This window comes from Streptomyces sp. NBC_01017, from assembly GCF_045162795.1.
GTDB classification, from domain to species: domain Bacteria; phylum Actinomycetota; class Actinomycetes; order Streptomycetales; family Streptomycetaceae; genus Streptomyces; species Streptomyces machairae.
The window spans coordinates 4712794-4826279 of the sequence record NZ_CP108683.1 but is presented as its reverse complement, the minus strand read 5'-3'; the positions used below and the strand labels follow the sequence as shown (position 1 = coordinate 4826279).

Sequence of the window (113486 nt, the reverse complement as noted above, 5' to 3'; positions counted from 1 at the left end):
CGAGGGCACCGAGATGGTGCACGCCATCTGCCCGATGGTGATCCCCAAGGGCCGCTCGATCGTCTCCATGCTGCCCGTGCTGACGCTGCTCGTGCTGGGCGCCGTGGGTGCGGGGATCGTGGGCGCGTCCGGCGCCGATGTGCTGACGAACCCGCTGTTCGGCGTGCACTACTGGGTCATCTCGCTGTGCGCCGTCGCCTTCGTGTGGTGGCGTCAGGGCATGGTCATGGTGCCGGACGGCTGCCAGGCGATGATCACCCGGTTCGGCAAGCTGGAGAGGGTCGTCGGCCCGGGCCGGATCGTGCTGCTGAGCCCGTGGAAGCGGGTGTCGTACATCGTCAACACCACGATCGAGTACCCCTTCAACGCTCCGGTGCGCGAGGCACCGACCAAGGGCGGCGTGAAGGCGTCGATCGACCTGTTCATCCAGTTCCGGATCAGCGATCCGACCGAGTTCGTCTACACGCTGGGCGCGGTGCGCGGCTTCGAGGAGAAGCTGAGCAACGCGGTGAGCGAGACGATCCGCACCCTCGTCTACGAACAGGAAGCCGCCGGGATCTACGACATGGTCGGCGAGGACACCGGTCGGCTGCTGGACCTGCTCAACCAGCAGTTCCGCCCGGCCGTCGAGCTGACCAACGCCAACATCACCCACGCCGAACCGTCCGACCAGCGCTACCGCATGGACCTGGCGGCCCCCGAGATGGTGCGCGTGGCCAAGGAGGCGTACACGCACGAGTACGCGCTCCAGCTCCGCAAGGAGCAGGACGAGGGCGACCTCACCCGCGAACTCGCCTCCAGCCACGAGACGCTCTCCGCGATCCAGGCCGACATCGCCCAGTACCAGGCGCAGATGGACACCGCCGTGGAGCGCGAGACCAACCGCGCCGAGGCGCTCGCCCGGCAGCGCTACGTCCAGGCCGAGTCCGAGGCGAAGGCCAACGCGGCCCTGCTGGAGGCGCAGGCCCTCGACATCCGCGCGGTGACCGCGGCGGAGGCGCCGGAGATCCTGGAGTACCGCTACCAGCAGCAGGTGCTGGACACGCTGGAGCAGGTCGCCGGCCATCTGCCGCGTCTGGTCCGCATCGGCGGCGCGACGGACGGCGGCGCCGGCATCGACTTCCTGGAGCTGGCCCGCGAGTTGGTCGGCGAGCGCGGCACGGAACTGTTCACCGACGAGGACATGGCGGCCGTACGGTCGCGTCTCGCCGAGGTGTCCGAGCGGATCGCCGCGCGCGAGACGGAGATCGGAGCGCTGCTGGCGGCCGAGCGGCCGACGGTGCCGCAGGTGCCCGACCAGCCCGGATCGCCCGACGGCTCCGACGGCTCCGACGGCTCCGACAGCTCCATCAGCTCTGACGTCTCCGAGGGGGCCGACCAGTGAGCACCGCCCGTTCCACCCACCGCCGGTCGGTCATCTCCGAGAAGGTCGCGCCCTGGAGCGACATCGCGCGGCTGCTGCGCGGCGGCGAGGCCGACACCCTGATCCCGGTCATCATCCCGCGCCACCGGCGCCGCCTGTGGTGGATGCTGCCGCTGTGGCTCGGCGTCTACTCCCTGTTCATGGGCGTGATGCTGTCCCTGCAGGAGGCCGACTCCGAGTCGGTCGCCGGGGACCTCGCCTACGGCACCCTCGCCACCCTCTCCTACGCCGGCGGCGCGGTCCTGCTGGTGATCGGCGCGCTGTGGTGGTGGCGCTCCTCGATCGTCGAGATCGAGCAGGGCACCAACGGCGTACTGACCCGCTACGGCGCCGTCATCCGCACCCTGGACGCCGGCCGCCACTACCTGTGGCACCCGTGGTCCCGGGTCGACTTCGTCGTCGACACCGCCACCGAGATCCCGTACTCCGCGCCGGTGATGGCCTGCCCGACGCAGGAGAACGTGCCGCTGCGCTCCATCGAGTTCTTCCTGAAGTTCCGCATCACCGACGCCGTGCTGTTCGTCCGCACGATCGGCGCGGGCAACTTCGACCTGGTGCTCTCCAGCGCCGTACAGGACGCGATCCGGCAGCGGGCGCGCAAGATGCGCACCGAGCGGGCGTACGACCTGCGTGGCTCTGACGTGGCCGACATGCAGGAGCTGCTCAACCGCCAGCTCTCCGGCTACGGCGTGCGCATCACCGGCTCCAACATCCCGGACGTGCAGCTGCCGGCGCAGTACCAGCAGCACCTGGCCACCCGGGAGCGGGTCGCCAAGGAGCGCACGGCGTACGACCAGGAGTGGGGGCTGATCCGCAAGCGCCGCATCGACCAGCTGGGCATGGACATCGAGCGGGCCAAGAAGGTGCGCGACGCCAGGATCGTCGAGGTCAGGGCCGCGCTGAACCGGGCCCGTGAAGAGGTCGCCCAGCTGCTGGAGGAGCAGGAGACCAATGCCCAGCGCGTGCGGTTCGAGATCGAGACGCGGGGCCGCAGCGGCCTGATCGCCGCCGAGAACGAGGCCCGCGCCCAGCGCGCCCTGGCCAAGGCCTACCGCGACAACCGCGCGGTCCTTCAGTACGAACTCGCCCGGCGTCGCCTGGAGGTGGGCGCGAAGCTCGCCGGGAGGGCCCCGCAGCCGGTGGTCGTACGGACCGACGGCAGCAGCGCCGACACCTCCGCCCTGTCCACCCTGCTCACCGCGCAGCTGCTGCCGCGGCTGACGGCCCTGCCGGCGGTCGACGGGCAGGTGCTGACGGACCGGGTGGCACGGTTCGCCGACGAGCTGGGCGACGACAAGTAGGGACAGGCGTTCACGGCGGGCCGGGTGGGATCTCCCTCCCGGCCCGTACGCTAACGGCCATGGGTGCCGTGAAGACCAAACGGATGCCGCGGGCCGTCCGTGAGCAGCAGATGCTGGACGCCGCCGTGCGGACCTTCGGCAGGCGCGGGTACATGGCCGCGTCGATGGACGAGATAGCCGAACTGGCGGGTGTCTCGAAGCCGTTGGTGTATCTGTATCTGAACTCGAAGGAAGACCTCTTCACCGCCTGCATACGGCGCGAGGCCGCCGCGCTCGTCGTAGCGGTGCGCTCCGGCGTACGGACCGAGCTGCCCGCCGACCGCCAGCTCTGGGAAGGACTGCGGGCGTTCTTCACCCACACCTCTCACTACCCGGACGCCTGGTCCGTCCTGCACCTCCAGGCCCGCACGCACGGCGAGCCGTTCGCGTCCGAGGTCGCCAAGATGCGCGCGGAGATCGTCGAGTTCGTGACGCAGCTGATCCTCGTCGCGGCACGCGAGGCCCACCGCGACCCCGACCTCCCCGAGAGCGAGGTCGCCGGTCTCGCCGAGGCCCTGGTCGGCGCCGCCGAGTCCCTCGCCGACTGGGCCAACTCCACGCCGACCGTGACGGCTCGGGAAGCGGCGGCGACACTGATGAACTTCGCGTGGTCGGGCCTCGGCAACCTCATGGACGGCCGCCCCTGGTCACCGCCGGACGCCCCTCACGAGGCGAGCGGGTAGACCTCCCCGGCCAGGTGGACGCGGTCCTCGCCGCCCCGCAGCTCGAACCGCCCGCCCTCCGCGGCGTACGTCACCGTCCCCGGCAGCAGCACCGGCGCCCGGAAGCCGGCCCGCACCCGCACCGCCTCCGCAGTGCCGTGCGCGGCGAGGCAGCGGGCCACTGTCCACATGCCGTGCGCGATGGCCCGGGGGAAGCCGAACAGGCGGGCGGTGAGCGGGTGGAGGTGGATGGGGTTGCGGTCGCCGGAGGCGGCGCCGTAACGGCGTCCGACGTCGGCGGCGAGCCGCCACTCGGCGACGGCGGGCAGCGGCTTGTGCTCCTGCACGTCCAGCGCCTCCCGGCCGTCCCGCGCGCCCTGCACCTGCCCGGACGCCGTACGGCCGTCGGTGCGGTGCCTGGCCAGATACGTGCTCCGCGACTCCCACACGACCTCGTCAGCGGCCCGCAATTCGGTGATCACGGCGGCCTCCGTACCGCGCCGGTGGGGCATCAAGCCGTCGATGTGCACGGAGAGTTCGTACCCGCGCGTGGCGGTGAGGGCCCGGTGCCGGGTGACGGTGATCGACGTGTGGACGAGACCGAGCAGCGGCAGCGGGAAGTCCCGTCCGCTCATCAGCCGCATCGTCAGCGGGAAACCGAGCACATGCGGATACGTCACCGGCAGGGCGTCGTCCCCCGTGGGAAACCCGCACACCCGCTCGTACGCGGCCAGCCGGGCGAGGTCGACGCGAAGGTCCGGCAGAACGAGCCTCGTGCGCGGGAACTCCGCCTCCGGGCCGGGGCGTTTGAAGGGTGACAACAGGGCGCCCCGGGCGAGCAGGGGCGGAAGCGAAGGAGGAGCGGTGAGGACGAGGGACATCACGCCCCCAGCAGGCTCTGGCCGCATACCCGGACGACCTGGCCGTTGACGCCTGAGGATCCCGGATCCGCCAGCCAGGCGGTCGTCTCGGCGACATCGATCGGCAGTCCACCTTGCGCGAGGGAGTTCATCCGGCGCCCCGCCTCCCGGATGAACAGGGGAATCGCGGCGGTCATCTTCGTCTCGACGAACCCGGGCGCGACCGCGTTCACCGTCACCCCGTGCTCGGCGAGGGCGCGTGGCGCGAGGGCCCGGACCAGTCCGACGATGCCCGCCTTGCTCGCGCCGTAGTTGGTTTGCCCGGCGTTCCCCGCCAGCCCCGCGATCGACGCCGTCGCCACGACCCGCCCGCCCCGCCTCAGCGTCCCGCTCTCCAGCAACGCGTCCGTCGTGCGCAGCACACTCGCGAGATTGACGTCGAGCACTGAACTCCAGCGCTCGGCGGGCATGTTGACCAGTCGTCGGTCGCGTGTGATCCCGGCGTTGTGCACCAGGACGTCCAGGCCGTCGGGCAGCGCGGCGGCGATGCGCGTGCCCGCGTCGGGTGCGGTGATGTCGAGCGCGAGGGCGGTGCCGCCGAGCCGGTCGGCCACGCGCCGGGCGTCCTGCTCGGCCTGCGGTACGTCGAGGACGACGACCCGGGCGCCGTCCCTCGCCAGCGTCTCGGCGACCGCCTCGCCGATGCCGCGCGCGGCGCCGGTGACCAGGGCGGTGCGGCCGGTGAGGGGGCGGTCGGGGTCGTGGGGTGGGTCGTGGGGTGCGGTGACGTCCGCCGGGGCCGAACCCACCTCGACGACCTGGCCGCTGACGTACGCCGACCTGGGGGAGAGGAGGAAGCGCAAGGTCGACTCGGCGGCGTGCGCGTCCGTCAGCCGTACGAGATTCACCGTCCTGCCGCGCCCGATCTCCTTGCCGAGCGAGCGCGTGAAGCCCTCCAGGGCCTGCTGGACGGCGGCCTGGTGGTGGTCGGCCGGGTCGAGGGGCGCGCCCAGGACGACGACCCGGCCGCTGTCGGCGACCGACCGCACGACCGGGTGCAGGGCCGCGTGCACCTCGGCGAGCGTCTCGACGTCACGGACGCCCGTGGCGTCCAGGACGACGGCGGCGGGCTTCCCGGAGGGGGCGGTCGTCAGGTCGAGGCTGCCCAGGGCGGTACGGGTATCGGCACCGGTGAGACCGAGGTCCGACTTGCCGGCCGTCAGGAGCAGCCGGGCGCCCTTCAGTGAGGGCCGTTCCGGTGTCCAGCGTTGGAGTGCGGCGGGCTGCGGCAGTCCGAGTCGGCGGGTGAGGAGGCGGCCGGGCGCCGTGCCGGTGAAGCTCAGATAGCGGTCGGCCATGTCCCACTCCCAGTGCGCTCCGGTGCTGACTCCGGAGTAAGGTTACCCGAGGTAAGTCCATGGTGGACATGAGGAGTGGTGGAGATGAGCTCCCTGTTGGCGCCGGCGGTCCGGCGCGTCGCGATCATCGGCGGCACTCGTATCCCGTTCGCCCGCGCCGACGGCCCGTACGCCACCGCGTCCAACCAGGACATGCTCACGGCCGTGGTCGACGGCCTGGCCGAGCGGTACGAGCTGGGCGGTCCGGGCGCGGTCGGAGAGCTCGTCGCCGGGGCCGTGCTCAAGCACAGCCGGGACTTCAACCTCGCCCGCGAGACCGTCCTCGGCTCGAAGCTGGACGCCCGCACGCCCGCCTACGACATCCAGCAGGCCTGCGGCACCGGCCTCCAGGCCGTCATCGCCGCCGCCAACAAGATCGCGCTCGGCCAGACCGAGTCGGCGATCGCCGGCGGCGCGGACACCGCGAGCGACGCGCCCCTCGGTGTCAACGACGAGCTGCGGCGCATCCTGCTTCAGGCCCGGCGGGCCAAGTCGCTCGGCGGCCGGCTCAAGGCACTGTCCGGCGTACGGCCGTCCCACCTCGTCCCCGACATCCCCCGCAACGCCGAGCCCCGCACCCGGCGGTCGATGGGGGAGCACGCCGCCGTCACGGCACGGGCCTGGGGTGTCTCCCGCGAGGCGCAGGACGAGCTGGCGGCGGCCAGTCACCAGCGACTCGCGGCGGCGTACGAGCGGGGCTTCTTCGAGGATCTGGTCGTGCCCTTCCGGGGCCTGGACCGGGACCAGAACCTGCGCCCCGGTTCGACGCCGGAGAAACTGGCCGTGCTGAAGCCGGTGTTCGGCCTCGACGGTCCCGACCCGACGATGACGGCGGGCAATTCGACGCCGCTGACGGACGGGGCGGCGGTCGTGCTGCTGGCGAGCGAGGAGTGGGCCGCGCGCAGAGGGCTGGAGCCGCTGGCGTACCTCACCGCCTACGAGACGGCGGCCGTGGACTTCGTGCGGGGCGATGTCGCGGGCGGTGCGGACGGGCTGCTCATGGCACCGGCTTACGCAGTCCCGCGGATGCTGGAGCGGGCCGGGCCGGCCCTCTCCGACTTCGACTTCGTCGAGATCCACGAGGCCTTCGCCTCCCAGGTGCTGGCCACGCTGGCGGCGTGGGAGAAGCGGGGCCTGGCCCCCGTGGACCGGGCCCGGCTGAACGTGACCGGGTCCTCCCTGGCCACCGGTCACCCCTTCGCGGCGACCGGGGCGCGGATCGTGGCGACGCTGGCCAAGTCGCTGGCGCAGAGGGGCGGTTCGGGGCGCGGGCTGATCTCGGTGTGCGCGGCGGGCGGGCAGGGGGTGACGGCTGTGCTGGAGCGAAGGTAAGGGGACGGTGAGACGAAGCTGAGTGCCCCTCACATAAACCCCGACGTTGCACATACCCGGCTCCGGACCACCCCCGAACCCGCACAACCCCCACACGCCCGCGCCGTACGATCGCCTGCCTAACCAGCGGTAACCCGTTTCCGCAGGCCTCGGCAGGTGAACGCCACGGTGCGCGAGGCACGTACGTCATGCAGCAAGCAGTTTCTTCGCTGCACGCCCGCCGCAGGAGCCGCCCGTGTCCACCCCGCTTCCCTCCTTCGCCGCCTCGGCCGCCTTCGACGACGCTCCGGGCCCGACCCTGGTGCAGCCCGAGACGCGACGACTGGACGGTGCCGTACGGGAGGCGTACGTACCGCCGTTCGCGCCGCCGGTGACCCATGGGTCGCTCGGGGACCTGCCCTTCGACAACGCGGCGGCGGCGCCGGACGCGGTCGTCCTCAGCCGCAGGGGCGAGGACGGGCGGTGGTCGGACGTGACGGCGGCGCAGTTCGCCGAGCAGGTGCAGGCGGTGGCGAAGGGGCTGATCGCCGAGGGGCTGGAGCCGGGCGACCGGATCGCGATCATGGCGCGGACGACGTACGAGTGGACGCTCCTCGACTTCGGCGCGTGGGCGGCCGGCCTCGTCACGGTCCCCGTCTACCCCACCTCCTCCGTCTTCCAGACCCGCTGGATCCTCCAGGACTCCGGTGCGGTGGCCCTGGTCACCGAGACCGCCGCGCAGGCGGCCGCCCTCGGCCCCGAACTGGACCGGGTGCCCGATCTGCACCGCATGTGGGTGATGGAGAAGGGCCATGTGGAGCGGCTGGCCGAGCTGGGCGCGCAGCAGCCGGACGGTGAAGTGGGCGTACGGCGGGGCATGCTGGTGCCGGACACGCTGGCGACGCTCATCTACACCTCGGGCACGACCGGCCGCCCGAAGGGCTGCGCGCTGACGCACGGCAACTTCTTCGCCGAGGTGGACAACGCGATCGAACTGCTCTACCCGATCTTCAAGGCGCGCACCAGCGAAGAGGCGTCGGTGCTGCTCTTCCTCCCCATGTCGCACGTCTTCGGGCGTATGGTCGCGGTGGCCTGCGTCCGGGCCCGGGTGCGCCTCGGGCACGCGCCGAGCCTCAAGGCGGAGGACCTGCTGCCGGACCTGGCGGCCTTCCGCCCCACGTGCCTGCTGACCATCCCCTACATGCTGGAGAAGATCTTCAACTCCGCCCGCGCCAAGGCCGAGACGGGCGGCCGGGCGTCGTCCTTCGACCGCGCGGCCTCGGTGGCCGAGCGCTACGGCGAGGCGATGGAGGCCCGGGCCTCGGGGACGGGCGGTGGCCCCGGCACGACGCTCAAGACGGCCCGCGCCTTCTACGACCCCCTGGTCTACCGCCGTATCCGCAACGCGATGGGCGGCCGGGTGCGGTACGCGATCTGCGGCGGCTCACCGCTCGGCCGCCGCCTGGCCGCCTTCTACGCCGGCGCCGGTATCGAGATCTACGAGGGCTACGGCCTGACGGAGGTGACGGGCGCCGCGACCGTGACCCCGCCCTCCAAGCCCCGCCTGGGAACGGTGGGCTGGCCCCTGCCCGGTACCCGCATCCGCATAGCCGCGGACGGCGAGATCCTCATCTCCGGCGAACAGGTGCTGCGCGGCTACTGGGACCCGTCCGCGGGCGGCGTCGTCCCGGCTGCCGCCGACGGCTGGCTGCCGACGGGGGACATCGGCGCCCTGGACGACGAGGGCTATCTGACGATCACCGGCCGCAAGAAGGAACTCCTGATCACGGCGGGCGGCAAGAGCGTGGCCCCGGCGCCCCTGGAGAACTGGCTGCGCTCCCACCCCCTGATCTCCCAGTGCATGGTCGTGGGTGACCGGCGGCCTTTCGTGTCCGCCCTGATGACCCTGGACATGGACGGCGTGAGCCACTGGCGCCGGATGAACGGCAGGCACCCCGTCCCCGCGGAGCTCCTCGTCGACGACGCCGAGCTGAGGGCGATCCTGCAACGTGCGATCGACGAGGCCAACAAGCTGGTCTCGCGCCCGGAGTCCATCCGCCGCTTCACGATCCTGCCGATGGACTTCACGGAACTGAACGGCCACCTCACGCCGTCGATGAAGCTGCGACGGGAGGCTGTGATGCGGGACTTCGCGGCGGAGGTCGAGGAGCTGTACGCCAAATAGTGGCGGTTCGGGGCAATCCGCCAGGAACCGGCGTCAAGACAAACGGTTGCCGTCTCGTTACGACAATTGCTTGACGTGACATGCCATATCGACGTTGGCTACCGCCACCGGGTAGCAAAGCCGCTCATCCGCTCGGAAGGCACCAGTAGTGAATGCTCGTACCCCCCGCACGTCCGCTGTACGCCGCTTCTCCATAGCCCTCGTCGCGTCCGCCTCGGCGCTCTCGCTCGCCGCGTGCGGTGTGGTCGACGGCATCGGGGGCGGTGACAGCTCGGAGTCGCCCGACAAGGGCGACGACGTCACGGTGGGGCTCCTGCTGCCCGACAAGGACACGGCGCGCTTCGAGAAGTTCGACCACCCGCTCATCAAGAAGGAAGTCGCCTCCCTCACCCACGACAAGGGCAAGGTCGTCTACGCCAACGCCGAGTCGAGCACGGACAAGCAGAGCCGGCAGTTCCAGCAGATGATCGACGACGCGGTGGACGTCATCCTCGTGGACGCACTGGACTCCAAGGCCATCGCGCCGGACGTGCAGAAGGCGAAGGACGCGGGCATTCCCGTCATCGCCTACGACCGGCTCGCCGAGGGACCGATCGACGCGTACGTCTCCCACGACAACGAGCTCGTCGGTGAGGTGCAGGGCCGCGCCCTCGTCGAGGACCTCGGCGCGAAGGCCGCGACCAGCAAGGTCGTCATGATGAACGGCGACCCCGCCGACCCGAACACCGCCCGGTTCAAGAAGGGCGCGCTCGACGAGCTCGAGGGCGAGGTGAACATCGTCAAGCGGTACGACACCGACAAGTGGTCGCCCGAGATCGCCAAGGCGAACATGGAGAAGGCGATCTCCGCCGTCGGCCTGGACAACATCGCCGCCGTCTACTCGGCGAACGACGGCATGGCGGGCGCCGTCATCGACGCCCTCAAGGAGTCCGGCGCGAGCAAGATCCCGCCGGTGACCGGGCAGGACGCCAACCTGGACGCGGTGCAGCGGATCGTCGCGGGCGAGCAGTTCATGTCGGTGTACAAGTCGTTCCTGCTGGAGGCGACCAACGCCGCGAAGATGGCCGTGTTCAAGGCCCAGGGACGCACGATCCAGTTCGACGCCCTGACCCAGGACTCGGTCGACAGCCCGACCCAGGACGGCATCCCGGCCCAGTTGGTCTCGGTGGTCCCGCTGACCAAGAGCAACATCAAGCAGACGGTGATCCAGGACGGCGTCTACACCGTCAAGGACATCTGCACCGCTGAATACAAGTCGGACTGCGCGGCCATCGGCCTGAACTGAACGGCCCGAATCAGCCGCCGTCAGGCGCGTGCGGCCCGGCGGTGACTCTCCACCAGGTCCGCGAAAGCCCGGGCCGGCGGGCTGAGCGCGTCCCAGCGTCGGACGGCCCAGCCCACGGGCAGCGGGCGCAGTTCGGGGAGGGGAATCAGGCGTAGTTCCCCCTCACCGGGGACCGGCAGTCCCGGCAGCGCGGGCAGGACCGCCCGTCCGACCCCCAGCTCGGCCAGCAGCAGCGCGGTGTCCCAGTCGGCGACGCTCGTGTCGTGTGCGAACCGGACGCCCAGTTCGGCACAGGCGGCGTCCAGATGGGCCGCCGAGGCGGAGTTCGGCGGCAGCCGGATCAGCCGTACGTCACGCAGGTCGGCGCCGACATCGACGTACGGCCGTGCCGCGAGCGGATCGTCGGCCCGCACCGCCAGCACCCATGGCAGCTCCACCACCGGCCGCTGCTCGATACCGCGCACCTGAGGTCCGAGGGTGATCCAGGCCAGGTCGAGCGTGCCGTCGGCCAGCGCGTCGAAGCTGCCCCGGCCCGAACTGACCGTGCGGAACTCCAGATTGACCCGGGGATGCCGCCGCCGGTACGCGACAACCGCCTCCGCCATGAAGTGCCGTACGGTCGTCGCCCCTGTCGCCACCCGTACGTACCCGCTCTCGCCGTCGACGAGATCCCGCAGTTGTCGCACGGCGAGGTCCAGCCCCGAAATCCCCTCGGCGGCGGCCGCCTCCAGCACCCGGCCGGCCTGGGTCGGCACGACCCCCCGGGGCTGCCGCTCCAGCAACGCGACCCCGGTCTCCCGCTCCAGGCGCTTCACATGCTGACTCACCGCCGACTGGGTGCACCCCAGTTCCCGGGCCACCGAACTGAGGCTCCCGGCACGGCACACGGCCACGAACACACGCAGGTCATCGAGGGTCATGACCTCTAAGTTAATGCTTGGGTTGAGCCACAAATCCCAAGGATTGACTGGGCCTTGGCCGATGGACGACGATCCTGGAAGGGCCCGGGCGGCAACCCGCTCCACACCCTCGCCGGTGTCCGGACCAAGGCGGGGGAAGGAGCGGGTGCCGACCCAAAAGACGCGAGCGGACGGCGGATTCGACTCCCCTGCAACGCCCTTGACTTCACGCGGCATCCGCGTCACATTCGCATTTCTGACACACCCTCAGAAACGCGGCGTCGTCCAGGGCGGGAGCGGCCTCCATGACCAGCAGCGGGCACCCTTCGCGAAGACACGTACTGGCCGCGGGTGCCGTCGGCGCCGCAGGCACGGCCCTCGGGGCCGGGGGCGTGGCCCGGTCCGCCGCCCACGCAGCCGACCTGCCCCTGCTCGGCACCTACGACGTCGTCGTCATCGGCTCCGGAGCCGCCGGCATGACCGCCGCGCTGACCGCGGCCAAGCAGGGACTGAGCTGTGTGGTGGTGGAGAAGGCGCCCACCTTCGGAGGGTCCGCCGCGCGGTCCGGGGCCGGGATCTGGATTCCGAACAACTCGGTGATCCTCGCGGCCGGTGTGCCGGACACGCCGGCGAAGGCGGCCGGGTATCTGGCCGCCGTCGTCGGGCCGGACGTTCCCGTCGAGCGGCAGCGGGCCTTCCTCGCGCACGGCCCGGCGATGCTGTCCTTCGTCATGGCCAACAGCCCGCTGCGATTCCGCTGGATGGAGGGGTACGCCGACTACTACCCCGAACTGCCCGGCGGCCTCCCGAACGGCCGCTCCATCGAGCCCGACCAACTCGACGGCAACCTCCTGGGCCCCGAGCTGGCGCGGCTGAACCCGCCGTACATGGACGTGCCCGCCGGCATGGTCGTCTTCAGCGCGGACTACAAGTGGCTGGCCCTGGCGGCGGTGAACGTCAAGGGCGCCGCCGTGGCCGCGGCCTGTCTCGCGCGCGGTACGGCCGCGGCGCTGCGCGGTGAGAAGCCGCTGACCATGGGACAGTCGCTGGCGGCCGGCCTGCGCCTCGGACTGCGGTCGGCCGGGGTCCCGGTGTGGCTCGGCACGCCCCTCACCGACCTGTACGTCGAGAACGGCACCGTGAGCGGCGCGGTCGTCACCCGGGACGGCGCCCCCGGCCTGGTGCGCGCCCGCCGTGGCGTGATCGTCGGCTCGGGCGGCTTCGAGCACAACGCGGCCATGCGCGAGCAGTACCAGCGGCAGCCCATCGGCACGGACTGGACGGTCGGCGCGAAGGAGAACACCGGCGACGGCATCAGGGCCGGACACCGGCTCGGCGCCGCGCTCGGCCTCATGGACGACGCCTGGTGGGGCCCGGCGATCCCGCTCCCCGGCCAGCCCTACTTCTGCCTCGCCGAACGCACCCTTCCCGGCGGCCTGTTGATCAACTCCGCCGGCGCCCGCTTCGTCAACGAGGCCGCCCCCTACAGCGATGTCGTCCACACCATGTACGACGTCCACGACACGAGCCCGGCCATCCCGGCCTGGCTGATCGTCGACCAGAACTACCGGAACCGGTACCTCTTCAAGGACGTCCTCCCGGCGCTGCCCCTCCCGGCCGACTGGTACAGCTCGGGCGCCGCGCACAAGGCCTGGACGCCGGACGCGCTCGCACGGTCGATCGGCGTCCCGGCGCCGGCCCTGCGGACCACGGTCGACCGCTTCAACTCACAGGCCCGGCACGGCAGGGACCCCGACTTCGAACGGGGCGACAGCGCCTACGACCACTACTACACGGACCCGTCCGTCCTGCCCAACTCCTGCCTCGCGCCCCTGTGGCTGCCCCCGTACCACGCCTTCCGCATCGTCCCCGGCGACCTCGGCACCAAGGGCGGCCTCCTCACCGACGCCCGCGCCCGCGTGCTGCGGGAGGACGGTTCGGTGATCAAGGGGCTGTACGCCGCCGGCAACGCGAGCTCGGCCGTCATGGGGCACAGCTACGCGGGCGCGGGCTCGACGATCGGTCCGGCGATGACGTTCGGGTACATCGCGGCGCGGGACATCGCCGGGGGACTCTAGCGCTCGGGCTTGCGGGCGATCAGGAACGCCTGCGGGGACGTCTCGTCCAGCGCCGGGTCCGGCTCGCGGACCGTCCGGGAGACGAGGGTGAACCCGGCCGCGGTCAGCAGGTCGGCCATGTGTTCCGGCCGGCGGCGCCGGAAGGTCAGCGAGACCGGGTGCCCGAAGGGCCGGTCGTGGTGCCGGTGCTCGTCACCGGCCTGGAACGCGACGAGCAGGGGCGCGCCGGCCGCCAGCACACGGTGGAACTCGGCGAAGAGGTCCGGGAGCCGGTCCACCGGCGTGTGGATGGAGGAGTAGAAGGACAGGGCACCGGCCAGCGCGCCGTCCGCCAGATCCAGCTCAAGCATCGAACCCTGCTCGAACCGCAGCCCCGGGTTCTCGCGGCGCGCGATCGCCAGCATCGACTCCGACAGATCGAGCCCGGACACGGAGAGCCCGAGTGAGGCGAGGCGGGCGGTGGTCCGGCCCGGTCCGCATCCCAGGTCGGCCACCGGCCCGTCCCCGTCGACGAGTTCGGCGAACACTCCCAGCAACGCCCGCTCCAAGGGCCTGCCCGCGAGCTCGTCCCGGAAGAGGTCCGCGTAGTCCTCGGCGATGGCGTCGTAGAAGGTGCGGGTGGTGGTCAGGAAGTCGGAGTCGGTCATGGGCGGGGACCCTAGCGAAGGCGACGGCTACTCGGCTCCGTCCTGCGCCCGCCCCGTCCGCATCCGGCCACCGCCGATCGCGGCGCCGACGGCGATGCCCAGCCCCATCCCCAGGGCCAGCCCGAGCCCGAGGTTGTCGAAGACGGTCAGGCCGAGCACGATGCCGATGCTCGTGCCGAAGGAGAGGCCGAGCGAAAGGCCCATCGCCAGTTTGTTGTCGGCGGCGGCACCGCCGTCTTCCCCGTGGTTGTTCTCATCCCCGTCGTTCACCTGGCGATTCTCCCACGGGGCCGGTTCAGGGCACCCCTGCCGCCCGCAGCACCGCGGTGGCCACCGCCGCCCCCAGCACCACCACCGGGAACGGGGCCCGCCGCCACGCCAGCACGCCGCCCACCAGCACCCCGGCCGGCCGCGCCCACCCCGCGAAGCCGCCGCCCTCCGTCAACGTCCCCGTCGCCAGCAGCGCCACGAGCAGCACCACCGCACCCGCCGCCAGCAGTTCCTGGACCCGCGCGGGGAGCGCGACCCGCCCGTGCAGGGCCGGGCCGACCAGACGGAAGGCGTACGTCCCCACCGCCAGTGCCAGGATCATGGCGACCGTTCCCGTCGTGCCGGTCATGACGCGTCCTTCTTCCTGCCGGACGAGCGGTACGCGACGAGCCCCGCCAGGGCCAGCAGCACCGGCACCCCCGCAGGGACGACCGGTACCGCGGCCAGGGCGAGGGCGGCGCCGAGGAGCGCGGCACGGCGTACGGCGGAGTCCTTGCGCAAGGTGGGCAGGACCAGCGCGGCCAGTACGGCGGGGAAGGCGGCGTCCAGGCCGTACCTCGCCGTGTCGCCCAGCGCGGTTCCGGCGAGCGCGCCGGCGAGGACCCCGATGTTCCAGGCGACGAACAGGCCGAGCCCGTTCACCCAGAACGCCACCCGCCGCCGTACGGGATCGGGCTGGGCGAGGGTGAAGGCCACCGTCTCGTCGGACACGAGGTGGGCGCCGAGGAGGCGGGCGAGGCGGCCCCGGCCGAGGATGTCCGCGACGGCCAGGCTGAAGGCGGCCGTGCGGGTGTTGAGGAGCAGCCCGGTGGCCGCCGCGGCGAACGGTCCGCCCCCGGCCAGCAGCACGCCGACCGCGCTGAACTGGGCCGAGCCCGCGTAGACGATCAGCGACATCACCACCGGCACCCACACCGGCAGCCCGCCGGCCACCGCGATCGCGCCGAAGGAGACGCCCACGACCCCGCCGGCCAGCCAGATGAGGGCGCTGTCGCGCACCAGGGCCGTCATCGCGGGCGCCGGAAGAGGTGACATCATCGGTGTTCGGAGTAGCGAACGCATGTTTTCCAGAATGAACAGTCGGGCATCCGTTCGTCAAGGCGAACGAATGGGCCGATGTAGCGAACGGACGGGAAGTGGACCGATGGGCGAGCCCCTGACCTGGATCGCCGCCTCGCTGCGGCGCGAGCGCACCCGGGCCGGGCTGTCCCTGTCCGAGCTGGCCAAACGGGCCGGGATCGCGAAGTCCACGCTCTCCCAGCTGGAGGCCGGCGGCGGGAACCCCAGCGTGGAGACGCTGTGGGCGCTGGGGGTCGCGCTCGGCGTGCCGTTCAGCGCGCTGGTGGAGCCGCCGTCGCCGGCGGTCCAGGTGATCCGGGCGGGGGAGGGGCCCACGGTCGCCTCCGAACGGGCGGACTACGTGGCCACGCTGCTCTCCGCCAGTCCGCCCGGCGCTCGCCGGGACATCTACCACCTGCGCGCGGAACCCGGCCCGGCCCGGGAGTCGGAGCCGCACATTCCGGGGTCGGTGGAGCATCTGATCGTGAGCACGGGGCGCGTGAAGGCGGGGCCGCGGGGGGACGAGGCCGAGCTGGAGCCCGGCGACTACATGTCGTATCGCGGGGATGTGCCCCACTCTTACGAGGCGCTCGCGCCCGGGACGACGTTCGTGCTGGTCATGCAGCACATCTAGCCCTCGACGGGGAGGGAAAGGCAGGAGCCCCGTTGCCTTGCGGCACGGGGCTCCTTGGGTACTGCTATCTGTTCCGGATCAAAGCACCAGGCTCCGAGACCGAATGATCAGACTGATCGAACTGATCAGACGGGGGTGACGTTCTCCGCCTGCGGGCCCTTCGGGCCCTGGGTCACGTCGAAGGAGACCTGCTGGTTCTCCTCCAGCGAACGGAAGCCGCTCGCATTGATCGCGGAGTAGTGAACGAAGACGTCGGGGCCGCCGCCTTCCTGGGCGATGAAGCCAAAGCCCTTTTCGGCGTTGAACCACTTCACGGTTCCGGTAGCCATAAGCCCTCCTTGGGCCCAAAGGGTTGCCCTGCTCCAGAACCCTGCAAGTGTGAAAACAAAATGCCGCACAACTGCATACGTCTGAAAACGACGAGAGCCCGCGGTCACATGCTCCGCAGGCTCTGTACTGCAAGGGAAACCAAACTGCAACTTGCGGCGAGCCTAGCACGCAGGCAGCCGAAAGCAATAGAGGTCAAGATCACGTCACTCGGACGTTTGAAGCCCCGTGTCGGGGTTGACGGGTGCGCTGGTGATCTGAGCGTCACCGGAGAGTCGCCACCCTGGAGGGTGCACGCTACCCCATGGGGTCTAGTCTCGCGATGTGGACAATTCTCGCACCAGGCCGCGCGTAGGCCACATCCAGTTCCTGAACTGCCTGCCCCTGTACTGGGGGCTCGCGAGAACGGGCACACTCCTCGACTTCGAGCTGACCAAGGACACCCCCGAGAAGCTCAGCGAGCAGCTGGTGCGGGGCGACCTCGACATCGGGCCGATCACCCTCGTCGAGTTCCTGCGCAACGCCGACGACCTGGTCGCCTTCCCTGACATCGCTGTCGGCTGCGACGGCCCGGTGATGTCCTGCGTGATCGTCTCGCAGGTCCCGCTGGACCGGCTGGACGGCGCCCGGGTCGCCCTCGGCTCGACCTCGCGCACCTCGGTCCGGCTGGCCCAGCTGCTGCTCGCCGAGCGCTACGGCGTACAGCCCTCCTACTACACCTGCCCGCCCGACCTCAGCCTGATGATGCAGGAGGCGGAGGCGGCCGTACTCATCGGGGACGCGGCGCTGCGCGCCAACCTCCTGGACGGCCCGCGCTACGGCCTTGAGGTGCACGACCTCGGATCGCTCTGGAAGGAGTGGACCGGCCTGCCCTTCGTCTTCGCGGTCTGGGCGGCGCGCCGGGACTACGTGGAGCGCGAGCCGGCCATCACCCGCCAGGTCCACGAGGCCTTCCTCTCCTCCCGCAACCTCTCCCTGGACGAGGTCGGCAAGGTCGCCGAGCAGGCGGCCCGCTGGGAGGCCTTCGACGAGCAGGTCCTGGAGCGGTACTTCACGACCCTCGACTTCCGTTTCGGCGGCCCGCAGCTGGAGGCGGTCGCGGAGTTCGCGCGGCGGGTGGGACCGACGACGGGCTTTGCAGCGGATGTGAAGGTGGATCTGCTTCAGCCGTGAGGGCGGGGTCCGCGCGCACTAATCTGCTGGAAGTTCCACGGCCGCGGTAGGCCGTACGGGGGAGGGGTGGACGCCGATGCAGCCGCTCGGAGTTGACGAGCCCACGGTCGTCGGGCCGTACCGGCTGCTCGGCCGGCTCGGCTCCGGCGGCATGGGGCGGGTGTATCTCGGCCGCAGCGCGGGCGGCCGTACGGTCGCCGTCAAGATCGTGCATCCGCACTTCGCGCTGGACGAAGAGTTCCGAGCCCGCTTCCGCCGGGAAGTGGACGCGGCGCGGCGGGTGGGCGGCGCGTGGACGGCGCCCGTGCTGGACGCGGATCCGCAGGCGGCGGTGCCGTGGGTGGCCACCGGCTATGCGGCGGGTCCGTCGCTGTCGGCCGCGGTCACGGACTCGGGCGCGCTGCCCGCGCATTCGGTACGAGCGCTGGGGGCCGGGCTGGCCGAGGCGCTGGCGGCCGTACACGAACTGGGGCTGGTGCACCGGGACGTGAAGCCGTCGAACGTCCTGCTGACACTGGACGGCCCCCTGCTGATCGACTTCGGCATCGCGAGGGCCATGGACGGCACGGCGTCCCTGACGTCCACCGGCGTCTCGATCGGCTCCCCCGGATACATGTCGCCCGAACAGATCGTGGGCAAGGGCGCCACGGGGGCGGCGGACGTCTTCTCGCTGGGCGCGGTCCTGGCGTACGCGGCGACCGGGGAGCCGCCGTTCTCCGGGGACTCGTCGGCGGCGCTGCTCTACAAGGTGGTGCACGAGGAGCCCGAACTCGGCCCCCTGGACGGCGAGGTGCGGGAGCTGGTGGAGGCCTGCCTGGCCAAGGAGCCGGGTGCCCGGCCCACGCCGGGTGAGGTGGCCCGGCGCCTGGCTCCGGACGGGGCGGCCCGGCTGGTGACGGGCGGGTGGCTGCCGGGCGGGCTGGTCGAGCAGGTCAGCCGGAGTGCCGTGCGGCTGCTGAACCTGGAGGCGGGGGAGCCGGGAGAGACCGGCCGGCCGGGAGGCGATGTCCCCTCGGGGCCGGTGGGCTTCAGCCGGCAGGCCACGGTGGGGGAGTTCGGGCCGCCGCCGGTCATGCCGGTGGTGGGGGGTGCGGGCGCGTCCATGCCGTCCGCCGCCCTTCCCGAACCCCGGGATGCCCCGCCGCAGGACGCGACCCCGGCATCCGCATCCGACAGCCGCCCCGGCAAGCTCTCCCTCTCCGTCGCGGCGGCTTCGGCGCCGGGGGAAGGCGGCCGTGGACGGAGGCTGAGCTGCACCGTCGCGCTCGCGGTGGCGGGGGCGCTGGCCGCGGTGACGGTGGGGTCCGTGGTCGTGTTCGACCTGTTGCCGGGCGGGGACCAGGACCACAACGCGGGTTCCGACGCAGCCTCGTCCGCATCGCCGGGCAAGAGCACCCCCACCCGGGTCGAGGGCTCCGTGCCCGCCCGCTACATCGGCACCTGGGAGGGCCAGGCCACCGCCCTGGACGGCGCACTGCCGTCGGGCACCTACCGGCTCTCCGTGCACAAGGCCGACGTGGGCGAGGAGTTGGGCACACTCCGCCAGACGGACGTGCTCGGCCTCGTCTGCAACGACGTACTGACCCTGAAGAAGGTGACGGCGAAGGAACTCGTCGTCACGTCCGTGGGCAGGAAGACCAACCACGGCGGCTGCAACCCGGCACCGCACACCGTCCGGATCTCGCCCGCGGGCGACGACCTGGTGTTCCGCTCGGAGAGCGACGCGGAGGGCAAGCCCGAGGCGCGGCTGTCGAAGGTCGAGCAGGGCTGAACACGGTGGGGCTGAACACGTGGAGGCTGACACGTTGGGGCTGAACACGTGGGGGTGAGCACGCTCGTCCTGGTCGTCGTGGCCGCACTGTGGGGTGCCGCGGCGGGCACGCTGCTGCCCCGGCCCGCCCACCGGTTCTCCGTCGCGGAGGAGGAGGACTGGCGGGAGCGGTGTCCGGGCGGGCACCCGATCGGGGGCTGGCTCGGGTGGGCCCGGTGCCGGGACTGCACCGACGCGCGGTCGTACGGGCCCAGTACGGCTCTCACGGCCATCGTCACCGCCCTCGTCTGCGCCGCCCTCGCCGCGGCCACCGACACTCGGCCCGAGCTGGGCGTCTGGTTGCTGCTGGCGCCCGTCGGCGTGCTGCTCACGGTCGTCGACCTGCGGGTGCGGCGGCTGCCCGACGCCCTGACCCTGCCGCTCGCGGGCGCCGCGCTGCTGCTGCTCGGCCTGGTCGCCCTCGTCCCCGAACACGCCGGTGACTGGCTCACCGCCCTGTGGGCCGCCCTCGCGCTCGGCGCCGGCTACTTCGTGCTGTGGCTCGTCAACCCCGGCGGCATGGGCTTCGGCGATGTGAAGCTCGCGCTCGGGGTGGGGGCGGCGCTGGGGTGGTACGGCTGGCCGACGGTCATGCTCGGCACCTTCGCCGGGTTCCTGTTCGGGGCCCTGTACGGCGGTGCGCTGGTCGTCCTGCGGCGGGCCGGGCGCAAGACGGCGATCCCGTTCGGACCGTTCCTGCTCGGCGGGGGGCTGGTGGGACTGCTGATCGGGGCGTACGCGGCGTGAGGTGGGCGCCGTCGGCCCGGAAGCGGCCTGACGTCCCTGCCCCGAAAGGCCTGGCGTACGCTGGTTCGGTCCGCCCACCCGTCTCCCACCACCACCCTTGTTTCGAGCGCTTCGCGCACACCTTCTTATTTGCTTGACGAAAGGGACGCCCCGGTGACCGAGAAGGCCGACCTCCAGTCTGTGCTCGACCGTGCCGCAGCGGGCGGGCGGATCACCCCAGAGGAGGCGCTCGACCTCTACCGGGACGCCCCGCTGCACGCGCTGGGCGCCGCCGCCGACGCCGTACGCCGCCGCAGGTACGCCGGCACCGAGCACATCGCGACGTACATCATCGAGCGCAACATCAACTACACGAACGTGTGCGTCACGGCGTGCAAGTTCTGCGCCTTCTACGCCGCCCCCAAGGACACGGCCAAGGGCTGGACCCGTGACCTCGACGACATCCTGCGGCGCTGCGCCGAGACCGTCGAGCTCGGCGGTACGCAGATCATGTTCCAGGGCGGCCACCACCCGGACTACGGCGTCGAGTACTACGAGACGCACTTCCGCGCCATCAAGGACGCGTTCCCGCAGCTCGTCATCCACAGCCTGGGGGCGAGCGAGGTCGAGCACATGGCCCGGATCTCCGAGGTGAGCGTCGAAGAGGCCATCACCCGCATCCACGAGGCCGGCCTCGACTCCTTCGCCGGCGCCGGTGCCGAGCTGCTGCCCGCGCGGCCGCGCAAGGCCATCGCCCCGCTGAAGGAGAGCGGTGAGCGCTGGCTGGAGATCATGGAGGCCGCGCACCGGCTGGGCGTCGAGTCCACGTCGACCATGCTGATGGGCACGGGCGAGACCAACGCCGAGCGCATCGAGCACCTGCGGATGATCCGTGACGTCCAGGACCGCACGGGCGGCTTCCGGGCCTTCATCCCGTACACCTACCAGCCCGAGAACAACCACCTGAAGGGCCGTACGCAGGCCACGCTCTTCGAGTACCTGCGGATGATCGCGATCGCACGGCTGTTCATGGACAACATCCAGCACATCCAGGGCTCCTGGCTGACCACCGGCAAGGAGATCGGCCAGCTGTCGCTGCACTACGGTGCCGACGACCTCGGCTCGATCATGCTGGAGGAGAACGTCGTCTCCAGCGCCGGCGCCAAGCACCGCTCCAACCGGCTGGAGATCATCGACCTGATCCGCAAGGCGGGGCGGGTGCCGGCCCAGCGGGCGACGACGTACGAGCACCTCGTCGTGCACGACGACCCGGCGAACGACCCCATCGACGAGCGGGTGGCCTCGCACATCTCGTCCACGGCGATCGCGGGCGGCACGGCACATCCCGAGCTGAAGATCCTCGCGTCCAACTAGGCCTGGCCGGGGCTTTCGTGCTGACGATTCACGCCGACTCCCGGGGCCACGCGCTCGCCGTCGAGGGCGCGTGGATCGCCGGTGCCGGACCGCTGGACGAGCTCGTCGCGGCTCATGCGCGGGCGCGGGTGCGCAAGTGGCCCGGCATCCTGACGGCCGGGCTGATCAACATGCACGGCAACGAGCTGCTCGAAGAGGCGTATCACCCCGATCCGCGCGAGGCGGACGAGCTGGGCACCGAGCCGCTGACCGGGGACGCGCTGGCCGCGCTCGCCATGGACGACGCCCGCTGGGGTGCCGGCGCGCGGCGCTGCGTGCAGCGGATGCTCGCCCACGGGACGGTCGCCGCGTGCTGTGAGCCGCTGCGCAACCGCGCCGTACGGGACGCGGTGCACCGCTCCGGGCTGGGCGTCGTGGGCCGGCTCGGGCGCCCCGACGGAACCCCCGCCCTCAACCCCTACGCCTCCGGGCTGCCGGTGGAGTTCGCGGAACCGAGGGAGCGTCACTCCGCCGCCCGCTTCGCGGTGTTCGACGTACGGGACGAGGCGGAACTGGCGGAGCGCGGCGCGGGGACGTGCGTGGCGACGGTGGTGGACGGGCGCTTGGTGTACCGGCGCCGCTGATCCGCCTCAGCCCGCGAACGCCTCGGCGAACGCCCCATCCTCCTGGTCGACCCCGCTGCAGTTCGTCAGCGCGTCATCCGTGGCCGACCCGTCCGCACACTGCCGGTCCCGGAACGTCGCCCACATCGACACCCACCCGACCTCCTTCTCCTCGGCGAACTCCCGCACCTGCGCCGCGTCGTCGAGCGTGAACGTCTCGTTGTCGACGTCGTTGACGCCGAGCATCGAGGTGAGCGCCATGGCCCGCCAGGCGGTCGCGTCGGACGTGCCGAAGAGCTCCTTGAGCTGCGTGTGGGCGGCCTTGGCGGACGTGAGGGCATAGTCGCCCATGTCGCCGGTGTACGACTCGCCGTAGTTCATCGTCATGAGGTTGACGGTGGAGACCTGTACGTCGTGCTGGTTTGCGGACTCCAGCAGCGCCACACCGTCGTCGTCGAGGCCGGAAGGCATCACCGGCAGCGTGAAGGAGACGCGGAGGTCGCCGCGCTCCTGCTGGAGCAGGGCGATCGCCTCCGAACGCAGGTCCACGGAGGCGGAGTCGGTCAGCTCGTCGCCCTCGATGTCGAAGTCGGCCTGGGTGGAACCCGCCGCGTCCAGGGCCTTCCCGTACGCCGCCGCCAGCTCGGACGCGCTGTCGCAACTCGCCGCCATTTCCTTGCCGGAGGCGCCGCCGAAGGAGACCCGGACGGTGGCGCCGTCCTGTTTGAGTTTCGAGATACGGGACTTGGCGGCCGAGTCGGAAAGAGCGGTGGTGCCGTTCCATTTCGGGGTGCAGTTACTCCCGTCCGAGATGACGAAAGCCAGGTTGTACGTCGCCGGGGAGCCGGCCGAGTCGTTTTCGGAGGCCTCGGTGGCGCTGACGTAGGGGGCGTACGACGTGCTCGCGGCAGCCGTCCCGGTGGCCGACGGGGAGGCCGTTGCGGAGGACGAGGTGCTGGGCCGCCGGGGGTTCGGCGGCGCCGCGTCCGCCGTACCGCCGGAGCCCGCGGAGCACCCCGTGGTCAGCGCGAGCAGACAGGTGAGTCCGGCCGCCGTTTTCCCTGAGTACGTTTGCATGCCGGAAATCTCTCATCCTTGCGGGGCCGTTGCCGAAAACTCTCAGGGAACGTACAGGTCAAGGCGTTTCTCATATGTGCTTCACATGGAGAGCGAGTTTGTGGCACATAAAGCCTCCGTAATCTCCGGGGAATGCATTCCGAGCCTGCCATCGAAAACCTCGCGGACGTCCGCCGGCGCAATGACGCCCGCGGTCGCCGCCGCAAACGCGGCAACGGGTCCGCCGAAGGGCCCGTGTTCGTTGACAACTCCGGACGACGATCCAAGCTGCTGCGTCGCCTCGGCCTCCTGGTCGGCGTCGGCTGCCTCGGGTACGCGGTCGTCCTGGGCATGGCCTTCATGGACGTCGGCACCTCGCTGACGCCGTCCCAACTGCTGCCCTTCGGGGGCGGCGGCCCTGCCGGTGCCCCGAACTCCGGTCCCGGCGGCGGCGCCCGGCCGCAGGGCGGGACCGGCACCCCGCCCGTGAAGCCCTCCGGCACGCCGCCGACGGACACCGCGACCGGCGAGCCGCCCAGCGCCGCCCCGGCCGTGTCCGCCTCCCCGGCCGCCGCCGACTGACCGGAACGCACTCACACTCATGACTACGACGACTCCCTCACGCGGCCGCCGCCGCGCCCCCACGCGGATCCAGCGGGCGGCGGGCAAGGCCGCGGCGCTGCAGAAACCGCGCGTCATCCTCGCCGGACTGCTCCTGCTCGCGCTGACCAGCGTCATGCTGCTCGACGGCTATCTGCGTGCCGAGGTCGGCGGCGACCAGCGCGTGCGCACCGGGGCCAGCTCCAGCCAGGTCCCCGACAAGGTCCTCGACGGCGGACCGATCCTCAGCTTCCGGGGCGGTCAGGCCACCACCGTCTCCGTCCCGGACAAGACGATCGCGCTCACCTTCGACGACGGTCCGAACCCCACCTGGACGCCCCAAGTCCTGGCGATCCTCGAGAAGCACGACATCCCCGCCACGTTCTTCCTGGTCGGCTCGATGGTCTCGCGCTACCCGGGGATCGTCGCGGACATGGTCGAGCAGGGCAACGAGGTGGGCATCCACACCTTCACCCACGTCGACCTCTCCTACCAGAGCGACGCCCGCGTCAACCGCGAGATGCAGCAGACCCAGCTGGCCCTCGCGGGCGCGGCCGGCATCACGACCACGCTGTTCCGGGCGCCGTACTCCTCGGAGACGGACGCCGTCGACAACTACAGCTGGCCCGTCTACAAGAAGCTCGGCGAGCAGGGCTACACCAGCGTCTTCGTCGACACCGACAGCGACGACTGGAAGCGGCCCGGCGTCTCGAAGATCATCAAGTGGGCGACGCCGGACGACGGCGAGGGCGCGTCCGTCCTCTTCCACGACGCGGGCGGCGAGCGGTCACAGACGATCAAGGCGCTGCCGGCGTACATCGAGAAGATGAAGGCCAAGGGCTACACCTTCACGACGATCAGCGGGGCCATTCAGGAGGAGGAGTCGGCGGGCGGTCGGCAGGCGGGGGCCGGTGGTGTGCAGGTGGGTGGCGCTCAGTCCGGCGGGCAGCAGCCCGGTGGTCAGGCGGCGCAGCGGGAGTCGAACGGACAGGCCGGTGCGGGTGCTTCGAGCCTCCAGGCCGCCCACCGCGAGGCCACCGGCGCGACGCTGTACGAGGGCAAGGCACTGATCGGGGCCGTGGCCGTCGCCGAATGGACGGTGCCGGTGCTCTCGGTCGGCCTCCTCGTCGTCGGTGTCGCCGTCATGGGCCGGTTCGGCATGATGCTGATCCTCGCCCGCCGCCACTACCGGCAGCGCAACAGACGCCGGTTCAGCTGGGGACCTCCGGTCCATCAGCCGGTGAGCGTGATCGTCCCGGCGTACAACGAGAAGGAGTGCATCGCCAACACCCTGGAGTCGCTGGCGAGGAGCACCCATCCGATCGAGATCATCGTGGTCGACGACGGCTCGACGGACGGCACCTCCGAGATCGCCCGGAACGCGGCCCGCGAACTCGGCATGACCAACGTCCGTGTCATCCGCCAGGAGAACGCGGGCAAGCCGGCGGCGCTGAACAACGGGGTGCGCAGCGCCCGTTACGACATCGTCGTGATGATGGACGGCGACACGGTCTTCGAGCCGGACACGGTACGTCTGCTGGTGCAGCCCTTCGCCGACCCCGAGGTCGGCGCGGTCGCCGGCAACGCCAAGGTCGGCAACCGCAACACCGTCATCGGCGCCTGGCAGCACATCGAGTACGTGATGGGCTTCAACCTCGACCGCCGTATGTACGACCTGCTGCGCTGCATGCCCACCATCCCCGGCGCGATCGGCGCGTTCCGCCGGGAGGCGGTGCTGGAGGTCGGCGGCATGAGCGAGGACACGCTCGCCGAGGACACGGACATCACCATCGCCATGCACCGCGCGGGCCGGCGGGTCGTCTACCAGGAACACGCGCGTGCGTGGACGGAGGCGCCGGGCTCCCTGAAGCAGCTGTGGTCACAGCGCTACCGCTGGTCCTACGGCACCATGCAGGCGCTGTGGAAGCACCGCAAGTCCCTGACGGACAAGGGCCTTTCGGACCGCTTCGGCCGGGTCGGCATGCCTCTTGTCGTCATCTTCCAGATCGTCACGCCGGTCTTCGCGCCGCTCATCGACGTCTTCACCGTCTACTCGATGATCTTCGTCGACTTCAAGGCGGCCCTGCTGGCCTGGCTGGCGGTGCTCGCCGTACAGCTGGTCTGCGCCGCGTACGCCTTCCGCCTGGACCGCGAGCAGTACCGCTACCTGCTGATGATGCCCCTCCAGCAACTCGCCTACCGGCAGATGATGTACCTGGTCCTCATCCACTCCTGCATCACCGCGATGACGGGCGGCCGGCTGCGCTGGCAGAAGCTGAAGCGCACCGGCGAGGTCGGAACGCCGGCGGGGGTGAGCTGAGGTGGGGGCCCACAGGAGAGGGGCGCTTGCCGCGCCAGTCGCCGCCGCGCCGGCTGCTGCTGTGACGGACGCCAAGGAGACCGGTACCGGCCTGGATCCGCGGCCCAGATCCCCCGCCAGGGACCGCTACTTCGACGCCCTCCGAGCCGTCGCCCTCATCCGCGTCGTCACGTACCACACCTTCGGGTGGGCCTGGGCGGGCATGGTCTTCCCCTCGATGGGGGTGATGTTCGCCCTGGCCGGCACCCTGATGGCGAAGTCCCTGGAGCGTCCCGCGCTCAAGGTGGTCCGCAGCCGGATGCGCCGGCTTCTGCCGCCCTTCTGGTTCTGGGGCGTCTTCGTGGTCGCGGCGATGCTGATCCACGGCTGGATGCCGGGCCGGCAGATCGTCTACTGGATCGTCCCGCTCGGGGACCCGCCGGGCAGCGCATGGGCCGAGCAGGCCTGGGAGATCCTCTGGTACCTGCGGACGTACCTCTGGTTCGTCCTGCTCTCCCCGCTCCTGCTGCGCCTCTTCCGCCTGGCACCGGTGCCCGTCCTGCTTCTTTCCCTGGCACCGATCCTCGTCGTCCACTTCCTGTGGGAACCTCCGGACAACCGCTTCGGCAGCGCGCCCACCGACCTGGCCACGTTCCTCTTCTGCTGGCTCCTCGGCTTCGCCCACCGCGACGGCGTCCTGCGCCGCCTCAAGCCGCCCGTCGTCGCCGTCCTCTCGCTCGCGGCGATCGCGTACGGCGGCTGGTACGCCTTCGCTCACCAGGCCGACACGGGCTCGTACGACCTGGACGACATCCCCCTCGCCCAGGCGTTCTGGTCGGCGGGCTATGTGACGCTCCTGATGTACGCGAAGGAGTTCTTCCGCATCGACTTCGCCTGGCTGACCCGCGTCCGCCCCCTCGACCGGCTCGTCACGGTCTTCAACGCCCGCGCCGTGACGATCTACCTCTGGCACGAGATCGCCCTGATCCTCGCCGTCCCGCTGATCGACCGGTTCTGGAACGTGCCCGCGTTCGAGAAGTACCTGCCGCTGGAGAGCCAGTGGTTCATGTTCGGCATCGGCTGGATCCTGATCGCGGTGTTCGTCCTGCTGTGCGGATGGGTGGAGGACGTGGCCGGGAAGAAGAAGCCGACGCTCGTCCCTTGAGGCCGTACTGCCACCGAGTGCGTGCGGCCGTACTGCCACAATGGGCCCGTGACCCGCGCATCCCTGGACAAGCAGCCGCACGAAGTCGCTTCGATGTTCGACAACGTGGCGGAACGGTACGACCTGACCAACGACGTGCTGTCGCTCGGCCAGGACCGCAGATGGCGCAAGGAGGTCGCCAGGGCCGTCGACGCCCGCCCGGCGCAGAAGATCCTGGACCTGGCCGCCGGTACGGCCACCTCCTCGCTGCCGTTCGTGCAGACCGGCGCGTACGTCGTGCCCTGCGACTTCTCCCTCGGGATGCTCCAGGTCGGCAAGCGCAAGCACACCTGGCTGCCGTTCACGGCGGGCGACGCGACGAAGCTGCCGTTCAAGGACGACACCTTCGACGCCGTGACGATCTCCTTCGGGCTGCGCAACGTCCAGGACTTCGACGCCGCCCTGCGCGAGATGTACCGGGTGACGCGGCCCGGCGGCAGGGTCGTGATCTGCGAGTTCTCGCACCCGACCTGGGCGCCCCTGCGCACGGTCTACACCGAGTACCTGATGCGCGCCCTGCCCCCGGTCGCGCGCGCGGTGTCCTCGAACCCCGACGCCTACGTCTACCTCGCCGAGTCCATCCGCGCCTGGCCCGACCAGCCCGCCCTCGCCGAGCGGCTGCGCAAGGCCGGCTGGTCGAAGGTCGCCTGGCGGAACCTGACGGGCGGGATCGTGACCCTGCACCGGGGTTTCAAGCAGAGCTGACGACGGGGTACGGATCCCCGGGCTCGTCCAGTTCGCGCTGCAGTCCGCCACCGGGCGGCCGTGGGGTGCGCGGCTCGCGTACCCCTCCGCCGCCCTCACCTTCGCCGAAGTCGAACCAGACGTAGACCATCGACTCCCGCGGCACCTCGGCACCGGGCTGGGGGTACTGGCGTACGACGTAGTCGACGACGACCAGGTGGAAGTCCGGCCGGTCCGGTGCGTTGAGGAGAAGGCCGTGCGACTTCGCTTCCTCGCGCGCGTCCATGGCCATCAGTCCGACGAGTTTCGGTACTCGCACCTCGGGCGTTTTGGGTGTTATGCGCACAGATGTCACCCCCAGCGGTAGGGGAAGGGTAACCGCCCGGGGGTACCGTCCGGAAGCGTCAAGTACCTTTCTGTAACAGTCAATTACTCAGTGTGATGAATCCGGAATCGAGCTATGCAGTTCCGGTGTCACAGATCGAGCCGGTAGCAGTGCCCCTTCTGCCGTGCGTCCGGCGTGGCGAACACCTCGGCGAGCCGCATCCCCAGCCGCCGCGTCACCGCGATCGACCGCTCGTTGCGGGCGTCGACCATCGCCACCACACCCGGCACCCCGGCCGCGCGCACCCGGTCCAGCGTCAGCTGCGCGGCCGCGCTGACGTACCCCTTGCCCCAGTGCTCCCGCCCGAGCCGCCAGCCGATCTCGATCTCGTCCTTGGGACCCCACTCCCGCTCCCACGGCTGAGCGCCGGTGAAGCCGATGACCTGCTCGTTCTCGTCGAGGATGGTCCACAGGCAGTACCCGCGCTCGGCGTCGTGCCGGCGCTGACGGGCGGTGAGCTCCTCGTAGACGGACAACTCCGCGGCCCTCCCGCCGTGGAACTCCATGACATCCGGGTGGGCGAAGATCCGGTGCCAGACGACGGCGTCCTCGTCGGTGGGGACACGGAGCCGTACGACAGGGAGAGCTCGGTTCACGGAGGCAGCCCTTCAGCCGGGTGATCAATGCTGCTGAATAGACTGCCCATGTCCAGTGCCGGTCGGCACACAGATTTCGAACTTGGGGAGATCCCGCCGTGACCGTCGTGCCCGAGCCCCACTCCTCGCCCTTCTCCGAGAACACCGCCGATGTGATCGTCGTGGGCGCGGGGCCGGCCGGCTCTGCGACGGCGTACCACCTGGCCAAGTCCGGCCTTGACGTCCTGCTGCTGGAGAAGACCGAGTTCCCGAGGGAGAAGGTCTGCGGTGACGGCCTGACCCCGCGCGCGACCAAACAGCTCGTGGCCATGGGCATCGACATCTCCGAGGAAGCGGGCTGGCTGCGCAACAAGGGCCTGCGGATCATCGGCGGCGGCATGCGCCTCCAGCTGGACTGGCCCGATCTCGCCTCGTTCCCCGACTACGGCCTCGTCCGCAAGCGCGACGACTTCGACGAGCAACTCGCCCGCCAGGCCCAGAAGGCCGGCGCCCGCCTCTACGAGCGCTGCAACGTCGGCGCCCCGATCATCGACGACCGCACCGGCCGCATCACCGGCGTCCACGCCAAGCTCGGCGAGGAGAAGCGCGAGGTCACCTTCCACGCGCCGCTGGTCGTCGCCGCCGACGGCAACTCCACGCGCCTGTCGCTGGCGATGGGCCTGCACCGCCGCGAGGACCGCCCGATGGGCGTGGCCGTACGGACGTATTTCGAAAGCCCCCGCCACGAGGACGACTACCTGGAGTCCTGGCTGGAGCTGTGGGACCGCCGCGGCCCCGGCGAGGACCGCCTCCTGCCCGGATACGGCTGGATCTTCGGCATGGGCGACGGCACGTCGAACGTCGGCCTGGGCGTGCTCAACACCTCGGACTCCTTCAAGGAACTGGACTGGCGCGAGGTCCTGAAGGCCTGGTGCGCCTCCATGCCGGAGGACTGGGGCTACACCCCGGACAACATGACCGGCCCGATCCGCGGCGCGGCCCTCCCGATGGCCTTCAACCGTCAGCCGCACTACACCAAGGGCCTGCTGCTGGTCGGCGACGCCGGCGGCCTGGTGAACCCCTTCAACGGCGAGGGCATCGCCTACGCCATGGAGTCCGGCCAGATCGCCGCCGACGTCATCGTCCAGGCCCACGCCCGCTCGACGCCCGCGGGCCGTGAAATGGCCCTCCAGCGCTACCCGCGCGTCCTGAAGGACACCTACGGCGGCTACTACACGCTGGGCCGCGCCTTCGTGAAGCTCATCGGCAACCCGAAGGTCATGAAGATCGCGGCCCAGCGCGGCCTGACGCACCCCATGCTGATGAAGTTCACGCTGAAGCTGCTCGCGAACCTCACGGACCCGACCGGCGGTGACGCGATGGACCGCATCATCAACGGCCTCAGCAAGGTGGCACCAAAGGCGTGAGGGTCGGCTAGGCCCTGCTGAGGGCCTCGATGTTGGCGGCCCGGCGCGCGAACACCTCGTCCCGCCGGTCCGCCACCTGCCGCAGCGCCTCCTTCCGCTCCCGCTTGGAGAGCCGGTCCACATAGACCTGCCCGTTGCAGTGATCGGTCTCGTGCGCGAGGCAACGGGCGAAGTACCCCGTGCCCTCGACCACGATCGGCTCGCCGTCCCTGTCGAGCCCGCGCACCACGGCCCGGTCCGGGCGCGGTACGTCCATCACCGCGCCCGGCACCGACAGGCACCCCTCACTGTCGTCGAGGAGCCTCCTGCGCGCCGTGTCGAGCGGCTCCAGCACCGGGTTGACGATGTGCCCGACGTGCCGCACCCCGTCGTCGTCCGGGCAGTCGTACACGAACAGCCGCAGACCGACACCTACCTGGTTCGCCGCCAGTCCGGCCCCGTCGGCGATGTACATCGTCAGGAACATGTCGTCGATGAGCGCGGCGAGATCGGGCCCGAACTCGGTCACGTCCCGGCACGGCTTGTGCAACACCTCGTCACCCAGCTCGGTGATCCTGCGCACCGCCCCACGCCGGGCCTCGGGCGCGAGCGGCGGATACGAGTCGACGGGCCTGCCTTGCACAAAAACGCTGGGCATCGCTTTTCTCCCTTTCCGGGCTTCTGTCCTTCTGCTGTTGCGGGTTGTGAGAATGCTGTGGTCGGCCGGGAATCAGGCTTCCGACCTCCGGGGACCCTCCCTACCCTCCGGGATTCATGACAACAGGACACACGCAGGAGCCCCAGGAACAGACAGGTCACACGCGATCCGGCCACACCCGCAGACGCTTTCTGGCCGGAGCCGGGGGAGTGGCCGGCGCCCTCGCCTTATGGCCCGCGGGAACCGCGCAGGCTGCTTCCGGCAGACGCGTCGCCGTCCTGGGCGGGGGAGTCTCCGGCCTGAGCGCCGCCCACGAACTCGCCGAACGCGGCTACGCCGTCACCGTCTACGAGTACTACGACACCCTCGGCGGCAAGGCCCGCTCGATGCCCGTCCCGGGCACGGCGACCGGCGGCCGTGCGGACCTCCCCGCCGAGCACGGCTTCCGTTTCTTCCCCGGCTTCTACCGGAACCTGCCGGACACCATGCGCCGCATACCCGTCCCCGGCAACGCGCACGGCGTCCACGACAACCTCGTCAGCGGCACCGAGGCCCTGTTCGCCCGCGCGGACGGCCGCCCCGACCTGCACTTCCCGCTCCGTCGCGTCACCGCCCCGCCCCGCCCCGGCGACCTCACCCTCGGCTGGATCCGCGACCAGCTCCTGTCGGTCCTGGACCTCGGCACCCGCCTCCCCGCCCACGAGGTGGCCTACTTCGCCGACCGCCTCCTGGTCCACCTCACCAGCTGCGACGCCCGCCGCGAGGAGGTCTGGGAGAAGGTCGCGTGGTGGGACTTCATCCGCGCCGAGGAGATGAGCGAGGAGTACCGGACGCTCCTCGGCATCGGCCAGACCCGCAACCTCGTCGCCACGCGCGCGGAGGTGGCGTCCACCCGAACCGTCGGCCGCGTCATCATCGAAGCACTGCTCCTGTGGGGCCTGCTCGGCCGCGGCATGGACGGCGACGCCGACATCGACCGCGTCCTGAACGCACCCACCAGCGAGGCCTGGATCGACCCCTGGGAGGCCCACCTGCGCTCCCAGGGCGTCGAGTTCGTCCTCGGCTCCCAGGTCCACGAGGTCCACTACGCCGGCGGCCGGGTGACCGGCGTCCGCGTCTCGGCCCGTGACGGCGGCGACGAACGCACCGTCACCGCCGACCACTACCTCTCCGCGCTGCCCGTCGAGCACGCGCGCGGGACGTGGGGACCGGCCCTGCGCGCGGCCGACCCCCAGCTCGCCCGGTGCGACGCGCTGCAGACGGACTGGATGACCGGCGTGATGTTCTATCTGCGCACGCCCACCCCTGTCGTGCACGGCCACATCAACTGCCTGGACTCGCCGTGGGCGGTGACCGGCGTCGGCCAGGCGCAGTTCTGGGACGGCCGGGACTTCTCCCGCGACTACGGCGACGGGCGCGCCCGAGACTGCCTCTCCGCGATCATCTCGGAGTGGGACAAGCCGGGCATCCTGTACGGCAAGACGGCGAAGGAGTGCACCAAGGAGGAGGTCGTCGCCGAACTCTGGGCTCAGCTCAAGGACGGCCTCAACGACGCCGGCAAGACCACGCTCCGGGACGAGGACCGCCTCGGCTGGTTCATGGACCCGGCTGTGACGGGCCTGGGCGGCCCGAACCCGCAGAACCGCGAACAGCTCCTCATCCACCCCACGGGAACCCTCTACAACCGCCCCACGGCCCGCACAAAGGTCCCGAACTTCTTCCTCGCGGGCGACTACGTCCGCACCGACGTGGACCTGGCGTCGATGGAGGGCGCCAACGAATCGGCCCGCCTGGCCGTCAACGCCCTCCTGGAAGCGGACGATTCGGACACAGAGCGTTGCCGGACCTGGGGGCTCTACCGGCCTCCGGAGCTGGAGCCGCTGAAGCGGGTCGACGAGGTGCGCTACAGGCTGGGTCTGCCCAACACCTTCGACCTCGGATGAGGCGTAAGGGCCGCTGCCCCCGAGCGGCTGCGGCCCTTACGTTGATCTCTGCGAGTCGGATGCGACTCAGCGGCGACTCAGAGGACGCGCACCGCACCCGACGCCGGGTACCCGGACAGGTCCTGGATGACGACGCCCTTGGACGGGTTGGCCGCGTCCAGGTACTGGCCGTCTCCGATGTAGACGCCCACGTGGTACGCGGAGCCCTTGCCGCCCCAGTACAGGATGTCGCCGACCTGAAGGTTGGACAGCGACACGTCGGTGCCGGCCATCGACTGGTCCTGCGAGACCCGCGGCAGGTCGACGCCGACCTGCTTGAACGCGGCCTGGACCAGGCTGGAGCAGTCCCACGCGCTGGGGCCGGTGGCGCCCATGACGTACGCGTCTCCCAGCTGGGCCTTGAGGAAGGAGACGACCGTCCCGACGCTGCCACTGGCAGGAGTGGACACGTCCGTGCTCGTGGAAGCGGACAGGGTGGTCCGCTCGGCGCTGCGCGAGGCGGCGGCCTCTGCGGCGGCCCGGCGGGCCTCCTCGGCCTTCTTCTTCGCCTCGGCCTTCTTCTTGGCCTCCGCGAGGTCCTTCTTGGCTTCCTTGGCCGCCGCGGCGGCGGCCGCGTCACGCTCGGCGTCGAGCTCGTAGTTCGCCGCCGCCAGCTGAGTGGCGTCCGCGGACTGGGCGAGCTGGTTCGCCAGGTCGCCCGTGAGGGCGGGCAGTTCGATGGTCTGCGTCACCGGCTCGGCGGCGTTCGCCGTAGCCGCAGCGCCAGCCGCTGCCATGCTGAGGACGCCACCGGTAACTCCGGCGCGCATCGCGATGGTCGTCGTCGCGCTGCGGCGGGGTTTCCGGTGGCTGCGTATGTGAGCGGTGTGGGACATGAGAACAACCGGTATCAGGGGCTCCTCCATACCTACAAGAAACGTGTGCTGCGCCACAGTTACTCAATGGCGGCCCCAAATTCCCTGCGCGACGCCCTTTATTGACGCCGTAACGGACATTGCGGACGCGTATCACTCGGCCCGTGATCACGGTCTTTCATCATTAAGTCCGAATTGCCCATCGCTTACCACTTGTTGAGGCCGGTGGCCAAGCCCGGTTCTCAGGCCCCTCTCGTCATGTGGCAGAGGTCACGCAACGGTCACGGCCTCGTGCGCGTCCTGTGCCCGGATCGCGCCCGCCGACGCTCGTGAATGCGTGCACGCGTCCACACCCCCCTCCGCGGCTCCCTCTGAAGTGTGAACGCGCTCCTCTATCAAGACATCCCGTCCATCACCAATTTGCATGCAAGAGAAGTCTCTTGATATTGAGACGACCCCTCCGACCTGCGGTGACGAGCGAAAATGTCACCTCTGGTGATCACTCGGACGCTTCTCGTGCGAAGATCACCGCTCATCCGGCTTCATGATCCTTCGTCAGGTGGTGGAGATCACAAAGCTTGTGTAATACCCCGTGTCGCAGATCACAGAGCGGCAGGCATAGGATGCGAGGCAGTTGGGCTTGTGACCTGCTTCACATGTTCTCGATCTTCGCCGGGACGAGCGGGGCTTGTGGGACCGGTGAGGCGGATGTGAGCCCAGTGCAACCGCCAGCAGTCAGTGCCGACTGAGAGGAGCGAGGAGCGGTGAACGCCTATGCGCCCATCCTCGTACTGGGAGCCCTCGGGGCAGGCTTTGCGATCTTCTCCGTGGTCATGGCCACGCTGATCGGTCCGAAGCGGTACAACCGGGCCAAGCTCGAAGCCTACGAGTGCGGCATCGAGCCGACCCCCACGCCGGCCGGCGGCGGGCGCTTCCCGATCAAGTACTACCTGACGGCGATGCTCTTCATCATCTTCGATATCGAGATCGTCTTCCTCTACCCCTGGGCCGTCACCTTCGACTCCCTGGGGATTTTCGGGCTCGTGGAGATGCTGCTCTTCGTGCTCACCGTCTTCGTCGCGTACGCGTACGTATGGCGGCGCGGCGGCCTGGAATGGGACTGAGGGGCCTTTAACGACATGGGACTCGAAGAAAAGCTGCCGAGCGGATTCCTGCTGACCACCGTCGAGCAGGCCGCGGGCTGGGTGCGTAAATCGTCTGTCTTCCCGGCCACCTTCGGCCTCGCCTGCTGCGCCATCGAGATGATGACCACCGGCGCAGGCCGATACGACCTGGCGCGCTTCGGCATGGAGGTCTTCCGCGGCTCGCCGCGCCAGGCCGACCTGATGATCGTCGCCGGCCGGGTCAGCCAGAAGATGGCGCCGGTGCTCAGGCAGGTCTATGACCAGATGCCGAACCCCAAGTGGGTGATCTCCATGGGGGTCTGCGCCTCCTCGGGCGGCATGTTCAACAACTACGCGATCGTCCAGGGCGTCGACCACATCGTCCCGGTCGACATCTATCTGCCGGGCTGCCCGCCACGGCCCGAGATGCTGCTGGACGCCATCCTCAAGCTGCACCAGAAGATCCAGACCTCCAAGCTCGGCGTGAATGCCGAGGAGGCGGCCCGCGAGGCGGAGGAAGCGGCGCTCAAGGCCCTGCCCACGATCGAGATGAAGGGGCTGCTGCAGTGAGCGACGCGAACGGCACCAACGGCGCGAACGGGTCGAACGGGGTCAACCCCGAGAAGGACCTCTCCGCCTCCAACCTCCCCGGTCAGCGCGGCCAGGGCGGCGAGGAGATCCGCGTCCAGCGCGGCATGTTCGGAGCCAACAGCGGCGGCGACACCTCCGGCTACGGCGGTCTCGTCCGCTCGGTCCGGCTCCCGGGACCGGCGAACCGCCCCTACGGAGGCTGGTTCGACGAGGTCGCCGACGAACTCGAGGGCGCGCTGGAGGAGCAGGGACTCCTCCCCGACAACGCCATCGAGAAGACGATCGTCGACCGCGGCGAACTGACCTTCCACATCGAACGCGAGCACCTGGTCCGCGTCGCCCGCACCCTGCGCGACGACCCGGCCCTGCGCTTCGAGCTGTGCACCGGCGTCAGCGGCGTCCACTACCTCGGCGACACCGGCCGCGAGCTGCACGCCGTCTACCACCTGCGCTCGATCACCCACAACCGGCTGATCCGCCTCGAAGTCAGCGCCCCCGACAGCGACCCGCACATCCCGTCGCTCGTCTCCGTCTATCCGACGAACGACTGGCACGAGCGCGAGACGTACGACTTCTTCGGAATCGTCTTCGACGGTCACCCCGCCCTGACGCGGATCATGATGCCGGACGACTGGCAGGGCCATCCGCAGCGCAAGGACTACCCCCTCGGCGGCATCCCCGTCGAGTACAAGGGCGCCCAGATCCCGGCTCCGGACCAGCGGAGGTCGTACTCGTGAGCACGCAGTCAGCATCTGCCCGTGAGACCACCGAGGGCACCGTATATACGGTCACCGGTGGCGACTGGGACGAGGTCGTCCAGGCCGCGGCCCGCGCCGACGACGAGCGCATCGTCCTCAACATGGGTCCGCAGCACCCCTCCACCCACGGGGTGCTCCGCCTGATCCTGGAGATCGACGGCGAGACGGTCACCGAGGCCCGCTGCGGCATCGGCTATCTCCACACCGGCATCGAGAAGAACCTCGAGTACCGGACCTGGACGCAGGGCACCACGTTCGTGACGCGCATGGACTACCTGACGTCCTTCTTCAACGAGACCGCCTACTGTCTCGCCGTCGAGAAGCTCCTCGGCATCGAGGACCAGATCACCGAGCGCGCCAAGATCATCCGGGTGCTCCTGATGGAGCTGAACCGGCTCTCCTCCCACCTGGTGTGCATCGCCACCGGCGGCATGGAGCTCGGCGCCACCACGATCATGATCTACGGATTCCGTGATCGTGAAATGATTCTCGACATCTACGAGCTCATCACGGGCCTGCGGATGAACCACGCGTACATCCGCCCCGGCGGACTCGCCCAGGACCTGCCGCCCGGCGCGGTGGACCACATCCGCGAGTTCGTGAAGAAGATGAAGAAGAACCTCCCGGAGTACGACAAGCTCGCCACCGGGAACCCCATCTTCAAGGCCCGCATGCAGGACGTCGGCTATCTCGACCTGGCCGGCTGCATGGCCCTCGGCGCCACCGGCCCGATCCTGCGCTCCACCGGCCTGCCGCACGACCTGCGCAAGTCGCAGCCGTACTGCGACTACGAGACCTACGATTTCGAGATCCCGACCGCTGACACCTGCGACTCCTACGGGCGCTTCCTGATCCGCCTGGAAGAGATGCGCCAGTCCCTCGGGATCGTCGAGCAGTGCCTGGACCGGCTCCAGCCGGGCCCGGTCATGGTCGCCGACAAGAAGATCGCCTGGCCCGCCCAGCTCGCCCTGGGACCCGACGGGCTCGGCAACTCCCTCGACCACATCAAGAAGATCATGGGCACCTCCATGGAGGCCCTGATCCACCACTTCAAGCTGGTCACCGAGGGCTTCCGCGTCCCGCCGGGACAGACGTACGCGGCGGTCGAGTCGCCCAAGGGCGAGCTCGGGGTGCATGCCGTCTCCGACGGCGGCACCCGCCCCTTCCGGGTCCACTTCCGTGACCCGTCCTTCACCAACCTGCAGGCCATGGCGGCGATGTGCGAGGGCGGCCAGGTCGCCGACGTCATCGTCGCCGTCGCGTCCATCGACCCCGTGATGGGAGGCGTCGACCGGTGACCACCTCTTCTTCCGAGCAGGGCGTCAGCCTGGGCATGCCCCAACTGCCCGCGCCCGGCTACCCGGACGACGTTCGAGGCCGGCTGGAGACCGACGCGCGCGAGATCATCGCCCGCTACCCGGACTCCCGGTCCGCCCTCCTGCCGTTGCTGCACCTCGTGCAGTCGGAGGAGGGCCACGTCACGCGCACCGGGATGCAGTTCTGCGCGGACGTGCTCGGCCTGACCACGGCCGAGGTCACCGCGGTCGCCACCTTCTACACGATGTACCGCCGCAAGCCGTCCGGCGACTACCAGGTGGGCGTCTGCACCAACACCCTGTGTGCGGTGATGGGCGGTGACGCGATCTTCGAGGAGCTCCAGGAGCACCTGGGTGTCGGCAACGGCGAGACCACCGACGACGGCAAGGTCACCCTGGAGCACATCGAGTGCAACGCGGCCTGCGACTTCGCGCCGGTCGTGATGGTCAACTGGGAGTTCTTCGACAACCAGAACCCCGCCAGCGCCAAGCGCCTGGTCGACGATCTCCGGGCGGGACGGCCCGTCGAGCCGACGCGTGGGGCTCGGCTGTGCACCTTCAAGGAGACCGCGCGGATCCTGGCCGGCTTCCCCGACGAGCGGCCCGGGGCCGTCGAGGAGAGCGGCAGCGCGGGACCGGCGTCGCTGGTGGGCCTCCGCCTGGCCAGGGGAGAGGCCGCACCCGCGCGCGTGGTCCATCCGCGGGACGGCGGCCCCCACCAGGAGCCGCAGGACAGGCCAGTGCACGAACCGTCGCCGGCTGAACACCTCAGCTCGCACGACGCGCCGCAGGATTCGTCCGCGTCCGACCCAGCCCACCCGGCAGGGCCTGTCGCCGAGGAGGGGGAGTGATGACGTTGGCACCCGAGCTGAAGGAAAACAGCCCCGAGAAGCTGCTCGCACCCGTGCTGTCGGCCTTCTGGGACGAGGACAGGTCCTGGACCCTGGACGTCTACCGAAGGCACGAAGGGTACGAGGGCCTTCGCAAGGCGCTCGCCATGACGCCGGACGACCTGATCGCGTACGTCAAGGACTCCGGTCTGCGCGGGCGCGGCGGCGCGGGGTTCCCGACGGGAATGAAATGGCAGTTCATTCCCCAGGGTGATGGAAAACCGCACTATCTAGTTGTCAACGCCGACGAATCGGAGCCCGGAACCTGCAAGGACATTCCGCTCCTCTTCGCGAACCCGCACAGCCTCATCGAGGGCATGATCATCGCGTGTTATGCCATCAGGTCGTCGCATGCCTTCATCTATCTGCGTGGTGAAGTCGTCCCTGTGCTGCGGCGGTTGCACTCGGCCGTGAGCGAGGCCTACGCGGCCGGCTACCTCGGCCAGAACATCCTCGGTAGCGGCCTCGATCTCGAACTCACCGTGCACGCGGGCGCGGGCGCGTACATCTGCGGTGAGGAGACCGCACTGCTCGACTCGCTCGAAGGCCGCCGTGGTCAACCGCGGCTCCGACCCCCCTTCCCTGCGGTGGCAGGTCTCTACGCCTGCCCGACTGTTGTGAACAACGTCGAGTCGATCGCGTCGGTTCCCGCGATCGTGAATCGGGGCAAGGACTGGTTCCGGTCGATGGGCAGCGACAAGTCCCCGGGCTTCACGCTCTACTCGCTCAGCGGCCATGTCGCCAACCCCGGCCAGTACGAGGCCCCGCTCGGGATCACACTCCGGCAGCTGCTGGAGATGAGCGGCGGGATGCGGCCCGGGCATCGCCTGAAGTTCTGGACGCCGGGCGGCTCCTCGACGCCGATGTTCACCGACGAGCACCTCGACGTCGCCCTCGACTACGAAGGAGTGGGCGCCGCGGGTTCCATGCTCGGCACGAAAGCTCTCCAGTGCTTCGACGAGACGACCTGCGTCGTGCGCGCCGTCACCCGCTGGACCGAGTTCTACGCCCACGAGTCCTGCGGCAAGTGCACGCCCTGCCGCGAAGGCACGTACTGGCTCGTGCAGTTGCTGCGCGACATCGAGGCCGGCAAGGGCGTCATGTCCGACCTCGACAAGCTGAACGACATCGCCGACAACATCAACGGCAAGTCCTTCTGCGCCCTCGGCGACGGTGCCGCCTCGCCGATCTTCTCCTCGCTGAAGTACTTCCGCGAGGAGTACGAGCAGCACATCACGGGCCGCGGCTGCCCCTTCGACCCGGCCAAGTCGACGGCCTGGGCCGACCACCGCACGGAGGTGAACGCATGACTGTGACCACCAGCGCTCCCTCCGGAGGGGGAGAGGCGGCGGTCCCGCCGGAGGATCTCGTGTCGCTGACGATCGACGGCGTCGAGATCAGCGTGCCGAAGGGCACCCTGGTCATCCGGGCCGCCGAGCAACTCGGCATCGAGATCCCCCGCTTCTGCGACCATCCCCTGCTCGACCCGGCCGGCGCCTGCCGCCAGTGCATCGTCGAGGTCGAGGGCCAGCGCAAGCCGATGGCGTCCTGCACGATCACGTGCACGGACGGCATGGTCGTGAAGACGCACCTGACCTCGCAGGCCGCCGAGAAGGCCCAGAAGGGTGTGATGGAGCTCCTGCTCATCAACCACCCGCTGGACTGCCCGGTCTGCGACAAGGGCGGCGAGTGCCCGCTGCAGAACCAGGCCATGTCGCACGGGCACGCAGAGTCCCGCTTCGAGGGCAGGAAGCGGACGTACGAGAAGCCCGTGCCGATCTCCACACAGGTGCTGCTCGACCGTGAGCGGTGCGTGCTCTGTGCCCGCTGCACACGGTTCTCCAACCAGGTCGCGGGCGACCCGATGATCGAGCTGATCGAGCGCGGTGCGCTCCAGCAGGTCGGTACCGGTGAGGGCGACCCCTTCGAGTCGTACTTCTCCGGCAACACCATCCAGATCTGTCCGGTCGGCGCGCTGACCTCGGCGGCGTACCGATTCCGCTCCCGGCCCTTCGACCTGGTGTCCTCGCCGAGCGTGTGCGAGCACTGCTCCGGCGGCTGCGCCACCCGCACCGACCACCGGCGCGGCAAGGTCATGCGGCGCCTGGCCGCCAACGACCCCGAGGTCAACGAGGAGTGGATCTGCGACAAGGGGCGGTTCGGCTTCCGGTACGCGCAGCAGCGCGACCGGCTCCAGACGCCTCTGGTGCGCAACGCCGAGGGTGACCTCGAACCGGCGTCCTGGCCGGAGGCGCTGCAGATCGCCGCTCAGGGACTGCTCGCCTCACGCGGCCGGACCGGCGTGCTGACAGGCGGGCGTCTGACAGTCGAGGACGCGTACGCGTACAGCAAGTTCGCGCGCGTGGCGCTCGACACCAACGACATCGACTTCCGTGCGCGCGTGCACAGCAGTGAGGAGGCCGACTTCCTCGCCGCGCGGGTCGCCGGTCACGGTCGCGACCTCGACGGTACGGGCGTCACGTACAGCGCAGTGGAGAAGGCACCGGCCGTCCTGCTGGCCGGGTTCGAGGCCGAGGAGGAGGCGCCCGGCATCTTCCTGCGGCTGCGCAAGGCCTGGCGCAAGCACGGTCAGAAGGTCTTCTCGCTCGCCACGCACGCCACGCGCGGACTGGAGAAGGCCGGCGGCACCCTGCTGCCCGCCGCCCCCGGCACCGAGACCGAATGGCTGGACGCGCTCGCCGGCGGGGTCGGCCTGGACGAGGCCGGATCGAAGGCGTCCGAGGCACTGCGCACCGAGGGCGCGGTGATCGTCGTCGGCGAGCGGCTGGCCGCTGTGGCGGGGGGACTCACTGCCGCCGCACGGGCCGCGTCCGCGACCGGTGCCCAGCTGGTGTGGATCCCGCGCCGGGCGGGGGAGCGCGCTGCCGTGGAGGTGGGCGCGCTGCCGTCGCTGCTGCCGGGCGGACGTCCCGCGACCGACCCACGCGCGCGTGAGGAAGTCGCCGCCGTCTGGGGTGTCGCCGAACTCCCGCACCGCTACGGCCGCGACACCGGCCAGATCGTCGAGGCCGCCGCGACCGGCGAACTCCAGGCCCTGCTGGTCGCGGGCGTCGAGGTCGCCGACCTGCCCGACCCGGCACGCGCGCGTGAGGCGCTCGGCGAGGTCGGCTTCGTGGTGTCGCTGGAGCTGCGGCCCGGCGAGGTGACCGAACTGGCGGATGTCGTGCTGCCGGTCGCCGCCGTCGCCGAGAAGGCCGGCACCTTCCTCAACTGGGAGGGCAGGGTGCGCTTCTTCGAGGCCGCTCTCAAGCCCGACCAGATGACCCGCCGCCTGGCTCCGACCGACGCGCGCGTGCTGCAGATGCTGGCCGACGCCATGGACGTGCACCTGGGTCTGCCGGATCTGCGCACCACGCGCGCGGAGATCGACCGGCTCGGCGCCTGGGGCGGACCGCGGGCCACCGAACCCCTGGAGATCGCCGCCCAGTTGCCGCGGCCGGCCGCCGGTGAGGCCGTTCTGGCCGGGCACCGGCTGCTGCTCGACCAGGGCCTCCTCCAGCAGGGCGACGAGGCGCTCGCCGGCACCCGGCACGCCGCCCACGCGCGTGTGTCGGCCGCCACGGCCGCCGAGGCCGGCGTGAAGGACGGCGACGTCCTCGCCGTGACCGGCCCCGCCGGAGTCGCGGAACTGCCGCTGCAGATCACGGAGATGCCCGACCGGGTGGTGTGGCTCCCGCTGAACTCCGTGGGGGCCGGCGTCGCCTCCGACACCGGGGCGCTGCCCGGCTCACTCGTCCGCATCGGCCCGGCGACGCTCGCGTCCGAGGCCCCCGAGGAGGTGGAGGCATGAGCGCTTTCCTCGCCGCTGAAGACCTCTCGATGTTCGGCCGCGACCCCTGGTGGCTGGTCGTCATCAAGGCGGTGTTCTGCTTCGCCTTCCTGATGGTGACCGTGCTGTTCTCCATCGTCTGGGAGCGCAAGGTCGTCGCCTGGATGCAACTGCGCATCGGCCCCAACCGGCACGGCCCCTGGGGCATGCTCCAGTCGCTCGCCGACGGCATCAAGCTGATGCTCAAGGAAGACGTCATCGTCAAACGCGCGGACAAGGTCGTCTACGTCCTCGCGCCGATCGTCGCGGCCATCCCGGCGTTCATGGCGATCGCGGTGATTCCCTTCGGCCCGGCCGGCAACGAGATCTCGATCTTCGGCCAGCGCACCACGATGCAGCTCACCGACCTGCCGATCGCGATGCTCTACATCCTCGCGGTCGCCTCGGTCGGCATCTACGGCATCGTCCTTGCGGGTTGGAGTTCCGGATCCACCTACCCGCTGCTCGGTGGCCTGCGTTCCTGCGCGCAGATGATCTCGTACGAGATCGCCATGGGCGCGGCGTTCGCCTCGGTGTTCCTCTACTCCGGGTCGATGTCGACCTCGGCGATCGTCGAGGCGCAGCAGGACCGCTGGTACATCGTGCTGCTGCCGGTGTCCTTCCTGATCTACATCGTGACGATGGTCGGCGAGACCAACCGGGCGCCCTTCGACATGCCGGAGTCCGAGGGCGACCTGGTCGGCGGCTTCAACACCGAGTACTCGTCGATCAAGTTCGCGATGTTCATGCTCGCCGAGTACGTGAACATGGTGACGGTCTCGGCGGTGTCCGTGACGCTCTTCCTGGGCGGCTGGCGGGCCCCGTATCCGGTCAGCACCTTCTGGGAGGGCGCCAACCACGGCTGGTGGCCGCTGCTCTGGTTCGTGATCAAGGTCCAGCTGCTGCTGTTCTTCTTCATCTGGCTGCGCGGCACGCTGCCCCGCGTCCGCTACGACCAGCTGATGAAGCTCGGCTGGAAGGTCCTCATCCCGGTCTCCGTGGTCTGGCTGATGCTCGTCGCGACCGTGCGAACGCTCCGGAACGAGAACTACGACTTCGCCGACATCGCCCTCTACGTCGGCGGCGGCGTCCTCGCGCTGCTCCTGCTCTCCTTCGTGGCGGACATGTTCCGCGACCGGGCGAAGACGGCCGAGCAACCCGTCGAGGAATCCGCCGGCTTCGACGCGATGGCGGGCGGATTCCCCGTGCCGCCACTGCCCGGACAGGAACTCCCGCCGGTGCCGCGGCGCCGCCCGCGCCGTGAGCGGGAGCTGATTGTCAGTGGCGGGCCCGATACTCAGAGTGACGGATCTCTGGATGGAAAGGAGGCGTCCGATGGCTGAGGAGCCCAAGGAGACCAAGCCCGGTTTCCAGAACCCCGTGGCCGGCTTCGGCGTGACCTTCAAGGCCATGTTCAAGAAGCGGCTGACCGAGCAGTACCCGGAGCAGCAGAAGACCACCGCTCCGCGCTTCCACGGACGGCACCAGCTCAACCGCCATCCGGACGGCCTGGAGAAATGCGTCGGCTGCGAGCTGTGCGCCTGGGCCTGCCCCGCCGACGCCATCTATGTGGAGGGCGCCGACAACACCGACGAGGAGCGCTACTCGCCGGGCGAGCGGTACGGCCGCGTCTACCAGATCAACTACGCCCGCTGCATCCTGTGCGGCCTGTGCATCGAGGCGTGCCCCACGCGCGCGCTCACGATGACCAACGAGTTCGAACTCGCGGACTCCAGCCGCGCCAACCTCATCTACACCAAGGAGCAGCTGCTCGCCGGCCTCGATGACGGCATGGTCGACAGCCCCCATGCCATCTACCCGGGCACGGACGAGCAGGACTACTACCGGGGTCTGGTGACGGAGGCCGCGCCGGGCACGACCCAGCAGGTCGCGCTGTCCAAGGGCGAGGTCCCGCAGGAGGCGGACTCGACCTTCGGTGAGGACGAACCGGCGTCCGAGAAGGTGATCGGCCGATGACCGAGCAACTCGCCGCCTACTCCACCTCCACCGGAGAGGCCTTCCAGTTCTGGGTCCTCGGCACCGTCGCCGTGATCGGCGCTCTGTGCACCGTCTTCATGAAGAAGTCCGTGCACAGTGCGCTCTGTCTCGCCGGGACCATGATCATCCTGGCGGTCTTCTACCTCGCCAACGGCGCCTATTTCCTGGGCATCGTGCAGATCGTCGTCTACACCGGCGCGATCATGATGCTGTTCCTGTTCGTGGTGATGCTTGTCGGCGTCACGGCCGCCGACTCCCTGAAAGAGACCATCAAGGGCCAGCGCTGGCTGGCCCTTCTCTGCGGCCTGGGCTTCGGCGTCCTGCTGATCGGTGGTATCGGCAACGCCTCGATCACGGAGTTCAACGGCCTCGCCCAGGCGAACGCGAACGGCAACGTGGAGGGCCTCGCGACCCTCATCTTCACCAAGTACGTTTTCGCCTTCGAGATCACCGGCGCCCTGCTGATCACGGCCGCCATCGGCGCCATGGTGCTCACGCACCGCGAGCGCACCGAGCGTGCCAAGACCCAGCGCGAGATGTCCGAAGAGCGCGTGCGCGAAGGCAAGCACGTCCCGCCGCTGCCGGCCCCCGGCGTGTACGCCCGCCACAACGCGGTCGACATCGCGGGCCTCCTGCCCGACGGCACCACGTCCGACCTCACGGTCAGCAAGACGCTGCGCGAGCGCGGCCAGATCCGTGACGTGTCCACCGAGGCGCTCAACGACCTGCGGGCCCTGGAACAGCGCGCGGAGGAGCGGCTGGAGCGGACCGCGATCGAGCCGTCGACCTTCAAGCGGCCCGAGGAGGCGTCGAAGTGAACCCGGTCAACTACCTCTACCTCGCCGCCCTGTTGTTCACGATCGGCGCCACCGGCGTGCTGATCAGGCGCAACGCGATCGTCGTCTTCATGTGCATCGAGCTCATGCTCAACGCGTGCAACCTCACGCTCGTGGCCTTCTCACGGATGCACGGCAATCTCGACGGCCAGATCATCGCCTTCTTCACGATGGTCGTCGCCGCCGCGGAGGTCGTCGTCGGGCTCGCGATCATCGTGTCGCTGTTCCGTTCCCGCCACTCGGCCTCGGTCGACGACGCCAGCCTGATGAAGCTCTAAGGGGTCGGAAGAATCGTGGAGAACCTGATTGCGCTGCTGATCGCGGCGCCATTGCTCGGAGCGGCCCTCCTGTTGTGCGGCGGCCGGCGTCTCGACGCCGTCGGACAGTGGATCGGCACGCTCCTGTCGTTCGTCTCCTTCGTCTTCGGCGTGATCCTCTTCGCCGATCTGCTGGGCAAGGACGCCGAGAGCCGGACCCTCACCCAGCACCTGTACAGCTGGATCCCGGTCGAGGGCTTCCAGGCGGACGTCGCCTTCCGCCTCGATCAGCTGTCGATCACGTTCGTGCTGCTGATCACCGGCGTCGGTTCGCTGATCCACTTGTACTCGGTCGGGTACATGGAGCACGACGAGCGGCGCCGCCGCTTCTTCGGCTATTTGAACCTGTTCCTCGCGGCGATGCTGCTGCTCGTCCTCGCCGACAACTACCTGCTCCTGTACGTCGGCTGGGAGGGCGTCGGTCTCGCCTCCTACCTGCTGATCGGCTTCTGGCAGCACAAGCCCAGCGCCGCCACGGCCGCGAAGAAGGCCTTCCTGGTCAACCGCGTCGGCGACATGGGTCTGTCGATCGCGATCATGCTGATGTTCCTGTGGTTCGGCACCTTCGCCTTCGGACCGGTGCTCGGCACCGGCGAGGAGGCCGGGCTCGCCGCCGACACGAGCGAGGGCAGGCTCACCGCCATCGGCCTGATGCTGCTGCTCGCCGCCTGCGGCAAGTCGGCCCAGGTGCCGCTGCAGTCCTGGCTCGGGGACGCGATGGAGGGCCCGACCCCGGTCTCGGCCCTCATCCACGCCGCGACGATGGTGACCGCGGGCGTCTACCTGATCGTCCGCTCCGGAGCCATCTTCAACGCGGCGCCGGACGCGCAGCTGGTCGTCACCATCGTCGGTGCCGTCACGCTCCTCTTCGGTGCGATCGTCGGTTGCGCGAAGGACGACATCAAGAAGGCGCTGGCCGGCTCGACCATGTCGCAGATCGGCTACATGGTCCTCGCCGCCGGCCTCGGCCCCATCGGCTACGTCTTCGCGATCATGCACCTGGTGACGCACGGCTTCTTCAAGGCGGGGCTGTTCCTCGGCGCCGGTTCGGTCATGCACGGCATGAACGACGAGGTGGACATGCGCAAGTACGGCGCTCTGCGCAAGTACATGCCGGTCACCTTCGTCACCTTCGGCCTCGGCTACCTCGCGATCATCGGCTTCCCCGGTCTGTCCGGCTTCTTCTCCAAGGACAAGATCATCGAGGCGGCGTTCGCCAAGGGCGGCACCGAGGGCTGGATCCTCGGCGGCTGCGCGCTGCTGGGCGCGGCCATCACGGCGTACTACATGACGCGCGTGATGCTGATGACGTTCTTCGGCGAGAAGCGCTGGCAGCCCGACGAGAAGGGCAACGAGCCGCACCCGCACGAGTCGCCCAAGGTCATGACGATCCCCATGATCGTGCTGGCCGTCGGGTCGGTGGCCGCAGGTGGGTTCTTCAGCATCGGCGAACGCTTCGTGCACTGGCTGGAGCCCATCACCGGGTTCGAACACGGCCACCCGCCGATCAGCGCGGGAGTCGTCACCGGCGCGACCGTCGCGTGCATGGTCATCGGCGTCGCCATCGCCTACGGCCAGTACGGCCGTCGGCCGGTCCCGGTCGTCGCCCCGCGCGGGTCGCTGCTCACCCGGGCCGCCCGGCGTGACCTGCTCCAGGACGACTTCAACCACGTCGTCCTCGTGCGCGGCGGCGAACACCTCACGCGCTCCCTGGTGTACGTCGACCACACCCTGGTCGACGGCGTCGTCAACGGCACGGCGGCCTCGGTCGGCGGCCTGTCCGGACGGTTGCGCAAGCTCCAGAACGGCTTCGCACGGTCGTACGCGGTCTCCATGTTCGGCGGTGCGGCGGTCCTCATCGCCGCGACCTTGCTGATGAGGGCGGTCTGATACCGATGTCCTTTCCTCTGCTGACAGCTACGGCGGCGCTCCCGGCGATCGGGGCGATCGCCACGGCCGCCGTACCGGCCGCCCGGCGCACCGCCGCCAAGTGGCTGGCGCTGCTCTTCTCACTCGCCACGCTCGCCCTCGCGATCACCGTCCTGGTCCGCTTCGACCCGGACGGCGACCGCTACCAGCTCACCGAATCCCACGCCTGGATCGCGGAGTTCGGGGTCCGCTACGAACTCGGCGTCGACGGCATCGCGGTGGCGCTGATCGCGCTGACGGCGCTGCTGATGCCGTTCATCATCCTCGCGGGCTGGCACGACGCCGACCCGCTGGAGACCGGCAGCAGGCGCTGGCGGCCCACGCAGGGCTTCTTCGCCCTGATCCTGGCCGTCGAGGCGATGGTGATCCTCTCCTTCGAGGCCACCGACGTCTTCCTCTTCTACATCTTCTTCGAAGCCATGCTCATCCCGATGTACTTCCTCATCGGCGGCTTCGGGGACCGTGCCCACGAGCACGGCGAGAAGGTGGCGTCGACGCAACGGTCGTACGCGGCCGTGAAGTTCCTGCTCTACAACCTGGTCGGCGGTCTGATCATGCTGGCCGCGGTGATCGGCCTGTATGTGGTCGCCGGGAACTTCAGCCTTCAGGAGATCGCCGAAGCCCGGGCCAACGGCACTCTCGACATGGCGACGAACACCGAACGCTGGCTGTTCCTGGGCTTCTTCTTCGCCTTCGCGGTGAAGGCGCCGCTGTGGCCGCTGCACACCTGGCTGCCCAACGCGATGGGGGAGGCCACCGCACCGGTCGCCGTCCTCATCACCGCGGTCGTCGACAAGGTGGGCACCTTCGCGATGCTCCGCTTCTGCCTCCAGCTCTTCCCGGAGGCCAGCAAGTGGGCGACGCCCGCGATCCTCGTACTGGCGCTGATCAGCATCATCTACGGGGCCCTGCTCGCGGTCGGGCAGCGGGACATCAAGCGGCTGGTGGCGTACGCGTCGATCTCCCACTTCGGCTTCATCATCATGGGCATCTTCGCGATGACCAGCCAGGGCCAGTCCGGTGCGACGCTCTACATGGTCAACCACGGTATTTCCACCGCCGCGTTGATGCTGGTGGCCGGATTCCTGATCTCCCGGCGCGGCTCGCGGCTCATCGCCGACTACGGCGGTGTGCAGAAGGTCGCCCCGGTGCTCGCCGGCACCTTCCTGATCGGCAGCCTGGCGACCCTGTCGCTGCCGGGCCTGGCGCCCTTCGTCAGTGAATTCCTGGTCCTGGTCGGCACGTTCACGCGCTACCCGGTGATCGGCATCATCGCCACCTTCGGCATCGTGCTCGCCGCGCTCTACACACTCGTCCTCTACCAGCGGACGATGACGGGCCCGGTGAAGGCGGAGGTCTCAGCGATGCCCGACCTCAGGGTGCGTGAACTCGTGGTCGTCGCCCCGCTGGTCGCACTGCTGATCTTCCTGGGCGTCTACCCGAAGCCCCTCACGGACATCGTCAACCCGGCGGTCAAGCAGACCATGTCCGACGTACAGAAGAAGGACCCCCAGCCCGAGGTGGAGGCCGCCAAGTGAGCGCTTCAGCCGTCCACAGCCTGTGGACAACCGCGGCCGATCCGATCTCGAAGATCGACGCACCGAAGATCGAGTACGGACAATTGTCGCCCACCTTGATCATCGTCGGTGCGGCGATCATCGGGGTACTGATCGAGGCGGTCGTCCCGCGCAAGTCCCGTTACTACGCGCAGGTGTTCGTCTGTGTCGTGGCGCTCGTCGCCGCCTTCGCCGCGGTCGTGGCGCTCGCGGCCGGCGGATACGCCACCACCAAGGCGGGCATCGCCGCGATGGGCGCGATCGCGGTCGACGGACCGGCCCTCTTCCTGCAGGGCACGATCCTGCTGGCGGGCCTGGTCGGCCTGTTCACCTTCGCCGAGCGGCGACTCGACCCCGAGGCGCACGGCAACCGGGTCGACTCCTTCGCCGCGCAGGCCGCGTCCGTGCCGGGCAGCGACAGTGAGAAGGCCGCCGTCAAGGCCGGGTTCACCACCACCGAGGTGTTCCCGCTGCTGATGTTCGCCGTCGCGGGCATGCTGATCTTCCCGGCGGCCAACGACCTGCTGACGCTGTTCATCGCGCTGGAGGTCTTCTCGCTCCCGCTGTACCTGATGTGCGCGCTGGCCCGCCGCAAGCGGCTCATGTCGCAGGAAGCCGCGGTCAAGTACTTCCTGCTGGGCGCCTTCGCGTCCGCGTTCACCCTGTTCGGCATCGCGCTGCTGTACGGGTACGCGGGTTCCGTGTCGTACGCGACGATCGCGCAGGTCGTCGACGGTACGGTCCCGGACGTCACCCCGGCGCTCGCGGACACGATGGGCAACGACGCGCTGCTGCTCGTCGGCGCCGCGATGATCGTCATGGGCCTGCTGTTCAAGGTGGGCGCAGTGCCGTTCCACATGTGGACGCCCGACGTCTACCAGGGCGCGCCGACGCCGGTGACCGGGTTCATGGCGGCGGCCACGAAGGTGGCGGCGTTCGGCGCGCTGCTCCGCATCCTCTACGTCGTGCTGCCCGGCCTGCGCTGGGACTGGCGGCCGGTCATGTGGGGCGTCGCGATCGTCACCATGCTGGGCGGTGCGATCGTCGCGATCACGCAGACCGACATCAAGCGGCTGCTGGCGTACTCGTCGATCGCGCACGCGGGCTTCATCCTCGCGGGTGTCATCGCGACCACGCCGGACGGGGTGTCGTCCGTTCTCTTCTACCTGGCCGCCTACTCGTTCGTGACGATCGGGGCATTCGCGGTGGTGACGCTGGTGCGTGATGCCGGCGGTGAGGCGACGCACCTGTCCAAGTGGGCCGGTCTGGGCCGTCGTTCACCCATGGTCGCGGCCGTGTTCGCGGTGTTCCTGCTGGCCTTCGCCGGCATCCCGCTGACCTCCGGCTTCGCCGGGAAGTTCGCTGTCTTCAAGGCGGCGGCCGAGGGCGGGGCAGGCCCGCTGGTCGTGGTCGGTGTGATCTCGTCCGCGATCGCGGCGTTCTTCTACATCCGCGTCATCGTCCTGATGTTCTTCAGCGAGCCGAACCCGGAGGGGCCGACGGTGGCCGTTCCGTCACCGCTGACGATGACGGCGATCGGGGTGGGCGTGGCGGTCACGCTGGTGCTGGGTGTGGCGCCGCAGTACTTCCTGGATCTGGCCGGCAATGCGGCGGTGTTCGTGCGCTGACCTGGCGCACGCCTGCACGGCGGTGGCCCGGCTTCCCTCGGGGGATGCCGGGCCACTGTGATGTGGTGGGGCCCGCGATGTGGTGGGGCCCGCGATGCGGGGTTCAGCCGTGCCGATAGCTCAGGGCTATCGCTCGCTCACGAACGGGTGAACGGTGAGCCTGTGGATAACTCCGGCGCTGTCGGTGGCGGCACCTATCGTGGAGGCAGTGGTCGAGGGTCGACGTACGGGGGACACGGCGATGGGTGCGACGGGCGGGATCAGCGAGATGCCAGGGGTGAGCGAGGTGGCACAGGCCGGTGACGGCGAGGTGCTGGCCGCGCTGCAGCGGGTCTTCGGGTACGAGGCCTTCCGCGGCGAGCAGGAAGCCGTCATCGAGCATGTGGTGGCCGGCGGCGATGCCGTCGTGCTCATGCCGACCGGCGGCGGGAAGTCGCTGTGCTACCAGATCCCGTCTCTGGTCAGACCGGGTACGGGCATCGTCGTCTCGCCGCTCATCGCGCTGATGCAGGACCAGGTGGACGCGTTGCGGGCGCTCGGGGTGCGCGCCGGGTTCATCAACTCCACGCAGGACTTCGACGAGCGTCGGGTGGTGGAGGCAGAGTTCCTTGCGGGCGAGCTGGATCTGCTCTACCTGGCGCCGGAGCGGCTGCGGGTCGAGTCGACGCTGGACCTGCTGTCACGCGGCAAGATCGCCGTGTTCGCGATCGACGAGGCTCACTGCGTGTCCCAGTGGGGGCACGACTTTCGCCCGGACTACCTGGCCCTCTCGCTGCTGGGCGAGCGCTGGCCGGACGTCCCGCGCATCGCGCTCACGGCGACGGCCACGGACGCGACGCACCAGGAGATCACCCAGCGCCTGAACATGCCGACGGCCCGGCACTTCGTGGCGAGCTTCGACCGGCCCAACATCCAGTACCGGATCGTGCCGAAGGCGGACCCGAAGAAGCAGCTGCTGAGCTTCCTGCGCGAGGAGCACGCGGGCGACGCCGGCATCGTCTACTGCCTGTCGCGGAAGTCCGTGGAGGCGACGGCCGAGTTCCTGAGCCGCAACGGCATCGAGGCGGTGCCGTACCACGCCGGCCTGGACGCGGGCACGCGCGCGGCGCACCAGTCCCGGTTCCTGCGGGAGGAGGGGCTGGTCGTGGTGGCGACCATCGCCTTCGGGATGGGCATCGACAAGCCGGACGTGCGGTTCGTCGCCCACCTCGACCTGCCGAAGTCGGTCGAGGGCTACTACCAGGAGACGGGCCGCGCCGGCCGCGACGGACTGCCCTCCACGGCCTGGATGGCCTACGGCCTCAACGACGTCATTCAGCAGCGCAAGCTGATCCAGTTGGGCGAGGGCGACGAGGCGTTCCGGCGCCGGGCGGCCTCCCACCTGGACGCGATGCTGGCCCTGTGTGAGACCGCACAGTGCCGGCGGGCTCAGCTGCTCGCCTACTTCGGCCAGGACCCCGATCCGACGGGCTGCGGCAACTGCGACACCTGCCTGACCCCGCCTGAGACCTGGGACGGCACCATCGCGGCGCAGAAGGTGCTGTCGACCGTGGTGCGGCTGCAGCGTGAGCGGGGACAGAAGTTCGGGGCACTGCAGATCGTCGACATCCTGCTGGGGCGGCGCACCGGCAAGGTGATCCAGTTCGATCACGACCAGCTGTCCGTGTTCGGCATCGGCGAGGAGCTCGGCGAGGGCGAATGGCGAGGCGTCGTCAGGCAGTTGCTGGCGCAGGGGCTGCTCGCGGTCGAGGGCGAGTACGGCACGCTCGTGCTCACGGAGGCGAGCGGGACGGTGCTGCGGCGGGAGCGGGAGGTGCCGCTGCGGAAGGAGCCGAAGAAGCCGGTGACCTCGCGATCGGCGGCGGGTTCCGGCGGGTCCGGGCGTGGCGAGCGCAAGGCGAAGGCCGCGGTGGCCGAGCTGCCGGAGGCGCTGATGCCGGCCTTCGAGGCCCTGCGTGCCTGGCGGGCCGAGCAGGCCCGGGAGCAGGGGGTTCCGGCGTATGTGATCTTCCATGACGCGACGTTGCGGGAGATCGTGACGGTGTGGCCCGCGTCCGTGCGTGAACTCGGAAGCGTCGGCGGTGTCGGGGAGAAGAAGCTGGCCACGTACGGGGAGGGCGTGCTCGAGGTGCTGACCTCGATGCGCGGCGAGTCCGGTGCGGGGGCGGCGGCCGAGACCAGCCCGGGGCCCGGGGCCCATGACGGGGCGGACGACTGGCCCGAGATGGAGCAGGAGCCGGAGCCGGAGGACTGGGCCTAGGAAGAGCACCCGCGAGTGCGAGTGGTCGCAGGCGACGACGGTCAGCTCAACGCCGTCAGCCCCGGAGCGAACGTGATCAGGAGCGGGAGAAGCGGTACCAGCGCTGCCAGCGTCGTGGTGAGAGCCCGGTTGCGACGGCCCAGACGCGGGGGTGGCTGCAGGAGCCGGTTGACGCGTTCGCCCAGGAGGCGGTTGGTGGACGCGCAGGACAGGACGCCTCGGTGCTGGTTGAGCTCGATCAGGGCCAGCGCCGTTGTCAGGTGACCGCAGCGGCGGGAGGCCGTGTCGTCTGCGGCCAGTTCGACCAGGCGGTGGGTCTGGTCGCAGAAGTGGGCGAACAACGGGATGTGGGGGAATCCGGTGGCAAGCGCGGTCGAGAGGTGCAGCAGCCAGTCGTGGTGGGCCCGGGCGTGGCCACGCTCGTGGGTGAGGACGGCGTCGAGCTGGTGGTCGGTCAGGCGGTGCAGGGCACCCGTGGTGACGATCAGCTGGGGCGGACTGCCCGGCATCCACCAGGCGTCGGGGTACTCGTCCTCCAGCACCAGCAGCGGGCCCCGCGCCGGGCCCAGGCCGGCCGGCAGGTCGGGGGCGCGTTCGAGCAGATGGGCCCTTGCCTGGCCGCGCCGCCGACGGGCCTCGACGAGTTCGCGGGCCAGCATCGCCGTCGTCCAGGCGGCACCGCCGGCCAGCAGCAGGGTGAGGGCCACCGCCCACGCGGGCGCGGCCGAGAGGTCGTACGCCGCGGTGACCGACGGTGGCGCCGGAGCGAAGAGCTGGGCGCGTACGGTGCCGAAGACCGCGGCGGTGCCCAGGGCCAGGGCCGTCAGGCAGCACAGCAGGACCGTGGCGACCAGGCACTGCCACACCCAGAGCGCGACCACGGGTTCCCGTTCGGGCCAGGAGGCCCGGGTCAGCGCCTGGGGGACGGGTACGGCGGCCGTCAGGGCGACGATGCTCAACAGGAGCAGGCAGACGGTCATGCCAAGGGCTCCGGATCCTGGTCAGGGAAGGTGCGAGGGCGGCAGTGCGGGGCGGTGGGTCAAGAACGCCGGTTGCGGCTCGGCTCCCACCGCCAGTCAGTATGACGGTGACCATCGCAGGAGTCAGGGGGAAAGACACAGTTGACGGTTGCGCCGGCCGCCCGGCGTCACTACAGAACGACCCGTCCCGTCACGACGCCACGACCCGTCCCGTCACCTCCCCCAGCCCGACCCGGACCCCACCAGGACCCGGGGCCCAGGCGGACAGGGTCACCACATCGCCGTCCTCCAGGAACGCGCGCTTGCCGTCCGGGAGTTCGAGAGGGTCCCGGCCGTTCCAGGTCAGCTCCAGGAGTGAGCCGCGCTCGCGTTCCGTCGGGCCGCTCACCGTGCCCGAGCCGTACAGGTCACCGGTGCGCAGGGAGGCACCGTTCACGGTCATGTGGGCGAGCTGCTGGGCGGCCGTCCAGTACATGGTGGAGAAGGGGGGCTCGGAGACGACGTGGCCGTTGATGGCCACGGAGATACGCAGGTCGTAGCCGCCGGGCTCGGCTTCGGGGCCGGAGTCGTCCAGGTACGGCAGCAGGGGGTGCGTCCGCTCCGGCGGCGCCACCCGCGCCTCCTCCAGCGCGTCCAGCGGGGTGATCCACGCCGACACCGACGTGGCGAAGGACTTGCCGAGGAACGGGCCGAGGGGGACGTACTCCCAGGCCTGGACGTCGCGTGCCGACCAGTCGTTGAGCAGGCACAGGCCGAAGACGTGCTCACGGAAGTCGCCCAGCGCCACCGGCTTGCCCATCTCCGAGGGCGTGCCGACCACGAAGCCGACCTCTGCCTCGATGTCGAGGCGGATGGACGGGCCGAAGACCGGCGCCGGCTCAGTGGGGGCCTTGCGCTGGCCGGACGGACGTACGACGTCCGTGCCGGAGACCACGACCGTGCCGGCGCGGCCGTGGTAACCGATCGGCAGGTGCTTCCAGTTGGGGGTGAGGGAATCCTCGGCGTCGGGGCGGAAGATCTGGCCGACGTTCCGGGCGTGGTTCTCGGAGGCGTAGAAATCGACGTAGTCCGCGACCTCGAAGGGGAGGTGCAGGGTGACTGAGGACAGAGGGTGGAGAAGGTCCGCGATGGCCTCCTGGTGCGCCGGCACCGTCACCCAGGCCGTCAGTGCGCGCCGTACGTCCGACCACGTGGTGTGGCCCGCGGCGAGCAGCGGGTTCAGGGAGTCCTGGGCGAGCAGCGGGGCGTACGGCGAGCCGAGCGCGTAGGCCGCCCTGCCCGCGTCGAGGACGTGGTCGCCGAGCCGGACGCCGACCCGTCGCGCGGAGTCCGAGCCGGGAAGGGAGAAGACGCCGTACGGAAGGTTGTGCGTGCCGAAGGGGTCGCCCTCGGGGAGATCGAAGGGGGGCATGGGGTGCTGCCTCACTCTCATACGCTCCGTGCCATGTGGTCGGGCCACACGTTACGGGTGAGGCGAGGGTCTTGGGCAGTACGGAACTCGCGTCGCCGAGGTCGGCGAATCAGCAGGTCGCCGCACTCGGTCACGTCGACGAGACCTGAGCCGGTGCTCTCAAGGAGCTCGCCGGCACCACGTGGGAGTGAAATCGCCACAAGCAAAAGGAAGTTGCCCGCGTGGAATCAGAACTGGAACCGGAACAGGTGTCAACACATGTGAACACAGCAGCCGTCCGGTTCGAGTCGAGTCGATGGGGCCTCCTGTCCGTATTCTCTGATCATGGCCCGACCCATCGCATATTCACTCATCGCCACTGACCTGGACGGGACGCTGCTCCGAGGCGACGACACGCTCTCCGACCGTTCCCTCGACGCGCTCGCGCAGGCGGCGGCGGCCGGTGCGCAGCACCTCGTCGTTACGGGGCGGCCGGCGCCCAGAGTGCGCCCGCTCCTCGACGTCCTGGGCAGCCGGGGGCTCGCGGTGTGCGGACAGGGCGCGCAGGTGTACGACGCCGGAGCGGACTGTCTGCTGTGGTCCATCACCCTGGACCGGGAGTTGGCGGAGACCGCCCTCGGCAAGATCGAGGCCGAGGTGGGGCAGGTGTACGCGGCCGTCGACCAGGACGGCGTGGACGGGCTCACGCTCATCGAGCCCGGGTACCTGATGCCGCACCCCACCCTGCCCGCCGTACGCGTCCGGCACCGCGACGACCTGTGGTGCGAGCCGATCAGCAAGGTGCTGCTGCGCCATCCCACCCTGTCGGACGACGAGTTGGCGGCGACGGCGCGGTCGGTGGTCGGGTCCCTCGCGACGGTCACCATGTCCGGGCCCGGGACCGTCGAACTCCAGCCATGCGGCGTCACGAAGGCGACCGGTCTCGCGCTCGCCGCCGAGCATCTCGGTCTGGGCGCGCACGAGACGATCGCCTTCGGGGACATGCCCAACGACATCCCCATGTTCGACTGGGCCGCCCGCGGGGTGGCGATGGCCAACGCGCATCCCGAACTCAAGGCGGTCGCCGACGAGATCACCCTCTCGAACGAGGACGACGGCATCGCCGTGGTCCTCGAGAGGCTGTTCGCGGGGAGCCTGGCCGACTTCGCCCAGTAGGGCACGTCGTCGGACCAGGCCCCCGCGCCAGGGCCTAGTAGGGGCCGTTCACGTTGTCGATCGAGCCGTAACGCGCGGCCGCGTAGTTGCACGCGGCCGTGATGTTCGCGACCGGGTCGAAGGGGTCGTACACCGTCCCCGGCACGTGGTACGACGCGAAGGTCGGGTCGATGACCTGGAGGAGGCCCTTGGACGGGGTGCCCGCGACGGCGTTGGAGTCCCAGTTGTTGATGGCCTGGGGGTTGCCGGACGACTCGCGCATGATGTTGCGCTGAATGCCCTCGTACGAACCCGGAATTCCGTTTTGCGCCATGATGTCCAGCGCGTTGCGGATCCAGCCGTCGAGGTTGTTCGGGTACGTCTTCACGGAGGACTGGGTGGCCTTGGCGACGTTGGACTTCTTGGCGGGCGCGGACGCCTTGTCGGCCGACTTGTCCGGCGAGCTCGCCTTCTTCGTCGCCCGGACCTCCAGGTCGAGGCCGGGGTGGATCAGACGGGGGTCGTCGCCGATCGCCTTGCGGTTGTCCTTGTAGAGCTGCTTCCAGCCGCCCTGCACGTCGTACCGGTCGGCGACGCCGTAGAGCGTGTCGCCCTTCTTCGTGGTGTACGTGACGGTCTTGGCCTTCACGGCGGCCTGGGGAGCGGCCTGCGCGACGGTGGGGGACTGGGCCGGCTGTGCGGCGCTCGCGGTGGTCGCGCTCAGGAGCGGGATGGCGAGGGCGGCGGTACCGGTGCCGGCTGCGATGACGTGCCGGGTGAGCGGGTTGGTGCGGGGGCGGCGGTGTTTGCCTCGGGGCATGGCGCTGTTCCTCTCCGGCGCCTGCGAGGTGAGCTGTCGGGTTCGGGCGGGAGATGCCCGGCCGCGCCGCCGTGTGGCGGTGCGACTTCACCCCGAGCCGGTTCGGTGCGCCATCAAGGCGTCCGGTCCGGCGACTTACCTGGGTCCCCCGCTCCTGCCGTGCGTGAGTGAGTTGCGTGGGTGGGTGACTCGGGCGGCGGCAGGATTAGGCGTCCGCCCGACTGAGCGGGAACGTATGCGAGAGCACATGCCCGGAACAAGTGCCGTGGTCACTGTCATGCCGGTTGACCATGGTCTGGTGCGAATGGGGCGCTTGATCCTTTGCGGTTGCCAAGCCTCAACTTGCTTTTGAAGCAAGGGGAGACGCGGGTGCGCCGAGGCGGGTGCGCGACCGGGTGCGAGTGACCCAACTCACTGACGTCCACAAGAGCGGCAAATCGGGCAATGAATCCAACTCGCCTTTAACCGGCTGTCCGTGGAGTCCGTTTCTCCCATGTCCGGTGGAAAAGTACCTCTTCGCCCTCCATGCAGATCACCTCGTTGGAGGCGATGAAGTCATGCCGGTCGCAGCTGATCTCCGAGCGCGTCCGCACGGTCGCGTCCCACCCCAGCTCCGGGCGGTGCAGGCGGATCGACCACTCCGAGCGGGTGCGGGCCGACAGGGGGTCCCACTCGTTGATCGTGTACGTCTCCAGCGCGTCCTCGGCGAACTCCAGACCGTCGGGGTACACGCGCGTGCCGCCGTACCGGGGGTCGACCTCCAGGCGCCACTCGCCCTTGGCCACGTCCCGCACGACGAGGCGCTCGGGGCGCGGCTCGTCCAGCGTGATGGGGGAGTTCACGCCGAGCGGTTCCGCCTGCTCCGGTTCCTCGAAGGTGATCGCTGTGTCGTCTGCCGACTCGTCCAACGCACGCGTGCGTACCGGAAGTTCCAGCGAGCTTCCCGACGGTTCCAGGCCGAAGCCCGCCGCCGAGTCCGGCTGGGGCCAGATCCACGGCCAGTACGCGGAGGACACGGCGAGGCGGATGCGGTGGCCGGGCGGGAAGGCATGGCCGATGCCGTTCAGCTCGACGGTCACGTCCTCGGTGGCGCCCGGTTCCCACGGCACCGCGCGGTCCCGGCCGTGGCGCGCCGACAGGTTCAGCACGCCCCGCGTGACCAGGGTCGAGGAGCCGTCCGGTGCCACGTCGCAGAGCCGGGCGACGACCTGCCCGCGCGGCACCTCCGACGTCAGCCGCAGCCGCACCTTCGGCCGCCCCGACACCCAGGTCTCCTCGCCCACTTCGAACTCGAAGCACGCCGACCGCGCGTCCTCCTCCCGCTGGTCCGGCGGCAGGTCGGCGTCGTTGCCGAAGGGGAAGAAGCGGCCGGCGTCGATGCCGGTGTGCATGGGGGAGCGGACGAGGACGGGGGCGCCCTGGAAGGCGTACGTCACCGCGCGCACGTGGGGAGAGGGCCAGGCAGGCTCGCCGACCCAGCGGCCGGGCAGCGTGGGGTACACCGTGGCCGGGCGGTGCGAGTCGCTGACGTACGAGCGCAGCACGGGCTCGGCCATGACGCCCGTGTCCTCGTCCTTCAGCCAGTGGTCCCACCAGCGCAGCGTCTCCTGGAGGAAGCCGATCGCCGGGCCCGGCGGCAGGCCGCGGTCGGGGTACTGGTGAGACCAGGGGCCGATCAGGCCGCGCACGCGGTCCGCCGGCAGGTGCTCGACGAGGCGCAGGACGGTGTCGCGGTACGGGTCGTGCCAGCCGCCCACCGCCAGGACGGCGGCGTCGATCGCGCCGTAGTCCTCGCAGACGCTGCCGTGGCGCCAGTAGTCGTCGCGTGTCTGGTGGCCGAGCCAGGTGTGCAGGAACGGTTCGACGGCCTCCAGCCGCTTGAGCCACATCTCCCGCCAGGCGTCCCCGACATACAGCGGGTCCGGCGGGCGAGCGACGAAGGCGAGCATCGTCGACGCCCAGGCGTGCATGTCGACGGCGAGGACGGAACCTCCCATGTAGTGCACGTCGTTGTCATAGCGATCGTCCGCTGAGCAGACCGTGACGATCGCCTTGAGCGGTTCGGGCGCGAGGGCCGCGATCTGGAGGGAGTTGAAGCCGCCCCAGGAGATGCCGAACATGCCGACCCGGCCGTTGCACCAGGGCTGGGCCGCCAGCCAGTTGACCACCTCGACCCCCTCGGCGAGCTCCGTCGCCGAGTACTCGTCGGTCGGCATGCCCTCGCTGTTGCCGTGACCGCGGATGTCGACGCGCACGGAGGCGTAGCCGTGGCCTGCGTACCAGGGGTGGCGCTGGTGGTCTCGGGGCGCGGTCCAGTCGGTCAGTCGATACGGCAGGTACTCGAGGAGCGCCGGTACGGGCTCGTCCGTCAGGGGGCGCCACACGCGCGCGTACAGCAGGGTCCCGTCCGGGAGCGGGATGCGGAGGTCGTCGTGAGTCGTCTCGTAGGGGAAGGACGTACGGATGTGCATGAGCGGGATCCCAGTGGCTCGGTCGGTGTCAGTGGACCGGGTGCATCGTGCGGCGCAGCCAGGGCGCCGCGGCCATCACGAGCAGGCCCGCGGCCACTGCGATCGCGCCGTTGACGCCGAAGTAGGCGGGCTTGGAGACGTCGTCGTAGAGCTTCACCGTCTGGGCCTGGATGCCGTTGGCCAGGGCGAGGGACAGGAACCAGAGGGACATGGTCTGGCCGGCGAACGCGGCCGGGGCGAGCTTGGTCGTGGCCGACATGCCGGAGGTCTCCAGGAGGACGTCGCCGAGCCCGAGGAGCAGGTACGCACCCACGATCCACCAGACGGACATGAGGTAGTCGTCGGAGGAGCGCCCGGAGGTCGGCAGCACCATCAGCAGGAAGGACAGGCCGCCGAGGACGACCCCGATCGCGATCTTGTTGGACGCGTGCGGCTGGCGGCGCCCCATCCTGACCCACAGCGCGGCCACGACGGGGGCGAGGGCGACCTCGAAGGCGCCGAGGGCGGAGGCGTACCAGCCGGCGGGGAAGTCGAAGCCGAGGACGGTCGTCCCGGCGTTCGTCGAAGCCAGCAGGATCATCGTCGAGTAGGCCTGGAAGAGGATGAAGTTGAAGACCGTCGAGGCGAGGAACAGGACGACGTACGGGCGAAGGCGACCGCGTTCCTCGGGGGTCACGCGCCCGCTGGAGAACATCACCGCGAAGTAGACGGCCGGGGCGATCACGGAGACGAGGGTGAGCAGGTCGACGAAGCGGTCCATGGTGAGCCGGCCGGCGGTGGCGAGCAGGAAGGCGACCGCCGCGGTGACGGCGAGGCCCGTGACGATCAGGCGGATCGCCCGGCGCATCGCCTCCGGAGACAGCGCGAATTCGGCGGAGTGCTTCCGCCCGGCCAGGTGACGGCGGCCGGCGACGTACTGGACCAGACCGAGCGTCATGCCGATCGCTGCGGCCGAGAAGCCCCAGTGCCAGCCCTTGTGGTCGCCGAGCCAGCCGGTGACGAGCGGGCCCGCGAAGGCGCCGATGTTGATCGCCATGTAGTAGAGCGCGAAGCCGGCGTCACGGCGGTCGTCGTCGGTGCGGTAGAGCTTGCCGACCATGGTGGCGACGTTGGGCTTGAGGAGCCCTGTGCCGGCGCTGATCAGGCCGAGGCCCACCCAGGTCATGCCGGTCGGCGGCACCGCCATGGCGTAATGGCCGCAGGCGATGAGGATGCCGCCCCACAGCACCGCGCGATACGAGCCGAGGATGCGGTCGGCGAGCCAGCCGCCGGCGACCGAGACCAGATAGACGAGGGTGCCGTAAGCGGCGGAGACGGAGGCCGCGGTCCCGGCCGACATGCCCATACCGCCGTGGGTGACCGTGTCGGCGAAGTACAGGACGAGGATGGCCTGCATGCCGAGGAACGAGAAGCGTTCCCAGACCTCCAGACCGGAGAGGGTGAGGAGGCCTTTCGGCTGGCCGGGGAAGGCGCGGTCGTCGCGGGGCGGGGGCCCGCTCTCGGGCTCGATGTCGAGGTCGGTTCGGGACACGGGCCGCTACTTCCCTATAAGTGGATGGATATCCCGCCTTATCAGGTGATCAAAAACATACCGGTCGTGATCCGATACCGCCCGGGGTGGACGGGTGGGCGGCATCGGTGATCGAAAGGTGACCGGATACGCTGACTTGAGTGATGGCAGCGACCTATCGACAAACCGTGTAACCGCCAGTGGACACCAGCAGACAGGAGACCCCTCGTGACCGTCGTCGGGCCGTTCGGGCTGAGCGTGCGGGACCAGGCTCTGGAAGCCGATGTCCAGGCCGGATTGACGGCTGTCGAGGAGGGATTGCTCGAAGCCACCAAGAGTGAGGTCCCCTTCATCACGGAGGCCGCCCAGCATCTGGTGCGGGCGGGCGGAAAGCGGTTCAGGCCGCTGCTCGTGATGCTCGCTGCCCAGTTCGGGGACCCGTATGCGCCGGGGGTCGTGCCGTCGGCTGTGGTGGTGGAGCTGACCCATCTGGCGACGCTGTACCACGACGACGTGATGGACGAGGCCGCGGTGCGGCGGGGTGTCGACAGCGCCAACACCCGCTGGGGCAACTCGGTTGCCGTACTGACCGGGGATTTCCTGTTCGCGCGCGCCTCGCACACTCTCGCCGACCTCGGGCCCGAGGCGGTGCGGGTGCAGGCCGAGGCGTTCGAGCGGCTGGTCACCGGACAGATCCTGGAGACGGCGGGGCCGCAGGACGGGCGCGATCCGGTGGAGCACTACCTGGATGTGCTGAGCGGGAAGACCGGGTCGCTGGTCGCGGTGTCGTGCCGGTTCGGGGCGATGATGTCGGGCGCCGACGAGACCGTGGTCGACGTGCTCACCCAGTACGGGGAGCGGCTGGGGGTCGCCTTCCAGCTCGCGGACGACGTACTGGACATCGCGAGTGACTCCCACGAGTCCGGGAAGACGCCGGGGACGGATCTCCGGGAAGGGATTCCCACGCTGCCCGTGCTGCGGTTGCGGGAGCGGGCCGAGCGGTTGGGACTGGCGGACGATGTCGCCCTGTGCGAGCTGCTGGACTCCGATCTGACGGACGACGCTCGGCATGCGGAGGCGTTGGCCGCGCTGCGTGAGCATCCGGCGTTGGAGCAGGCTCGGCGGGACACGGTGCGGTATGCGGAGGACGCGCGGGCTGCGTTGGCGCCGTTGGCGGACATCGGTGCCAAGGCCGCGTTGATGGAGTTGTGCGATGCGGTGGTGCATCGGGCCGGATAGGGGTTCTCGCCCCCGCTGCCCCTACCTGCCGGGTTCTCGCCCCCGCCGCCCCTGCCCTTCCCGTCCTTGAAGGGGTGCCGCCCCTTCGACCCCGGTCCCTGGGCTGCCGCCCCCAGACCCCCGCCATCGGCCTGAACGGCCTCGTCCTCAAACGCCGGACAGGCTGAAATGCCCGGATCGGCGCCTATGAGCGACCGGTCTCACGCCCCTGACAGCCTCCGTGCGGCTGTGACGCAGGTCACTTATCTGGACTGAGTCCAAAGTGAGATCGCCTCCGTATGAATGCCCAGAAGCTGACGCAGGGGGCGTCAGCCGCAATACGGGGAGAAAACAGAATCATGGGCATGAACGCGACGTTCTCGAAGCGCCGTAAGAGCCTGATCGTCACCGCTGTCGCGGTGGCTGCCGCCGGTGGGGTCGCCGCCGCGGTGATACCCGCCTTCGCCGCCGGAGGTGCCCGCGCCGACCACGCGGGTCACGCCGGAGGCGACGCGCAGGGGATCGTGAGCCGGAGTGGGACCGCCGCCGGCACCGGGGGCACGGTCCTCGCCGCCAGTCTTCGGGGGGCGAACGAGGTGCCCGTGGTGGGCGGGCCGGCCGTCGGGGACAAGGACGGGGCCGCCGTGCAGTTCGTGAAGGTCAAGGGCGACAAGGTGTCCGTCGCCGTCGCCTGGCGCGGCACCGGCAAGCCGACCGCCCTCCACATTCACCAGGGCGCCAAGGGCACCAACGGCGGCATCAAGGTCGACTTCGCCGGACTCATCGGCAAGGAAAAGGGCAAGGTCAACGGCACAAGCAGGGGCAACGGCACAAGCAAGGTCAACGGCACAAGCAAGGGGCGCAGCCTCACCGGCACCGTCACCGTGAAGGACCGCGCCCTTCTCAACGCCCTCAAGACCGACCCGAGTTCCTTCTACGCCAACCTTCACACGGCCGAGTTCCCGGGCGGTGCCGTCCGGGGCCGGCTCCACAAGATCGCCGTCGCCGAGTTCGACTTCCGCGACGCGCTCGGCAACTTCCAGGCATCCGTCATCAAGGGCAAGCAGATCTATGAGTGCAAGCCGGCCGAGGGCGGCGGGTACGCCTTCGCGCAGCGGGACGTCAGTGCCGTGCTCGGCGGCCGTATCGCGCACTCCTTCGTCGCCCCCAACTCCGGTACTCCGCAGTGGATCGCGCGGGACGGCAGTGCGGTGACGGGGGCCGTCATCTCCAAGACGCCCAACGGTGAACGGAACATCCCCGAGCTCGACCTGAAGGCCACTCAGTCCGGCAAGCACCGCGGTCTCCTCGCCGACACCGCCGAGATCCTGCGGCTGAACACCGTCGGCGGGGTCGCCCCGGCCGGCTCCTGCACAGCCGGTGCGATCGTCGGGGTGCCGTACCAGGCGGACTACGTGTTCATCAACGGCTGATCCTGCGCGCCGAGCGGGCACGTACGGCGGCGTCTTCCGCACCGAACCCCTACGGGTCGGGGGAGGCGCCGCCTTCGTTCGTCATACCGGAGGTGTACGCGGAGTTGGCTCCGAAGGTTGACGTATCTCTCCGGCCGATTTGGTCAGTTGGAAACCACGGACAACACCACTCCTCACCGATTCGGGTGAGAATGGCGGCTCAGGGGTGGAGCAGTGCGGGGTCGAAAGACTCACGGGCGACGAACGAGAAGGACAGCCGCCGCCGACGACGGAGGTAAGGCAGACATGGCACCGTACGAATCCGACGACAGTACGACCGCAGCGGAGGTCGACGACCACCGCGCGGGGCGGCGCAAGGCCGCGCGGTACGTCGTCCCGGTCGCGGTCGTGGGCGTCGCGGCGGCGACCATCGGGCTCGTCCCGGCGCTCGCCGACTCCGGCGACCCGGACCTGCCGAAGATCACCGCAGAGCAACTCATCGAGAAGATCGCGCAGTCGGACGTGCAGCAGCTGTCCGGCACCGTGAAGATCAGCACCGACCTGGGGCTGCCGGACCTCGGCGGGCTGGAGTCCAGCTTCGCCTCCGGCGCCATGGCGTCGGGCTCGGACGGCGGATCGTCCGCCGACCCGTCCGCCAAGCTCACCGAGCTGGCGTCCGGCACGCACACCCTGCGCGTCGCCCTCGACGGTGACGACAGGCAGAAGCTCTCCCTCCTGGAGAACGCCTCCGAGTACAGCCTCATCCACAACGGCAAGGACATCTGGGGCTACGACAGCAAGTCGAACGAGGTCTTCCACGGCACCGCGGAGGAGTCGAAGGACGGGCGCGGGAAGGAAGACGTTCCCGCCACGCCGAAGGACTTCGCCGAAGAGGCGCTCAAGTCGGTCGACGACACCACGTCCGTCACCGTCGATGGCACCGCACATGTCGCGGGCCGGGACGCGTACCGGCTGCTCATCAAGCCGAAGCAGTCCGGGACCACGGTCGGCGCGATCACCGTGGCCGTGGACGCCAAGACCGGTATGCCGCTGAAGTTCACGCTGACCCCGTCGAGCGGCGGCGCGGCGGTGATCGACGCCGGCTTCACCCAGGTCAGCTTCGCCAAGCCGGCCGCCTCCACCTTCGACTTCACCCCGCCCAAGGGTGCGAAGGTCACCGAGGAGGGCGAGCTGGAAGGCAAGGCCGGCGAGCACCGCGGCCCCAAGTCCGAGGACGAGCTGCGCAAGGAACTCGGCGGCCTGAAGTCCGAGGACAAGCTCGGCAAGGCGTCCGACGAGGGTCCCGAGGTCATCGGCGAGGGCTGGAACTCCGTGGCCGTCTTCGACAACGGCGGCGAGGGCATCCCCTCCGGCGCCGAGGTCGGCGGCGACATGGGCGGCTTCCTCGACTCCCTGGGCGACAAGGTCACCGGCAAGTTCGGCTCGGGCACGGTCTTCAAGACCCGCCTGATCAACGCCCTGATCACGGACGACGGCAAGGTCTACGTGGGTGCGGTCGACAAGGACGCGCTCGTGAAGGCGGCCGACTCGGGGAAGTAGGCCCCAGCCGGAGCGGCGTGGGCGGCGTACACGCGCCATCGCGCGTCATGCGCCGCCGCGCGTCACTCAACGAGGTGCCGAACGAGGTGCCGGAGGAGCCGAGGGAGCCCATGGAGGAACTGCGCGCCGCGGAGGGCGATGAGGTCGGCCGGGCCGGTCAAGCCGACCCTTCGGCCCCGGTCGACGACCTCGACACGGTGATCGCCACCCGCGCGCTCACCAAGCGCTACCGCGGCGGGCAGCTTGCCGTGGACGGTCTCGATCTGACCGTCCCGGCGGGCAGCGTCTTCGGCTTCCTCGGCCCGAACGGCTCGGGCAAGACCACCACCATCCGCATGCTGATGGGCCTCATCCAGCCCACCTCCGGTACCGCGCGCGTGCTCGGGCAGCCCATGCCCCGGTCCTCGCGCGCGGTACTGCCGCACGTCGGCGCCCTCATCGAGGGACCCGCCCTGTACGGCTTCCTCTCCGGCCGCGACAACCTCATCCGGTACGACGCCGCCGACCCGACCGCCGATCCGCGCACCCGGCGCACGCGTGTCGCGGCCGCCCTGGACCGGGTGGGCCTCGCAGCCGCGTCGGGCAAGAAGGCCAAGGCGTACTCGCTCGGCATGAAGCAGCGGCTGGGCCTCGCGGCCGCGCTGCTCCAGCCGCGCAGACTCCTCGTCCTCGACGAGCCGACCAACGGCCTCGATCCGCAGGGCATGCGCGAAATCCGCTCCCTGATCCGGGAGTTGGCCTCAGAGGGTACGACCGTCTTCCTCTCCTCCCACCTCCTCGACGAGATCGAGCAGGTCTGCACGCACGCGGCCGTGATGGCCCAGGGCCGGCTGATCACCCAGGGCGCGGTCGCGGAGCTGGCGGCCGGGACGCGCGGCCGGCTCGTCGTGACCACGCCCGACACCGGGGACGCGGCCCGGGTGCTGAAGGAGCAGGGCGCCGGTGACGTCGTCATCACCGACGACCGGGTGACCGCAGAAGCTCCGAACCGGGACCTCGCCGACGTCAACGCGGCGTTGGTGTCGGCCGGAGTCCGCGTGCGGGGCTTCGGCGTCGAACGGGCCTCCCTGGAGGACGCGTTCGTGGCGCTCACGGGGGAGGGGTTCGATGTCGCAGGCTGAAGCGAAGATGTTGCCGGGCGGCGAGATCGCAGGCGCCCGCAAGGTCAGTCCGCTGTGGACCTTCGGTCTCCTCCGCAGCGAACTGCTCACCACGTTCCGGCGCTGGCGCACCCTCGCGCTGCTCGCCGTCCTGGCGGCCGTGCCGATTCTGGTCGGGATCGCCGTGAAGATCGAGACGAGCGGCGATGGGGCGACGGGAGGCGGTGGCCCGCAGGGCGGCGGGCCGGCGTTCATCTCGCAGATTACCAACAACGGCCTGTTCCTGGTCTTCACGGCGCTGGCCGCGACGCTCCCGTTCTTCCTGCCCATGGCGATCGGTGTCATCGCGGGCGACGCGATAGCCGGCGAGGCGAACGCGGGCACCCTCCGCTATCTCCTCGTCGCCCCCGCCGGCCGCACCCGCCTGCTCCTCACCAAGTACGCCACCACGATGACCTTCTGCCTGGTGGCCACCCTCGTGGTCGCCGTCTCGGCGCTCACGGTCGGGGCGTTGCTCTTCCCGCTGGGCGACCTGACGACGATCTCAGGCACACAGATCAGCTTCGCGGAAGGGCTGGGCCGCGCCCTGCTGATCGCCCTGGTCGTCGCCGCGTCCCTGATAGGTGTGGCGGCGCTCGGGCTGTTCGTCTCGACGCTGACCAACAGCGGCATCGCGGCGATGGCGACGACGGTCGGCCTGCTGATCACCATCCAGATCCTCGACCAGATCCCGCAGCTCCACGCGATCCAGCCGTACTTCTTCTCCCACTACTGGCTGTCCTTCGCCGACCTCATGCGCGAACCCGTGTACTGGGACGACCTGGTCAGGAACCTGGGGATCCAGGCGCTGTACGCGGCGGTGTTCGGCTCGGCGGCGTGGGCGAGGTTCACGGCGAAGGACGTCACCGCGTAGGGGTCACTCCGTTTTCGGTGGCAGCCACTGCGGCTTCGGCAGCAGTCGCACCGGCTTCGGTAGACGTCACTCCGCTTCGTACGGGAAGCGTGCGAGCGGCGCCTCCCGCGCGAAGAAGGTCTTCGCGCGGGCCAGGGCCTCGGCGTCGTTCAGCACGTCACCGGGCTTGCTGCCGTTGCCGAGCAGCACCCCGCCGAAGCGCATCCGCATGTACGCGGCGGAGTTGCTGAGCGTCCCGGCCAGCGGGTCGGCGACCTCCTGCTCCTCGTGTGCGAGCGCGGTGACGCCCCACAGGGTGCGCCCGGCCAGGGTCGCCTTGAAGTCGATCCCGGGCGTGCGCAGCCAGCCCGACCAATAGTCGAGGTAGCGCTTGACGGGGGCGGACACCGAGTACCAGTACAGGGGCGAGGCGATCACGATGTCGGTGGCCGCGAGGGTGGCGTCGAGCAGCAGCGCCACGTTCCCCTGCGTGGGGCGCACATGGTCGCTGTCGTGCCGTAGATCCTCGAAGTCGGGCAGCGGGTGTGCGGCCAGGTCGATCCACTGCTGCTCGACACCCTCGGGCAACTGCTCGGCGGCCCGGTGGGCCAGCAACTCGGTGTTGCCGTCGGAGCGGCTGCTGCCGAGGACGAACAGGAAACGGCGGGTCATGGGTCCCCCAAACGGTCGGCCCCTCATCAGGCCATGGTCGGCGTACGACAAATAATCGCACGTGCATTATATGCACACGCATTCAGATGTCGCCGGCGGTCGGCCACGGTCCGATATGTCTCTCGGCCACCCCTGCCACTGCGAGCAACAGCGACTCCGCGCCGTGCGCCGCCACCAACTGGAGCCCGACCGGACACCCGTCCGGCCCGAACCCCGCCGGGATGCTGATCGCAGGATGCCCGCTCAGGTTGAACGCCCAGGTGAGCGAGGTGGAGTACCGGTCGTCGGGGCCGGCGTGGCCGTGCGGCGGGGTGGGGGCGGTCGGCGTCAGCAGCAGCCGGGTTTCGGTGAAGAGGTCGGCCAGGCGGTCGTCGTTGGCAGCTCGGATCCGGTGGATACCGGGGTCGGCTGGGGCTGAGGCCGAGGCGGGGGCGGCGTCCGGGGACCGCAGGGCGAGCCATGCCGGGGCCGGGTCGTCGAGGCGGAGCGGAGTCCGCGGGCGTACAAGCCGCACAGCCCCGGCCTCGGCCAGCCGTACTGCCGCGGCGTGGGCGACGGCGACCACGTCCGGGTCGGGGGCGTCGAAACCGAGGTCGGGTGACCACACGGCGGTCGGGACGTCGGGTCGGTCGGCCCAGTCGTACGGGGCGGGATCGGGGGGTCCGGCCAGGCTGCACTCGTACGGGCCGGGAACAGGAGGTCCGGCGAGGCTGCCGTACGGGCCCGGGTCGGGAGGTCCGGCGAGGCTGCCGTACGGCCCGCCACCGGCTGGCCCGGCGAGGCTGCCGTACCCACCGGAACCGGGTGGCCTGTCCGCGTCCGCCTCTTCCCCCGACACCACACCCCAGTACGCCGCCGCATCCGCCACGCACCGCGCGAGCACTCCCGGCGCCATGAGCCCCGTGCGATCGGTCGACGGCAGCCGCCCGTTGCCGGCCTTGAGCCCGACGACCCCGCACCACGCCGCCGGAATCCGCACCGACCCGGCCCCGTCGCTCCCGGTCGCGAGGGGGACCAGCCCCGTCGCCACCGCCGCCGCGGACCCGGCCGAGGAGCCGCCCGGCGTACGGTCGTGGCGCCAAGGATTGACGGTACGGCCGTAACGGCCAAGTCCCCAGGTCTGCCAGGGGGTTCCCGGCCCCGGGACCGACGTCGCCCCGACCGGCACGCACCCCGCCGCGAGCAGGGGGCCCGCTGTCCGAAGTCCCCGCCGCCCCTTCACCCCGATCGGCACTCCGGCCAGTGGCAGCCGCTCACCCGCCATGACCCGCGCGTCCACCTCGCCGGCCCGCCGGAGCGCGTCCTCGCTCCACACCTCGATGAAGGCGGAGAGGGCGGGGTCGGCCCGCTCGATCCGTTCGAGGGCCTTCGCGACGACGTCGACGGCGTGGAGGGTGCGCGAGCGTACGGCCGAGGCGATCTCTACGGCCGACAGGGCGGCAGCGGCAGGACCGGGACCTGGGGCGGATACGGGATCAGGGTCCGGGCCGGGGGTGGGCGTCATGGGGTGATTCTCCGCGAGGCCCTCGCAGGGCTCATACGCTCGGCCGACCCGAGCCCCCGACCTGAACCGTCGGCCTCAGCGAGGATGCTCCGTCACCTGAACCGCCGGCCTCAGCGAGAGTGCCCCGTCACCTGAACCGTCGACCTCAGCGAAAACGCCCCGTCAACCGAGCCAACGCCGCCGCCTCCCGTGGCGCCTGCCCGCTCAGTTCGCCGAGCCGCCAGGCAGCCACCCACGGCACCCGGTACACGTCGATGACCGACTCGATCACCTTGACGCGCTCGGCGAGCGGTCGCGGCAGTCGGCCCGGCGCGTCCGCGACCAGGACGACGGCATCGAGATCGAGACCGTGCGGAGCCTCCCCGCGTCGAAAGACTTCGAGGGCACCCAGGGCCGCGGCCAGCCCGGCCGCATGCGTGCGGGCCACGAGCAGCACCGACGGGGGATCGGCGGGCCCGGGCCAGTTGCGCCCGCAGTCGTGGCCGCCGTACACCGCGGCCAGAGTGGAGGCACCCGCTCCGCCGTGCACGCCGACCCAGGAGAAGCGCCGGGGCGTGACGGCGGCAGGGGAGGGCGAGGGCTCCTCGGGCAGGGCCACCGGCCCGCGGATCCAGATCTCCGGCCCCGGCTCGGGCCGCCCGTGCTGCACGTGCATGTCGGTCCGCATGCCCGCACTCCTCCCTCCCACGCGATTGATCTTGGCGCCAGGCATGAGAACGCTGTGACGTGGCACAAGCTCCTGGAACGAGTCTGTGACGCCCCGGTGACGCCCGCGCCGGGCGGTACCGGAGAGACTCGACAGTACGTGTACGACGTGTCCGAAGTACGTGTACGACGTGTCCGACCTGTACGACCGGATGTTGATGCCGGGAAGCGGTACCCGACGGCGGGAGGGAGCACCATGGAGCCCGAACGTGCTGTCGGTGAAACCCCCGACACATGCGAGTGAGGGAAGCGATGTCTCGACTGAGCCGCGCGATGAAGCGGGAACAGAAACGCGCCGCGGCCATAGCGGCCCCCGTGGCCGCGCCGATCGACGTACGCGTCCCCGCCGGTGGTCCGGGCGCGGGTGGTGCGTCGATCGGCGGCGTACCCGTCCCCGCGGTTGCGGGTGAGGAGATCCAGCAGACCGTCCTGACCCATCTCCGGCGCATCGCCGTCGCCGCCGGGCATTCCGTGCACGCCACGATCCATGACGAGCGGATCGGGTACGTCGTGCCGCTGCGGGTGGAGGCGGATGGGTCCAGTCACTTCACGGCCGAGCCCGTGCGAACGCCTCCGGCGCCTCCGGCGCCACCGAGCGAGTCCCCGGTGCCGACAGAAGCCGTACGGCCCCCCGCGGACCGGCCCGCCCCACCCGCGCCCTCGGCATCACAGCCCGCGCCGCCCGCCGCTCCGCCCGCCGCGCAGCCCGTGCCACCCGCGTCGCTCCCGTCGGATCAGGCTCCGCATCGGGACAGGCCCACGCATGTCCTACGACCGCTGCCGGACCCGGCATCGGAGGCCTCGCCCACGTTCCGGCTGCGCGCGCTGCCCGAGCCGGCGGGGGACGCGGTACCCGGCACGGTCCCACCGCCGCTGGGGGAGTTCGGCCCACCGCCGTCCATGGTCGCGTGGCCGGAGCCGGCGGACCTGCCCGCCCCGACCCCTGCCGCCGCCCCGACCCCCACCCCCGCCCGGGTCCCCGACCCCGTCCTCGTCCCCGACCCCACCCCCGAGCTCGACTCCAAGCCCACCCCGCCTCGCGGTTTCGACGCCGTGGCCGAAGCCGTCCTCGGGGACGCGCCTCCGGCCACGACCGCCGACGCCTCGCCGTTCGCGGAGCAGATGGCGCAGGTCAACGAGGCCGTGAAGGAGGGGCGGACCACGGAGGCGACGGAACTGGCGGAGCGGACCGTGGCCCAGGCATCGTCGGTGCTGGGTCTGGAGCACCCCGAGGTGCTCGGGATGCGTGAACTCGCCGCGTACATCGCCTACCTGGGGGGCGACCCGGAGCGCGCCTTCGCGCTCGCCCTCGACGTGGCCCGGACGCACCACCGCACCCGCGACGCGGAGGCGGCGTACGGCAGCCTCCACGGCGCGGCCACGGCATGGCGGGCGGTACGGGACCCGGCCCTGGGCCTGGCCCTGGGCCGGGACCTGCTCGCGCTGTGGGACGAGCTGATGGCGGAGGGCGGCCCGGCCGCCGAGGAGGCCGAGGAACTGGAGTCGGCCCGCGCCCGCATGGACCGCCTCACCGCCCGAGCCGCCAAGTCGACCGAACCGCCCGCCGGTTGATGACCCGAGTCGCCGCTCGGGACTCGAATCGACCGGGTGGTGCCTTACTGCCTCACTGCCGTACTGCCTTACTGCCTTACTCCGAGAGCTCCCACACCGCATACGCGACCGCGTCGCTGTTGCGGTTCAGGGCGGTGTCGTTGATGTTGGACGTGTTGTCGCAGGACGAGTGGTAGCAGCGGTCGAAGGACTGCCCCGACGTGCCGCCCCACTTGGTCGCCTGCGCCGCGGTCTTCGTGCGGCTGGCCCCGGTGAACAGCCCGCCCACCGGCACGCCCGCGCTCTTGAACGGCGCGTGGTCGGAGCGGCCGTCGCCCTCGGTCTCGATCTCGGTGGCGACGCCGAGGCCGGCGTAGTAGTCCTTGAAGGTCTTCTCGATCGCGGGGTCGTCGTCGTAGACGAAGTAGCCGGGGTTGGGCGAGCCGATCATGTCGAAGTTCAGGTAGCCGCTGATCTTCGCGCGGTTGGCGGAGGAGAGGTTGTTGACGTAGTAGCGGGAGCCGACGAGCCCCAGCTCCTCCGCGCCCCACCAGGCGAACCGCAGATGCTTGGTGGGCTGGTAGCCGGCCCGCGACACGGCGAGCGCGGTCTCCAGGACCGCCGCCGAGCCGGAGCCGTTGTCGTTGATGCCGGGGCCGGAGGAGACGCTGTCGAGGTGCGAGCCGGCCATGACGACCTGGTTGGTGTCGCCGCCGGGCCAGTCGGCGATCAGGTTGTAGCCGGTACGGCCGGAGGACGTGAACTGCTGGATGGCGGTGGTGTACCCGGCGGCGTCCAGCTTCGCCTTCACATAGTCGAGGGAGGCCTTGTAGCCGGGGCGGCCGTGGGCGCGGTTGCCGCCGTTGGCGGTGGCTATGGACTGGAGCTGGGTGAGGTGGGCCTTCACGCTCGCCACGGGTATGTCGGGCGCGGCGGCGACGGAGGGCGCGGGTGCCGCGCCGGCTATGGATCCGCCGGTCAGCAGCAGGACGGCCGCGACGGTACCGGCCGTCATCGCGCGCCCGGAGACGGAGAGCTTCATGTGGGGGGCTCCGAATTCCAGGAGGCCCCCTGTGGGATGGCCACAGGGGAGCCACAGTGAATGGGGTGCCTGGATCGTGGAGCTAAGCCTGACTCTCCGTCAAGAGGGCTGTGAGTGCAGGAAGTTCGGGCGGGGAAGAGGCATCCTTCGGGTGGAGAAGGGGCATGAGGAGATCCCCGGCGGGCCTCACTGCACGCAGAACTCGTTCCCCTCCGGATCCGCCATCACCGCCCACTCCCCGCCCGGCTCCTTCACGTGCCGCAGCACATTCGCCCCCAGCCCCTGCAGCCGCTGGACCTCGCTCTCGCGCTCCCCGGCCGCCGCATGCAGATCGAGATGGAGCCGGTTCTTGACGGACTTTGCCTCCGGCACGCGCTGGAACAGCACCCGCCGCCCCAGCCCGGTCCCGCTGTCCTTGTCGAACGGGTCGTCCGGATGCCGTACGGCCACCAGGTCCCGGAAGGCGAGACGTGCGTGGAACTCGACGACGTCCTCCCGCGGCAGCACGCCGAGCTCCAGCAGCCGCTCGATGAACGCGCCGTTGTCCTCGACCTCGTAGTGCAGCGCGGCGGCCCAGAAGTCTGCCTGGGACTGGGGGTTGGCGCTGTCGACGACGAGCTTCCAGTGGAGGGGGGTGGGGGCGGAGGTGGATTTCGGTGCCTGTGTCATGCGACCACTCATAGGGGGTGGGGGAGGGGGCCGCAATGAGAATCGCCGGGATGGGGCAGTCTCAGCCCGTCCGGTGTCCGCCGGGGTGGGGCAGTCTCAACCCGTCCGGTGTCCGCCGGGGCGGGCAATCTCGGCCCGCCCGGTGTTTCAGGCGTCCACCGCGGCGGACGCCGGCTTCTCGACCCGCGGCACGCTGAGCCGAGCCACCCTGCCCCTGTGCGCGGAGCGCCACGCGTCGGCCGTCAGCAAGGTCAGCGCCAGCCAGACCAGCGCGAACCCGGCCCACCGCTCGGCAGGCATCGCCTCATGGAAGTACAGGATGCCGAGCAGGAACTGGAAGACCGGCGCCAGGTACTGCAGCAGCCCCAGCGTCGACAGCGGTACGCGTATCGCGGCCGCGCCGAAGCAGACGAGCGGCAGGGCGGTGACGACGCCGGTGGCCGCGAGCAGGGCCACATGTCCGGGCCCCTCCGAGGCGAACGTCGACTCCCCGCGCGCCCCCAGCCACGCCAGATACCCCACGGCGGGCAGGAACTGGATCGCGGTCTCCGCGGCCAGCGACTCGACGCCGCCGAGGTTGACCTTCTTCTTCACCAGCCCGTACGTGGCGAAGGAGAAGGCGAGGACGAGGGAGATCCACGGCGGCCGGCCGTACCCGACGGTCAGCACGATCACGGCCGCGAAGCCGACCCCCACCGCCGCCCACTGCACCGGCCGCAGCCGCTCCTTCAGCAGCAGCACGCCCATCGCGATGGTGACGAGCGGATTGATGAAGTACCCGAGGGATGCCTCGACCACGTGTCCCGAGTTCACGGACCAGATGTAGACGCCCCAGTTGACGGTGATCACGGCCGCGGCAACGGTGACGAGCGCCAGCCGCCGCGGCTGCCGTATCAGCTCACCCGCCCAGGCCCAGCGCCGGACGAAGACCAGCGCGACCGCCACGAAGACGAGGGACCAGGCCATCCGGTGCGCGAGGATCTCGATCGCGCCGGCGGGCTTCAGCAGGGGCCAGAACAGGGGAACGAGCCCCCACATCCCATACGCGGCGAAGCCGTTCAGCAGTCCTATACGCCGCTCTCCCTGCGACTTCCCGCTCACGGCCCCTCCTTCTCGCACACACCGGACCGCGCCCATACGACGGTCTGCACGAAGGTAACGCCGAATGCCCCCGCCTGTCATGCCCGTATCGCCATACGGTCATGACAGGCGGGGGTGGAGCGCCCAAGGTGCCCTGGGGGGCGTCGGCCCTCGGGGCGCGGGCCCGCGGGGCCCGGTCCTCAGGCCCTCCGCCCTCGGTCCTCGCGAACTCAGGCCTTGAGGCCGGCCGCGATCGCCTCGGCCAGCGGCGTGGTCGCACGGCCGGTCAGGCGGGACAGGTCCCCGCTGTCGACGACCAGCTCGCCCTTCTCGATGGAGGCGTCCACACCGGCCAGGATCACGGCGAACGGCTCGGGCACCCCGGCACCGGCCAGGATGCCGACGAGGGCGTCCGTGGAGACGGCGTTGTCGGCGATCTCCTTGCCGGTCTGCCGGCTCAGCTCGGCGGCGTACTCGGCGAGGCTCCACGCGACGTCGCCGCCCAGCTCGTACGTCTGGTTCTCGTGCCCCTCGCCCGTCAGTACGGCGACGGCGGCGGCCGCGTAGTCGGCGCGGGAGGCGGAGGAGACACGGCCCTCGCCGGCGGCGTGGGTGACAGCGCTGTACTGCAGCACCGGGGCGAGGTTCTCGGTGTAGTTCTCGTGGTACCAGCCGTTGCGCAGCAGTGCGTACGGCAGCCCGGACTCCAAAAGCGCCTTCTCGGTGCCGCGGTGGTCGTCGGCGAGGGCGGCCGTGAGGCTGCCGGGGGCGCTGGTGTAGGCGAGCAGGGCGACACCGGCGGCCTTGGCGGCGTCGATGACGACCTTGTGCTGGCCGACACGGTCGTTGCCGACCTCGCTGCCGGATATGAGCAGCACCTTGTCGCCGGCTGCGAACAGTCCGTCGAAGGTCTCGGGCGCGTTGTAGTCGGCGACGGCGATCTTCACGCCGCGCTCGGCGAGGTCGGCGACCTTCTCGGGGGTGCGGACGACGGCGGTGACCTGGTCGGCCGGAACCTTCTCCAGCAACTGCTCCACGACGTGGCGGCCGAGGTGTCCGGTGGCTCCGGTGACGACGATGCTCATGATCAGAACTCCTTGTGGGGTGCGGTGGCACTAACCCTAGGAGGTGCGCTAACTCTGCGAAAGTACCCACTTTGAAGTAAGGTACTGGTATGGCAGTAAGTGACGTGGTGAGCGCAACGACGAGCAAGTACGACATCGGCGAGCAGATGTGCCCCTACCGCCTGGTCCTGGAGCACGTCACCAGCCGCTGGGGCGTCCTTGTCCTGATCGAACTGATGGAGCGCCCCTACCGCTTCAGCGAACTGCGGCGGGCGATCGGCCGGGTCAGCGAGAAGATGCTGACCCAGACCCTCCAGACCCTGGAACGGGACGGCCTGATCCACCGCGACGCCCAGCCGGTGATCCCTCCGCGGGTCGACTACTCCCTGACCGACCTCGGCCGCGAGGCGGCGGAACAGGTGCGCGGACTGGCGCTGTGGACCAAGGACCGGATGGGAGACGTGCAGAAGGCGCGGGTCGCGTACGACGCGCGCAAGAGCGGCTCCTAGAGCGGGCATCTAGAGCGGGCACCTGGAGCGGATCCTGAACGACAGGACCCAGGAGTCAGCAGGTCCCAGGAGTCAGCAGGCCCCAGACCCGGCCGGAGCGACCGAGGGCCCGGATGCCGTACGACACCCAGGCCCTCAACTCTCTCCGAACGTGCCGGTCAGCCCACCACAGTCCAGGTGTCCCCACCCGCCAGCAGCGCAGCCAGGTCCCCCTTGCCGTTCTGCTCGATGGCCGTGTCCAACTGGTCGGCCATCTGCGTGTCGTACACCGGACGCTCCACCGAGCGCAGCACACCGATCGGGGTGTGGTGCAGGGTGTCCGGATCGGCCAGGCGGGACAAGGCGAAAGCCGTGGTCGGGGATGCGCAGTGGGCGTCGTGGACCAGGATCTGCGACTCGTTCTCCGGGGTCACGGTGACGACCTTCAGGTCGCCGGTCTGCGGGTCCCGCACGACGCCGCGCGCACCATCGGTGCCGAAGCGGATCGGCTGTCCGTGCTCCAGCCGGATCACGGCCTCCTCGGCCTGCTGCTTGTCCTTGAGGGCCTCGAAGGCGCCGTCGTTAAAGATGTTGCAGTTCTGGTAGATCTCGATCAGCGCCGTACCCCGGTGGGCAGCCGCCTCGCGCAGCACCTGGGTGAGGTGCTTGCGGTCGGAGTCCACCGTGCGCGCCACGAAGGACGCCTCCGCGCCGATGGCCAGGGACACCGGGTTGAAGGGCGCGTCCAGCGAGCCCATCGGCGTCGACTTGGTGACCTTGCCGACCTCGGAGGTCGGGGAGTACTGGCCCTTCGTCAGGCCGTAGATCCGGTTGTTGAACAGCAGGATCTTGAGGTTGACGTTGCGGCGCAGGGCGTGGATCAGATGGTTGCCGCCGATCGACAGCGCGTCACCGTCGCCCGTGACCACCCACACGCTCAGGTCCCGGCGCGACGTGGCCAGCCCCGTCGCGATCGCGGGGGCACGGCCGTGGATGGAGTGCATGCCGTACGTGTTCATGTAGTACGGGAAGCGGGACGAGCAGCCGATGCCCGAGACGAAGACGATGTTCTCCTTGGCCAGACCCAGCTCCGGCATGAAGCCCTGAACCGCGGCGAGGATCGCATAGTCACCGCAGCCGGGGCACCAGCGCACTTCCTGATCGGACTTGAAGTCCTTCATGGACTGGCGGGCCTCGGCCTTGGGGATGAGCGAAAGTGCCTCGATCGTGCCCGCGCCTTCCGTGGACGTCTCAGGCATCGATGGCCTCCTTGAGAGCCTTGGCGAGCTGTTCCGCCTTGAACGGCATGCCGTTGACCTGGTTGTACGAGTGGGCATCCACCAGGTACCTCGCCCGGACCAGAGTGGCGAGCTGGCCGAGGTTCATCTCGGGGATCACCACCTTCTCGTAGCGTCCGAGTACCACGCCCAGGTTGCGCGGGAACGGGTTCAGATGGCGCAGATGCGCCTGCGCGATCGACTCGCTGGCGGTGCGCAGCCGACGAACCGCGGCCGTGATCGGGCCGTACGTCGATCCCCAGCCCAGCACCAGTGTCTTCGCCTCGTGCGGGTCGTCGACCTCCAGGTCGGGCACCTCGATGCCGTCGATCTTGGCCTGGCGGGTGCGGACCATGAAGTCGTGGTTGGCCGGGGCGTAGGAGATGTTGCCCGTGCCGTCCTCCTTCTCGATGCCGCCGATCCGGTGCTCCAGGCCCGGAGTGCCCGGGATCGCCCACGGCCGGGCGAGGGTCTGCGGGTCGCGCTTGTACGGCCAGAAGACCTCGCTGCCGTCCTCCAGGGTGTGGTTCGGGCCCTGCGCGAACTGCACGGCCAGATCCGGCAGCTCCTCCAGCTCCGGGATCCGCCAGGGCTCCGAGCCGTTGGCCAGATAGCCGTCCGACAGCAGCATCACCGGAGTGCGGTACGTCAACGCGATCCGCGCCGCCTCCAGGGCCGCGTCGAAACAGTCGGCCGGGGTGCACGGGGCGACGATCGGGATCGGCGCCTCGCCGTTACGGCCGAACATCGCCTGCAACAGGTCCGCCTGCTCCGTCTTCGTCGGCAGCCCCGTCGAGGGCCCGCCGCGCTGGATGTCGATCACCAACAGCGGCAGCTCCAGCGACACCGCCAGCCCGATCGTCTCCGACTTCAGCGCCACACCGGGGCCGGAGGTCGTGGTCACCGCCAGCGAGCCGCCGAAGGCCGCACCCAGCGCCGCGCCGATGCCCGCGATCTCGTCCTCGGCCTGGAAGGTCCGCACACCGAAGTTCTTGTGCCGGCTCAGCTCGTGCAGGATGTCCGAGGCCGGGGTGATCGGATACGAGCCCAGGTAGAGCGGCAGGTCCGCCTGGCGGGACGCGGCGATCAGCCCGTAGGACAGGGCGAGGTTCCCGGAGATGTTGCGGTAGGTGCCGACCGGGAAGGCCGTCGTCGCCGGGGCGATCTCGTAGGAGACGGCGAAGTCCTCGGTCGTCTCGCCGAAGTTCCAGCCCGCGTGGAAGGCCGCGATGTTCGCCGCCGCGATCTCCGGCTTCTTGGCGAACTTCAACGTCAGGAACTTTTCGGTGCCCTCCGTCGGCCGGTGGTACATCCAGCTCAGCAGGCCCAACGCGAACATGTTCTTGCTGCGCTCGGCCTCCTTGCGGGTGAGGTCGAACTCCTTGAGCGCCTCGACCGTCAGCGTGGTCAGCGGCACCGGATGGAGGCTGTACCCGTCGAGCGAGCCGTCCTCCAGGGGGCTGGTGTCATAGCCCACCTTCTGCATCGCCCGTTTGGTGAACTCGTCCGTGTTGACGATGATCTCCGCGCCGCGCGGAAGATCGCCGATGTTGGCCTTCAGCGCCGCCGGGTTCATCGCGACCAGCACGTTCGGCGCGTCGCCCGGAGTCAGGATGTCGTGGTCGGCGAAGTGCAGCTGAAAGGAGGACACGCCGGGCAGAGTGCCGGCGGGAGCGCGGATCTCGGCCGGGAAGTTCGGCAACGTCGACAGGTCGTTGCCGAAGGACGCCGTTTCCGAGGTGAAACGGTCGCCGGTGAGCTGCATACCGTCGCCCGAGTCCCCCGCGAAACGAATGATCACCCGGTCCAGCCGGCGGACGTCCTTCGTCCCTGCCGGTTTGCGCTGCTCTCCCACGACGGCTTCGTCGGCCTGCTCCGCTGGGCTACTGACCTGGCTGGTCACTGAACTGGACCTCCTTCGAGGCGGCTGTCTGCGCATGGCCTTCCCGCAAGCCTTCCCAGGATCAACCCTACGTCCGCAAAGGTCGCCCTCCCTGGGCCATTCGCATGACGGACGCGGGTTTGACCTGGTTCGCCACCCTGACTTGTCATGGTTTACACGCCCCCCGACGCTTCTTTTGAAGACGCTCCCTGCTCACTGTTCGGTTGCCGCGTTCGTGCTTGTCGGCCGGCCTGCTCGGCGGGCGCCGCGCGAACGGTTGCCCATTTGACTGACACGGTGTCAGTACGTCAGGAGTTCAGATAGGTGAGGACCGCAAGAACGCGACGGTGATCCCCGTCACTCTGGGACAGTCCGAGCTTGAGGAAGATGTTGCTGACGTGCTTCTCGACGGCGCCGTCGCTCACCACCAGCTGCCGGGCGATCGCGGAGTTGGTCCGCCCCTCCGCCATCAGTCCCAGGACCTCCCGCTCCCGCGGGGTGAGCCCCGCCAGCACATCCTGCTTACGGCTGCGGCCAAGGAGCTGCGCGACGACCTCCGGGTCGAGGGCCGTACCCCCTCGGGCCACCCGCACGACGGCGTCCACGAACTCCCGAACCTCCGCCACGCGGTCCTTGAGCAGATAGCCGACTCCACGGCTGGAACCGGCCAGCAGCTCCGTGGCGTACCGCTCCTCCACGTACTGCGACAGCACGAGTACCCCGAGTCCGGGGTGCGTCTTGCGCAGCTGCACGGCCGCCCGCACCCCTTCGTCGGTGTGCGTCGGCGGCATTCTGACGTCCGCCACCACCACATCCGGCAGCTCGCCCAGCCCGTCCAGCTCCGTGATGGTCTTGATCAACGCTTCGCCGTCCCCGACGCCGGCCACGACCTCGTGCCCACGGTCGGTCAGCAGCCGGGTCAGCCCCTCCCTGAGCAGCACCGAATCCTCGGCGATGACCACCCGCACCTTGTCCTCCACGATCCCCGGCCCCCCGTGCCTCGGCATTCGGCCGAGCGTCTCCCGGCCCTGTCGTCCTCGCGACCTCAGTATCCCGCGATCTGCTCTCCGCCACCGGGCCTGTGGATAACCCGCCCGAGCCGGTTGGGATCGCTTGTGGACAAAGGAGGCGTCTTGGGGGGCGCGTGCTCGGGGAGCACTCACCTTCAAGAGACCGAAGGAGGGCCGGGGGCCGAAGAGCCGGGACCGAAGAAGGGCCGTGGGGGGCGTGACGATGGCCTGGAGGCGGACGAGGTCCGCTCCAGGCCAATGACATTTGTCGAACTACACAGTGGGCTTACGCGAATGCGTCTACACGGTCCGCCAAGGAAGCTCCGCCGTGACCCGCGTAGGCCCGCCGACCGGCGAGTCCACCACCAGAATCCCGTCCACCGCGTCCAGTCGCTCCGCCAGCCCGGCCAGCCCCGACCCCCCGGATATGCCGGCACCACCGATCCCGTTGTCCACGACCTGCAGCATCAGCCGGTTCTCCACCTGCCACACGTCCACCGCCGCCCATGTGGCCCGCGCATGCTTGCTGATGTTCTGCAGCAGCTCCGACACCGTGAAGTAGGCGATCCCCTCGATCGCCGGCACCGGCCGCTGCTCCAGATCCACCTGGACCTCCACCGGCACCGTGCACCGCGAGGCCACCGCCGACAGGGCCGCGTCCAGCCCGCGGTCGGTCAGGACCGCCGGATGAATCCCGCGGGCCAGATCCCGCAGCTCCTGCAACGCCGTCTTCACCTCGCCGTGCGCCTCGTCGACCATGCGCGCCGCCGCCTGCGGGTCCTCCGTCAGCTTCTCCTTCGCCAGACCCAGATCCATGGCCAGAGCCACCAGGCGGGCCTGGGCACCGTCGTGCAGGTCGCGCTCGATGCGTCGCAGGTCCGCGGCGGCCGTATCGACGACGACCCCGCGGTCCGACTCCAGCTCCACCACGCGCGTGGCCAGCCGCGACGGTCCGAGCAGGCCGTGCACCAGCAGCCGGTCCACCTGCGTCAGCGCCCGCACGATCCACGGCGTGGCCAGCGTGAACAGCAGGCCGACCAGCGCGGTGAGCGTGATCTCGAACGGGTTGTCGAGGTAGAAGTGGTGCGTCTCGTCGCCGTACACCTGGATGCCGTCCTGGCCGACCCACATCGGGAACACCCAGAACCACAGCGGATACGTCAGCATCGCCCAGCCGTACGCCCAGACGTTCACGGCGACGACGAAGGAGAACACCGCCCACGGGAAGTGCAGCACCGCGTACAGCACGCTCCGCCACGACGTCCCGCTCTTCAGTACGGCGCCCATCCACGCCATGAACCCGCGCCGGCGCATCCGCAGCGGCTCCGGGTCGGCCACGTCCAGGTGCAGCAACGCACGCGCGCGTGCCCGCTCCAGCGCGCCGAAGGCCCGGCAGCCGGCCAGCCCCGCCGCCAGCACCGGGATGCCGAGGAACGTCACCAGCAGACCCGCGCCCAGCGACACCATCGTGATGGCGTAGACGAACAGCATGATGCTGATCGGCAGGCTCAGCAGCACGTACCCGAACTCGCGCCAGCTGCGTGCCTCGAACGGCGCCCGCAGCCCCGCCGGCAGCCGGTGCCGTCGCTCGCCGCCCTGCTCGGGAAGGCCGTGCTCGGGAAGGCCGTGCTCGGGGTAGCCGAGCCCGTGCCCGTAGCCCTGTCCGTACTCCGTGGCCATCGGTGTCGTCCGTTCTCCTCGTCCCGACAGCCCCGCCCCGGGGCTGTGCCGTCGTATCTCCAACCCTGCTGCGCCGCAGGTCCACGGACCATGGAGGCCGTCGGCGTCTTGAACGGGGGGTTTTCCCTACCCCTGCCCGGGGACGCGGTCGCGCCAGGGCAGCTCGGCCGTCACGGTCGTAGGACCGCCCAGGGGTGACTCGATGACGAACAGGCCGTCCACGGCGTCCAGCCGGTCGGCGAGACCGCGCATGCCCGTGCCGCCGTCGAGACGCGCGCCCCCGCGGCCGTCGTCTCCGACCTGGATGAGCAGCCGGTCGTCCGAACACCACACGTCGACCGACGCCGACTTCGCCCCGCTGTGCTTGCTGATGTTCTGCAGCAGTTCGGAGACGGTGAAGTAGGCGATGCCCTCGATGGCCGCGGCCGGTCTGGACAGCAGGTCGACGGTCACCTTCACCGGCACCGTGCAGCGCGAGGCGACCGCCGACAGGGCGGCATCCAGGCCGCGGTCGGTGAGGACGGCCGGGTGGATGCCGCGGGCGAGATCCCGTAGCTCCTGAAGCGCCAGTTTCACCTCGCCGTGCGCCTCCGCGACCATCGACGCCGCCCCGTCGGGATCCTCCAGCAGCTTCTCCTTGGCCAGGCCCAGCCCCATGGCCAGGTTGACCAGACGCGCCTGCGCGCCGTCGTGCAGGTCGCGCTCGATGCGCCGCAGGTCGGCCGCGGCCGTGTCCACCACGACCCCCCGGTCCGACTCCAGTTCCGCGATACGGCGTTCCAGCTCGTCGGAGGGCGACAACAGGCCCCGCACCATCGCCCGGTCCACGTTCGTCAGGCCCCGCGCGATGAACGGCAGCACCGGCCACAGCACGAACAGCGAGGTCAGCGTGATGACGAAGGTGAGGATGCCCCAGGGCAGGCGGATGAAGTCGTACAGGATCGTGCGCCAGCCGACGGGGTCCTTCAGCGCCAGCCACAGCTGTGGGAAGAAGCCGTCCTTGCCGCCGCGCAACGGCAGCGGACTCGGCTCGTCCACCCGCACCCCGAGCAACGCACGCGCGCGTGAGCGCTCCAGCTTGCCCAACTGCCGCGCACCCACCAGGCCGGCGGCGAGCAGCGGGAACCCGATCACCGTCAGCGTCAGCAAGGCACCGGTGAACAGCACTGTCACGACGTAGACGAAGCCGAGCAGCGCCAGCGGAAGATTCGCCAGGAGGTGCGCGATCTCCTTCCACGTGTGCCGGTCGTAGGCGAAACGGGCAGGTGGCAGCGGCGGCTGGTCACCGTCGGAACGCTGGGAGGCGTCCCACGAAGGGCTGGGGCTTTCGGTCATATGCGCTAGCGTGCCGCGCAGTGCGCCGCCGCGCCATGAGGCGGACCGCCGAGGTCTTCCGGGGGAAATCCCCACCCCGCGTCCCACCCCGCGCACACCCCCGCGCGCATCCTCGTGCCCATCGTCGGACCGGCCGGGGATCGGCCGCCGTATCCCGACGAGAGTCGGGCGGCGTCCCGAGGCGAGTCTCGACGGGATCTCAAGGTGTGACGGGCTGCTTACGCTGGCTTTAGCAGGGCCTAGACTCCCGTGCGTACAGATCGTCGAACAGCGGTGTTCACGAGATCAGCAGGTCGCGGGACACTGGTAGACAACGAGGTCAGGGAGCGAGGGGCGGACGTGTCGGAACAGACCGTCGTCGTCGCGGCGGATGTGCACTACGTCGTCGTCTCGGCGGACTACTTCCAGTCCTACTCGGTCGTCGGACTGCTGGCCGTCATCGGCGTGCTGTTCGTCGCCGTCGCCTTCGGGGCGGGCCGACTGCTGCGCCCCGTGGTCCCCACGCCCGAAAAGCTCCTGACGTACGAGTGCGGCGTCGACCCCGTCGGCGAGGGCTGGGCGCACACCCAGGTCCGCTACTACGTCTACGCCTTCCTCTACGTGATCTTCGCCATCGACTCGATCTTCCTGTTCCCCTGGGCGACCGTGTTCGCCGACCCGGGCTACGGCGCGACCACCCTCGTCGAGATGTTCATCTTCCTCGGCTTCCTGGCCGTGGGCCTGCTCTACGCATACAAGAAGGGCGTCCTGGCATGGACGTGACGCCAGAAGTGAACTCGCCGGAGCGCGCGGAAGTGGATTCGCCGGAGCCCGTTCTGCTCCCGGAGCCGAAGCGGCTGGGCGCGTTGGCCCGCCTCGCCCCGGAGCCGATGAAGGTGATCCTGAACTGGGGCCGCCGCTATTCGCTCTGGGTCTTCAACTTCGGCCTCGCCTGCTGCGCCATCGAGTTCATCGCCGCGTCGATGGCCCGCCACGACTTCATCCGCCTCGGCGTGATCCCCTTCGCGCCCGGCCCCCGGCAGGCCGACCTCATGGTCGTCTCGGGCACGGTCACGGACAAGATGGCCCCCGCCGTGAAGCGCCTGTACGAACAGATGCCCGAGCCGAAGTACGTCATCTCCTTCGGCGCCTGCTCGAACTGCGGCGGCCCGTACTGGGACTCCTACTCCGTCACCAAGGGCGTCGACCAGATCATCCCGGTGGACGTGTACGTCCCCGGCTGCCCGCCACGCCCCGAGGCACTGCTCCAGGGCATCCTGAAGCTCCAGGAGAAGATCGCGCGGGAGTCGCTGGGGGAGCGGTACGGCACCGGAGCGGCCCGGCCGTCCACGGCGGCGTTGCAGAGTGGGCTGGTGCGCGGGCCGCAGGCGCCCGATGCCGGCGGAACGGGTGCCGACGGCGCGGGGGAGGCCGACCGATGACGACGATCGGCTGGCTGCCCGCCCCCGTCGAGGACCTCTTCGGCCCGGAGGCCACGGCCGAGGAGTCCTACGAGGTCCTGACGGTCGACGTCCCCCCGACGTCCTGGATCCCCGCACTTGAAGCGGCCCGCGACGAGCTGGGCTGCACCTACTTCGACTGGCTGAGCGCGGTCGACGAACCCGGCACCGGCTTCCGCGTCGCCGCCCACGTCGCCGCCCTGTCTCCGGTACGGCGCCTGCTGGTCCGCACGACGGTCCCGCACGAGGCACCGACGCTGCCCTCCGCGATCGGCGTCTACGCCGGCGCGGCCTGGCACGAACGCGAGACGCACGAAATGTTCGGCGTGGCCTTCACCGACCACCCCGCCCTCGACCACCTGCTCCTCCCGGAGAACTTCGAGGGCCACCCCCTCCGCAAGGACTTCGTCCTCGCAGCCCGCGTCGCCAAGGCCTGGCCCGGCGCCAAGGAACCCGGCGAGTCCGAACACGGCGGCCCGAAACGCCGCCAGATACTGCCCCCCGGTGTCCCCGACCCGAACGAATGGGGCCCCCTGAAGGGCCAACTCCCCCCTGCCCCAACCCGCCCGGCCCGCGGCGCGGCACGCACAGCAGGGGAACGACCGACCCGCGCAACGGGCGAGCGACCGGTCCGACGCACGCGCACGTCGTCGGAGGGTTCGGCGAGCCAGACGGAGGCTCCGGCTGCGGGTGGGGCTCCGACGGGGGCTCCTGCTGCGGGTGCCGCGCGGCGTGCCCGTACGGCCGCGGAGGGTTCGGCCAGCCAGACGGAAGCCTCGGCTGGTGCCGAGCCCGCAACGGGCCCGGCCCGGCGTACGCGTACGGCAGCCGAAGGGTCGGTCAGTCAGCAGGACGCCGCTTCGCCGGCCGAGACATCCGCCGGCGAGCCGGTCGCTACGGACTCCGAGAACTCGCCGGAGGCGGGCGGATCCCCGGCAGGCACCGGAACGCCGCCGACCACGTCCGGCACGCCGACCGTCGCGCGCCGCACGCGGAGCGCAAACGAGGGCTCGGCGAGCCAGCGGACGGCAGAGACGTCGACGGACGCGACGACCGAGGGAGCGCCCGCGTCGAACCCCCGCAGCGCGGACGCCCCCTGGCACCACGCCCGCCCGGCCTTCGACGAACCGGCACTCAAGCAACAGCCCGAGCCCGCGCCGGAGCCGGAGCCCGCGCCGGGGCCGGAGCCGGAGAGCGTGGCCGAGCCCGCATCGGAGCCGAAGAGCGAGGCCCAGCGCGCGCCGGAATCGAAGAGCGAGGCCGAGCCGCAGACCGAAGCCGAGACCCAGACCGAGGCCAAGTCACCGTCGGAGACCCCGGCGAAGCCCGACCCGTCCGACCCCGCAGCCACGCCCGAAGGCGCCGAAGACTCCACCGACGAAAACCCGGACCACCCGGACCACCCGGACCGCACAGACCCCTCAGGAGGCCCGCAGTGAACGACGCGCTCGACGTCACCCTGCGACTCCTGATCGTCTTCGTCGTCTTCCTGACCTTCCCCCTGCTCATCGGCCAGACCGAGCACAAGGTGATGGCCCACATGCAGGGCCGCCTCGGCCCGATGTACGCCGGCGGCTTCCACGGCTGGGCCCAACTCGTCGCCGACGGCGTGAAGTTCGCGCAGAAGGAGGACGTGGTCCCGGCGGGCGCGGACCGCCGTATCTTCCAGCTCGCCCCCGCAGTGGCCCTCCTCCCGTACCTGCTCGTCCTCCTCGCCATCCCCGTCGGCCCGAGCGAGGGCGCGGTCGGTGAGGTCATCGACGCGGGCATCTTCTTCGTCCTGGCGGTCATGGGCGTAGGCGTCCTCGGCTCACTCATGGCCGGCTGGGCCTCCGCCAACAAGTTCTCCCTCCTCGGCGGCCTTCGCACCGCCGCTCAGCTTCTCGCCTACGAACTCCCGATGCTGCTCACCGCCGCCTCCGTGGCGATGGCTGCCGGCACTGTCTCCCTCCCCGGCATCCTCGACGCCTTCGAGTGGTGGTGGCTGCCCTGGCAGATCGTCGGCGCGATCGTCTTCTTCGTCGCCGGACTGGCCGAGCTGCAGCGACCGCCCTTCGACATGCCAATCGCGGACTCGGAGATCATCTTCGGCGCCTACACCGAGTACACCGGCCTCCGTTTCGCTCTGTTCCTCCTCGCCGAGTACGCCGGAATCGTCGTCCTGTGCGGCCTGACCACCGTCCTCTTCCTGGGTGGTTGGCACGGCCCCTGGGGTGCCGACGGCCTCGGCTGGGTGTGGACCCTGCTGAAGGCGGCCGTCCTCGCCTTCATCGTGATCTGGCTCCGCGTCACCTACCCCCGCCTGCGCGAGGACCAGCTCCAGAAGCTTTCCTGGACTCTCCTCGTGCCCCTCTCCCTCGCCCAGATCGCCCTCACCGGCATCGTCAAGGTGGTGATCCAGTAACCATGGCCCCCATCCCTGGCAGTGGCCTGGCCAAGGGCCTGGCCGTCACCCTCCGCACGATGACGAGGAAGTCCGTCACCGCGCAGTACCCGGACACCCAGCCCGACCTCCCGCCCCGCACCCGCGGCGTGATCGGCCTGTTCGAGGAGAACTGCACGGTCTGCATGCTCTGCGCCCGCGAGTGCCCGGACTGGTGCATCTACATCGACTCCCACAAGGAGACGGTCCCGGCGGCGGCTCCGGGCGGCCGCGAACGCAGCCGCAACGTCCTCGACCGCTTCGCCATCGACTTCGCCCTGTGCATGTACTGCGGTATCTGCATCGAGGTCTGTCCTTTCGACGCCCTGTTCTGGTCCCCGGAGTTCGAGTACGCCGAGACCGATATCCGCGAGCTCACCCACGAGCGCGACAAGCTCCGCGAGTGGATGTGGACCGTCCCGGCCCCGCCCGCCCTCGACCCCGGCGCGGAGGAGCCCAAGGAGATCGCCGCCGCTCGCAAGGCTGCTGAGAAGCTGGCGGCCGCGCAGGCTGCGGAGGCCGAACCGACCGAGCCGACCGGGCCGCAGGAGGGTGAGTCGTGACCACCACTTCCGCCGCACTGACCCTGGCCGCCGACACGCACGGCTTCCTCTCCCCGACCGGCGTCGAGATCGTTTTCCTCCTGGTGGGCCTGGTCACCTTCGGCGCCGCGCTCGTCACCGTCACCACTCGGCAGCTGGTGCACGCCGCCCTGTGGCTGGTGGTCACGCTCGGCGGCCTTGCCGTCGAGTACCTCCTGCTCACCGCCGAGTTCATCGCCTGGGTGCAGGTCCTCATCTACGTCGGTTCCGTCGTCGTCCTCCTCCTGTTCGGTCTGATGCTCACCAGAGCCCCCATCGGCCGCTCCCCGGACGCTGACTCCGGCAACCGCTGGGCCGCCCTCACCGTGGCCGTCGCTGCCGCCGCCACCCTGATCTGGGTGGTCGTCGACGCCTTCCGCGCGACCTGGATCGACCTGGACGGCCCCGCCGCCGGCTCCACCAAGGCCACCGGCGAGAGCCTCTTCCAGAACTGGGTCCTCCCCTTCGAGGCCCTCTCCGTCCTTCTCCTCGCCGCGCTGGTCGGGGCGATCGTGCTGTCCCGCAAGGCGAAGGCGGAGTCGGGCTCTCCCTCTGTGAACTCCCGAGCCGTGACCGGTGGTTCCCCAGCCGTCCCGGATTCCCGTAATCACCCGGTCGGGCGAAACAAGCCGGTCGCGGGAACCGATCAGGCCGAAGGAACCGATCCGGCCGAGCAGGAAGGCGCCCGCTGATGCACCTCGCCTATCCCGCCGTACTCTCCGCGCTCCTCTTCTGCACCGGCCTGTACGGCGTGCTCGCCCGCCGCAACGCGATCCTGGTCCTGATGTCGGTCGAGCTGATGCTCAACGCCGTCAACCTCAACCTGGTCGCCTTCGACGTCTGGCTCAGCAAGGCCGCCGCGGACACCCTGCACTCCGGCCAGGCCCTGACCCTGTTCACGATCACCATCGCCGCCGCCGAGATCGGCATCGGCCTGGCGATCGTCCTCGCCGTCCACCGCAACCGCGGCACCGCGGACATCGACAAGCTCCGCGACACCGCCGAGAGCCACGACACCGATGGCCCCGACCGCGACGCCTCCACGGCCCCGCAGGCCGAGAAGGCTGAGGCCACCGCGTGACCACGACCACCCTCGCCGCCCTCGTCCCTCTCATTCCTTTCCTCGGCGCCGCGGCCGGCCTGCTCCTGGGCCGCACGGCGCCCGGCTTCGTCCGCCCGCTCGCCGTTCTTCCGACGCTGACGTCCCTCGTCCTCGCCGCGGTGGTCGCCGTGCGCCAGGGCGGAGACCAGGCGATCAACGCCGCCACCGAGCTCACACCCACCGGCTCGGTCCCGATCGAACTCGCCCTGTACATCGACGGCTTCGCCACCCTTGTCGCCGTACTCGTCGGCGTCGTCGCCACCTGCGTGCAGATCTACTCCACGGGCTACCTGCGCGAGGACCCGCGCTACCCGTCGTACGCCGCCCTCGTCTCCCTGTTCACCTCGGCGATGCTGCTCGTCGTCTACTCCGGCGACCTGATGGTGCTGCTGGTCGGCTGGGAGATCATGGGCATCTGCTCGTACTTCCTGGTCGGCCACTACTGGGAGACCCCGGAGGCCCGTGCCGCCTCCATCAAGGCGTTCCTGGTGACCAAGCTCGGTGACGTCCCCTTCCTCATCGGCCTGTTCGCGCTGGCCACCGACGCCGGTTCGTTCCGCATCACGAAGATCCTCGGCACCGTCGCGAGCGGCGGACTCGACCACCCGACACTGATCGCCCTCCTGCTCCTCGCGGGCGTGGCGGGCAAGTCGGCGCAGTTCCCGCTGCACACCTGGCTCCCCGACGCGATGGCGGGCCCGACCCCCGTCTCCGCGCTGATCCACGCCGCGACGATGGTCGCCGCCGGTGTCTACTTCGTCGCCCGTCTCCTCCCGGTCTTCGAGGCCTCCCAGGCCGCGATGATCGTCCTCGCCGTCATGGCCGCCGTCACGATGGTCGGCTCGGGTATCGCCGCGCTCGCCCAGGACGACATCAAACGCGTGCTCGCCTATTCGACGATCGGTCAGCTCGGTTACATGACCGGCGCCCTCGCCGTCGCCGACCGCGGTGCCGCCGTCTTCCACCTCCTCTCCCACGGCGCCTTCAAGGCGCTGCTGTTCCTCGCGGCCGGCGTGATCATCCACGCCGCCGGCACCAACTCGCTGGCTGCCATGTCGCGCATGACCCACCTGCGCAACCGCGTCCCGGACGCCTTCTGGACGATGACCGTGGCGCTCCTTGCGCTCGCCGCGATCCCGCCGTTCAGCGGCTTCTTCTCCAAGGAGTCCGTCCTCGGCGCCGCCGAGCACGTCGCCACCGGCCACACCGAGCACGCCCCCGGTGCCGCGGGCTGGCTCATCCTCGTCTCCGGCCTGCTCGCGGCCCTGCTCACCGCCGCCTATGCGATGCGCCTGTGGCTGCTGGCCTTCTGCGGCCACGGCGCCGAGGCCCCCGACCACGGCAGGCAGCCGCTGACGATGACCGTGGTGCTGTGGGTGCTTGCCGTCCCGTCCCTCGCCGTCGGCGCGTTCGCCTACCGCGAGCTCCCCGACTGGTTCGACGGCCGCGACCTCGCCCCGACCCTCACCACCTCGGTACTCGGAACGGGCGTGGCCCTCGTCGGCGGCATCGTCACCTATGCGGCCTGGCGCCACCTCGCGGCCGTGGCGGCACGCGTCCCGCTGGGTGCGGTCGCGGCCCACCCCGAGGGTGATGCCGGCCAGGTCGAGGCGGAGGCCATCGCCAGCCACGCGCCCGTGTACGGAGGAGTGGCGTACGCGCCCGACCCGGCGGACCCGGGCCGGCTGCTGCTCGGCCCGCTGCACCGTCATGCCGCCGTCGGCTTCCACCTCGACGCGGTGTACCGGGCCCTGTTCGTCCGCCCGGTCCAGGCAGGCGCGAGTCTCGTCCGGTTCCTCGACCGCGAGGTCGTCGACACCTACGTGCGTGGCGCGGGTGCTCTACCCCGCTGGCTCGGCATCGCCGTACGGCGCGCCCAGACCGGCAATGTGCAGACCTATGTGAGCGCCCTGCTCGCCGGCACCGTCGTCCTGGCGGTCGCCGCCGTCCTCGTCGCCGCGGGAGCGTGAGCAGGCGTGATCGATATCAACGAGTCCGTGATGCAGGTCCTTCTGGCGTTCATCGTCGTCGGCCCGCTCCTCGGCGCCGCCGCCGCTCTCCTGCCCGCCCCGCCCGGGCTGAAAGGGAAATCACCGGACCAGGCCGTGCTCCGACACGGTGTCACCGTCACCGGCGCGGTCCTCATCGCCGCGATCGTCCTCGTGCTCGGCTTCGACCACGACCAGCCGTCGAAGATGCAGGCCAGCAAGGACATCAGCTGGATCCCCGCACTCGACGTGCGCATCCACCTCGGCATCGACGGCATCTCCCTCCCCCTTCTGGTCCTGACCGCGCTGCTGACCTTCCTCTGCGCGCTCTACTCGTACTTCAAGATGCCCTCGGGCCCGACCCCGAAGGCCTTCGTCGCACTGGTGCTCGTGCTGGAGTCCGGCACGCTCGCCACCTTCGCCGTCCTCGACCTGCTGCTCTTCTTCCTCGCCTTCGAGATGGTCCTGATCCCGATGTACTTCCTCATCGCCCGCTGGGGCGGCGAGGGCCGGGCCGCGGCCGCCTGGAAGTTCATCCTCTACACGCTGCTCGGCTCCGTGGTCATGCTGCTCGGCCTGCTCCTGATCGGAATCAAGGCGGGCACATTCGACATGGTGGCACTCGCCACTGACAACGGCCGGTCCCTGAGTGCATCCGTGCAGGTCATCGCCGTTTTGTCGATCGGCATCGGGCTCGCGGTCAAGACGCCGATGTGGCCCTTGCACAGCTGGCTGCCCGATGCTCACACCGCCGCCCCGACCGTCGGCTCGGTCCTGCTGGCCGGTGTCCTGCTGAAGATGGGAACGTACGGGTTCGTCCGGATTCTCCTGCCGATCACCCCCGATGGATTCGCCGACTTCGCGCCCTACCTCGCAGCCTTCGCCGTCGTCGGGATCATCTACGGATCCCTGGCCTGCCTCGCCCTCGCCAAGCGGGGCGCGAAGGGCGACCTCAAGCGCCTCATCGCCTACTCCTCCGTCGGCCACATGGGCTTCGTCCTGCTCGGCATCGCCACGATGACCCCGACCGGCGTGAACGGCGCCCTGTTCGCCAACATCGCCCACGGCCTCATCACCGGCCTGCTCTTCTTCCTGGTCGGCGCGCTGAAGGACCGTACGGGGACCACCGACCTCGACACCCTCGCCGACAAGACCGGCGCGGCCCTCTACGCCAAGACGCCCCGCCTCGGCGGCCTGCTCGCCTTCGCCGCGGTCGCCTCGCTCGGGCTGCCGGGCCTCGCCGGCTTCTGGGGCGAGATGCTCGCGCTGTTCGGCGCGTTCGAGCCCGCCGCCCAGCTCAGCCGGCCGGCCTTCCTGACCTTCATGGCGATCGGAGCCTTCGGCACCCTGCTCACCGCCGCGTACCTGCTCGTCGTGGTCCGCCGCGTCTGCATGGGTGCCGCGTCGCAGGAAGCCCCGAAGCTCGCCGACGTCCAGAGTTACGAGTTCGCGGCCTGGACGCCGCTCGTCGCCCTCACCGTCGTCGCCGGACTGTGGCCGAAGACCCTCCTGGGCCTGACCGACCCGGCCGTGCAGCAGCTCCTCGCAGGAGGCACCCGATGAGCTCCCTGGCCCAGCCCCTGGCCGAGTCGGTGGTCCAGTCCGTCGACTGGCTCGCCATCGCGCCGCCCACCATTGCTGCAGTCGTCGGACTCGTGGTCCTCGTCGCCGACCTGTTCGTGGCGGAGAACAAGAAGGCCCTGCTCGGCTGGACGTCCGTGGCCGGCCTGGCCGCTTCCATGGGCCTGCTGCTGCCTCTCCTGGACGACGACCGCTCCACCTTCTGCCTGACCGGTGACACGGCGGTCTGCAGTTATACGGCCGACCGCTTCACCCTCGTGATCCAGTTCCTGGTACTCGGCGGCGCACTGCTCGCGGCGCTCCTGTCGGTCACCGCTCTCAAGGACGCCGACAAGAAGCTCCCCGAAGGGGAGTACTGGTTCCTGCTGCTCTCCTCCGCCGCCGGAGCCGCCCTGCTGCCCGCCTCCCGGGACCTGGCGACCCTCATCGTCGCGCTCGAAGTCGCCTCGCTTCCCGCCTTCGCGCTGGTCGGCCTCCGCTTCGGTGACCGCAAGTCCTCCGAAGCGGCCCTGAAGTTCTTCCTGTCCTCGGTCACCGCGACCGCGGTCAGCCTCATGGGCATCAGCTTCGTGTACGCCTCCACCGGCACCCTCTACCTCACGCAGATCGCAGACCGGATCCAGAACGTCGACGGACAGCTCCAGACCCTCGCCCAGACGGGAGTCGTCCTCACCCTGGTCGGCTTCGCCTTCAAGACGGCTGCCGTCCCGTTCCACTTCTGGGTGCCGGACACCTACGTAGGAGCGCCCCTACCGGTCGCCGCCTACTTGTCGGTCGTCGGCAAGGCCGTCGGCTTCACCGGCCTGATCCTCGTCACGGTCATCGCCCTGCCGTCGTACGCCGACGTCTGGGGCCCGGCCCTCGCCGCGCTGGCCGCCCTCACCATGACCGTCGGCAACGTCGGAGCCCTGCGGCAGCAGGCCACGCGCGCGTACAGCGCGGTACGCCTGCTCGCCTGGTCCTCCGTCGGCCAGGCCGGCTACCTGCTCGTGCCGATCGCCGCCGCGGCATACTCCGACGACGGTGAGCGCTCCATCGGCTCCACCGTCGCCTACGCCCTCATGTACGCCGCCGTGAACCTCGGCGCCTTCGCAGTGGCCGCCCTGGTCGGCCGTACGAAGTCCCTGAACCGCATCAGCGACTACCGCGGCCTGTACGCGCACAATCCCCTGACCGCCCTGATCCTGGCCTTCTTCCTGCTCTGCCTGGCCGGACTCCCGCCGGGCATCGTCGGTCTCTTCGCCAAGGTCACGGTCTTCTCCGCCGCCGTCGACGCGGGCCTGGGCTGGCTGGCCGTGGTCATGGCAGTCAACGTCGTGATCGCGCTGTTCTACTACCTCCAGTGGACGGCCCTACTGTTCCGCGCGCCCGAGGGGGAGGCCGCGAGGCACGTCCTCCCCGCGCCGCTCACGGCCGCGGTGGCCCTCACCGGAGTCGTTGGCATCGCCCTGTCCGGAGCACCCCAGCTGATCCTGCGCTTCGCTGACACCGGGCTCTTCTGAGCCCCTGGCCCGCTTCCTGTACGCGCGCCTGGATCACTCGGCCCGCACGCGCGCGTAGCCGCACGCCGGCGCTTTCACCCGGACGGCCCACGCCTGCCGCCCGGCTCACCAGGGAACCCGTGGCCCTCGCCTGGCGTTGACCAGTACAGAAGGGTCCACTGGACGTGAGACCACGGCACCAGTGGCATCGGAGATCGACCAGCAAAGGGTTCCCCTGCCGCACCACTTGGAGGGCGTACCGTGCACCGCCGGCACAACGGGCTCAGGACCGCAGTCCTCCTCGGGGGACTGTCCGCAGTCATCATCGTCATCGGCAGTTTCTTCGGCCGGATGGGGCTCATCATTGCGGTCCTGATCGCGCTGGCCACGAACGCGTACGCGTACTGGAACAGCGACAAACTGGCGCTACGTGCGATGCGCGCCCGCCCGGTCAGCGAGTTCGAGGCCCCGGCCCTGTACCGCATGGTCCGCGAGCTCTCCACCCAGGCCCGCCAGCCCATGCCCCGTCTCTACATCTCCCCGACAGAGGCGCCGAACGCGTTCGCGACGGGCCGCAACCCGCGCAACGCCGCCGTGTGCTGCACCGAAGGAATCCTGCGCCTCCTCGACGAGCGCGAACTGCGCGGCGTCATCGGCCACGAACTCAGTCACGTCTACAACCGGGACATCCTGATCTCCTCGGTCGCCGGCGCCCTCGCCTCAGTGATCATGTTTCTGGTCAACTTCGCCTGGCTGATCCCGATCGGCCGCTCCGATGACGACGACGGCCCCGGCATCCTCGGCATCCTGCTGATCATGATCCTCGGCCCGCTCGCCGCCACGCTCATTCAACTGGCAATCAGCCGCTCCAGGGAGTACGAGGCCGATGCGTCCGGCGCCCAGCTCACCGGCGACCCGCTCGCCCTCGCCAGCGCCCTGCACAAGCTCGAACTCGGCACCAAGCAGCTCCCGCTGCCCCCCGAGCCCCGCATCGAGACGGCCAGTCACATGATGATCGCGAACCCCTTTCGCCCAGGTCAGGGGTTCTCCAAGATGTTCTCCACCCACCCCCCCATGGCGGACCGTATCGCCCGACTCCAAAAGATGGCAGGTTCCCGATGAAGACCATCCTGAACGTCATCTGGCTCGTCCTGAGCGGCTTCTGGCTGTTCATCGCCTACCTGGCCGCGGGCCTACTGCTGTGCATCACCATCATCGGCATCCCGTTCGGCATCGCGGCCTTCCGCATCGGCGTCTACGCGCTGTGGCCCTTCGGGTACACGACGATCGAACGCCGCGACGCCGGAGCCCCCTCATGCGTCGGCAACGTCCTGTGGCTGGTCCTCGCGGGCTGGTGGCTGGCCCTCGGCCACATCGTCACCGGCCTCGTGCTGTGCATCACGATCATCGGCATCCCGTTCGGCATCGCCAACTTCAAGCTGATCCCGGTGTCGCTGTTCCCGTTGGGCCGCGAAATCGTGCCGACGGACCAGCCGTTCGCTCAAGGCTGGTAGCGGAGCGGGCAGGGGCGAGTTGGGGGGGCGAACCGACCCCGGGAGCGAATCGAGCCCGCGGGGCGAATTGAGCCGGGCGATAGGCACGGGTTTTTCCACAACCCGGAGTTATCCACAGGCCCACTCGATTGTCAGTGGCGGCTTGCATCATGAATGCATGACCGAGAACGAGCAGTTGCTGACGAGGGTGGCGGACAAGGCCCGCAACACCCGACCGTGGGGCTGGACTTCGCTCCCCGAGCCCGTCGACGCGGCCACCGTGGCCCGCGCGGAGGCCGCCCTCGGCTTCCGGCTGCCCCCGCTTCTCGCCGACCTCTACCTGCGTATAGGGGACGGCGGATTTGGTCCGGAGTACGGCCTGCTGCCCCTGCTCGACAGCCCTCCGTCCGGCGAACCCGCTGCCGTCACGCAGTACCTCGCCAACCGCGAGAGCGGCCGCAAGGACCCCGACTGGCCCTGGCCCGAGGGCGTCCTGCCGATATCCCACTGGGGCTGCGCGATGTACGCGTGCGTGGACTGCCACAGCCCACAGGCCACCGTCCTGCTCTTCGAACCGAACGCCGACGACGCCGACCGGGCGTGGTACGTGGACGCCCCGACCCTCACGGTCTGGCTGCGAGCCTGGGTCGACGGCACGGGCTGGTACGAGGAGATGAACGACGAGCTGGAGCTGGCCCCGTGGGCCGACTTCCGCATACGTACGGCTACGGCCGGGGCGTCCTGAGGAGACGCGGATCGGCGGGCATCTGGTGGACCGACGGCCCGGTCGAGTGGCTCGACCGGTGGAACGGAGCGACGGCCGGAGCGCACTCCGAGCGTGCTGAACAGGCCGTTTTCACCAAGAGGACCGACGTGGTCGCCGAGTGGACCAAGGACTGCAGTCACCACCACCTGGCGGCAGGCCATGGCCACTGAGCGGCAGGCCAACGCCCCCTGCGGCCTGCTGCGACTGCAGGTCGGTCAGCGCCGGCCCGTCCTGAGCAGACCGACACCTGACCGATCACCCCCCCGTGGTTCGGCCACCACCCGCCCAGCCACCGACCCCACGCTCCGCCCCCAACCAGCAACACGTGCGCGTCCGTCGGCCTACCGCCCCTTGCCACCCGACCGCCGCGCCACCCACCGCCGTCCCCCGTACGCGACCACGCCCACCGCCAGTACGCCCGCACCGACGCCAACCGAGACCCACGGAAGCGAGAACGCCAGGACCACGCACCCGACGAGGCCCACCACCGGCACGACTCGCGAAGTCGCCGCCGAGTTGAGGGTCCAGGCCGAGGCATTGGCCACCGCGTAGTACGCCAGTACACCGAAGGAGGAGAACCCGATCGCGCCGCGCACGTCCACGGTGGCGGCCAGGACAGCGACCACCGCGCCCACGGCCAGTTCGGCCCGGTGCGGCACCTGGAAGCGCGGATGCACTGCGGCGAGGGCGCCAGGCAGATGCCGGTCGCGGGCCATGGCCAGCGTCGTCCGCGAGACACCCAGGATCAGAGCGAGCAGCGAGCCCAGCGCGGCGACGGCCGCACCCACCCGCACCACAGGCTCCAGCCCCGGCATCCCTGCCGCCCGCACCGCGTCGGCAAGCGGCGCGACCGCCTCCCCGAGAGCATCCGACCCCAGCACGGAAAGGACAGCCACCGACACACATACGTACACCGCCAGCGCGATACCCAGGGCCAGCGGAATCGCCCGGGGGATGGTGCGCGCCGGGTCCCGCACCTCCTCACCGAGGGTCGCGATCCGCGCGTACCCGGCGAACGCGAAGAACAGCAGTCCCGCCGCCTGCAGCACTCCGCCCACACCGCCCGAGGCCCCGACGTCCAGGCGACCGGCGTCGGACTGGCCGGAGCCCAGACACACGACCACCACACAAGCGAGGACAGCCAGGACCACTGCCACGATCACCCGGGTCAGCCAGGCGGACTTCTGGACACCGCCGTAGTTCACCGCAGTCAGCGCTACCACGGCCGCGACCGCCACCGCATGTGCCTGCCCCGGCCAGACGTACGCGCCCACGGTGAGCGCCATCGCAGCACAGGAGGCCGTCTTACCGACTACGAACGACCAGCCCGCGAGATAGCCCCAGAACTCGCCGAGCCGCTCGCGCCCGTACACATACGTGCCGCCCGAGGCCGGGTACAGGGCGGCCAGTCGCGCCGACGACGTGGCGTTGCAGTAGGCGACCACGGCCGCGACCGCGAGCCCGAGCAGCAGTCCCGACCCGGCCGCGCGCGCCGCCGGGGCGAGGGCGGCAAAGATCCCGGCCCCGACCATCGAGCCGAGCCCGATGACCACGGCGTCGCCGACACCGAGGGTGCGCCGCAGCTCGGAGGAGGCGGAGCTTGACCGTGCCATGGCCCGAACCTTACTGATCGCTGCAACCGAGGGGCGCCACGGTGACGTCCTGCTCATCAACAGAGCACGAACAAGCGCGCCCGAAATCACAGTGCCCGGAGAGTGCAGGCACAGCGCGGAAGGGCAGGTTCACGGCATGACGATCATCAGCTGGATCATTCTGGGGCTGTTGGCCGGAGCCATCGCCAAGGTTCTGCTGCCGGGCCGTGACCCGGGCGGCTTCATCGGCACGACGCTCATCGGTGTCGCGGGCGCGTTCATCGGTGGCTGGATCTCGGCCCGCTGGCTGGACCACCCCATCACCAAGGACTTCTACGACGGCGCCACCTGGGCCTCCGCGATCGGCGGCTCCCTGGTGCTCCTGATCGCTTACCGCCTCCTGTTCGGCCACTCGCGCAACTGAGCGAGGCGAGCAGACTCCGGACCGTAGCCAGCAGGCGAGAAGGGTGGGCACCCGAGGTGCCCACCCTTCCTCGTACGGCTTGGAAGTTGCGGCCGTAGCCGTAGCCGTAGCCGTAGCCGTAGCCGGTGTCGAAGCCGAGCCGCTGTCGGCATCGGATCAGTTGCTCACCGGTAGTTCACGAACTGCAGCGCGAAGTCGAAGTCCTTGCCCTTCAGCAGAGTGATCACGGCCTGGAGGTCGTCCCGGCTCTTGGAGCTGACCCGCAGCTCGTCGCCCTGCACCTGGGCCTTCACGCCCTTCGGGCCCTCGTCGCGAATGATCTTCGCCACCTTCTTCGCGTTCTCCTGGGAGATGCCCTCCTCGATCGACGCGAAGATCTTGTACTCCTTGCCCGAGAGCTGGGGCTCGCCCGCGTCCAGGGCCTTCAGCGAGATGCCGCGCTTGATCAGCTTGGACTGGAAGACGTCGAGGACAGCGTTCACCCGGTCCTCGGAGTTTGCCTCCATCAGGATCTTTTCACCGGACCACGAGATCGAGGCGCCCACGCCCTTGAAGTCGTAGCGCTGCGAGATCTCCTTGGCGGCCTGGTTGAGGGCGTTGTCGACCTCCTGCCGCTCGACCTTCGAGACGATGTCGAAACTGGAGTCGGCCATGTCCTGTGGCTCCTTGTATCGAGGTGCGTTTGGGGTGCGTATCGGCGGGCGTGGGGGTGGCCGCCGAGCCCGGGGCAACCCGGGACCGCATTCGGACAAGCCTAGCCACCCCGTGTCCCCCGGGAGGCGATCAATCGGGTGGCGAAGCACCCCTCCACATCGGGTATTGTTTACGTCGTTGCCAGCGAGCACCGCCGAGAAGCGGTTCGAAAGGCAGCGACCCCGGCGGTGTGCCCGAGCGGCCAAAGGGAGCAGACTGTAAATCTGCCGGCTCAGCCTTCCCAGGTTCGAATCCTGGCGCCGCCACACTGGGGAAACCCCTCCGATCTGCGGAAACGTAGAGCGGAGGGGTTTTCGCGTTCCGGTGTCACGGCCGGGGCACACTGACCCCATGGCCACGCCCCGCAGAAGCTGCCCCGAGTGTCGTCGTGAGATCGCCGTCGTCGCCGGTCGGTTCGCGTGGCATGATCCACCCGGTGCGCGGGAGCAGGGGGAACTAGTGTCCTGCCCCGGGTCACGGCGACTGGCGCAACTCGGTGCCGCGCAGCCCGCATTGGACGGGTATGTCGTGCCCGATTTCCCCGGGCAGCTCCCGCTCTTCTGACGGCCTCGCCGAAGGCTCTCCAAGATCCCGTCGACGGCCCCATCGCGTCCCGTTTCGAGCCTCACATGGCCACATCACATCGGCCCCGAGCGTCACTCCGCCGGCGGACGCCGGACGCCTGCCCGCGCGTCCGTGCCACCGCCTTGCCTCCCGCGTCCAGGCGAAGCGATCCAGGCCCACAAGAGGGCGCGTGGCGTCGAACTGCCCCGCCCTGTACGCACGTACCGCCTCACGGCGTGCCGTGCAGCCGGGCTCCGTCCAGGACGGGGCTATTGCACGGCGGGAGCTCCCTGCGGGCTCATCTTCAGTTGCCTGCCACCGACTTCACCGCCACTGGCACCGGGGTCGAGCCGCTGATGAGTTCGAGGGTCAGGCCGGCCGTGGCCGAGGTGTCGAGCAACTCCGCGAGTACGGCGGCCACGTCGTCGCGGGGGATCGGACCGCGGCCGGTGTGGGCCTCCAGGCGTACCAGGCCCGTTCCCGCGTCGTTCGTCAGCGCGCCGGGGCGCAGGATCGTCCAGTCCAGGGCGTCCAGACCGCGGACGTACTCGTCGGCTTCGCCCTTGGCGCGCAGATAGACGTCGAAGATCTCGTCGCCCTCATGCGCCGGGTTCGCGCCCATGGACGACACGACCACGAACCGCCGTACGCCCGCCTGGACCGCCGCGTCCGCGAACAGGACCGCCGCGCCCTTGTCCACCGTGTCCTTGCGGCTCGTCCCGCTGCCCGGCCCCGCGCCGGCAGCGAACACCGCCGCGTCCGCACCTCGTAGTTGTGCCGCGACCTCCTCGACCGAGGCCGACTCCAGGTCCAGCACGACGGGTTCGGCGCCGGCCTCCCGCAGATCGTCGCCCTGTTCGGCCTTGCGGATGATCCCCGCGACCTCGTTCCCGCGCGCGGCGAGCAGTCGCTCCAGCCGCAGCGCGATCTGACCATGACCACCAGCGATGACAATGCGCATGTCTTCGACCGTACGCCCGGGCAGCCGCATTCGCCGCACGACTTCAGCCACGCCTCACGTCACCACGGGCGCACGCCTCGCGTCTCCGCGCCGGGCGCACGCCTCACCTGCGGGCACCGGTGCACGAGCCACCCGCGCACCGCCGGGCGTGCACCCACATCCCTCAGGACACCTCTCCGCGCCCCTGTCGCGGCAGTCCCAACTCCGCGGCGACGGCCGAGTTGCAGTACTCCCGAACCGCGCTCGTCCGCGCCACCACGCGCCCCCGGTGCACCACGATGCGGCTGTACGCCAGGGACAGCGCCCCCGCCAGCCGGTCCCCGCGCACCGCCAGCAACTCGGCCGGGAAACCCGCCTCCACCCGCACCTCGGGCAGACCCAGCGCCGCACGCGCCGACGCGCTCACGGCGTCGTACGCGTCCTCGGGGCGCAGCCCGTGACGTGACGACAGCAGGTAGGCGGCCTCGAGCGGGTCCCCGCGTCCCACCGGGTTCGACACGTCCCTCAGGGCGCCGCTCCCCGCGGCGACGCGTACTCCGGCGGCGCGCAGCAGTCGTACGGGCGCTGTGCTCCGCCGTTCCGCGCCCCCGCAGCCGCCCTGGGGGAGGCACACCACCGTCACCCCGGCCGCCGCGAGCTGGTCCGCGGTGCGGGAGGCCACCTGGGCGGGCAGGCGTCCCAGGCCGCCGCACGGGCCGAGGGTCACGCCGGGGCGCAGTCCTCCGGCCATCGCGGCGAGCCGGGCCAGGCGTGCCGGGTCGGTGGCGTCGGTGTGCAGATCGACGGGGCAGCCGTGCTCGGAGGCGACCTCCAGGACCGCCTCCACGTAGCCCGTCGGATCCGGATCCAGGTCGGGGCAGCCGCCGACCACGGACGCGCCCATCTTCAGCGCGTCCCGCAGCATCGCCAGCTCCTCGGCGCCGGCCACTCCGGTCAGCAGCCGCGGCATCGCCACCGTCGTCAACTCCGTGAGCCCGCGCAGGGAACGCCGTGCCTGCAGGACGGCCTCCAGCGCGCCCAGCCCCTGAACGTCGCCCACACGCACGTGTGCCCGCAGCGCGGTCGCGCCGTGCCCGAGTTGGAGCAGGGCGGCCTCGGTGGCCCGGCGTTGGACGTCCTGGGGCTCGTACGAGACGGGTCCGCCCTCGTCGGCCGAGAGCGCGGTGTCGCCGTGGGCGTGCGGTTCGGCCGGGGCCGGCAGCAGCAGGTAGCCGCCGAGGTCCACACGCGCGCCGCACGCCTGCGTGCCGTCCCCCGCCAGGCTCCCGGCCGTGCCGACCGCCTCGATGCGCCCCCCGCCCAGCCGTACGTCCACGGTCCGGCCATCGGTGAGCCGCGCCCCGCACAGCAGCAGAGCACCCGGGTCGGCCGGTCCGGACGAGCCCGACGAGGACGACGAGTGCGGCGGCTGGGGATGACTGTCGGGCATCGCGCTCCAGAGGCTCGGGCTGCGCATCGGGCTGCGGGACGGTGCCGGGGGCTGCGCCGGGCACGCAAGATCACGCAGAGTGAGTCGAGCCTAGGGTGGCGATACGGCCCGGGCGCGCAGGAGCGCAATAGTCGTACCGGTGTGGTCGGCCGAACGGAGCCGTCCCGGGCGGTACCGCAGTGGCCTGCGAGACGCCTGCGATACGCCTGCACGGCGCTCTGTTCGGCCCCCGGTAGGTGCCGCGAAACGGATTTGGGTGAACGGCTGCCGAGCGTGTAATGTCTTCATCGCTCGCCCCAATAGCTCAGTCGGCAGAGCGTCTCCATGGTAAGGAGAAGGTCAACGGTTCGATTCCGTTTTGGGGCTCTGGTGTGTGAGGTTCCCGTCGCAAGGCGGGGCCCGATCGCATCACAGCGGTGTAGCTCAGTCGGTAGAGCAAGCGGCTCATAATCGCTGTGTCACCGGTTCAAGTCCGGTCACCGCTACTGACAGTAGCCGATTGCGGGGTCGGTCCTTCGATCGGCTACTCTTTTTTGCGTTAACTCATTCCATCCGTTCGTCAAGGAGCACTCACGTGGCTGCCACCGACGTCCGCCCGAAGATCACGCTGGCCTGCGTGGAGTGCAAGGAGCGGAACTACATCACCAAGAAGAACCGGCGTAACAACCCGGACCGTCTTGAGATGAAGAAGCACTGCCCGCGTTGCAATGCGCACACCGCGCATCGCGAAACGCGATAAATCAGGCTCGTACGCGAGGCCGTCCCCGATCGTGGGGGCGGCCTCGCGTCGTTTCCGCCCCGGTTACCGGCCGGTTCGACCGATGCCGGTGAACCAGCAGGTCAACGGCAGAAGACAGCAGGAGGTACCGAGCCATGGCGCTCGACCAGTCCTTCGTGGGGCGGACGTACCCGCCCACCGACCCCTATGAGGTGGGCCGGGAGAAGATCCGTGAATTCGCGGAGGCGGTGGGGGACGCCAACCCGGCGTACACGGACCCGGAGGCCGCCAAGGCGCTTGGCCACCCCGATGTGATCGCCCCGCCGACCTTCGTGTTCTCCATCACCTTCAAGGCCGCGGGACAGGTCCTCAAGGACCCGCAGCTGGGCCTGGACTACAGCCGCGTCGTGCACGGCGACCAGAAGTTCGCCTACACCCGCCCGGTGCGCGCCGGCGACCGGCTGGCCGTCACGTCGACCATCGAGGCCATCAAGTCCATGGCAGGCAACGAGATCCTGGACATCCGCGGCGAGGTCCACGACGAGGCGGGGGAGCACGTCGTGACCGCCTGGACCAAGCTCGTGGCCCGTGGGGCGGACGCAGAAGAAGGGGAGGGCTGAGACCCATGACGGCGAAGATCGCGTACGGCGATGTCGAGGTCGGCACCGAACTGCCGCCCCAGAGCTTCCCCGTGACCCGCGCCACGCTCGTTCAGTACGCGGGCGCCTCGGGTGACTTCAACCCGATCCACTGGAACGAGAAGTTCGCCAAGGAGGTCGGGCTGCCGGACGTCATCGCGCACGGCATGTTCACCATGGCCGAGGCGATCCGCGTCGTGACCGACTGGACCGGCGACCCCGGCGCGGTCGTCGAGTACGGCGTCCGCTTCACCAAGCCCGTCGTCGTACCGAACGACGACCAGGGCGCCACGGTCGAGGTCAGCGGCAAGGTCGCGGTCAAGCTCGACGACAACAGGGTCCGCGTGGACCTGACCGTGAAGAGTGCCGAGCAGAAGGTGCTCGGGATGTCGCGGGCGGTCGTACAGCTGGCGTGAAAGCCGGCGTGAACGGCACGCGCGTGCCGTGAAGTAAGGGGCGTCCTCCATGGTGGGGCGCCCCTTACGCATTCTCCGGCCACCCTCGCTTGCCGAGTTAGTGATTGAGTACTAACTTGGTTCCATGGCCAGGATGAGCGCAGAAGAGAGGCGTGAGAGCGTCATCCGCGCGGCGATGACCGAGTTCGCCCGTGGTGGCTACTACGGCACGTCGACCGAGGTGATCGCCAAGCGGGTCGGCGTCTCGCAGCCGTATCTCTTCCGGCTCTTCCCGGGCAAGAAGGCGATCTTCCTTGCCGCGGCCGAGCGCTGCGTGGAGGACACCATCCGGATGTTCGTGGAGGCCTCCGACGGGCTCGAGGGCTATGAGGCCCAGCGCGCCATGGGTGTCGCATACCGCAAGGCCGCCTCCGAGCAGCCCGAGCAGCTCATGATGCAGATGCAGATGTACCTCGCTGTCGCGGCCGCCGAGCAGGAGGGTGACCACGAGTTCGGTGAGGCCGTACGCGCGGGCTGGACGCGGTTGTGGGACACCATCCATCTGCCGCTGGGGGCGGACGTCCAGGAGACGACGACCTTCATGGCGTACGGGATGCTCATTAACTGCCTCGTCACCATGGGCTTCCCTCCCGACCATCGAGTCTGGGCGGGGATGGACCTGCCGAAGCGGGCCGGGGAGCAGCACTCGTAGAAGAGGGGTGAGGTGGCTCACCTGAACTCTTCATGATCCCGAAAGTTAGTGACCAATAACTACCTAAACAGTCTGAAGCAGTAACCGGAACGGATCTTCTGGGGGAGCGATGTCACACCAAACCAAACAGAACGCGCGGACCGCGCGCCGTGGCGGGGCCGCCTGGGCCCTGGTCATCACCAGTGTCGCCGGGTTCATGGCGGCGCTGGACAACCTCGTCGTCACCACCGCACTGCCCTCCATCCGCAAGGATCTGGGCGGCGCGCTGGACGACCTGGAGTGGACGGTGAGTGCATACACACTCACCTTCGCCGTCCTGCTGATGTTCGGCGCAGCGCTGGGCGACCGCTTCGGCCGTCGCCGGCTCTTCCTCGTCGGCATCTCGATCTTCACCGGCGCGTCCGCCGCCGCGGCCCTCGCGCCCGGCATCGACTCGCTGATCGCCGCGCGGGCGGTGCAGGGCGCCGGCGCGGCCATCATGATGCCGCTGACGCTGACCCTGCTGACGGCGGCTGTGCCCGCGGCCAAGCGCGGGATGGCGTACGGCATCTGGGGTGCCGTCAACGGGCTTGCGATCGCGTCCGGGCCGCTGATCGGCGGCAGCCTCACCGAGCACATCTCATGGCAGTGGATCTTCTGGCTGAACGTTCCGCTGGGCCTCGCCCTGCTGCCGCTCGCCCGCCTGCGACTCACCGAGTCGTACGGCACCGGCGCCCCGCTCGACATCACCGGCACGCTGCTCGCCAGCGGCGGTCTGTTCGGGATCGTGTACGGCCTGGTGCGCGGACCTGCCGACGGCTGGACCGCGCCCTTGGTCCTGACCGGCCTGTTCGCCGGAAGCGCGCTGCTGGCCGGCTTCGTCCTCTACAGCGCCCGCGCCAAGCATCCGATGCTGCCGATGAGGCTGTTCCGCTCGCGGGCGTTCTCCGGGATCAACGCCGCGAGCATGCTGATGTTCCTCGGTATGTTCGGGTCGATCTTCCTGCTCAGCCAGTACATGCAGGGCGTGCTCGGCTACTCGCCGACCGAGGCGGGGCTGCGGATGCTGCCGTGGACCGGCATGCCGATGCTCGTCGCGCCGATCGCCGGCATCCTCTCCGACCGCATCGGGGGACGCCCTGTCGTCGCCACCGGCCTGTTCCTCCAGGCCGCCGGGCTCGCGTACCTGGCCCCCGTGACCACCGTCGACGCGTCCTACGCCGTCCAGTTGCCCGGCCTGATCATCAGCGGCATCGGCATGGCCCTGTTCTTCGCCCCGGCCTCCAACCTCGTCATGTCCAGCGTCCGTGCCTCACAGCAGGGCGTCGCTTCCGGCGCCAACAACGCGCTGCGGGAGGTCGGCGGGGCGCTCGGCATCGCCATCATGGCGTCGATCTTCTCCGCGCAGGGCGGGTACGAGACCGGCCAGACCTTCGTCGACGGGTTGCGGCCCGCGCTGGTCACCGGTGCGGTGGCGGTCGCTCTTGCGGGGGTGGCTGCGCTGCTGATCCCGGGGCGGGGGCGAGGGCGAGGGCGGGGTGACGAGGTTGTGCGGCCGGCGGAGGAGCCGACGCTGGAGGCGGTCGCCGGCTGACCGCACCTGAACGCGGCGGGGGTGGTGCCCGGCAGCAGGTCTCGCCCCCGCCGCCCCTACCCGTCCCACCCCAGGGGCTCCGCCCCTTCGACCCCGCCAGGGGGCTCCGCCCCCTGCACCCCCATCGGCCTGAACGGCCTCGTCCTCAAACGCCGGACGGGCTGAAATGCCCGGACCGGCACCGAGAAGGACCGCCGGTACCCGTGCGCAGCCCCCTGCGGGTGGGTGGGGGCCAGGGACGGCACACCCACGTCGGCAGAAGCCGTACGTACGGAAATGCCTGGACCGGCACCAAGACGAACCGCCAGCACCGTGCGCAGCCCCCACCGGTGTCGAACGCGTACTCCCGCGGCGCCGCACTCGCCCACGGGGCAAGGGGACGTGCCGGGGGGTGTCCGCCCGCAGTGGCCGGCGTCAAGAAACAGCACCCCCCTGCCCGACCTCAACCGCCGGTCCGAGGACGGACACCCCCCGGCACGGCCCCGACCCACCACACACCCGCAGGCGCTACGCGCACCCCCGCCGAAACAGCCACAGGCCGCCGCAGGCACCCCACCCCCCACCGTCTCGTACTCTTGAGCCCGTGCAGGAACTCCACGACGCCCCCCTCGCCCCCCTCACCACCTTCCGCCTGGGCGGCCCCGCCACCCGGCTGGTCACCGCCACCACCGACGCAGAGGTGATCGACGTCGTGCGTGAGGCCGACGCCGACGGCACCCCGCTGTTGATCATCGGTGGTGGATCGAACCTGGTCATCGGGGACAAGGGCTTCGACGGCACCGCGCTCGTCATCGCCACGAAGGGCTTCGAGCTGGACGGCAGCACGCTCGAACTGGCCGCAGGCGAGGTGTGGACCGATGCCGTCGCCCGCACCGTGGAGGCCGGGCTCGCCGGCATCGAGTGCCTCGCCGGAATCCCCGGCTCCGCAGGCGCCACGCCGATCCAGAACGTCGGTGCGTACGGCCAGGAGGTCTCCTCGACGATCACCGAGGTGATCGCGTACGACCGCCAGGCAGGCCAGACCGTCGTCATCCCGAACGCCGACTGCGCCTTCTCCTACCGCCACAGCCGCTTCAAGGCCGACCCCGAACGCTACGTCGTCCTGCGCGTCCGCTTCCGGCTGGAGAACGCCGAAGGCCTCTCCGCCCCGATCAAGTACGCCGAGACCGCCCGCGCCCTCGGCGTCGAACCCGGCGACCGCGTACCCCTCGCTGCCGCCCGCGAGACCGTGCTGAAGCTGCGTACCGGCAAGGGCATGGTCCTGGACCCGGAGGACCACGACACCTGGTCGGCCGGCTCCTTCTTCACCAACCCGATCCTCACCGACGAGCAGTTCACGGCGTTCCACGCGCGCGTGCACGAGCACCTCGGCGCCGACGTGGAGCCGCCCGCGTACCCGGCAGGTGCGGGGCACACCAAGACCTCCGCGGCCTGGCTCATCGACAAGGCCGGCTTCACCAAGGGCTACGGCACCGGCCCCGCCCGCATCTCCACCAAGCACACCCTCGCCCTCACCAACCGCGGCGAAGCAACCACCGAGGACCTCCTCGCGCTCGCCCGCGAGGTCGTCGCAGGAGTGCGCGACACCTTCGGCATCACGCTGGTGAACGAGCCGGTGACGGTCGGAGTCAGCCTCTAGCCCGTACGCCCGTACGCCCGTACGCCCGTGGCCCGGCCGGCAGCCCGGGCCGTCAATAGGCCACCCCCACCCCCTGCTTCACCGTCGCCGAGTCACCCACCATCCCCAGCATCGCGTGGGCCACATCCGCCCGCCCGATGAAGCGCCCCTTGCTCGGAAACCCGCCCACGACAGTCCGGTACCTGCCGCTGAGCGGCTTGTCCTGCAGACGCGGCGGCCGTACGAGCGTCCAGTCCGTGCCGCTGCCGGCCACCTCGGCCTCCATCTCCCGCAGGTCGGTGTAGATGTCCTTGAGGACCGCCGACACGACGCCGAGCACGGCACGGTCCAGGAACCCGTCCCCCTGAGGCGCGGGCCCGACCGGCGCGGCGCTGACCACGAGCAGCCGCCGCACCTCCTCGGCCTCCAGGGCCGCCAGCACCGTCCGGGTCAGCCTTGCCGCGACCCCCGCGTCCTTGCGCCCGCGGGCACCGAGGCCGGACAGCACGGCGTCGCGTCCGGCGACGGCGGGTCGTAGCGCACCGGGGTCGGTGAGATCCGCGCGGAACACCTCCAGACGGTCACTGGCGAGGGGGAGCCGCGCGGGGTCCCGTACGACGGCCGTGACCTCGTGACCGGCGTCCAGGGCCTGCCGGACGATCTCCTTGCCGATACCGCCTGTGGCACCGAAAACGGTGAGTTTCATGAGAGCTCCCGTACGCATATGAGGGGTCGTCGGATTGGTGGGTGAGTATTCACTCACCCTGCCTCCCTCTAGAGTGAGTAAGTACTCACCCACCCGTCAAGGGCGATTGGACAAGCCATGGAGAACAAGCCGACCCGGGTCCGACTCCTCGACGCGGCCCATGAGCTGATGCTCACCGTCGGGCTCGCTCGGGCCACGACGAAGGAGATCGCGCGGGCGGCCGGATGCTCCGAGGCGGCGCTGTACAAGCACTTCGACAGCAAGGAAGAGCTGTTCATCCGGGTGCTCACCGAGCGCCTGCCCCCACTGCGCCCCCTGCTCAGCAGCCTCGCCGCTGAGCCGGGCCGGCGGTCCCTCGAGGAGAACCTCACCGAGATCGCCCGCCAGGCGGCGCTGTTCTACGAACAGAGCTTCCCGATCGCCGCGTCGCTGTACGCCCAGACCGAGCTCAAGCGGCGGCACGACGACGCCATACGGCAGATGGGGTCGGGCCCGCACGTGCCGATCCAGGAACTCGACACCTACCTGCGGGCCGAGCAGGAACTGGGCCGGGTCAGCACGGACACGGACACGTTCGCGGCGGCGTCGCTGCTGATGGGAGCCTGCGCGCAGCGGGCGTTCGCCTATGACGCGACGAAGGAGGCCGTACGGCCGCCGGTGGACGAGTTCGCCGCGCGGCTGGCCCGCACGCTGCTGGCCGGTATCGCCGACTGACGCCGGTCACGGGACGAGCGGCCTAGGCGAGCCAGTCGTCCACGCCGGCCAACAGCTTCGCCTTCACCTCGTCCGGCGCCGCCGACCCCCGCACCGACTGCCGCGCCAGTTCCGCCAGTTCGTCGTCGGTGAAGGCGTGGTGGTGGCGGGCGATGTCGTACTGGGCGGCGAGACGCGAGCCGAAGAGGAGGGGGTCGTCGGCGCCCAGGGCCATCGGGACGCCGGCCTCGTACAGGGTCCGCAGCGGGACGTCCTCCGGCTTCTCGTAGACGCCGAGGGCGACGTTCGACGCGGGACAGACCTCGCATGTCACGCCCCTGTCGGCGAGGCGCTTCAGCAGCCGTGGGTCCTCGGCGGCGCGCACCCCGTGGCCGATCCGGTTCGCGTCCAGGTCGTCCAGGCAGTCACGGACCGAGGACGGGCCGGTCAGCTCGCCGCCGTGCGGGGCCGACAGCAGGCCGCCCTCACGGGCGATGTGGAAGGCACGGTCGAAGTCCCGCGCCATGCCCCGGCGCTCGTCGTTCGACAACCCGAAGCCGACGACGCCCCGGTCGGCGTACCGCACCGCGAGCCGCGCCAGCGTGCGGGCGTCCAGAGGGTGCTTCATCCGGTTCGCTGCGACCAGGACGCGCATCCCGATCCCCGTGTCCCGCGCCGCAGTCTCCACCGCGTCCAGGATGATCTCCAGCGTCGGAATCAGACCGCCCAGCCGGGGTGCGTACGACGTCGGGTCGACCTGGATCTCCAGCCAGCCGGAACCGTCCCTGACGTCCTCCTCCGCGGCCTCTCTGACCAGCCGCTGGATGTCCTCCGGCTGCCGCAGGCACGAGCGCGCGGCGTCGTACAGGCGCTGGAAGCGGAACCAGCCCCGCTCGTCCGTCGCCCGCAGTTTCGGCGACTCGCCACGCGTCAGCGCGTCGGTCAGCGCCTCGGGCAGACGCACGCCGTACTTGTCGGCCAGTTCCAGCAGGGTCGCCGGCCGCATCGAGCCGGTGAAGTGCAGGTGCAGATGTGCTTTCGGCAGTTCAGAGACATCACGTACACGCTCCATTCCAGGATCCTGCCGTACGTGTCCGCCCTCCCGGTAGCGGTTTCCCCGTTAGTGGTCTTGCTCGCACAAACAAATGAGTCATCCAAGGAAAAAGGGTCACCTCCGGAAAAACCGGAGGTGACCCCTGAGAAACGGAAGGCGGACGTCAGTCCCTGGCCTCCGCCAGCAGCTTCTGGATGCGGCTCACGCCCTCGACGAGGTCCTCGTCGCCGAGCGCGTACGACAGCCGCAGATAGCCCGGCGTGCCGAAGGCCTCGCCCGGCACCACCGCGACCTCGGCCTCCTCCAGGATCAGCGCGGCCAGCTCGACCGAGTCCTGCGGGCGCTTGCCGCGGATCTCCTTGCCGAGCAGGGCCTTGACCGACGGGTAGGCGTAGAAGGCGCCCTCGGGCTCCGGGCAGAGCACGCCGTCGATCTCATTGAGCATGCGCACGATCGTCTTGCGGCGGCGGTCGAAGGCCTCACGCATCTTCGCGACCGCGTCCAGGTCACCGGACACCGCGGCGAGAGCAGCGACCTGGGCGACGTTCGAGACGTTCGACGTGGCGTGCGACTGGAGGTTGGTCGCGGCCTTCACCACGTCCTTCGGACCGATGATCCACCCCACCCGCCAGCCCGTCATGGCGTACGTCTTGGCCACACCGTTGACCACGATGCACTTGTCGCGCAGCTCCGGCAGGACCGCGGGCAGCGACACGGACACCGCGTCGCCGTAGACCAGGTGCTCGTAGATCTCGTCCGTCAGCACCCACAGGCCGTGCTCGACGGCCCAGCGGCCGATGGCCTCGGTCTCGGCCTCGCTGTAGACCGCGCCCGTCGGGTTGGACGGCGACACGAAGAGGACGACCTTCGTCTTCTCCGTACGAGCCGCCTCCAGCTGCTCCACGGAGACGCGGTAACCGGTCGTCTCGTCGGCGACGACCTCGACCGGGACACCGCCTGCGAGACGGATGGACTCCGGGTACGTCGTCCAGTACGGGGCCGGGACGATGACCTCGTCGCCCGGGTCGAGGATCGCGGCGAAGGCCTCGTAGATGGCCTGCTTGCCGCCGTTGGTGATCAGGATCTGCGACACGTCGGGCTCGTAGCCGGAGTCGCGCAGCGTCTTCGCGGCGATCGCGGCCTTCAGCTCGGGCAGACCGCCGGCCGGGGTGTAGCGGTGGTACTTCGGGTTCTTGCACGCCTCGATGGCGGCCTCGACGATGTAGTCCGGGGTCGGGAAGTCGGGCTCACCGGCGCCGAAGCCGATCACCGGACGCCCGGCGGCCTTGAGGGCCTTGGCCTTGGCGTCCACGGCGAGGGTGGCGGACTCGGAGATCGCGCCGACTCGGGCGGAGACCCGGCGCTCGGTCGGAGGGGTTGCAGGGCTCATGGGTCCCATCGTTTCAGACAGGAAACTCGCCCGGCACAGGGGTTTCACGGACTGAACATCAGCTGAACATCCGTGCGGATCGTGGCCACGGCCAGCGGATCTTGTGTCTTGCGACCGATGATCTTCGGCCGATCTTTCGCCGACCAAGCCCCCCACGGGCACTTTCTGTTCGACGGCGCGCCCCGGACCACGTACACTCTCACCTCGTTGGCCATCAGCGGTCCGCGCTCGCAGGGTGTACACCGAGCACCCGTCCGGATGCGGTACGTTGGGGGACAGACACAAAGGGTCGTAGCTCAATTGGTAGAGCACTGGTCTCCAAAACCAGCGGTTGGGGGTTCAAGTCCCTCCGGCCCTGCTACACACTCCTTCGCCAGGATGTGTGCGCATGTACGTACAGCAATGCACCGCCGTGCGGTCCAGACCGGGCGCGGCACGGCCACGACCCGGAATCAGGTGAGGACGAGTGACGGACGCCGTGGGCTCCATCGACATGCCTGATGCCCAGGACGAGGCGCCGGAGTCCAAGAAGAACCGTAAGGGTGGCAAGCGCGCCAAGAAGGGCCCGCTGAAGCGACTCGCGCTCTTCTACCGCCAGATTGTCGCGGAGCTCCGCAAGGTTGTCTGGCCGACGCGTAACCAGCTGACGACGTACACCACTGTGGTGATTATCTTCGTCGTCATCATGATCGGTCTCGTGACCGTGATTGACTATGGGCTCGACAACGCCGCCAAGTACGTCTTCGGCTGAGCCAAGAGCGAAGGGCGCCGTGGTTACCGGCGCCCCTTTCGCATGTTCCACCCCTATGTATCCAGGAAGAAGCAGCCACCGTGTCTGACCAGAACCTGAACGACGCCGTCGAGCCGGACGAGTCCGTGGAAGACGAGCTCGACATCGTCGAGGGCGCGGACGAGGACCTGGACGAGGTCGAGGCTGCCGATGCCGAGGCGGGCGAGCCCGCCGAGGAAGCCGCGCTGCACGTCGAGGACGAGGAAGAGGCCCCCGAGGAGGAGGCCGAGCCCGTCGACCCCGTCGCCGCCCTGCGCGAGGAGCTCCGCACGCTGCCCGGCGAGTGGTACGTGATCCACACCTACGCCGGCTACGAGAACCGCGTGAAGACCAACCTGGAGCAGCGCGCCGTCTCGCTGAACGTCGAGGACTACATCTTCGCGGCCGAGGTGCCGCAGGAAGAGGTCGTCCAGATCAAGAACGGCGACCGCAAGACGATCAAGCAGAACAAGCTGCCGGGCTACGTCCTCGTCCGTATGGACCTGACGAACGAGTCCTGGGGCGTCGTCCGCAACACCCCCGGCGTCACCGGCTTCGTGGGCAACGCCTACGACCCGTACCCGCTGACCCTGGACGAGATCGTCAAGATGCTCGCCCCGGAGGCCGAGGAGAAGGCCGCCCGCGAGGCCGCCGAGGCCGAGGGCAAGCCGGCTCCGCAGCGCAAGGTCGAGGTCCAGGTGCTGGACTTCGAGGTCGGCGACTCGGTCACCGTCACCGACGGCCCGTTCGCCACGCTGCAGGCCACGATCAACGAGATCAACGCCGACTCGAAGAAGGTCAAGGGCCTCGTCGAGATCTTCGGCCGTGAGACCCCGGTCGAGCTCAGCTTCGACCAGATCCAGAAGAACTAGCCCTTTCCGGGCTGCTCCGGTTCCTTCTGGACACACCGCTTCCGAGCAGGTCAGATCGGCTCTCGTAGCCGCTCTGACCTGCTCGGTTTTTGGCCGCGCATAGATACCCGTTATCGTTGTGCGGTATGCCTCCATCCGGATGATCCGGACTGGATGGCTGAACACTCTCACTAAGACCCGGAGAGAGAGCACATGCCTCCCAAGAAGAAGAAGGTCACGGGGCTCATCAAGCTCCAGATCCAGGCCGGTGCCGCCAACCCGGCCCCGCCGGTCGGCCCCGCGCTGGGCCAGCACGGCGTCAACATCATGGAGTTCTGCAAGGCCTACAACGCCGCGACCGAGTCGCAGCGCGGTTGGGTCATCCCGGTGGAGATCACGGTCTACGAGGACCGCTCCTTCACCTTCATCACCAAGACTCCGCCGGCCGCCAAGATGATCCTCAAGGCTGCGGGTGTTGAGAAGGGCTCCGGCGAGCCGCACAAGACCAAGGTCGCCAAGATCACCGAGGCGCAGGTCCGCGAGATCGCCACCACCAAGATGCCCGACCTCAACGCCAACGACCTGGACGCCGCCGCGAAGATCATCGCCGGCACCGCCCGTTCCATGG

106 protein-coding genes, 4 tRNA genes and 1 riboswitch (2 of these 111 only partly in view) are annotated in these 113486 nt (G+C 70.0%); of the genes, 72 read left to right on the top strand and 38 right to left on the bottom strand.

What is annotated here, in order from left to right; genetic code table 11:
* The 3 genes in view from OG331_RS21830 to OG331_RS21820 are tightly spaced (at most 59 nt apart) and all read left to right on the top strand, a layout consistent with a single transcriptional unit that may run on beyond the window.
* Window positions 1-1384: the 3' portion of an SPFH domain-containing protein gene (locus OG331_RS21830; RefSeq protein ID WP_406198739.1), read on the top strand. 290 nt of this gene lie to the left of the window's left edge; the window shows 1384 of its 1674 coding nt (coding positions 291-1674); its start codon lies off the left edge, out of view; it ends in the stop codon at window positions 1382-1384.
* Window positions 1381-2724, top strand: coding sequence for an SPFH domain-containing protein (locus OG331_RS21825; RefSeq protein WP_406198737.1), 1344 nt, complete (start codon window positions 1381-1383; stop codon window positions 2722-2724). The genes OG331_RS21830 and OG331_RS21825 overlap by 4 nt, the downstream gene beginning before the upstream one ends.
* A 59-nt stretch (window positions 2725-2783) precedes the next feature.
* A complete protein-coding gene (locus OG331_RS21820; RefSeq protein WP_406198735.1) occupies window positions 2784-3446 on the top strand; it encodes a TetR/AcrR family transcriptional regulator in 663 nt (220 codons plus the stop codon).
* On the opposite strand, the gene OG331_RS21815 is transcribed toward OG331_RS21820, so the two are convergent.
* A complete protein-coding gene (locus tag OG331_RS21815; protein ID WP_406198732.1) occupies window positions 3428-4306 on the bottom strand; it encodes a MaoC family dehydratase in 879 nt (292 codons plus the stop codon). The genes OG331_RS21820 and OG331_RS21815 overlap by 19 nt on opposite strands.
* Window positions 4306-5643, bottom strand: a complete 1338-nt coding sequence (locus tag OG331_RS21810) for a 3-oxoacyl-ACP reductase (protein WP_406198730.1) — start codon at window positions 5641-5643, stop codon at window positions 4306-4308. The genes OG331_RS21815 and OG331_RS21810 overlap by 1 nt, the downstream gene beginning before the upstream one ends.
* Window positions 5644-5727: 84 nt before the next feature.
* Here OG331_RS21810 and OG331_RS21805 point away from each other — a divergent pair, with 84 nt between their 5' ends.
* The 3 genes from OG331_RS21805 to OG331_RS21795 all read left to right on the top strand — a co-directional run bounded on the left by OG331_RS21805 (window position 5728) and on the right by OG331_RS21795 (window position 10463).
* Window positions 5728-7014: an acetyl-CoA C-acetyltransferase gene (locus OG331_RS21805; protein ID WP_406198728.1), complete on the top strand. Its 1287-nt coding sequence runs from the start codon at window positions 5728-5730 to the stop codon at window positions 7012-7014.
* 235 nt (window positions 7015-7249) lie between these two features.
* The gene (locus OG331_RS21800) at window positions 7250-9178 is read left to right on the top strand and encodes an AMP-dependent synthetase/ligase (RefSeq protein WP_406198725.1); all 1929 of its coding nucleotides are present in this window, start codon (window positions 7250-7252) and stop codon (window positions 9176-9178) included.
* Window positions 9179-9326: 148 nt separating this feature from the next.
* Window positions 9327-10463: a sugar ABC transporter substrate-binding protein gene (locus tag OG331_RS21795; RefSeq protein WP_406198722.1), complete on the top strand. Its 1137-nt coding sequence runs from the start codon at window positions 9327-9329 to the stop codon at window positions 10461-10463.
* A 20-nt stretch (window positions 10464-10483) separates the two neighbouring features.
* Here the strand turns inward: OG331_RS21795 and OG331_RS21790 are convergent, their stop codons facing one another.
* Entirely contained in the window at window positions 10484-11383 is a 900-nt protein-coding gene (locus tag OG331_RS21790; RefSeq protein WP_406198720.1) for a LysR family transcriptional regulator, read from the bottom strand.
* Between the two features lie 284 nt (window positions 11384-11667).
* Here OG331_RS21790 and kstD point away from each other — a divergent pair, with 284 nt between their 5' ends.
* The gene (gene kstD, locus OG331_RS21785; RefSeq protein WP_406198717.1) at window positions 11668-13440 is read left to right on the top strand and encodes a 3-oxosteroid 1-dehydrogenase; all 1773 of its coding nucleotides are present in this window, start codon (window positions 11668-11670) and stop codon (window positions 13438-13440) included.
* On the opposite strand, the gene OG331_RS21780 is transcribed toward kstD, so the two are convergent.
* From OG331_RS21780 to OG331_RS21765, 4 genes are read right to left on the bottom strand one after another with little or no spacing between them, the layout of a single operon-like run.
* Window positions 13437-14087, bottom strand: a complete 651-nt coding sequence (locus OG331_RS21780) for a class I SAM-dependent DNA methyltransferase (RefSeq protein ID WP_406198714.1) — start codon at window positions 14085-14087, stop codon at window positions 13437-13439. The two genes, kstD and OG331_RS21780, sit on opposite strands and share 4 nt — an antisense overlap.
* 27 nt (window positions 14088-14114) lie before the next feature.
* Window positions 14115-14357, bottom strand: a complete 243-nt coding sequence (locus OG331_RS21775; RefSeq protein WP_406198712.1) for a hypothetical protein — start codon at window positions 14355-14357, stop codon at window positions 14115-14117.
* A 25-nt stretch (window positions 14358-14382) separates the two neighbouring features.
* Window positions 14383-14706, bottom strand: a complete 324-nt coding sequence (locus OG331_RS21770; RefSeq protein ID WP_406198710.1) for an AzlD domain-containing protein — start codon at window positions 14704-14706, stop codon at window positions 14383-14385.
* Entirely contained in the window at window positions 14703-15395 is a 693-nt protein-coding gene (locus tag OG331_RS21765) for an AzlC family ABC transporter permease (RefSeq protein WP_406198707.1), read from the bottom strand. Before OG331_RS21765 ends, OG331_RS21770 begins: the two co-directional genes overlap by 4 nt.
* Window positions 15396-15501: 106 nt before the next feature.
* Here OG331_RS21765 and OG331_RS21760 point away from each other — a divergent pair, with 106 nt between their 5' ends.
* Window positions 15502-16050: a helix-turn-helix domain-containing protein gene (locus OG331_RS21760; protein WP_406198705.1), complete on the top strand. Its 549-nt coding sequence runs from the start codon at window positions 15502-15504 to the stop codon at window positions 16048-16050.
* A 125-nt stretch (window positions 16051-16175) separates the two neighbouring features.
* Here OG331_RS21760 and OG331_RS21755 read toward each other — a convergent pair whose 3' ends face one another.
* The gene (locus tag OG331_RS21755) at window positions 16176-16379 is read right to left on the bottom strand and encodes a cold-shock protein (protein WP_003992177.1); all 204 of its coding nucleotides are present in this window, start codon (window positions 16377-16379) and stop codon (window positions 16176-16178) included.
* A gap of 322 nt (window positions 16380-16701) precedes the next feature.
* Between OG331_RS21755 and OG331_RS21750 the strand changes: the two genes are divergently transcribed.
* The 5 genes from OG331_RS21750 to OG331_RS21730 all read left to right on the top strand — a co-directional run bounded on the left by OG331_RS21750 (window position 16702) and on the right by OG331_RS21730 (window position 22083).
* Complete coding sequence (locus tag OG331_RS21750) at window positions 16702-17550, top strand: menaquinone biosynthetic enzyme MqnA/MqnD family protein (RefSeq protein WP_406198702.1); 849 nt, start codon at window positions 16702-16704, stop codon at window positions 17548-17550.
* 76 nt (window positions 17551-17626) lie between these two features.
* A complete protein-coding gene (locus tag OG331_RS21745; protein WP_406198699.1) occupies window positions 17627-19321 on the top strand; it encodes a serine/threonine-protein kinase in 1695 nt (564 codons plus the stop codon).
* Window positions 19322-19375: 54 nt separating this feature from the next.
* Complete coding sequence (locus OG331_RS21740) at window positions 19376-20107, top strand: prepilin peptidase (protein WP_406198697.1); 732 nt, start codon at window positions 19376-19378, stop codon at window positions 20105-20107.
* Between the two features lie 153 nt (window positions 20108-20260).
* The gene (mqnC, locus tag OG331_RS21735; protein WP_406198694.1) at window positions 20261-21460 is read left to right on the top strand and encodes a cyclic dehypoxanthinyl futalosine synthase; all 1200 of its coding nucleotides are present in this window, start codon (window positions 20261-20263) and stop codon (window positions 21458-21460) included.
* Window positions 21461-21477: 17 nt separating this feature from the next.
* On the top strand, window positions 21478-22083 hold the full coding sequence (locus OG331_RS21730) for a hypothetical protein (protein ID WP_406198692.1): 606 nt from the start codon (window positions 21478-21480) through the stop codon (window positions 22081-22083).
* A 6-nt stretch (window positions 22084-22089) separates the two neighbouring features.
* Here OG331_RS21730 and OG331_RS21725 read toward each other — a convergent pair whose 3' ends face one another.
* Window positions 22090-23139 carry a chitinase gene (locus OG331_RS21725; protein WP_406198689.1) on the bottom strand — a complete coding sequence of 350 codons (1050 nt, stop codon included), beginning with the start codon at window positions 23137-23139 and terminating at the stop codon, window positions 22090-22092.
* A 132-nt stretch (window positions 23140-23271) separates the two neighbouring features.
* Between OG331_RS21725 and OG331_RS21720 the strand changes: the two genes are divergently transcribed.
* From OG331_RS21720 to OG331_RS21705, 4 genes are read left to right on the top strand one after another with little or no spacing between them, the layout of a single operon-like run.
* The gene (locus OG331_RS21720; RefSeq protein ID WP_406198687.1) at window positions 23272-23700 is read left to right on the top strand and encodes a hypothetical protein; all 429 of its coding nucleotides are present in this window, start codon (window positions 23272-23274) and stop codon (window positions 23698-23700) included.
* A gap of 19 nt (window positions 23701-23719) precedes the next feature.
* Window positions 23720-26038 carry a bifunctional polysaccharide deacetylase/glycosyltransferase family 2 protein gene (locus tag OG331_RS21715; RefSeq protein WP_406198685.1) on the top strand — a complete coding sequence of 773 codons (2319 nt, stop codon included), beginning with the start codon at window positions 23720-23722 and terminating at the stop codon, window positions 26036-26038.
* Window position 26039: 1 nt separating this feature from the next.
* Window positions 26040-27182 carry an acyltransferase gene (locus OG331_RS21710; protein ID WP_406198683.1) on the top strand — a complete coding sequence of 381 codons (1143 nt, stop codon included), beginning with the start codon at window positions 26040-26042 and terminating at the stop codon, window positions 27180-27182.
* A gap of 48 nt (window positions 27183-27230) precedes the next feature.
* Window positions 27231-27926 (top strand): demethylmenaquinone methyltransferase, encoded by a 696-nt coding sequence (locus OG331_RS21705; protein WP_406198681.1) that lies wholly within the window; start codon window positions 27231-27233, stop codon window positions 27924-27926.
* Here OG331_RS21705 and OG331_RS21700 read toward each other — a convergent pair.
* Window positions 27913-28224, bottom strand: coding sequence for a PASTA domain-containing protein (locus OG331_RS21700; RefSeq protein WP_328880005.1), 312 nt, complete (start codon window positions 28222-28224; stop codon window positions 27913-27915). The genes OG331_RS21705 and OG331_RS21700 overlap by 14 nt on opposite strands.
* A 155-nt stretch (window positions 28225-28379) precedes the next feature.
* On the bottom strand, window positions 28380-28886 hold the full coding sequence (locus OG331_RS21695; RefSeq protein ID WP_406198679.1) for a GNAT family N-acetyltransferase: 507 nt from the start codon (window positions 28884-28886) through the stop codon (window positions 28380-28382).
* Between the two features lie 98 nt (window positions 28887-28984).
* Between OG331_RS21695 and OG331_RS21690 the strand changes: the two genes are divergently transcribed.
* A complete protein-coding gene (locus OG331_RS21690; protein ID WP_406198676.1) occupies window positions 28985-30292 on the top strand; it encodes a geranylgeranyl reductase family protein in 1308 nt (435 codons plus the stop codon).
* 7 nt (window positions 30293-30299) lie between these two features.
* Here OG331_RS21690 and def read toward each other — a convergent pair whose 3' ends face one another.
* The gene (def, locus tag OG331_RS21685) at window positions 30300-30929 is read right to left on the bottom strand and encodes a peptide deformylase (protein ID WP_406198674.1); all 630 of its coding nucleotides are present in this window, start codon (window positions 30927-30929) and stop codon (window positions 30300-30302) included.
* 116 nt (window positions 30930-31045) lie between these two features.
* Between def and OG331_RS21680 the strand changes: the two genes are divergently transcribed.
* Window positions 31046-32872 (top strand): FAD-dependent oxidoreductase, encoded by a 1827-nt coding sequence (locus OG331_RS21680; RefSeq protein ID WP_406198672.1) that lies wholly within the window; start codon window positions 31046-31048, stop codon window positions 32870-32872.
* Window positions 32873-32949: 77 nt separating this feature from the next.
* Here OG331_RS21680 and OG331_RS21675 read toward each other — a convergent pair whose 3' ends face one another.
* Window positions 32950-33777: a C40 family peptidase gene (locus tag OG331_RS21675; RefSeq protein WP_406198670.1), complete on the bottom strand. Its 828-nt coding sequence runs from the start codon at window positions 33775-33777 to the stop codon at window positions 32950-32952.
* A gap of 713 nt (window positions 33778-34490) precedes the next feature.
* Here OG331_RS21675 and OG331_RS21670 point away from each other — a divergent pair.
* The 15 genes from OG331_RS21670 (at window position 34491) to recQ (ending at window position 52758) form a co-directional block, all read left to right on the top strand.
* Window positions 34491-34850, top strand: a complete 360-nt coding sequence (locus OG331_RS21670) for an NADH-quinone oxidoreductase subunit A (RefSeq protein WP_030950624.1) — start codon at window positions 34491-34493, stop codon at window positions 34848-34850.
* Window positions 34851-34865: 15 nt separating this feature from the next.
* Window positions 34866-35420, top strand: coding sequence for a NuoB/complex I 20 kDa subunit family protein (locus tag OG331_RS21665; protein WP_383610158.1), 555 nt, complete (start codon window positions 34866-34868; stop codon window positions 35418-35420).
* Window positions 35417-36178: an NADH-quinone oxidoreductase subunit C gene (locus OG331_RS21660; protein ID WP_328879998.1), complete on the top strand. Its 762-nt coding sequence runs from the start codon at window positions 35417-35419 to the stop codon at window positions 36176-36178. Before OG331_RS21665 ends, OG331_RS21660 begins: the two co-directional genes overlap by 4 nt.
* Window positions 36175-37497, top strand: a complete 1323-nt coding sequence (locus OG331_RS21655) for an NADH-quinone oxidoreductase subunit D (RefSeq protein WP_406198666.1) — start codon at window positions 36175-36177, stop codon at window positions 37495-37497. Before OG331_RS21660 ends, OG331_RS21655 begins: the two co-directional genes overlap by 4 nt.
* Entirely contained in the window at window positions 37494-38366 is an 873-nt protein-coding gene (nuoE, locus tag OG331_RS21650; protein ID WP_406198663.1) for an NADH-quinone oxidoreductase subunit NuoE, read from the top strand. Before OG331_RS21655 ends, nuoE begins: the two co-directional genes overlap by 4 nt.
* Window positions 38366-39715: an NADH-quinone oxidoreductase subunit NuoF gene (gene nuoF / locus OG331_RS21645; RefSeq protein WP_406198661.1), complete on the top strand. Its 1350-nt coding sequence runs from the start codon at window positions 38366-38368 to the stop codon at window positions 39713-39715. Before nuoE ends, nuoF begins: the two co-directional genes overlap by 1 nt.
* Window positions 39712-42216 carry an NADH-quinone oxidoreductase subunit G gene (locus OG331_RS21640; RefSeq protein WP_406198659.1) on the top strand — a complete coding sequence of 835 codons (2505 nt, stop codon included), beginning with the start codon at window positions 39712-39714 and terminating at the stop codon, window positions 42214-42216. The genes nuoF and OG331_RS21640 overlap by 4 nt, the downstream gene beginning before the upstream one ends.
* Window positions 42213-43577 carry an NADH-quinone oxidoreductase subunit NuoH gene (gene nuoH / locus OG331_RS21635; protein WP_406198657.1) on the top strand — a complete coding sequence of 455 codons (1365 nt, stop codon included), beginning with the start codon at window positions 42213-42215 and terminating at the stop codon, window positions 43575-43577. The genes OG331_RS21640 and nuoH overlap by 4 nt, the downstream gene beginning before the upstream one ends.
* Window positions 43570-44211 carry an NADH-quinone oxidoreductase subunit NuoI gene (gene nuoI / locus OG331_RS21630; RefSeq protein ID WP_391394340.1) on the top strand — a complete coding sequence of 214 codons (642 nt, stop codon included), beginning with the start codon at window positions 43570-43572 and terminating at the stop codon, window positions 44209-44211. The genes nuoH and nuoI overlap by 8 nt, the downstream gene beginning before the upstream one ends.
* Complete coding sequence (locus tag OG331_RS21625; RefSeq protein ID WP_406198654.1) at window positions 44208-45050, top strand: NADH-quinone oxidoreductase subunit J; 843 nt, start codon at window positions 44208-44210, stop codon at window positions 45048-45050. Before nuoI ends, OG331_RS21625 begins: the two co-directional genes overlap by 4 nt.
* Window positions 45047-45346 (top strand): NADH-quinone oxidoreductase subunit NuoK, encoded by a 300-nt coding sequence (nuoK, locus tag OG331_RS21620; RefSeq protein WP_003998919.1) that lies wholly within the window; start codon window positions 45047-45049, stop codon window positions 45344-45346. The genes OG331_RS21625 and nuoK (OG331_RS21620) overlap by 4 nt, the downstream gene beginning before the upstream one ends.
* A gap of 15 nt (window positions 45347-45361) precedes the next feature.
* A complete protein-coding gene (nuoL, locus tag OG331_RS21615) occupies window positions 45362-47275 on the top strand; it encodes an NADH-quinone oxidoreductase subunit L (protein ID WP_406198652.1) in 1914 nt (637 codons plus the stop codon).
* A 5-nt stretch (window positions 47276-47280) separates the two neighbouring features.
* Complete coding sequence (locus OG331_RS21610) at window positions 47281-48852, top strand: NADH-quinone oxidoreductase subunit M (RefSeq protein WP_406198650.1); 1572 nt, start codon at window positions 47281-47283, stop codon at window positions 48850-48852.
* Window positions 48849-50498: an NADH-quinone oxidoreductase subunit NuoN gene (gene nuoN / locus OG331_RS21605; protein WP_328879988.1), complete on the top strand. Its 1650-nt coding sequence runs from the start codon at window positions 48849-48851 to the stop codon at window positions 50496-50498. The genes OG331_RS21610 and nuoN overlap by 4 nt, the downstream gene beginning before the upstream one ends.
* Window positions 50499-50739: 241 nt before the next feature.
* Window positions 50740-52758: a DNA helicase RecQ gene (gene recQ / locus OG331_RS21600; protein ID WP_406210185.1), complete on the top strand. Its 2019-nt coding sequence runs from the start codon at window positions 50740-50742 to the stop codon at window positions 52756-52758.
* A 41-nt stretch (window positions 52759-52799) separates the two neighbouring features.
* Here recQ and OG331_RS21595 read toward each other — a convergent pair whose 3' ends face one another.
* Both OG331_RS21595 and fahA read right to left on the bottom strand, forming a co-directional pair.
* Window positions 52800-53738: a M56 family metallopeptidase gene (locus OG331_RS21595; RefSeq protein WP_406198648.1), complete on the bottom strand. Its 939-nt coding sequence runs from the start codon at window positions 53736-53738 to the stop codon at window positions 52800-52802.
* Between the two features lie 190 nt (window positions 53739-53928).
* Window positions 53929-55149: a fumarylacetoacetase gene (fahA, locus tag OG331_RS21590; RefSeq protein WP_406198646.1), complete on the bottom strand. Its 1221-nt coding sequence runs from the start codon at window positions 55147-55149 to the stop codon at window positions 53929-53931.
* 324 nt (window positions 55150-55473) lie between these two features.
* Here fahA and OG331_RS21585 point away from each other — a divergent pair, with 324 nt between their 5' ends.
* Window positions 55474-56304: an HAD family hydrolase gene (locus tag OG331_RS21585; RefSeq protein WP_406198644.1), complete on the top strand. Its 831-nt coding sequence runs from the start codon at window positions 55474-55476 to the stop codon at window positions 56302-56304.
* 34 nt (window positions 56305-56338) lie between these two features.
* Here OG331_RS21585 and OG331_RS21580 read toward each other — a convergent pair whose 3' ends face one another.
* The 3 genes from OG331_RS21580 to OG331_RS21570 form a co-directional block, all read right to left on the bottom strand.
* The gene (locus OG331_RS21580) at window positions 56339-57103 is read right to left on the bottom strand and encodes a transglycosylase SLT domain-containing protein (protein WP_406198641.1); all 765 of its coding nucleotides are present in this window, start codon (window positions 57101-57103) and stop codon (window positions 56339-56341) included.
* 5 nt (window positions 57104-57108) lie between these two features.
* A riboswitch (cyclic di-AMP (ydaO/yuaA leader) is annotated at window positions 57109-57283 on the bottom strand.
* Window positions 57284-57564: 281 nt separating this feature from the next.
* Window positions 57565-59574 carry a CocE/NonD family hydrolase gene (locus tag OG331_RS21575; RefSeq protein ID WP_406198639.1) on the bottom strand — a complete coding sequence of 670 codons (2010 nt, stop codon included), beginning with the start codon at window positions 59572-59574 and terminating at the stop codon, window positions 57565-57567.
* A 28-nt stretch (window positions 59575-59602) separates the two neighbouring features.
* Window positions 59603-61105 (bottom strand): peptide MFS transporter, encoded by a 1503-nt coding sequence (locus tag OG331_RS21570; RefSeq protein WP_406198637.1) that lies wholly within the window; start codon window positions 61103-61105, stop codon window positions 59603-59605.
* A 207-nt stretch (window positions 61106-61312) separates the two neighbouring features.
* Between OG331_RS21570 and OG331_RS21565 the strand changes: the two genes are divergently transcribed.
* From OG331_RS21565 to OG331_RS21545, 5 genes are all read left to right on the top strand, one after another.
* On the top strand, window positions 61313-62323 hold the full coding sequence (locus OG331_RS21565; RefSeq protein WP_406198635.1) for a polyprenyl synthetase family protein: 1011 nt from the start codon (window positions 61313-61315) through the stop codon (window positions 62321-62323).
* A 344-nt stretch (window positions 62324-62667) separates the two neighbouring features.
* A complete protein-coding gene (locus OG331_RS21560; protein WP_406198633.1) occupies window positions 62668-63735 on the top strand; it encodes a CHRD domain-containing protein in 1068 nt (355 codons plus the stop codon).
* A gap of 285 nt (window positions 63736-64020) precedes the next feature.
* The gene (locus tag OG331_RS21555) at window positions 64021-65274 is read left to right on the top strand and encodes a LolA family protein (protein ID WP_406198631.1); all 1254 of its coding nucleotides are present in this window, start codon (window positions 64021-64023) and stop codon (window positions 65272-65274) included.
* A 110-nt stretch (window positions 65275-65384) separates the two neighbouring features.
* Window positions 65385-66395: an ABC transporter ATP-binding protein gene (locus OG331_RS21550; RefSeq protein WP_406210182.1), complete on the top strand. Its 1011-nt coding sequence runs from the start codon at window positions 65385-65387 to the stop codon at window positions 66393-66395.
* Entirely contained in the window at window positions 66382-67287 is a 906-nt protein-coding gene (locus OG331_RS21545; protein ID WP_406198629.1) for an ABC transporter permease, read from the top strand. Before OG331_RS21550 ends, OG331_RS21545 begins: the two co-directional genes overlap by 14 nt.
* Before the next feature lie 66 nt (window positions 67288-67353).
* Here the strand turns inward: OG331_RS21545 and OG331_RS21540 are convergent, their stop codons facing one another.
* From OG331_RS21540 to OG331_RS21530, 3 genes are all read right to left on the bottom strand, one after another.
* Window positions 67354-67938 carry a flavodoxin family protein gene (locus OG331_RS21540; protein WP_406198627.1) on the bottom strand — a complete coding sequence of 195 codons (585 nt, stop codon included), beginning with the start codon at window positions 67936-67938 and terminating at the stop codon, window positions 67354-67356.
* An 82-nt stretch (window positions 67939-68020) separates the two neighbouring features.
* Window positions 68021-69442: an amidase gene (locus OG331_RS21535; RefSeq protein WP_406198624.1), complete on the bottom strand. Its 1422-nt coding sequence runs from the start codon at window positions 69440-69442 to the stop codon at window positions 68021-68023.
* A 145-nt stretch (window positions 69443-69587) separates the two neighbouring features.
* Window positions 69588-70109: a DUF6668 family protein gene (locus OG331_RS21530; RefSeq protein ID WP_406198622.1), complete on the bottom strand. Its 522-nt coding sequence runs from the start codon at window positions 70107-70109 to the stop codon at window positions 69588-69590.
* Window positions 70110-70399: 290 nt separating this feature from the next.
* On the opposite strand from OG331_RS21530, the gene OG331_RS21525 reads away from it, so the two are divergent.
* Complete coding sequence (locus tag OG331_RS21525; protein ID WP_406198619.1) at window positions 70400-71719, top strand: tetratricopeptide repeat protein; 1320 nt, start codon at window positions 70400-70402, stop codon at window positions 71717-71719.
* A 76-nt stretch (window positions 71720-71795) separates the two neighbouring features.
* Here the strand turns inward: OG331_RS21525 and OG331_RS21520 are convergent, their stop codons facing one another.
* The 4 genes from OG331_RS21520 to OG331_RS21505 form a co-directional block, all read right to left on the bottom strand.
* Window positions 71796-72740, bottom strand: a complete 945-nt coding sequence (locus tag OG331_RS21520; protein ID WP_406198617.1) for a M28 family metallopeptidase — start codon at window positions 72738-72740, stop codon at window positions 71796-71798.
* A gap of 186 nt (window positions 72741-72926) precedes the next feature.
* A complete protein-coding gene (locus OG331_RS21515; protein WP_406198615.1) occupies window positions 72927-73409 on the bottom strand; it encodes a VOC family protein in 483 nt (160 codons plus the stop codon).
* 147 nt (window positions 73410-73556) lie between these two features.
* Window positions 73557-74546, bottom strand: a complete 990-nt coding sequence (gene rarD / locus OG331_RS21510; RefSeq protein WP_406198613.1) for an EamA family transporter RarD — start codon at window positions 74544-74546, stop codon at window positions 73557-73559.
* A 173-nt stretch (window positions 74547-74719) separates the two neighbouring features.
* Complete coding sequence (locus OG331_RS21505) at window positions 74720-75574, bottom strand: SDR family oxidoreductase (protein ID WP_406198611.1); 855 nt, start codon at window positions 75572-75574, stop codon at window positions 74720-74722.
* Between the two features lie 89 nt (window positions 75575-75663).
* Between OG331_RS21505 and OG331_RS21500 the strand changes: the two genes are divergently transcribed.
* The gene (locus tag OG331_RS21500; protein ID WP_406198608.1) at window positions 75664-76062 is read left to right on the top strand and encodes a winged helix-turn-helix transcriptional regulator; all 399 of its coding nucleotides are present in this window, start codon (window positions 75664-75666) and stop codon (window positions 76060-76062) included.
* 158 nt (window positions 76063-76220) lie between these two features.
* On the opposite strand, the gene OG331_RS21495 is transcribed toward OG331_RS21500, so the two are convergent.
* The 5 genes from OG331_RS21495 to OG331_RS21475 all read right to left on the bottom strand — a co-directional run bounded on the left by OG331_RS21495 (window position 76221) and on the right by OG331_RS21475 (window position 83225).
* Complete coding sequence (locus tag OG331_RS21495) at window positions 76221-77300, bottom strand: 2-oxoacid:ferredoxin oxidoreductase subunit beta (RefSeq protein WP_406198606.1); 1080 nt, start codon at window positions 77298-77300, stop codon at window positions 76221-76223.
* Entirely contained in the window at window positions 77293-79221 is a 1929-nt protein-coding gene (locus OG331_RS21490) for a 2-oxoacid:acceptor oxidoreductase subunit alpha (RefSeq protein ID WP_406198604.1), read from the bottom strand. Before OG331_RS21490 ends, OG331_RS21495 begins: the two co-directional genes overlap by 8 nt.
* A 287-nt stretch (window positions 79222-79508) precedes the next feature.
* The gene (locus tag OG331_RS21485; protein ID WP_406198602.1) at window positions 79509-80207 is read right to left on the bottom strand and encodes a LuxR C-terminal-related transcriptional regulator; all 699 of its coding nucleotides are present in this window, start codon (window positions 80205-80207) and stop codon (window positions 79509-79511) included.
* A 303-nt stretch (window positions 80208-80510) separates the two neighbouring features.
* Window positions 80511-81890 (bottom strand): sensor histidine kinase, encoded by a 1380-nt coding sequence (locus OG331_RS21480; protein WP_406198600.1) that lies wholly within the window; start codon window positions 81888-81890, stop codon window positions 80511-80513.
* Between the two features lie 126 nt (window positions 81891-82016).
* The gene (locus tag OG331_RS21475) at window positions 82017-83225 is read right to left on the bottom strand and encodes a sensor histidine kinase (RefSeq protein WP_406198598.1); all 1209 of its coding nucleotides are present in this window, start codon (window positions 83223-83225) and stop codon (window positions 82017-82019) included.
* 339 nt (window positions 83226-83564) lie between these two features.
* Between OG331_RS21475 and OG331_RS21470 the strand changes: the two genes are divergently transcribed.
* From OG331_RS21470 to OG331_RS21405, 14 genes are all read left to right on the top strand, one after another.
* Window positions 83565-83987 (top strand): NADH-quinone oxidoreductase subunit A, encoded by a 423-nt coding sequence (locus tag OG331_RS21470; RefSeq protein WP_328424719.1) that lies wholly within the window; start codon window positions 83565-83567, stop codon window positions 83985-83987.
* Window positions 83978-84646, top strand: a complete 669-nt coding sequence (locus tag OG331_RS21465) for an NADH-quinone oxidoreductase subunit B (protein WP_406198596.1) — start codon at window positions 83978-83980, stop codon at window positions 84644-84646. Before OG331_RS21470 ends, OG331_RS21465 begins: the two co-directional genes overlap by 10 nt.
* Entirely contained in the window at window positions 84643-86103 is a 1461-nt protein-coding gene (locus tag OG331_RS21460; protein WP_406198593.1) for an NADH-quinone oxidoreductase subunit C, read from the top strand. Before OG331_RS21465 ends, OG331_RS21460 begins: the two co-directional genes overlap by 4 nt.
* Entirely contained in the window at window positions 86100-87068 is a 969-nt protein-coding gene (locus OG331_RS21455; RefSeq protein WP_406198592.1) for an NADH-quinone oxidoreductase subunit H, read from the top strand. Before OG331_RS21460 ends, OG331_RS21455 begins: the two co-directional genes overlap by 4 nt.
* Before the next feature lie 2 nt (window positions 87069-87070).
* A complete protein-coding gene (locus OG331_RS21450) occupies window positions 87071-87649 on the top strand; it encodes a NuoI/complex I 23 kDa subunit family protein (protein WP_406198590.1) in 579 nt (192 codons plus the stop codon).
* A 17-nt stretch (window positions 87650-87666) separates the two neighbouring features.
* On the top strand, window positions 87667-88359 hold the full coding sequence (locus OG331_RS21445; RefSeq protein ID WP_383249144.1) for an NADH-quinone oxidoreductase subunit J: 693 nt from the start codon (window positions 87667-87669) through the stop codon (window positions 88357-88359).
* Window positions 88359-88748: an NADH-quinone oxidoreductase subunit NuoK gene (gene nuoK, locus OG331_RS21440; RefSeq protein WP_363038047.1), complete on the top strand. Its 390-nt coding sequence runs from the start codon at window positions 88359-88361 to the stop codon at window positions 88746-88748. Before OG331_RS21445 ends, nuoK (OG331_RS21440) begins: the two co-directional genes overlap by 1 nt.
* Window positions 88745-90739: an NADH-quinone oxidoreductase subunit L gene (locus OG331_RS21435; protein WP_406198587.1), complete on the top strand. Its 1995-nt coding sequence runs from the start codon at window positions 88745-88747 to the stop codon at window positions 90737-90739. The genes nuoK (OG331_RS21440) and OG331_RS21435 overlap by 4 nt, the downstream gene beginning before the upstream one ends.
* Window positions 90740-90745: 6 nt before the next feature.
* The gene (locus tag OG331_RS21430) at window positions 90746-92320 is read left to right on the top strand and encodes a NuoM family protein (protein WP_406198585.1); all 1575 of its coding nucleotides are present in this window, start codon (window positions 90746-90748) and stop codon (window positions 92318-92320) included.
* Entirely contained in the window at window positions 92317-93840 is a 1524-nt protein-coding gene (locus tag OG331_RS21425) for an NADH-quinone oxidoreductase subunit N (RefSeq protein WP_406198583.1), read from the top strand. The genes OG331_RS21430 and OG331_RS21425 overlap by 4 nt, the downstream gene beginning before the upstream one ends.
* A gap of 240 nt (window positions 93841-94080) precedes the next feature.
* On the top strand, window positions 94081-94941 hold the full coding sequence (gene htpX, locus OG331_RS21420; protein ID WP_328879954.1) for a zinc metalloprotease HtpX: 861 nt from the start codon (window positions 94081-94083) through the stop codon (window positions 94939-94941).
* Window positions 94938-95333, top strand: coding sequence for a YccF domain-containing protein (locus tag OG331_RS21415; RefSeq protein ID WP_406198581.1), 396 nt, complete (start codon window positions 94938-94940; stop codon window positions 95331-95333). Before htpX ends, OG331_RS21415 begins: the two co-directional genes overlap by 4 nt.
* Window positions 95334-95490: 157 nt before the next feature.
* The gene (locus tag OG331_RS21410; protein WP_406198578.1) at window positions 95491-96057 is read left to right on the top strand and encodes an SMI1/KNR4 family protein; all 567 of its coding nucleotides are present in this window, start codon (window positions 95491-95493) and stop codon (window positions 96055-96057) included.
* The gene (locus tag OG331_RS21405) at window positions 96012-96248 is read left to right on the top strand and encodes a hypothetical protein (RefSeq protein ID WP_406198576.1); all 237 of its coding nucleotides are present in this window, start codon (window positions 96012-96014) and stop codon (window positions 96246-96248) included. The genes OG331_RS21410 and OG331_RS21405 overlap by 46 nt, the downstream gene beginning before the upstream one ends.
* Before the next feature lie 171 nt (window positions 96249-96419).
* Here the strand turns inward: OG331_RS21405 and OG331_RS21400 are convergent, their stop codons facing one another.
* Window positions 96420-97691 (bottom strand): APC family permease, encoded by a 1272-nt coding sequence (locus OG331_RS21400; protein ID WP_406198573.1) that lies wholly within the window; start codon window positions 97689-97691, stop codon window positions 96420-96422.
* A 136-nt stretch (window positions 97692-97827) separates the two neighbouring features.
* On the opposite strand from OG331_RS21400, the gene OG331_RS21395 reads away from it, so the two are divergent.
* Window positions 97828-98094, top strand: a complete 267-nt coding sequence (locus OG331_RS21395; RefSeq protein ID WP_328879950.1) for a GlsB/YeaQ/YmgE family stress response membrane protein — start codon at window positions 97828-97830, stop codon at window positions 98092-98094.
* Window positions 98095-98258: 164 nt separating this feature from the next.
* Here the strand turns inward: OG331_RS21395 and OG331_RS21390 are convergent, their stop codons facing one another.
* Window positions 98259-98747 carry a YajQ family cyclic di-GMP-binding protein gene (locus OG331_RS21390; RefSeq protein WP_328879949.1) on the bottom strand — a complete coding sequence of 163 codons (489 nt, stop codon included), beginning with the start codon at window positions 98745-98747 and terminating at the stop codon, window positions 98259-98261.
* A gap of 224 nt (window positions 98748-98971) precedes the next feature.
* On the opposite strand from OG331_RS21390, the gene OG331_RS21385 reads away from it, so the two are divergent.
* Both OG331_RS21385 and OG331_RS21380 read left to right on the top strand, forming a co-directional pair.
* Window positions 98972-99053: transfer RNA gene (locus OG331_RS21385), tRNA-Tyr, on the top strand.
* Between the two features lie 85 nt (window positions 99054-99138).
* Window positions 99139-99351 (top strand): hypothetical protein, encoded by a 213-nt coding sequence (locus OG331_RS21380; protein WP_406198571.1) that lies wholly within the window; start codon window positions 99139-99141, stop codon window positions 99349-99351.
* Window positions 99352-99655: 304 nt separating this feature from the next.
* On the opposite strand, the gene OG331_RS21375 is transcribed toward OG331_RS21380, so the two are convergent.
* Together OG331_RS21375 and OG331_RS21370 are read right to left on the bottom strand one after the other, a co-directional pair.
* Entirely contained in the window at window positions 99656-100312 is a 657-nt protein-coding gene (locus OG331_RS21375) for an SDR family oxidoreductase (RefSeq protein ID WP_406198569.1), read from the bottom strand.
* Window positions 100313-100475: 163 nt separating this feature from the next.
* On the bottom strand, window positions 100476-101741 hold the full coding sequence (locus OG331_RS21370; RefSeq protein ID WP_406198566.1) for an amidohydrolase family protein: 1266 nt from the start codon (window positions 101739-101741) through the stop codon (window positions 100476-100478).
* Between the two features lie 293 nt (window positions 101742-102034).
* Between OG331_RS21370 and OG331_RS21365 the strand changes: the two genes are divergently transcribed.
* The 8 genes from OG331_RS21365 to OG331_RS21330 all read left to right on the top strand — a co-directional run bounded on the left by OG331_RS21365 (window position 102035) and on the right by OG331_RS21330 (window position 107416).
* A tRNA-Thr gene (locus OG331_RS21365) sits at window positions 102035-102107 on the top strand.
* Between the two features lie 46 nt (window positions 102108-102153).
* Window positions 102154-102226 (top strand) — tRNA-Met (locus OG331_RS21360).
* 89 nt (window positions 102227-102315) lie between these two features.
* Window positions 102316-102480: a 50S ribosomal protein L33 gene (gene rpmG, locus OG331_RS21355; RefSeq protein ID WP_003948671.1), complete on the top strand. Its 165-nt coding sequence runs from the start codon at window positions 102316-102318 to the stop codon at window positions 102478-102480.
* Window positions 102481-102614: 134 nt separating this feature from the next.
* The gene (locus tag OG331_RS21350; RefSeq protein WP_383249035.1) at window positions 102615-103079 is read left to right on the top strand and encodes a MaoC family dehydratase N-terminal domain-containing protein; all 465 of its coding nucleotides are present in this window, start codon (window positions 102615-102617) and stop codon (window positions 103077-103079) included.
* Window positions 103080-103084: 5 nt separating this feature from the next.
* Window positions 103085-103513 carry a MaoC family dehydratase gene (locus tag OG331_RS21345; protein ID WP_406198563.1) on the top strand — a complete coding sequence of 143 codons (429 nt, stop codon included), beginning with the start codon at window positions 103085-103087 and terminating at the stop codon, window positions 103511-103513.
* Between the two features lie 124 nt (window positions 103514-103637).
* Window positions 103638-104204 carry a TetR/AcrR family transcriptional regulator gene (locus OG331_RS21340; protein WP_406198560.1) on the top strand — a complete coding sequence of 189 codons (567 nt, stop codon included), beginning with the start codon at window positions 103638-103640 and terminating at the stop codon, window positions 104202-104204.
* A 109-nt stretch (window positions 104205-104313) separates the two neighbouring features.
* Complete coding sequence (locus tag OG331_RS21335) at window positions 104314-105777, top strand: DHA2 family efflux MFS transporter permease subunit (protein WP_406198558.1); 1464 nt, start codon at window positions 104314-104316, stop codon at window positions 105775-105777.
* A gap of 583 nt (window positions 105778-106360) precedes the next feature.
* The gene (locus tag OG331_RS21330; protein WP_406198556.1) at window positions 106361-107416 is read left to right on the top strand and encodes a UDP-N-acetylmuramate dehydrogenase; all 1056 of its coding nucleotides are present in this window, start codon (window positions 106361-106363) and stop codon (window positions 107414-107416) included.
* Window positions 107417-107468: 52 nt separating this feature from the next.
* Here the strand turns inward: OG331_RS21330 and OG331_RS21325 are convergent, their stop codons facing one another.
* Complete coding sequence (locus OG331_RS21325) at window positions 107469-108101, bottom strand: NAD(P)-dependent oxidoreductase (RefSeq protein ID WP_406198554.1); 633 nt, start codon at window positions 108099-108101, stop codon at window positions 107469-107471.
* Window positions 108102-108218: 117 nt separating this feature from the next.
* On the opposite strand from OG331_RS21325, the gene OG331_RS21320 reads away from it, so the two are divergent.
* Window positions 108219-108815: a TetR/AcrR family transcriptional regulator gene (locus tag OG331_RS21320; RefSeq protein ID WP_406198551.1), complete on the top strand. Its 597-nt coding sequence runs from the start codon at window positions 108219-108221 to the stop codon at window positions 108813-108815.
* 22 nt (window positions 108816-108837) lie between these two features.
* On the opposite strand, the gene OG331_RS21315 is transcribed toward OG331_RS21320, so the two are convergent.
* From OG331_RS21315 to OG331_RS21305, 3 genes are all read right to left on the bottom strand, one after another.
* The gene (locus OG331_RS21315; protein ID WP_406198548.1) at window positions 108838-109866 is read right to left on the bottom strand and encodes an adenosine deaminase; all 1029 of its coding nucleotides are present in this window, start codon (window positions 109864-109866) and stop codon (window positions 108838-108840) included.
* Between the two features lie 145 nt (window positions 109867-110011).
* Window positions 110012-111238, bottom strand: coding sequence for a pyridoxal phosphate-dependent aminotransferase (locus OG331_RS21310; protein ID WP_406198545.1), 1227 nt, complete (start codon window positions 111236-111238; stop codon window positions 110012-110014).
* Between the two features lie 44 nt (window positions 111239-111282).
* Window positions 111283-111453, bottom strand: coding sequence for a hypothetical protein (locus OG331_RS21305; protein ID WP_406198543.1), 171 nt, complete (start codon window positions 111451-111453; stop codon window positions 111283-111285).
* 70 nt (window positions 111454-111523) lie between these two features.
* On the opposite strand from OG331_RS21305, the gene OG331_RS21300 reads away from it, so the two are divergent.
* The 4 genes from OG331_RS21300 to rplK all read left to right on the top strand — a co-directional run.
* Window positions 111524-111596, top strand: a tRNA-Trp gene (locus OG331_RS21300).
* A 108-nt stretch (window positions 111597-111704) separates the two neighbouring features.
* Complete coding sequence (secE, locus tag OG331_RS21295; protein ID WP_328879926.1) at window positions 111705-111989, top strand: preprotein translocase subunit SecE; 285 nt, start codon at window positions 111705-111707, stop codon at window positions 111987-111989.
* Between the two features lie 80 nt (window positions 111990-112069).
* Window positions 112070-112879 carry a transcription termination/antitermination protein NusG gene (gene nusG, locus OG331_RS21290; RefSeq protein WP_328424665.1) on the top strand — a complete coding sequence of 270 codons (810 nt, stop codon included), beginning with the start codon at window positions 112070-112072 and terminating at the stop codon, window positions 112877-112879.
* A 192-nt stretch (window positions 112880-113071) separates the two neighbouring features.
* Window positions 113072-113486, top strand: partial view of a 50S ribosomal protein L11 gene (rplK, locus tag OG331_RS21285; protein WP_028805116.1) — the 5' portion only. It continues 20 nt past the right edge of the window; only the first 415 of its 435 coding nucleotides appear in the window; it begins with the start codon at window positions 113072-113074; the stop codon falls past the right edge of the window.

What these genes read in the sequence shown, in the direction of transcription:
- OG331_RS21820 (WP_406198735.1), top strand. Translation starts at nt 2,784, where the DNA reads ATGGGTGCCGTGAAGACCAAACGGATGCCGCGGGCCGTCCGTGAGCAG.
- OG331_RS21815 (WP_406198732.1), bottom strand. Translation starts at nt 4,306, where the DNA reads ATGTCCCTCGTCCTCACCGCTCCTCCTTCGCTTCCGCCCCTGCTCGCC.
- OG331_RS21810 (WP_406198730.1), bottom strand. Translation starts at nt 5,643, where the DNA reads ATGGCCGACCGCTATCTGAGCTTCACCGGCACGGCGCCCGGCCGCCTC.
- OG331_RS21805 (WP_406198728.1), top strand. Translation starts at nt 5,728, where the DNA reads ATGAGCTCCCTGTTGGCGCCGGCGGTCCGGCGCGTCGCGATCATCGGC.
- OG331_RS21790 (WP_406198720.1), bottom strand. Translation starts at nt 11,383, where the DNA reads ATGACCCTCGATGACCTGCGTGTGTTCGTGGCCGTGTGCCGTGCCGGG.
- kstD (WP_406198717.1), top strand. Translation starts at nt 11,668, where the DNA reads ATGACCAGCAGCGGGCACCCTTCGCGAAGACACGTACTGGCCGCGGGT.
- OG331_RS21780 (WP_406198714.1), bottom strand. Translation starts at nt 14,087, where the DNA reads ATGACCGACTCCGACTTCCTGACCACCACCCGCACCTTCTACGACGCC.
- OG331_RS21770 (WP_406198710.1), bottom strand. Translation starts at nt 14,706, where the DNA reads ATGACCGGCACGACGGGAACGGTCGCCATGATCCTGGCACTGGCGGTG.
- OG331_RS21765 (WP_406198707.1), bottom strand. Translation starts at nt 15,395, where the DNA reads ATGATGTCACCTCTTCCGGCGCCCGCGATGACGGCCCTGGTGCGCGAC.
- OG331_RS21760 (WP_406198705.1), top strand. Translation starts at nt 15,502, where the DNA reads ATGGGCGAGCCCCTGACCTGGATCGCCGCCTCGCTGCGGCGCGAGCGC.
- OG331_RS21755 (WP_003992177.1), bottom strand. Translation starts at nt 16,379, where the DNA reads ATGGCTACCGGAACCGTGAAGTGGTTCAACGCCGAAAAGGGCTTTGGC.
- OG331_RS21745 (WP_406198699.1), top strand. Translation starts at nt 17,627, where the DNA reads ATGCAGCCGCTCGGAGTTGACGAGCCCACGGTCGTCGGGCCGTACCGG.
- OG331_RS21725 (WP_406198689.1), bottom strand. Translation starts at nt 23,139, where the DNA reads ATGCAAACGTACTCAGGGAAAACGGCGGCCGGACTCACCTGTCTGCTC.
- OG331_RS21720 (WP_406198687.1), top strand. Translation starts at nt 23,272, where the DNA reads ATGCATTCCGAGCCTGCCATCGAAAACCTCGCGGACGTCCGCCGGCGC.
- OG331_RS21715 (WP_406198685.1), top strand. Translation starts at nt 23,720, where the DNA reads ATGACTACGACGACTCCCTCACGCGGCCGCCGCCGCGCCCCCACGCGG.
- def (WP_406198674.1), bottom strand. Translation starts at nt 30,929, where the DNA reads ATGCCCAGCGTTTTTGTGCAAGGCAGGCCCGTCGACTCGTATCCGCCG.
- OG331_RS21680 (WP_406198672.1), top strand. Translation starts at nt 31,046, where the DNA reads ATGACAACAGGACACACGCAGGAGCCCCAGGAACAGACAGGTCACACG.
- OG331_RS21675 (WP_406198670.1), bottom strand. Translation starts at nt 33,777, where the DNA reads ATGGAGGAGCCCCTGATACCGGTTGTTCTCATGTCCCACACCGCTCAC.
- OG331_RS21665 (WP_383610158.1), top strand. Translation starts at nt 34,866, where the DNA reads ATGGGACTCGAAGAAAAGCTGCCGAGCGGATTCCTGCTGACCACCGTC.
- nuoF (WP_406198661.1), top strand. Translation starts at nt 38,366, where the DNA reads ATGACGTTGGCACCCGAGCTGAAGGAAAACAGCCCCGAGAAGCTGCTC.
- OG331_RS21640 (WP_406198659.1), top strand. Translation starts at nt 39,712, where the DNA reads ATGACTGTGACCACCAGCGCTCCCTCCGGAGGGGGAGAGGCGGCGGTC.
- nuoH (WP_406198657.1), top strand. Translation starts at nt 42,213, where the DNA reads ATGAGCGCTTTCCTCGCCGCTGAAGACCTCTCGATGTTCGGCCGCGAC.
- nuoI (WP_391394340.1), top strand. Translation starts at nt 43,570, where the DNA reads ATGGCTGAGGAGCCCAAGGAGACCAAGCCCGGTTTCCAGAACCCCGTG.
- OG331_RS21625 (WP_406198654.1), top strand. Translation starts at nt 44,208, where the DNA reads ATGACCGAGCAACTCGCCGCCTACTCCACCTCCACCGGAGAGGCCTTC.
- OG331_RS21610 (WP_406198650.1), top strand. Translation starts at nt 47,281, where the DNA reads ATGTCCTTTCCTCTGCTGACAGCTACGGCGGCGCTCCCGGCGATCGGG.
- recQ (WP_406210185.1), top strand. Translation starts at nt 50,740, where the DNA reads ATGGGTGCGACGGGCGGGATCAGCGAGATGCCAGGGGTGAGCGAGGTG.
- OG331_RS21595 (WP_406198648.1), bottom strand. Translation starts at nt 53,738, where the DNA reads ATGACCGTCTGCCTGCTCCTGTTGAGCATCGTCGCCCTGACGGCCGCC.
- fahA (WP_406198646.1), bottom strand. Translation starts at nt 55,149, where the DNA reads ATGCCCCCCTTCGATCTCCCCGAGGGCGACCCCTTCGGCACGCACAAC.
- OG331_RS21585 (WP_406198644.1), top strand. Translation starts at nt 55,474, where the DNA reads ATGGCCCGACCCATCGCATATTCACTCATCGCCACTGACCTGGACGGG.
- OG331_RS21580 (WP_406198641.1), bottom strand. Translation starts at nt 57,103, where the DNA reads ATGCCCCGAGGCAAACACCGCCGCCCCCGCACCAACCCGCTCACCCGG.
- OG331_RS21575 (WP_406198639.1), bottom strand. Translation starts at nt 59,574, where the DNA reads ATGCACATCCGTACGTCCTTCCCCTACGAGACGACTCACGACGACCTC.
- OG331_RS21560 (WP_406198633.1), top strand. Translation starts at nt 62,668, where the DNA reads ATGAACGCGACGTTCTCGAAGCGCCGTAAGAGCCTGATCGTCACCGCT.
- OG331_RS21555 (WP_406198631.1), top strand. Translation starts at nt 64,021, where the DNA reads ATGGCACCGTACGAATCCGACGACAGTACGACCGCAGCGGAGGTCGAC.
- OG331_RS21550 (WP_406210182.1), top strand. Translation starts at nt 65,385, where the DNA reads ATGGAGGAACTGCGCGCCGCGGAGGGCGATGAGGTCGGCCGGGCCGGT.
- OG331_RS21545 (WP_406198629.1), top strand. Translation starts at nt 66,382, where the DNA reads ATGTCGCAGGCTGAAGCGAAGATGTTGCCGGGCGGCGAGATCGCAGGC.
- OG331_RS21540 (WP_406198627.1), bottom strand. Translation starts at nt 67,938, where the DNA reads ATGACCCGCCGTTTCCTGTTCGTCCTCGGCAGCAGCCGCTCCGACGGC.
- OG331_RS21535 (WP_406198624.1), bottom strand. Translation starts at nt 69,442, where the DNA reads ATGACGCCCACCCCCGGCCCGGACCCTGATCCCGTATCCGCCCCAGGT.
- OG331_RS21530 (WP_406198622.1), bottom strand. Translation starts at nt 70,109, where the DNA reads ATGCGGACCGACATGCACGTGCAGCACGGGCGGCCCGAGCCGGGGCCG.
- OG331_RS21525 (WP_406198619.1), top strand. Translation starts at nt 70,400, where the DNA reads ATGTCTCGACTGAGCCGCGCGATGAAGCGGGAACAGAAACGCGCCGCG.
- OG331_RS21520 (WP_406198617.1), bottom strand. Translation starts at nt 72,740, where the DNA reads ATGAAGCTCTCCGTCTCCGGGCGCGCGATGACGGCCGGTACCGTCGCG.
- OG331_RS21515 (WP_406198615.1), bottom strand. Translation starts at nt 73,409, where the DNA reads ATGACACAGGCACCGAAATCCACCTCCGCCCCCACCCCCCTCCACTGG.
- rarD (WP_406198613.1), bottom strand. Translation starts at nt 74,546, where the DNA reads ATGGGCGCGGTCCGGTGTGTGCGAGAAGGAGGGGCCGTGAGCGGGAAG.
- OG331_RS21505 (WP_406198611.1), bottom strand. Translation starts at nt 75,574, where the DNA reads ATGAGCATCGTCGTCACCGGAGCCACCGGACACCTCGGCCGCCACGTC.
- OG331_RS21500 (WP_406198608.1), top strand. Translation starts at nt 75,664, where the DNA reads ATGGCAGTAAGTGACGTGGTGAGCGCAACGACGAGCAAGTACGACATC.
- OG331_RS21495 (WP_406198606.1), bottom strand. Translation starts at nt 77,300, where the DNA reads ATGCCTGAGACGTCCACGGAAGGCGCGGGCACGATCGAGGCACTTTCG.
- OG331_RS21485 (WP_406198602.1), bottom strand. Translation starts at nt 80,207, where the DNA reads ATGCCGAGGCACGGGGGGCCGGGGATCGTGGAGGACAAGGTGCGGGTG.
- OG331_RS21480 (WP_406198600.1), bottom strand. Translation starts at nt 81,890, where the DNA reads ATGGCCACGGAGTACGGACAGGGCTACGGGCACGGGCTCGGCTACCCC.
- OG331_RS21475 (WP_406198598.1), bottom strand. Translation starts at nt 83,225, where the DNA reads ATGACCGAAAGCCCCAGCCCTTCGTGGGACGCCTCCCAGCGTTCCGAC.
- OG331_RS21465 (WP_406198596.1), top strand. Translation starts at nt 83,978, where the DNA reads ATGGACGTGACGCCAGAAGTGAACTCGCCGGAGCGCGCGGAAGTGGAT.
- OG331_RS21460 (WP_406198593.1), top strand. Translation starts at nt 84,643, where the DNA reads ATGACGACGATCGGCTGGCTGCCCGCCCCCGTCGAGGACCTCTTCGGC.
- OG331_RS21450 (WP_406198590.1), top strand. Translation starts at nt 87,071, where the DNA reads ATGGCCCCCATCCCTGGCAGTGGCCTGGCCAAGGGCCTGGCCGTCACC.
- nuoK (WP_363038047.1), top strand. Translation starts at nt 88,359, where the DNA reads ATGCACCTCGCCTATCCCGCCGTACTCTCCGCGCTCCTCTTCTGCACC.
- OG331_RS21425 (WP_406198583.1), top strand. Translation starts at nt 92,317, where the DNA reads ATGAGCTCCCTGGCCCAGCCCCTGGCCGAGTCGGTGGTCCAGTCCGTC.
- OG331_RS21415 (WP_406198581.1), top strand. Translation starts at nt 94,938, where the DNA reads ATGAAGACCATCCTGAACGTCATCTGGCTCGTCCTGAGCGGCTTCTGG.
- OG331_RS21410 (WP_406198578.1), top strand. Translation starts at nt 95,491, where the DNA reads ATGACCGAGAACGAGCAGTTGCTGACGAGGGTGGCGGACAAGGCCCGC.
- OG331_RS21400 (WP_406198573.1), bottom strand. Translation starts at nt 97,691, where the DNA reads ATGGCACGGTCAAGCTCCGCCTCCTCCGAGCTGCGGCGCACCCTCGGT.
- OG331_RS21395 (WP_328879950.1), top strand. Translation starts at nt 97,828, where the DNA reads ATGACGATCATCAGCTGGATCATTCTGGGGCTGTTGGCCGGAGCCATC.
- OG331_RS21390 (WP_328879949.1), bottom strand. Translation starts at nt 98,747, where the DNA reads ATGGCCGACTCCAGTTTCGACATCGTCTCGAAGGTCGAGCGGCAGGAG.
- OG331_RS21380 (WP_406198571.1), top strand. Translation starts at nt 99,139, where the DNA reads ATGGCCACGCCCCGCAGAAGCTGCCCCGAGTGTCGTCGTGAGATCGCC.
- OG331_RS21375 (WP_406198569.1), bottom strand. Translation starts at nt 100,312, where the DNA reads ATGCGCATTGTCATCGCTGGTGGTCATGGTCAGATCGCGCTGCGGCTG.
- OG331_RS21370 (WP_406198566.1), bottom strand. Translation starts at nt 101,741, where the DNA reads ATGCCCGACAGTCATCCCCAGCCGCCGCACTCGTCGTCCTCGTCGGGC.
- OG331_RS21350 (WP_383249035.1), top strand. Translation starts at nt 102,615, where the DNA reads ATGGCGCTCGACCAGTCCTTCGTGGGGCGGACGTACCCGCCCACCGAC.
- OG331_RS21345 (WP_406198563.1), top strand. Translation starts at nt 103,085, where the DNA reads ATGACGGCGAAGATCGCGTACGGCGATGTCGAGGTCGGCACCGAACTG.
- OG331_RS21340 (WP_406198560.1), top strand. Translation starts at nt 103,638, where the DNA reads ATGGCCAGGATGAGCGCAGAAGAGAGGCGTGAGAGCGTCATCCGCGCG.
- OG331_RS21335 (WP_406198558.1), top strand. Translation starts at nt 104,314, where the DNA reads ATGTCACACCAAACCAAACAGAACGCGCGGACCGCGCGCCGTGGCGGG.
- OG331_RS21325 (WP_406198554.1), bottom strand. Translation starts at nt 108,101, where the DNA reads ATGAAACTCACCGTTTTCGGTGCCACAGGCGGTATCGGCAAGGAGATC.
- OG331_RS21320 (WP_406198551.1), top strand. Translation starts at nt 108,219, where the DNA reads ATGGAGAACAAGCCGACCCGGGTCCGACTCCTCGACGCGGCCCATGAG.
- OG331_RS21315 (WP_406198548.1), bottom strand. Translation starts at nt 109,866, where the DNA reads ATGGAGCGTGTACGTGATGTCTCTGAACTGCCGAAAGCACATCTGCAC.
- OG331_RS21310 (WP_406198545.1), bottom strand. Translation starts at nt 111,238, where the DNA reads ATGAGCCCTGCAACCCCTCCGACCGAGCGCCGGGTCTCCGCCCGAGTC.
- OG331_RS21305 (WP_406198543.1), bottom strand. Translation starts at nt 111,453, where the DNA reads ATGGCCAACGAGGTGAGAGTGTACGTGGTCCGGGGCGCGCCGTCGAAC.